General features: G+C 71.9%; 103 protein-coding genes (2 of these 103 only partly in view). 43 read left to right on the top strand and 60 right to left on the bottom strand.

Going from position 1 to position 113,070, the window contains the following annotated elements; all coding sequences use genetic code 11:
- Positions 1 to 58 carry the 5' portion of a type I methionyl aminopeptidase gene (map, locus tag AB0D93_RS05610; RefSeq protein ID WP_362113409.1) on the bottom strand. Its footprint begins 800 nt before the window's first position, so the window shows 58 of its 858 coding nt (coding positions 1-58); it begins with the start codon at positions 56 to 58; the stop codon falls past the left edge of the window.
- A gap of 58 nt (positions 59 to 116) precedes the next feature.
- On the opposite strand from map, the gene AB0D93_RS05605 reads away from it, so the two are divergent.
- Positions 117 to 350 carry a hypothetical protein gene (locus AB0D93_RS05605; RefSeq protein ID WP_362113406.1) on the top strand — a complete coding sequence of 78 codons (234 nt, stop codon included), beginning with the start codon at positions 117 to 119 and terminating at the stop codon, positions 348 to 350.
- Here AB0D93_RS05605 and AB0D93_RS05600 read toward each other — a convergent pair whose 3' ends face one another.
- Both AB0D93_RS05600 and AB0D93_RS05595 read right to left on the bottom strand, forming a co-directional pair.
- The gene (locus AB0D93_RS05600) at positions 351 to 1,628 is read right to left on the bottom strand and encodes an MFS transporter (RefSeq protein WP_362113403.1); all 1,278 of its coding nucleotides are present in this window, start codon (positions 1,626 to 1,628) and stop codon (positions 351 to 353) included. It abuts the gene before it with no gap.
- A 94-nt stretch (positions 1,629 to 1,722) separates the two neighbouring features.
- Positions 1,723 to 2,322 carry a hypothetical protein gene (locus AB0D93_RS05595; protein ID WP_362113400.1) on the bottom strand — a complete coding sequence of 200 codons (600 nt, stop codon included), beginning with the start codon at positions 2,320 to 2,322 and terminating at the stop codon, positions 1,723 to 1,725.
- A 123-nt stretch (positions 2,323 to 2,445) separates the two neighbouring features.
- On the opposite strand from AB0D93_RS05595, the gene AB0D93_RS05590 reads away from it, so the two are divergent.
- Genes AB0D93_RS05590 through AB0D93_RS05580 form a run of 3 tightly spaced genes read left to right on the top strand, consistent with a single transcriptional unit; the run spans position 2,446 to position 4,508 of the window.
- Positions 2,446 to 3,519 (top strand): sialidase family protein, encoded by a 1,074-nt coding sequence (locus AB0D93_RS05590; protein WP_362113397.1) that lies wholly within the window; start codon positions 2,446 to 2,448, stop codon positions 3,517 to 3,519.
- Between the two features lie 37 nt (positions 3,520 to 3,556).
- Positions 3,557 to 4,270 carry an NADPH-dependent F420 reductase gene (npdG, locus tag AB0D93_RS05585; RefSeq protein ID WP_362113394.1) on the top strand — a complete coding sequence of 238 codons (714 nt, stop codon included), beginning with the start codon at positions 3,557 to 3,559 and terminating at the stop codon, positions 4,268 to 4,270.
- Positions 4,271 to 4,283: 13 nt separating this feature from the next.
- A complete protein-coding gene (locus AB0D93_RS05580) occupies positions 4,284 to 4,508 on the top strand; it encodes a hypothetical protein (protein ID WP_362113391.1) in 225 nt (74 codons plus the stop codon).
- Positions 4,509 to 4,510: 2 nt separating this feature from the next.
- Here the strand turns inward: AB0D93_RS05580 and AB0D93_RS05575 are convergent, their stop codons facing one another.
- Positions 4,511 to 5,281 carry a site-2 protease family protein gene (locus AB0D93_RS05575; RefSeq protein ID WP_362113388.1) on the bottom strand — a complete coding sequence of 257 codons (771 nt, stop codon included), beginning with the start codon at positions 5,279 to 5,281 and terminating at the stop codon, positions 4,511 to 4,513.
- A gap of 116 nt (positions 5,282 to 5,397) precedes the next feature.
- Between AB0D93_RS05575 and AB0D93_RS05570 the strand changes: the two genes are divergently transcribed.
- Positions 5,398 to 5,871: a DUF6578 domain-containing protein gene (locus AB0D93_RS05570; protein ID WP_362113385.1), complete on the top strand. Its 474-nt coding sequence runs from the start codon at positions 5,398 to 5,400 to the stop codon at positions 5,869 to 5,871.
- Positions 5,872 to 5,885: 14 nt separating this feature from the next.
- Positions 5,886 to 9,143 (top strand): BTAD domain-containing putative transcriptional regulator, encoded by a 3,258-nt coding sequence (locus tag AB0D93_RS05565; RefSeq protein WP_362113382.1) that lies wholly within the window; start codon positions 5,886 to 5,888, stop codon positions 9,141 to 9,143.
- 13 nt (positions 9,144 to 9,156) lie between these two features.
- Here AB0D93_RS05565 and AB0D93_RS05560 read toward each other — a convergent pair whose 3' ends face one another.
- The 3 genes from AB0D93_RS05560 to panB all read right to left on the bottom strand — a co-directional run bounded on the left by AB0D93_RS05560 (position 9,157) and on the right by panB (position 12,021).
- Positions 9,157 to 9,972 carry an ABC transporter permease gene (locus tag AB0D93_RS05560; protein WP_362113374.1) on the bottom strand — a complete coding sequence of 272 codons (816 nt, stop codon included), beginning with the start codon at positions 9,970 to 9,972 and terminating at the stop codon, positions 9,157 to 9,159.
- Positions 9,969 to 10,994, bottom strand: coding sequence for an ATP-binding cassette domain-containing protein (locus tag AB0D93_RS05555; RefSeq protein ID WP_362113371.1), 1,026 nt, complete (start codon positions 10,992 to 10,994; stop codon positions 9,969 to 9,971). The genes AB0D93_RS05560 and AB0D93_RS05555 overlap by 4 nt, the downstream gene beginning before the upstream one ends.
- Before the next feature lie 151 nt (positions 10,995 to 11,145).
- Complete coding sequence (gene panB / locus AB0D93_RS05550) at positions 11,146 to 12,021, bottom strand: 3-methyl-2-oxobutanoate hydroxymethyltransferase (protein ID WP_362113368.1); 876 nt, start codon at positions 12,019 to 12,021, stop codon at positions 11,146 to 11,148.
- Between the two features lie 199 nt (positions 12,022 to 12,220).
- On the opposite strand from panB, the gene AB0D93_RS05545 reads away from it, so the two are divergent.
- The 4 genes from AB0D93_RS05545 (at position 12,221) to AB0D93_RS05530 (ending at position 17,074) form a co-directional block, all read left to right on the top strand.
- Positions 12,221 to 13,807: an MFS transporter gene (locus tag AB0D93_RS05545; RefSeq protein WP_362113365.1), complete on the top strand. Its 1,587-nt coding sequence runs from the start codon at positions 12,221 to 12,223 to the stop codon at positions 13,805 to 13,807.
- Between the two features lie 76 nt (positions 13,808 to 13,883).
- Positions 13,884 to 14,513: a TetR/AcrR family transcriptional regulator gene (locus tag AB0D93_RS05540; protein WP_362113362.1), complete on the top strand. Its 630-nt coding sequence runs from the start codon at positions 13,884 to 13,886 to the stop codon at positions 14,511 to 14,513.
- A gap of 187 nt (positions 14,514 to 14,700) precedes the next feature.
- On the top strand, positions 14,701 to 15,750 hold the full coding sequence (locus AB0D93_RS05535; RefSeq protein WP_362113359.1) for an endonuclease/exonuclease/phosphatase family protein: 1,050 nt from the start codon (positions 14,701 to 14,703) through the stop codon (positions 15,748 to 15,750).
- A 106-nt stretch (positions 15,751 to 15,856) separates the two neighbouring features.
- Positions 15,857 to 17,074 (top strand): MFS transporter, encoded by a 1,218-nt coding sequence (locus tag AB0D93_RS05530; RefSeq protein WP_362113356.1) that lies wholly within the window; start codon positions 15,857 to 15,859, stop codon positions 17,072 to 17,074.
- Between the two features lie 129 nt (positions 17,075 to 17,203).
- Here the strand turns inward: AB0D93_RS05530 and AB0D93_RS05525 are convergent, their stop codons facing one another.
- The 3 genes from AB0D93_RS05525 to AB0D93_RS05515 form a co-directional block, all read right to left on the bottom strand.
- A complete protein-coding gene (locus AB0D93_RS05525; protein WP_362113353.1) occupies positions 17,204 to 19,144 on the bottom strand; it encodes a S53 family peptidase in 1,941 nt (646 codons plus the stop codon).
- 234 nt (positions 19,145 to 19,378) lie between these two features.
- The gene (locus AB0D93_RS05520) at positions 19,379 to 20,014 is read right to left on the bottom strand and encodes a DUF305 domain-containing protein (protein ID WP_362113350.1); all 636 of its coding nucleotides are present in this window, start codon (positions 20,012 to 20,014) and stop codon (positions 19,379 to 19,381) included.
- Positions 20,014 to 20,679 carry a DUF3105 domain-containing protein gene (locus AB0D93_RS05515; RefSeq protein ID WP_362113347.1) on the bottom strand — a complete coding sequence of 222 codons (666 nt, stop codon included), beginning with the start codon at positions 20,677 to 20,679 and terminating at the stop codon, positions 20,014 to 20,016. The genes AB0D93_RS05520 and AB0D93_RS05515 overlap by 1 nt, the downstream gene beginning before the upstream one ends.
- Before the next feature lie 150 nt (positions 20,680 to 20,829).
- Here AB0D93_RS05515 and AB0D93_RS05510 point away from each other — a divergent pair, with 150 nt between their 5' ends.
- Complete coding sequence (locus AB0D93_RS05510) at positions 20,830 to 21,282, top strand: Rrf2 family transcriptional regulator (protein ID WP_362113344.1); 453 nt, start codon at positions 20,830 to 20,832, stop codon at positions 21,280 to 21,282.
- A 46-nt stretch (positions 21,283 to 21,328) separates the two neighbouring features.
- Complete coding sequence (locus tag AB0D93_RS05505) at positions 21,329 to 22,126, top strand: hypothetical protein (protein WP_362113341.1); 798 nt, start codon at positions 21,329 to 21,331, stop codon at positions 22,124 to 22,126.
- A 4-nt stretch (positions 22,127 to 22,130) separates the two neighbouring features.
- Here AB0D93_RS05505 and AB0D93_RS05500 read toward each other — a convergent pair whose 3' ends face one another.
- Positions 22,131 to 23,324: a globin domain-containing protein gene (locus AB0D93_RS05500; protein ID WP_362113338.1), complete on the bottom strand. Its 1,194-nt coding sequence runs from the start codon at positions 23,322 to 23,324 to the stop codon at positions 22,131 to 22,133.
- Between the two features lie 325 nt (positions 23,325 to 23,649).
- Between AB0D93_RS05500 and glnA (AB0D93_RS05495) the strand changes: the two genes are divergently transcribed.
- Positions 23,650 to 25,011 (top strand): type I glutamate--ammonia ligase, encoded by a 1,362-nt coding sequence (gene glnA / locus AB0D93_RS05495; RefSeq protein ID WP_362113335.1) that lies wholly within the window; start codon positions 23,650 to 23,652, stop codon positions 25,009 to 25,011.
- A gap of 164 nt (positions 25,012 to 25,175) precedes the next feature.
- Positions 25,176 to 26,285, top strand: a complete 1,110-nt coding sequence (locus tag AB0D93_RS05490; protein ID WP_362113332.1) for a SpoIIE family protein phosphatase — start codon at positions 25,176 to 25,178, stop codon at positions 26,283 to 26,285.
- 27 nt (positions 26,286 to 26,312) lie between these two features.
- Here AB0D93_RS05490 and AB0D93_RS05485 read toward each other — a convergent pair whose 3' ends face one another.
- Entirely contained in the window at positions 26,313 to 26,972 is a 660-nt protein-coding gene (locus AB0D93_RS05485; RefSeq protein ID WP_362113329.1) for an NAD(P)H-dependent oxidoreductase, read from the bottom strand.
- A gap of 181 nt (positions 26,973 to 27,153) precedes the next feature.
- On the opposite strand from AB0D93_RS05485, the gene AB0D93_RS05480 reads away from it, so the two are divergent.
- Genes AB0D93_RS05480 through AB0D93_RS05470 form a run of 3 tightly spaced genes read left to right on the top strand, consistent with a single transcriptional unit; the run spans position 27,154 to position 31,675 of the window.
- Entirely contained in the window at positions 27,154 to 27,981 is an 828-nt protein-coding gene (locus AB0D93_RS05480) for an FAD binding domain-containing protein (RefSeq protein ID WP_362113326.1), read from the top strand.
- Positions 27,978 to 30,704 (top strand): molybdopterin-dependent oxidoreductase, encoded by a 2,727-nt coding sequence (locus tag AB0D93_RS05475; RefSeq protein ID WP_362113323.1) that lies wholly within the window; start codon positions 27,978 to 27,980, stop codon positions 30,702 to 30,704. Before AB0D93_RS05480 ends, AB0D93_RS05475 begins: the two co-directional genes overlap by 4 nt.
- Entirely contained in the window at positions 30,701 to 31,675 is a 975-nt protein-coding gene (locus tag AB0D93_RS05470) for an antibiotic biosynthesis monooxygenase (RefSeq protein ID WP_362113320.1), read from the top strand. Before AB0D93_RS05475 ends, AB0D93_RS05470 begins: the two co-directional genes overlap by 4 nt.
- A gap of 12 nt (positions 31,676 to 31,687) precedes the next feature.
- Here AB0D93_RS05470 and AB0D93_RS05465 read toward each other — a convergent pair whose 3' ends face one another.
- The 3 genes from AB0D93_RS05465 to AB0D93_RS05455 are packed head-to-tail and all read right to left on the bottom strand — an operon-like array spanning position 31,688 to position 34,852.
- Positions 31,688 to 32,707, bottom strand: coding sequence for a TolB-like translocation protein (locus AB0D93_RS05465; RefSeq protein WP_362113317.1), 1,020 nt, complete (start codon positions 32,705 to 32,707; stop codon positions 31,688 to 31,690).
- Positions 32,704 to 33,963, bottom strand: a complete 1,260-nt coding sequence (locus tag AB0D93_RS05460) for an MFS transporter (protein ID WP_362113314.1) — start codon at positions 33,961 to 33,963, stop codon at positions 32,704 to 32,706. Before AB0D93_RS05460 ends, AB0D93_RS05465 begins: the two co-directional genes overlap by 4 nt.
- Position 33,964: 1 nt before the next feature.
- Entirely contained in the window at positions 33,965 to 34,852 is an 888-nt protein-coding gene (locus AB0D93_RS05455) for an alkaline phosphatase family protein (protein ID WP_362113311.1), read from the bottom strand.
- Between the two features lie 916 nt (positions 34,853 to 35,768).
- On the opposite strand from AB0D93_RS05455, the gene AB0D93_RS05450 reads away from it, so the two are divergent.
- Positions 35,769 to 38,783, top strand: a complete 3,015-nt coding sequence (locus tag AB0D93_RS05450) for a bifunctional [glutamine synthetase] adenylyltransferase/[glutamine synthetase]-adenylyl-L-tyrosine phosphorylase (protein WP_362113308.1) — start codon at positions 35,769 to 35,771, stop codon at positions 38,781 to 38,783.
- Here the strand turns inward: AB0D93_RS05450 and AB0D93_RS05445 are convergent.
- Together AB0D93_RS05445 and AB0D93_RS05440 are read right to left on the bottom strand one after the other, a co-directional pair.
- Complete coding sequence (locus AB0D93_RS05445; protein ID WP_362113305.1) at positions 38,765 to 39,637, bottom strand: phosphatase PAP2 family protein; 873 nt, start codon at positions 39,635 to 39,637, stop codon at positions 38,765 to 38,767. The genes AB0D93_RS05450 and AB0D93_RS05445 overlap by 19 nt on opposite strands.
- A gap of 68 nt (positions 39,638 to 39,705) precedes the next feature.
- Entirely contained in the window at positions 39,706 to 40,740 is a 1,035-nt protein-coding gene (locus tag AB0D93_RS05440) for a LacI family DNA-binding transcriptional regulator (protein ID WP_362113301.1), read from the bottom strand.
- 310 nt (positions 40,741 to 41,050) lie between these two features.
- Between AB0D93_RS05440 and AB0D93_RS05435 the strand changes: the two genes are divergently transcribed.
- The 7 genes from AB0D93_RS05435 (at position 41,051) to AB0D93_RS05405 (ending at position 53,657) form a co-directional block, all read left to right on the top strand.
- Entirely contained in the window at positions 41,051 to 42,325 is a 1,275-nt protein-coding gene (locus tag AB0D93_RS05435; RefSeq protein ID WP_362113298.1) for an extracellular solute-binding protein, read from the top strand.
- A 104-nt stretch (positions 42,326 to 42,429) separates the two neighbouring features.
- A complete protein-coding gene (locus tag AB0D93_RS05430) occupies positions 42,430 to 43,434 on the top strand; it encodes a sugar ABC transporter permease (protein WP_362113295.1) in 1,005 nt (334 codons plus the stop codon).
- 19 nt (positions 43,435 to 43,453) lie between these two features.
- A complete protein-coding gene (locus tag AB0D93_RS05425) occupies positions 43,454 to 44,362 on the top strand; it encodes a carbohydrate ABC transporter permease (RefSeq protein WP_362113292.1) in 909 nt (302 codons plus the stop codon).
- A gap of 160 nt (positions 44,363 to 44,522) precedes the next feature.
- Positions 44,523 to 46,193 (top strand): glycoside hydrolase family 13 protein, encoded by a 1,671-nt coding sequence (locus AB0D93_RS05420; protein ID WP_362113532.1) that lies wholly within the window; start codon positions 44,523 to 44,525, stop codon positions 46,191 to 46,193.
- Between the two features lie 136 nt (positions 46,194 to 46,329).
- On the top strand, positions 46,330 to 47,712 hold the full coding sequence (locus tag AB0D93_RS05415) for an alpha-amylase family protein (protein WP_362113289.1): 1,383 nt from the start codon (positions 46,330 to 46,332) through the stop codon (positions 47,710 to 47,712).
- Positions 47,713 to 47,881: 169 nt separating this feature from the next.
- On the top strand, positions 47,882 to 53,257 hold the full coding sequence (pulA, locus tag AB0D93_RS05410) for a pullulanase-type alpha-1,6-glucosidase (RefSeq protein ID WP_362113286.1): 5,376 nt from the start codon (positions 47,882 to 47,884) through the stop codon (positions 53,255 to 53,257).
- A gap of 34 nt (positions 53,258 to 53,291) precedes the next feature.
- Positions 53,292 to 53,657 (top strand): isomerase, encoded by a 366-nt coding sequence (locus AB0D93_RS05405; RefSeq protein WP_362113283.1) that lies wholly within the window; start codon positions 53,292 to 53,294, stop codon positions 53,655 to 53,657.
- A 4-nt stretch (positions 53,658 to 53,661) separates the two neighbouring features.
- Here the strand turns inward: AB0D93_RS05405 and AB0D93_RS05400 are convergent, their stop codons facing one another.
- The 4 genes from AB0D93_RS05400 to AB0D93_RS05385 all read right to left on the bottom strand — a co-directional run bounded on the left by AB0D93_RS05400 (position 53,662) and on the right by AB0D93_RS05385 (position 58,333).
- Entirely contained in the window at positions 53,662 to 54,378 is a 717-nt protein-coding gene (locus AB0D93_RS05400) for a TetR/AcrR family transcriptional regulator (protein ID WP_362113280.1), read from the bottom strand.
- Positions 54,379 to 54,414: 36 nt separating this feature from the next.
- Positions 54,415 to 55,437 carry a PDR/VanB family oxidoreductase gene (locus tag AB0D93_RS05395; RefSeq protein ID WP_362113277.1) on the bottom strand — a complete coding sequence of 341 codons (1,023 nt, stop codon included), beginning with the start codon at positions 55,435 to 55,437 and terminating at the stop codon, positions 54,415 to 54,417.
- Positions 55,437 to 56,315 (bottom strand): metal-dependent hydrolase, encoded by an 879-nt coding sequence (locus AB0D93_RS05390; RefSeq protein ID WP_362113274.1) that lies wholly within the window; start codon positions 56,313 to 56,315, stop codon positions 55,437 to 55,439. Before AB0D93_RS05390 ends, AB0D93_RS05395 begins: the two co-directional genes overlap by 1 nt.
- A gap of 98 nt (positions 56,316 to 56,413) precedes the next feature.
- Positions 56,414 to 58,333, bottom strand: coding sequence for a hypothetical protein (locus AB0D93_RS05385; RefSeq protein WP_362113271.1), 1,920 nt, complete (start codon positions 58,331 to 58,333; stop codon positions 56,414 to 56,416).
- Positions 58,334 to 58,485: 152 nt separating this feature from the next.
- Between AB0D93_RS05385 and AB0D93_RS05380 the strand changes: the two genes are divergently transcribed.
- The gene (locus AB0D93_RS05380) at positions 58,486 to 58,887 is read left to right on the top strand and encodes a hypothetical protein (protein WP_362113268.1); all 402 of its coding nucleotides are present in this window, start codon (positions 58,486 to 58,488) and stop codon (positions 58,885 to 58,887) included.
- Positions 58,888 to 58,955: 68 nt separating this feature from the next.
- On the opposite strand, the gene AB0D93_RS05375 is transcribed toward AB0D93_RS05380, so the two are convergent.
- The 7 genes from AB0D93_RS05375 to AB0D93_RS05345 form a co-directional block, all read right to left on the bottom strand.
- Positions 58,956 to 60,494, bottom strand: coding sequence for a DUF1996 domain-containing protein (locus AB0D93_RS05375; RefSeq protein ID WP_362113265.1), 1,539 nt, complete (start codon positions 60,492 to 60,494; stop codon positions 58,956 to 58,958).
- A gap of 136 nt (positions 60,495 to 60,630) precedes the next feature.
- Complete coding sequence (locus AB0D93_RS05370) at positions 60,631 to 61,284, bottom strand: response regulator transcription factor (RefSeq protein ID WP_362113262.1); 654 nt, start codon at positions 61,282 to 61,284, stop codon at positions 60,631 to 60,633.
- Complete coding sequence (locus AB0D93_RS05365; RefSeq protein ID WP_362113259.1) at positions 61,269 to 62,543, bottom strand: sensor domain-containing protein; 1,275 nt, start codon at positions 62,541 to 62,543, stop codon at positions 61,269 to 61,271. Before AB0D93_RS05365 ends, AB0D93_RS05370 begins: the two co-directional genes overlap by 16 nt.
- Positions 62,544 to 62,575: 32 nt before the next feature.
- A complete protein-coding gene (locus AB0D93_RS05360) occupies positions 62,576 to 63,628 on the bottom strand; it encodes an NAD-dependent epimerase/dehydratase family protein (protein WP_362113256.1) in 1,053 nt (350 codons plus the stop codon).
- A 68-nt stretch (positions 63,629 to 63,696) separates the two neighbouring features.
- On the bottom strand, positions 63,697 to 64,260 hold the full coding sequence (locus tag AB0D93_RS05355; protein ID WP_362113253.1) for a winged helix-turn-helix domain-containing protein: 564 nt from the start codon (positions 64,258 to 64,260) through the stop codon (positions 63,697 to 63,699).
- Positions 64,261 to 65,003: 743 nt separating this feature from the next.
- Positions 65,004 to 66,035, bottom strand: coding sequence for a glutamine synthetase (gene glnII, locus AB0D93_RS05350; RefSeq protein WP_362113250.1), 1,032 nt, complete (start codon positions 66,033 to 66,035; stop codon positions 65,004 to 65,006).
- 155 nt (positions 66,036 to 66,190) lie between these two features.
- Positions 66,191 to 66,655 (bottom strand): MarR family transcriptional regulator, encoded by a 465-nt coding sequence (locus AB0D93_RS05345; protein WP_362113529.1) that lies wholly within the window; start codon positions 66,653 to 66,655, stop codon positions 66,191 to 66,193.
- An 81-nt stretch (positions 66,656 to 66,736) separates the two neighbouring features.
- On the opposite strand from AB0D93_RS05345, the gene AB0D93_RS05340 reads away from it, so the two are divergent.
- The gene (locus AB0D93_RS05340) at positions 66,737 to 67,639 is read left to right on the top strand and encodes an alpha/beta fold hydrolase (protein WP_362113247.1); all 903 of its coding nucleotides are present in this window, start codon (positions 66,737 to 66,739) and stop codon (positions 67,637 to 67,639) included.
- Between the two features lie 3 nt (positions 67,640 to 67,642).
- On the opposite strand, the gene AB0D93_RS05335 is transcribed toward AB0D93_RS05340, so the two are convergent.
- Positions 67,643 to 68,371: a hypothetical protein gene (locus tag AB0D93_RS05335; protein WP_362113244.1), complete on the bottom strand. Its 729-nt coding sequence runs from the start codon at positions 68,369 to 68,371 to the stop codon at positions 67,643 to 67,645.
- A 119-nt stretch (positions 68,372 to 68,490) separates the two neighbouring features.
- Positions 68,491 to 68,859, bottom strand: a complete 369-nt coding sequence (locus tag AB0D93_RS05330) for an arsenate reductase family protein (RefSeq protein ID WP_362113241.1) — start codon at positions 68,857 to 68,859, stop codon at positions 68,491 to 68,493.
- A 347-nt stretch (positions 68,860 to 69,206) separates the two neighbouring features.
- Here AB0D93_RS05330 and AB0D93_RS05325 point away from each other — a divergent pair, with 347 nt between their 5' ends.
- Positions 69,207 to 69,542, top strand: coding sequence for a hypothetical protein (locus tag AB0D93_RS05325; RefSeq protein ID WP_362113238.1), 336 nt, complete (start codon positions 69,207 to 69,209; stop codon positions 69,540 to 69,542).
- Between the two features lie 174 nt (positions 69,543 to 69,716).
- Positions 69,717 to 69,995: a hypothetical protein gene (locus tag AB0D93_RS05320; protein ID WP_362113235.1), complete on the top strand. Its 279-nt coding sequence runs from the start codon at positions 69,717 to 69,719 to the stop codon at positions 69,993 to 69,995.
- 16 nt (positions 69,996 to 70,011) lie between these two features.
- Here the strand turns inward: AB0D93_RS05320 and AB0D93_RS05315 are convergent, their stop codons facing one another.
- From AB0D93_RS05315 to AB0D93_RS05290, 6 genes are all read right to left on the bottom strand, one after another.
- Entirely contained in the window at positions 70,012 to 70,629 is a 618-nt protein-coding gene (locus tag AB0D93_RS05315) for a hypothetical protein (RefSeq protein WP_362113232.1), read from the bottom strand.
- 3 nt (positions 70,630 to 70,632) lie between these two features.
- Entirely contained in the window at positions 70,633 to 71,553 is a 921-nt protein-coding gene (gene htpX / locus AB0D93_RS05310) for a zinc metalloprotease HtpX (protein WP_362113229.1), read from the bottom strand.
- Positions 71,554 to 71,706: 153 nt separating this feature from the next.
- On the bottom strand, positions 71,707 to 71,961 hold the full coding sequence (locus tag AB0D93_RS05305; RefSeq protein ID WP_362113226.1) for a hypothetical protein: 255 nt from the start codon (positions 71,959 to 71,961) through the stop codon (positions 71,707 to 71,709).
- Positions 71,962 to 72,168: 207 nt separating this feature from the next.
- On the bottom strand, positions 72,169 to 72,606 hold the full coding sequence (locus AB0D93_RS05300; RefSeq protein ID WP_362113223.1) for a DUF2267 domain-containing protein: 438 nt from the start codon (positions 72,604 to 72,606) through the stop codon (positions 72,169 to 72,171).
- Between the two features lie 56 nt (positions 72,607 to 72,662).
- Positions 72,663 to 73,058, bottom strand: coding sequence for a DUF2267 domain-containing protein (locus tag AB0D93_RS05295; RefSeq protein WP_362113220.1), 396 nt, complete (start codon positions 73,056 to 73,058; stop codon positions 72,663 to 72,665).
- Positions 73,059 to 73,158: 100 nt separating this feature from the next.
- Positions 73,159 to 73,590, bottom strand: coding sequence for an Hsp20/alpha crystallin family protein (locus tag AB0D93_RS05290; protein WP_362113217.1), 432 nt, complete (start codon positions 73,588 to 73,590; stop codon positions 73,159 to 73,161).
- Positions 73,591 to 73,717: 127 nt separating this feature from the next.
- Here AB0D93_RS05290 and AB0D93_RS05285 point away from each other — a divergent pair, with 127 nt between their 5' ends.
- Positions 73,718 to 74,350, top strand: coding sequence for a type III effector protein (locus tag AB0D93_RS05285; RefSeq protein ID WP_362113214.1), 633 nt, complete (start codon positions 73,718 to 73,720; stop codon positions 74,348 to 74,350).
- 164 nt (positions 74,351 to 74,514) lie between these two features.
- Here the strand turns inward: AB0D93_RS05285 and glnA (AB0D93_RS05280) are convergent, their stop codons facing one another.
- Positions 74,515 to 75,924, bottom strand: a complete 1,410-nt coding sequence (gene glnA / locus AB0D93_RS05280; RefSeq protein WP_361256400.1) for a type I glutamate--ammonia ligase — start codon at positions 75,922 to 75,924, stop codon at positions 74,515 to 74,517.
- Positions 75,925 to 76,133: 209 nt separating this feature from the next.
- On the opposite strand from glnA (AB0D93_RS05280), the gene AB0D93_RS05275 reads away from it, so the two are divergent.
- On the top strand, positions 76,134 to 76,604 hold the full coding sequence (locus AB0D93_RS05275; RefSeq protein WP_362113211.1) for an RDD family protein: 471 nt from the start codon (positions 76,134 to 76,136) through the stop codon (positions 76,602 to 76,604).
- 82 nt (positions 76,605 to 76,686) lie between these two features.
- Entirely contained in the window at positions 76,687 to 77,187 is a 501-nt protein-coding gene (locus tag AB0D93_RS05270) for a flavin reductase family protein (protein WP_362113208.1), read from the top strand.
- 55 nt (positions 77,188 to 77,242) lie between these two features.
- Here the strand turns inward: AB0D93_RS05270 and AB0D93_RS05265 are convergent, their stop codons facing one another.
- From AB0D93_RS05265 to lipB, 4 genes are all read right to left on the bottom strand, one after another.
- Positions 77,243 to 77,932 (bottom strand): DUF4191 domain-containing protein, encoded by a 690-nt coding sequence (locus AB0D93_RS05265; RefSeq protein ID WP_362113205.1) that lies wholly within the window; start codon positions 77,930 to 77,932, stop codon positions 77,243 to 77,245.
- 80 nt (positions 77,933 to 78,012) lie between these two features.
- Entirely contained in the window at positions 78,013 to 78,210 is a 198-nt protein-coding gene (locus AB0D93_RS05260; protein ID WP_208901281.1) for a hypothetical protein, read from the bottom strand.
- Between the two features lie 229 nt (positions 78,211 to 78,439).
- Positions 78,440 to 79,405, bottom strand: a complete 966-nt coding sequence (gene lipA, locus AB0D93_RS05255) for a lipoyl synthase (protein WP_362113202.1) — start codon at positions 79,403 to 79,405, stop codon at positions 78,440 to 78,442.
- A 118-nt stretch (positions 79,406 to 79,523) separates the two neighbouring features.
- Positions 79,524 to 80,321, bottom strand: a complete 798-nt coding sequence (lipB, locus tag AB0D93_RS05250) for a lipoyl(octanoyl) transferase LipB (RefSeq protein WP_362113199.1) — start codon at positions 80,319 to 80,321, stop codon at positions 79,524 to 79,526.
- 248 nt (positions 80,322 to 80,569) lie between these two features.
- Between lipB and AB0D93_RS05245 the strand changes: the two genes are divergently transcribed.
- Positions 80,570 to 82,033, top strand: coding sequence for a regulator (locus AB0D93_RS05245; protein WP_362113196.1), 1,464 nt, complete (start codon positions 80,570 to 80,572; stop codon positions 82,031 to 82,033).
- 16 nt (positions 82,034 to 82,049) lie between these two features.
- Here AB0D93_RS05245 and AB0D93_RS05240 read toward each other — a convergent pair whose 3' ends face one another.
- Together AB0D93_RS05240 and AB0D93_RS05235 are read right to left on the bottom strand one after the other, a co-directional pair.
- On the bottom strand, positions 82,050 to 83,414 hold the full coding sequence (locus AB0D93_RS05240; RefSeq protein WP_362113193.1) for an NAD(P)/FAD-dependent oxidoreductase: 1,365 nt from the start codon (positions 83,412 to 83,414) through the stop codon (positions 82,050 to 82,052).
- A 195-nt stretch (positions 83,415 to 83,609) separates the two neighbouring features.
- A complete protein-coding gene (locus AB0D93_RS05235) occupies positions 83,610 to 84,503 on the bottom strand; it encodes a TIGR01777 family oxidoreductase (protein WP_362113190.1) in 894 nt (297 codons plus the stop codon).
- Between the two features lie 65 nt (positions 84,504 to 84,568).
- On the opposite strand from AB0D93_RS05235, the gene AB0D93_RS05230 reads away from it, so the two are divergent.
- Positions 84,569 to 85,048: a GNAT family N-acetyltransferase gene (locus AB0D93_RS05230; RefSeq protein WP_362113187.1), complete on the top strand. Its 480-nt coding sequence runs from the start codon at positions 84,569 to 84,571 to the stop codon at positions 85,046 to 85,048.
- 3 nt (positions 85,049 to 85,051) lie between these two features.
- On the opposite strand, the gene AB0D93_RS05225 is transcribed toward AB0D93_RS05230, so the two are convergent.
- The gene (locus AB0D93_RS05225; protein WP_362113184.1) at positions 85,052 to 86,236 is read right to left on the bottom strand and encodes a MarP family serine protease; all 1,185 of its coding nucleotides are present in this window, start codon (positions 86,234 to 86,236) and stop codon (positions 85,052 to 85,054) included.
- Between the two features lie 537 nt (positions 86,237 to 86,773).
- Between AB0D93_RS05225 and AB0D93_RS05220 the strand changes: the two genes are divergently transcribed.
- Together AB0D93_RS05220 and AB0D93_RS05215 are read left to right on the top strand one after the other, a co-directional pair.
- On the top strand, positions 86,774 to 87,550 hold the full coding sequence (locus AB0D93_RS05220) for a peptidoglycan recognition protein (RefSeq protein ID WP_362113526.1): 777 nt from the start codon (positions 86,774 to 86,776) through the stop codon (positions 87,548 to 87,550).
- Positions 87,551 to 87,622: 72 nt separating this feature from the next.
- Positions 87,623 to 87,871: a hypothetical protein gene (locus tag AB0D93_RS05215; protein ID WP_362113181.1), complete on the top strand. Its 249-nt coding sequence runs from the start codon at positions 87,623 to 87,625 to the stop codon at positions 87,869 to 87,871.
- An 11-nt stretch (positions 87,872 to 87,882) separates the two neighbouring features.
- Here AB0D93_RS05215 and AB0D93_RS05210 read toward each other — a convergent pair whose 3' ends face one another.
- The 7 genes from AB0D93_RS05210 to AB0D93_RS05180 all read right to left on the bottom strand — a co-directional run bounded on the left by AB0D93_RS05210 (position 87,883) and on the right by AB0D93_RS05180 (position 98,501).
- The gene (locus AB0D93_RS05210) at positions 87,883 to 88,401 is read right to left on the bottom strand and encodes a DUF4240 domain-containing protein (RefSeq protein WP_362113523.1); all 519 of its coding nucleotides are present in this window, start codon (positions 88,399 to 88,401) and stop codon (positions 87,883 to 87,885) included.
- 66 nt (positions 88,402 to 88,467) lie between these two features.
- On the bottom strand, positions 88,468 to 89,454 hold the full coding sequence (locus AB0D93_RS05205) for a WYL domain-containing protein (protein WP_362113178.1): 987 nt from the start codon (positions 89,452 to 89,454) through the stop codon (positions 88,468 to 88,470).
- A 75-nt stretch (positions 89,455 to 89,529) separates the two neighbouring features.
- On the bottom strand, positions 89,530 to 92,232 hold the full coding sequence (aceE, locus tag AB0D93_RS05200; RefSeq protein WP_362113175.1) for a pyruvate dehydrogenase (acetyl-transferring), homodimeric type: 2,703 nt from the start codon (positions 92,230 to 92,232) through the stop codon (positions 89,530 to 89,532).
- Positions 92,233 to 92,491: 259 nt separating this feature from the next.
- Entirely contained in the window at positions 92,492 to 93,115 is a 624-nt protein-coding gene (locus tag AB0D93_RS05195; protein ID WP_362113171.1) for a GntR family transcriptional regulator, read from the bottom strand.
- Positions 93,116 to 93,392: 277 nt separating this feature from the next.
- Entirely contained in the window at positions 93,393 to 95,192 is a 1,800-nt protein-coding gene (sucB, locus tag AB0D93_RS05190) for a 2-oxoglutarate dehydrogenase, E2 component, dihydrolipoamide succinyltransferase (protein ID WP_362113168.1), read from the bottom strand.
- A gap of 61 nt (positions 95,193 to 95,253) precedes the next feature.
- The gene (lpdA, locus tag AB0D93_RS05185) at positions 95,254 to 96,642 is read right to left on the bottom strand and encodes a dihydrolipoyl dehydrogenase (protein WP_362113165.1); all 1,389 of its coding nucleotides are present in this window, start codon (positions 96,640 to 96,642) and stop codon (positions 95,254 to 95,256) included.
- A 323-nt stretch (positions 96,643 to 96,965) separates the two neighbouring features.
- Positions 96,966 to 98,501, bottom strand: a complete 1,536-nt coding sequence (locus tag AB0D93_RS05180) for a leucyl aminopeptidase (protein ID WP_362113162.1) — start codon at positions 98,499 to 98,501, stop codon at positions 96,966 to 96,968.
- A 281-nt stretch (positions 98,502 to 98,782) separates the two neighbouring features.
- Here AB0D93_RS05180 and AB0D93_RS05175 point away from each other — a divergent pair, with 281 nt between their 5' ends.
- Positions 98,783 to 98,965, top strand: coding sequence for a hypothetical protein (locus AB0D93_RS05175; protein ID WP_362113159.1), 183 nt, complete (start codon positions 98,783 to 98,785; stop codon positions 98,963 to 98,965).
- Positions 98,966 to 99,103: 138 nt separating this feature from the next.
- Here AB0D93_RS05175 and AB0D93_RS05170 read toward each other — a convergent pair whose 3' ends face one another.
- Both AB0D93_RS05170 and AB0D93_RS05165 read right to left on the bottom strand, forming a co-directional pair.
- Positions 99,104 to 99,712, bottom strand: coding sequence for an RDD family protein (locus AB0D93_RS05170; protein WP_362113156.1), 609 nt, complete (start codon positions 99,710 to 99,712; stop codon positions 99,104 to 99,106).
- Between the two features lie 49 nt (positions 99,713 to 99,761).
- Positions 99,762 to 100,550, bottom strand: a complete 789-nt coding sequence (locus AB0D93_RS05165; RefSeq protein ID WP_362113153.1) for an adenosylcobinamide-GDP ribazoletransferase — start codon at positions 100,548 to 100,550, stop codon at positions 99,762 to 99,764.
- 60 nt (positions 100,551 to 100,610) lie between these two features.
- Between AB0D93_RS05165 and AB0D93_RS05160 the strand changes: the two genes are divergently transcribed.
- Positions 100,611 to 101,375, top strand: a complete 765-nt coding sequence (locus AB0D93_RS05160) for a hypothetical protein (RefSeq protein ID WP_362113150.1) — start codon at positions 100,611 to 100,613, stop codon at positions 101,373 to 101,375.
- Here AB0D93_RS05160 and AB0D93_RS05155 read toward each other — a convergent pair.
- From AB0D93_RS05155 to cobT, 3 genes are all read right to left on the bottom strand, one after another.
- Positions 101,315 to 102,067: a hypothetical protein gene (locus AB0D93_RS05155; protein WP_362113147.1), complete on the bottom strand. Its 753-nt coding sequence runs from the start codon at positions 102,065 to 102,067 to the stop codon at positions 101,315 to 101,317. The genes AB0D93_RS05160 and AB0D93_RS05155 overlap by 61 nt on opposite strands.
- Positions 102,068 to 102,077: 10 nt before the next feature.
- The gene (locus AB0D93_RS05150) at positions 102,078 to 103,874 is read right to left on the bottom strand and encodes a phosphatidylglycerol lysyltransferase domain-containing protein (protein WP_362113144.1); all 1,797 of its coding nucleotides are present in this window, start codon (positions 103,872 to 103,874) and stop codon (positions 102,078 to 102,080) included.
- 136 nt (positions 103,875 to 104,010) lie between these two features.
- Entirely contained in the window at positions 104,011 to 105,117 is a 1,107-nt protein-coding gene (gene cobT, locus AB0D93_RS05145; RefSeq protein ID WP_362113141.1) for a nicotinate-nucleotide--dimethylbenzimidazole phosphoribosyltransferase, read from the bottom strand.
- A 133-nt stretch (positions 105,118 to 105,250) separates the two neighbouring features.
- On the opposite strand from cobT, the gene AB0D93_RS05140 reads away from it, so the two are divergent.
- Complete coding sequence (locus tag AB0D93_RS05140; protein ID WP_362113138.1) at positions 105,251 to 106,234, top strand: class I SAM-dependent methyltransferase; 984 nt, start codon at positions 105,251 to 105,253, stop codon at positions 106,232 to 106,234.
- Positions 106,235 to 106,262: 28 nt separating this feature from the next.
- Here the strand turns inward: AB0D93_RS05140 and AB0D93_RS05135 are convergent, their stop codons facing one another.
- Entirely contained in the window at positions 106,263 to 107,465 is a 1,203-nt protein-coding gene (locus AB0D93_RS05135) for a bifunctional adenosylcobinamide kinase/adenosylcobinamide-phosphate guanylyltransferase (protein ID WP_362113135.1), read from the bottom strand.
- Between the two features lie 80 nt (positions 107,466 to 107,545).
- Here AB0D93_RS05135 and AB0D93_RS05130 point away from each other — a divergent pair, with 80 nt between their 5' ends.
- A complete protein-coding gene (locus tag AB0D93_RS05130) occupies positions 107,546 to 107,758 on the top strand; it encodes a hypothetical protein (protein ID WP_055709718.1) in 213 nt (70 codons plus the stop codon).
- Between the two features lie 37 nt (positions 107,759 to 107,795).
- Here AB0D93_RS05130 and AB0D93_RS05125 read toward each other — a convergent pair whose 3' ends face one another.
- From AB0D93_RS05125 to AB0D93_RS05115, 3 genes are all read right to left on the bottom strand, one after another.
- Entirely contained in the window at positions 107,796 to 108,857 is a 1,062-nt protein-coding gene (locus AB0D93_RS05125) for a trypsin-like peptidase domain-containing protein (RefSeq protein ID WP_362113132.1), read from the bottom strand.
- Positions 108,858 to 108,913: 56 nt separating this feature from the next.
- Complete coding sequence (locus AB0D93_RS05120) at positions 108,914 to 109,615, bottom strand: methyltransferase domain-containing protein (RefSeq protein WP_362113129.1); 702 nt, start codon at positions 109,613 to 109,615, stop codon at positions 108,914 to 108,916.
- Positions 109,616 to 109,698: 83 nt separating this feature from the next.
- Positions 109,699 to 110,328 (bottom strand): DUF3043 domain-containing protein, encoded by a 630-nt coding sequence (locus AB0D93_RS05115; protein WP_362113126.1) that lies wholly within the window; start codon positions 110,326 to 110,328, stop codon positions 109,699 to 109,701.
- 236 nt (positions 110,329 to 110,564) lie between these two features.
- Here AB0D93_RS05115 and AB0D93_RS05110 point away from each other — a divergent pair, with 236 nt between their 5' ends.
- The 3 genes from AB0D93_RS05110 to AB0D93_RS05100 form a co-directional block, all read left to right on the top strand.
- The gene (locus AB0D93_RS05110; RefSeq protein ID WP_362113123.1) at positions 110,565 to 111,356 is read left to right on the top strand and encodes a PspA/IM30 family protein; all 792 of its coding nucleotides are present in this window, start codon (positions 110,565 to 110,567) and stop codon (positions 111,354 to 111,356) included.
- A 33-nt stretch (positions 111,357 to 111,389) separates the two neighbouring features.
- Positions 111,390 to 111,668 carry a hypothetical protein gene (locus AB0D93_RS05105; protein ID WP_362113120.1) on the top strand — a complete coding sequence of 93 codons (279 nt, stop codon included), beginning with the start codon at positions 111,390 to 111,392 and terminating at the stop codon, positions 111,666 to 111,668.
- Positions 111,669 to 111,858: 190 nt separating this feature from the next.
- Positions 111,859 to 113,070, top strand: the 5' portion of a protein-coding gene (locus tag AB0D93_RS05100) for a histidine kinase (RefSeq protein ID WP_362113117.1). 9 nt of this gene lie beyond the right edge of the window; the window shows 1,212 of its 1,221 coding nt (coding positions 1-1,212); its start codon is at positions 111,859 to 111,861; its stop codon lies off the right edge, out of view.

Genomic DNA, 113,070 nt, shown 5'->3' with positions numbered 1-113,070 from the left:
CGGGAACCGAGCGGGTGGGGGACAGCTCCCCCGGTGCGAGCAGCGACTGGCCAGACATGACAGCGAGTCTATCGAGCCGGCATGGGGGAACATGTCGTTGGCGAGAGGAGCTGTTCATGCCCCTGTTCAAGAAGCGCACCGTCGGCAAGCCGGGCGAGTGGTACTACTGCCTGGAACACAAGAAGGTCGAGGAGGGCCCGGACTGCCCCGGCAAGGACCGCTTCGGGCCGTACGCCTCCCCGCAGGAGGCGCAGCGCGCGATGGAGACCGCCGCCGAGCGCAACCTCCAGTGGGAGAACGACCCGCGCTGGCACGACGCGTCGGCCGGCGGCGGCGCCGACGAGGAGTGATCACACCTCCGTGGGCACGGCGGCGGCGCGGCGCTCGCGCATCCGCACCGCGTGCTCGTTGGTCCGGGCGTCGTACGTCATGAGCCCCGGCAGGCACAGCGCGAGCAGCCCCATGGCGCCCGCGCACGCCAGCCCGCCGGAGACGACGGAGGCCCGTACGCCCGCCCAGGCGGCCATGCCACCCGCCCGGACCTGGCCGAGCTGCGGGCCGACCGAGTAGGACAGCAGCTCGATCCCGGCGAGCCGGCCGCGCAGCTCGTCCGGGATCGTCTGGTTCCACATGGCGGCCCGGAAGATCCCGCTGACCATGTCGAAGCCGCCGCCGACGGTCAGGAACAGCAGGACCAGCCACACGTTCCCGCAGACGCCGGCCGCCGCCACCGCCAGGCCCCAGCCGGCCGCCGCGAGCACCACCATCAGTCCGTGCCGGTGGATCCTCGACGCCCAGCCGCTGGTCAGGCTCACCAGCATCGCTCCGGCCGGGACGCCGGCGTACATCAGGCCTAGCGCCCAGTCGGCGTGCAGCTCGTCGGCGAGGAACGGCAGCACCGCGAGCGGCATGGCCAGGAACATCGCCGCGAGGTCGACGGCGTAGGTGCCGAGGAGTTCCTTGCGGCTCCAGGCGTACCGGGCGCCCTCCAGGACGGCGCCCAGCGACGGCCCGGACGCCTCGTGGGAGGCGGGGGAGGGGGCGAGCCGCACGATGTACGCCAGCGAGACGGCGAACGTCAGCAGATCGGCGGCATACGCCCAGCCCAGGCCCGCGTAGGCGACCACCACGCCCGCGACGGCCGGGCCCGCCACTCCGCCGACGGTCCAGCGCAGGGAGTTCAGCGAGGCCGCGGCGGGCATGTCGTCGTGGGCGACGATCCGGGGCCACAGCGAGTCCAGCGCCGGGCGCTGGACGGAGACCAGGGCGGAGGAGAGGGCGGCGACGGCGTACAGGGGCCAGACCGCCGGGCGCGGGAGCAGCGCGTTGAGCAGCAGGGCGGCACTCAGCACGCCCTGCCCGGCCTCCGTCCACACGATGAGCCTCCGCTTGTCGAGCGCGTCGGCGAGGGCGCCGCCGTACAGTCCGCACACGACGAGCGGCAGCAGTTCCACGGCGCCGATCGCGCCCACGGCCGCCTCCGAGCCGGTGAGGTCCTTCAGCTGGACCGGGAGCGCGACGAAGGTGAGGAAGCTGCCGAAGTTGCTGATCAGCCCTGATGTCCAGAGCCGGCGGAAGTCCGCGGAGGTCTTCCAGGGGGAGAGGTCGGGGAGGAGGGCGCGGGTCACTTCAGGGATGGTCGACCGGCCGGGATCACCGGGCAACTCCTTTTCCGCCCGCCCACCCGTCCGGGGCGCGCGGCCGCCTTCGGCGGGACGTGAGTCACCACGGGGGCGGCGGCGGGGCGGTCAGGGCTTCCGCCAGCCGTGCCAGCCGGTCCCTGAAACCCCGCCGCACCCTCGCGGGGCCGCCCGCGTTCTCCCCGGCTGCCGCGCTGACCAGGTGCTGCACGGTGTCCAGGTCCAGCTCGGCCGTGTCGGGCACGGCCAGCATGTCGTGCGCCATGGCCGCGAGCTCGCCCCCGCCCGGCCCCAGGGCCAGTACCGTCACCCCGCTGCGCCGGGCCGAGTGGACACGCTCCAGCAGCGGCGCCGGCTCCTCGGGCGCCACGACCAGCAGGGTCTCGCCGCGCCGCGCCGCCTCGATGCGGCCCGGTCCGACGGCCAGGTGGGGCGGGTCGCAGGGGCGCGCGTCATGCCGGACCAGTGTCGGCGCCAGCTCCGGCGTCCCGGACCACGCGGCCTCGTCGACCAGGTGCGCGGCCAGATGCCACGGCTCGTACACCGGCGTGCCCACCAGCAGCAGTCCGCCCCCGTGGGCCACCACCGACCCGCGCAGCACGCCGGCGAATCTCCGGGTGGCCCCCAGCCACTCGGTCCCGGCGAGCACTTCCCGCAGCAGCGCGACCCGTACGGCGTCCATGCGCCAGCATCCTGCCGCAACCGGCCACTCGTGACGCGGAGTTCACCCGGAATTCGCCCGCTCCGGGGACATTCACCGGTCACCGTGCGAAAAGACCCCGTACACATCCCGAGGAGCCGCCCGATGACCGAGGTCACCGTCCCCTTCCGCGCCGGACAGGACGGCTACGCCTGCTTCCGGATCCCGGCGGTCGTGGCCACCGGCGCCCGCACCCTCCTCGCCTTCTGCGAGGGCCGCGTCGACTCCGCCGCCGACCACGGGCACATCGACATCGTGCTCAAGCGGTCCACGGACGGCGGCCGCACCTGGGGGCCGCTCCAGGTCGCCGCGGGCAATGGCGAGAACCTCGCCGGCAATCCCGCCCCCGTCGTCCTCGACACCGGCCGCGTCCTGCTCGTGCACGTCCGGGCCGCCGCCACCGCCACCGAGGCCGCCATCCTGCGCGGCCAGGTCACGGACGCCGACGGACGGCGGGTGTGGGTGCAGCACAGCGACGACGACGGTGTCAGCTGGTCCGCGCCCAGGGAGATCACCGCGCAGGTGAAGAAGCCCGGCTGGCGCTGGTACGCCACCACCCCCGGCCACGCCCTCCGGCTGAGCACCGGCCGTGTCCTCGTCCCCGCCAACCACACCCTGCCGCCCGCCGGCACCGACACCGGCGCCGAACCGCGGTACAACAGCGGCCACTGCCTGCTCAGCGACGACCTCGGAGAGTCCTGGTACCTCGGGTACACCGACGAGAACACCGACGGGTACGTCAACGTCAACGAGACCACCGCCGCCGAACTCCCCGACGGACGCGTCTACTTCAACACCCGCAACGACTCCCCCGCGCCCGGCAACCGCGCCGACGCCCACTCGGCCGACGGCGGCAGGACGCTCGTCAAACCCTTCCGGCCGCAGGCCGGGCTCACCACGCCCGTCTGCGAGGGCTCCGTCCTCCAGCTCCGCGACCCGGACCTGCTCCTCTACTCCGGCCCCGCCGACCCCGACTTCCGCGCGCTGATGACGCTCCGCGCCTCCACCGACGGCGGCACCACCTGGCGCCCGGCGTTCACCGCCGACGGACTGCCCGCCGCCTACTCCGACCTGGTCCGCGTCGACGCGGACACCGTCGGACTCCTCTACGAGACCGGCGACTTCAGCGCCTACGAGACGATCACCTTCCGCCGGGTCCCGGTGCACCGGCTCACCTGAACCGGTGCCGTACCCGGCACGGACGTAGAGTCGCCCCATGACCTCTACCGACAGCGCACAGACCCCTGCGAAGGCCCCCGCCAAGGACCCCTGGGACCTGCCCGACGTCTCCGGGTACGTCGTCGGCGTGCTCGGCGGCACCGGACCGCAGGGCAAGGGCCTCGCTTACCGGCTCGCCCGGGCCGGCCAGAAGGTGATCATCGGCTCCCGTGCCGCCGAGCGCGCCCGGGCCGCCGCCGAGGAACTCGGCCACGGAGTCGAGGGCGCCGACAACGCCGAGACCGCGCGCCGCAGCGACATCGTGATCGTCGCCGTACCGTGGGACGGTCACGGCGACACGCTGAAGGCCCTGCGGGACGAACTGGCCGGCAAGCTCGTCGTGGACTGCGTCAACCCGCTCGGCTTCGACAAGAAGGGCGCCTACGCCCTCAGGCCGGAGGAGGGCAGCGCCGCCGAGCAGGCCGCCGCCCTGCTGCCGGACTCCCGCGTCGCCGCCGCCTTCCACCACCTGTCGGCCGTCCTGCTCCAGGACCCGGAGGTCGAGCAGATCGACACCGATGTGATGGTGCTGGGCGAGGAGCGGGCCGACGTCGAGATCGTGCAGGCCCTCGCGGGGCGCATCCCCGGCATGCGCGGCGTCTTCGCCGGCCGGCTGCGCAACGCCCACCAGGTCGAGTCGCTCGTCGCGAACCTGATCTCCGTCAACCGCCGCTACAAGGCACACGCCGGGCTCCGCGTCACCGACGTGTGAGCCGGTCGCGGCCATGGGGGACACTGGTCGGCGAAGCAGCCCCGAGCAGTGTCCCCGACAGGAGCCGACCCCCATGCCCCGCATCGCCCTCTACACCCTCGTCGTCTGCGTCCTCGCCGTGGCCGCCGCCGTCGTCTCCTTCGCCCAGGGCAGCTGGCTGGGGATCGTCTGGGTGCTGCTGGCGGGCCTGACGTCCAACATGACCTGGTACTACATCAAGCGCGACCGGGCCGCCTAGTCCTAAGCCCAGAAGCGGTACAGGCTCCAGCCGTACGAGGTGTCCCCGTCGCTCACTCCCAGTGCGCGCAGGATCGCGTCGATCACGTCGAAGAACGCGACGTTGACGGACGGCACCCACAGCAGTGCGAACACGAACAGCAGGCCGAACGGCGCGTACGGCTCCACCTGCCGCTTCACCCTGTACGACAGCCAGGGCTCGATGACGCCGTAGCCGTCCAGGCCGGGCACCGGCAGGAAGTTCAGGACGGCGGCCGTCACCTGCAGCAGGCCCAGGAAGGCGAGCGCGTACCGGAAGTCGCTGGGTATGCCGTCGAGGGCGCCCAGCCAGAAGGGGGCCGTGCACACCGCCGCGAACAGCGCGTTCGTCAGCGGGCCCGCCGCCGAGATCAGGCTGTGCCGCCAGCGGCCCCGGATCCGCCCCCGCTCGATGAACACCGCGCCGCCGGGCAGGCCGATCCCGCCCATGATCACGAAGACCACGGGGAGCACGATGCTCAGCAGCGCGTGCGTGTACTTCAGCGGGTTCAGCGTGAGGTAGCCCTTCGCGCCGACCGTGATGTCGCCGCCGTGCAGGGCGGTGCGCGCGTGCGCGTACTCGTGCAGGCACAGGGAGACGATCCAGGCCGCCGTCACGAACAGGAACACCGCGACGCCCGGCCGCGCCGCGTACCCCGTCCAGGTGGCCCAGCCCGTCACCGCCGTCACGGCCAGGATCCCGACGAACACGGGACTGACCCGGCGGTCGCCGCGGCGGGTGGTGGCGGTGGTCATCGGCGAGCTCCTGTGCGGTGGGGACGGTCGGGAGTGCGACCGTACCGGCCGCGCACACGAGGGGGAAACGTCTCGCGCCGGCCGTCCGGTTCCTGGACCCTGGGGGAATGCCACGGATGAGGGTGTTCTACGAGGACTGGCAGATGGAGTGCTGCGGCACGCCGTTCGCGGTGGGCGACGACGTGGCCTGGAAGCTCGTCGCCTACGACACCGAAGGCGTCCGCGAGGGCCACGGGTACGGCGCCGAGGCCTGGGTGGAGAACCACGGCGGCCCGGACCACCCGGTCACCGGCCGGGTCCGCGCCATCGACCTGGTGCACGAGGAGTACAGCTACCGGCTGCCCGAGCCCGCGCCCGGGCCAGGACCTGTGGAGCCGGAGGCGGGGCTCGTCGTCCGGGGCACGGGACGCGGCCTCGAACCGGTGCCCGGCACCGTAGCGCTGGAGCCCGCGGACAGCTGCCCGAAGTGGTTCGGGGAGGTGGACCGCGGTACGGCGGACGGCCGGGGCCGGGTCCGCCGCACGTGCGGCGTCCTCGTCACCCTCGACGTCCCGCACGGCGCGCCGCCGCAACCCGGTGACCCCCGGTGACCGCTCCGGCGAGAATGGACCCCGTGCGCTTCTCGCTGCTCGGCACCACCCAGGTACTCCGCCCCGACGGCACGGCCGTCCCGGTCGGCGGGGCGCGGCTGCGTGCCCTGCTGGGCGTGCTCGCGCTCCGGGCCGGCCGGACCGTGCCCGCGGGCGTGCTCGTCGACGAGGTGTGGGGCGCCGAGCCGCCCGCCGACGCGGCCGGGGCGCTCCAGGCGCTCGTCGGCCGGCTGCGCCGCACCCTCGGCGCGGACGCCGTCGCCTCCGCCGAGGGCGGCTACCGGCTCACCGCCGCGCCCGACGACGTCGACCTCACCCGCTTCGAGCGGCTGACCGGCGACGGCCTGCGCGCCCTGGCCGACGGCGACCCGGCCAAGGCCGCCGCCGTCCTGGACGACGCGCTCGCCCTGTGGCGCGGACCGGCCCTCGCCGACCTGCCCGACCACACCGCCGAGGCGGTCCGCTGGGAGACCCGCCGGCTGGACGCCCTGCGCGCCCGGCACACCGCCGCCCTCGCCCTCGGGCACGCCGAGCAGTCGCTGCCCGAGCTGACCGCCCTGTGCGACGAGCACCCGCTGGACGAGCCACTGCAGGCGCTGCGGCTGCGCGCCCTGCGCGACGCCGGCCGCCCCGCCCAGGCCCTCGCCGCCTACGAGGACGTACGACGGCTGCTCGCCGACCGGATCGGTTCCGATCCGGGTCCCGAACTGCGCGCCCTGCACACCGAGTTGCTGTCCGAGGAGACCCCGGCCCCGCGGCCGGGACCGGCCCTGGGCAACCTGCCCGCCCGGCTCACCTCCTTCGTCGGCCGGGAGGCCGACATCGCGGCCATCGGCGCCGATCTGACCGCCGCCCGCCTGGTCACCCTGCTCGGGCCCGGCGGCGCCGGGAAGACCCGCCTGTCCCAGGAGGCCGCCGAGACGGTACGGCCCACCGTCCCGGACGGGGTGTGGCTCGCCGAACTGGCGCCCGTGGACGACCCCGCGGCCGTACCGCAGGCCGTGCTCACCGCCATCGGCGCCCGCGACACCGTGCTGCACGGCGCCGGCGCCGAGAGCATGCGCGCGGTCACCGACCGGCACGACGACCCCCTCGAACGGATCGTGGAGCACTGCGCCCGGCGCCGGATGCTGATTGTGCTGGACAACTGCGAGCATGTGATCGAGGCCGCCGCCCGCCTCACCGAGCGCCTGCTGGCCCGCTGCCCCGGGCTGACCGTCCTCGCCACCAGCCGCGAACCCCTCGGTGTGCCGGGGGAGCTGGTGCGGCCGGTGGAGCCGCTGCCCGAGCCGGTCGCGCTGCGGCTGCTGGCCGACCGGGGCGCGGCGGCCCGGCCCGGGTTCCGCGTCGAGGACGATCCCGGGGCCTGCGCCGAGATCTGCCGGCGGCTCGACGGGCTTCCGCTCGCGATCGAGCTGGCGGCGGCACGCCTGCGGATGCTGACGCCACGCCAGATAGCCGACCGGCTCGACGACCGCTTCCGGCTGCTGACCTCCGGCAGCCGCACCGTGCTGCCCCGTCAGCAGACCCTGCGTGCCGTCGTGGACTGGTCCTGGGAGCTGCTCGACGCGGACGAACGGGACGTCCTCGCCCGGCTGTCCGTCTTCGCGGGCGGCTGCGACCTCACCGCGGCCGAGGCCGTGTGCGGCCCGGCCGCCCTGGACGCCCTCGGCTCCCTGGTCGACAAGTCCCTGGTGGTCGCCGCGCCTTCGGCCGAGGGCGGGATGCGCTACCGGCTGCTGGAGACCGTCGCCGAGTACGCGGGCGAACGGCTGGACGAGACCGGGCACCGCGGCGCGGCCGAGCGCGCCCATCTGACGTACTACCGCGAACTCGCCCGCGCCACCGACGCGTTGCTGCGCGGCCCGGAACAGCGCGCCGCCATCGACCGGTTCCAGCTGGAGTACGAGAACCTGCGCACCGCGCTGCGGCACGCCGTGGCCGCGGGCGACGAGCAGGAGGGGCTGTGCCTGGTGCTGTCCCTGGTGTGGTTCTGGCAGATGCGTGACCAGCGCATCGACGCCCGCACCTGGTGCCGGGAGGTCATGGCGCTCGGCCCCGACCCCTTCGCCGAACCCGTCCGGCCGGCCCGGCCGGTGCTGCGGCCCTGCACCGACGCCCCGCCGCCGTACACCGGCGAGGTCCTCGCCGAGGCCCGGCGCGGAGTTCACCTCGCCCACCTGGCCTGCATGGACCATGAGCTGGAGGCGTGGCAGACCCCCGCGGCGCAGGCCAAGCTGCGCGTCATGAGCCGGGTCTACGAACCGGGGCTGCCGCAGACCTGCCGCGCGCCCGGCATGGCGTGGTTCTTCGCGGTGATGCTGACCGGCGGAGTGGACCGGATGCGGGAGGTCATCGACGCCTGTGTGCGGACCTGCCGGGAGACCCCCGGGTTCGAGTGGGAGCTGGCCGGCGCCCTGCAGCTGCGCGCCAACCTCCTCGCCAACCGCACCGCCTGGGCCGGCGACGCCACCCGGGACGCCGAGGAGGCCCTGGGGATCTTCCGCCGCCTCGGTGACGCCTGGGGCACCGCGGAGGCGCTGTCCGCCCGCGGCGAGGCCCATGAACGCCGGGGTGCCAACCGCGAGGCCGCCGCGGACTACCGGGCCGCCATCGAGCACGCCGAACGCCTCGGTGCCCGTGGCCAGATGGCCATCCTGCGCGCCCGCCTCGGCAGTGTGCTCATGGAGGCGGGGGACATGGAGCGCGGCGAGCAGCTGCTCCGGGACGTCATCGCGAGCAAGGACGGTTCCCTCAACGAGGCCATGCCCGCCGCCCGGCTGTTCCTCGCCTGCTGGCTCGGCCTGACCGGGCGCACCCCCGAGGCCCGGGAACAACTGCGGCTGCTGCGCGAGGAGTTCAGGATCGCGCACTTCGTCGTCTTCGACTCCATGATCCTCACCCAGGAGGCCTGGCTGGACGCCCTCGACGGCTGTGCCGAGGACGCCCTTGACCGGGTCCGGCGGGCGTTGCGCCTCGCCCAGGACCCGCTGTCCAAGGCCGTCGCCCCGCACCTGGACTCCATCTGCCTGTACACCGGGGCGATGGCCCTCGCGCGCCTCGACGGCGGCAGCCGCGCCACCGACGCCGCCCGCTGCCTGGGCGCCGCCCACGCCCTGCTGCCACCCGGGCACATCCTCTCCGGTGTCGAGCGCCGGTGCCACGACATGGCCGAGCACCGGATCCGGGAGGCCCTGGACGAGCCCGCCTACCGGGCCGCGTACGCCGAGGGCGGTGGCCTCTCCCTCGCGGAGGCCACCGCCCTGGTCTGAGGCACGGCGAACGTCAGCTCTTCGTGCGGAACTTGTGGATGGCGACCGGTCCCATGACCGCCGTGATCGCCACCGACCAGGCCACGGTCACCCACAGGTCGTGGGCCACCGGGCCGCCGACCATCAGGCCGCGGGCGGCGTCGGCGAGCGTGGACAGCGGGTTGTAGTCGGTGAAGGTCTGCAGCCAGCCCGGCATCGACCGCGTCGGCGCGAAGATCGACGAGCCGAACTGCAGCGGGAACAGCACCAGGAAACCCATCGCCTGCACGGACTGCGCGTTCTTCAGTACGACACCGAGGGTCAGGAACACCCACATGATCGAGGAGGCGAACAGCGCGGACAGCCCGACGGTCGCGAACAGACCGGGCCAGCTGGTGATGTGGAAACCGACCAGCACGGAGACGACCATCAGCACGGCCGTGGCGAACAGCATCCGTCCCAGCTCGACGGCGATCTTCGCGAACAGCACGGACCCGCGCCCGATCGGCAGCGAGCGGAACCGGTCCATGACCCCGCTGTTGAAGTCCTGGCTGAACCCGGTGCCGACGCCCTGCGACAGGGTCATGCTCATCATCGCGATCATGCCGGGGATGACGTACTGCACGTACTTCCCCTGGCCGCCGCCCAGCGCCTGTCCGATCGAGCCGCCGAAGACGTACACGAACAGCAGGGTGAAGACGACCGGCATCAGCAGCGCGTCGAACATCGACTCCGGGTCCTGGCGGATCCAGAGCAGATTGCGCCGGATGAGCGCGCCGGTGTGCCGTAGATGCCCGCGCAGCGGGATGCGCACGTCGGTGTCGGCGGTGAGAGTGGTGGTGGCGCTCATACGGCGACCTCCTCGCGGGCGTCGGCGGGAGTGGCGTCCTGCGGGGCACCGGCACGGTGGCCGGTGAGGGACAGGAACACCTCGTCCAGGCTGGGAAGTTCGGTGGTGATGGCGGAGATCGTGATGCCGCGCGCGGTGACCGCGCCGACCACGGCGGTCAGCTGCTCGTCGCTGAGGACCGGCACCAGCAGGGTGCCGGAATCGGTGTCGACCGTGGTGGTCGCGAGCCCGGTGATGCCGAGCTCGTCCAGCATCGCGGCGAGCGGGCGCAGCTGCAGCGGATCCACCGGCCGGACCCGCAGGGTGCGGCCGCCGACGCGGGCCTTCAGCTCCTCGATGCCGCCGGTGGCGATGACCTTGCCGCGGTCCACCACGGTCAGCTCGTCGGCGAGCTGCTCGGCCTCCTCCATGTACTGGGTGGTCAGCAGCACGGTCACACCGTCGCCGACCATCGCCTCCACCTCGTCCCACACCTCGTTGCGGGTACGGGGGTCGAGTCCGGTGGTGGGCTCGTCGAGGTAGAGCACGGCCGGGCGGCCGATCATCGAGGCGGCGAGGTCGAGCCGGCGGCGCATACCGCCGGAGTAGGTGCTCGCGGGCCGCCGGGCCGCCTCCGTGAGGGAGAACCGCTCCAGCAGCTCGTCGGCGCGGGCGCGGGCGTCCTTGCGGGACAGGTCCAGCAGCCGGCCGATCATGTACAGGTTCTCCCAGCCCGGGAGCTTCTCGTCGACGGAGGCGTACTGACCGGTGAGCCCTATGACCCGGCGCAGCTGACGGGGCTGGCGCACCACGTCGTACCCGGCCACGGTGGCCCGTCCGGCGTCCGGGGTGATCAGGGTGGACAGGATCCGTACGAGGGTGGTCTTGCCGGCGCCGTTCGGCCCGAGCACACCCATCACGGTGCCCTCGCGCACGTCCAGGTCGACGCCGTCCAGCGCCTTGGTCTCGCCGTAGTGCTTGACCAGTCCCCGTACCGTCACGGCGTGGCTCGCGCCGACGGGGGCGTCATCGATTTTCGTCATGCCGATGACAGTGCCAGGGCCCACCGACAAACCACCGACAGGCCGCCGACAGCCGCCGACACCGCACCGACAGGGGATCCCGGCCGCACAACGGGGCAGCCCCGCCGACGGGGGAAGATCAGCGGGGCTGCCGGGGTGTTTCCGCAATGGCTCAGTGGACGGAGTGCTCCTCCAGAGGGAACGTTCCGCCGACCACGTCCTGCGCGAACTCCTTCACCGCGTCGCCCATGACCTCGCGCAGGTTCGCGTACTTCTTGACGAACTTCGGCACCCGGCCGGAGGTCAGGCCGAGCATGTCCGTCCAGACCAGGACCTGCGCGTCCGTCTGAGGACCGGCGCCGATCCCGACCGTCGGGATGTGCAGCACCCGGGTCACCTCGGCCGCCAGCTCCGCCGGGACCAGTTCGAGCACGACGGCGAAGGCGCCCGCGTCCTGGACCGACTTGGCGTCGCGCAGCAGCTGCTGGGCCGCCTCCTCGCCCCGGCCCTGCACCCGGTAGCCCATCGCGTTGACGGACTGGGGGGTCAGGCCGATGTGCGCCATCACCGGGATGCCGGACTCGACGAGGAGCCGGATCTGGTCGTGCGAGCGCTCGCCGCCCTCCAGCTTGACCGCGCCGACCCCGGCCTCCTTCACCAGCCGGGTCGCCGAGCGCAGCGCCTGCACCGGGCCCTCCTGGTAGGAGCCGAAGGGGAGGTCGCCGACGATCAGGGCACGCTGCGTGCCGCGGACCACGGCCGCCGACAGCATGGTCATCTCGTCGAGGGTGACGGGCACGGTCGTCTCGTACCCGAGGTGGCAGTTGCCCGCCGAGTCGCCGACCAGGAGCACCGGGATCCCGGCCTCGTCGAAGACGGACGCGGTCATCGCGTCGTAGGCGGTGAGCATGGGCCACTTCTCGCCGCGTTCCTTGGCGAGGGTGATGTCGCGGACGGTGATGCGGCGGGTGCCCTTCCCCCCGTACAGCGCCTTGCTGCCGTCGGAGGGTCCGTTCTGCACAGTCTGGGCAGCCGAAAGCTGCGTCATGGCAACGGCTCCTTCAAGTCATCTCGAGGCGCCCTGACGGCGTCCCCGGATCGCCTCCATGGTGGCACCTCGTGCCAGTCACGGCCAGGGGTACCCCCTGTGATCCCCGTTCCTGGCCGATACCGAGCTGTGTAAGGCCTCGGTAAAGGAATTCAGATACGAGACGGTTCCGTATTGAAATGGCCGTACGCTCGAACACATGACAAGTCCTGTCCCTGCCTCCCGGATACCGGAAGCGGTGCACCGGCGCCGCTGGGCGATCCTCGGTGTGCTGATGCTGAGCCTGCTCATCGTGGTGCTCGACAACTCGATCCTGAACGTCGCCATCAAGACCATCTCCACCCCGGCGCCCGTCGGCCTCGGTGCCAGCCAGGGCCAGATCGAGTGGGCGATCAACGCCTACACCCTCGTCTTCGCCGGCCTGCTGTTCACCGCCGGCCTCGTCGGCGACCGCCTCGGCCGCAAGAAGGTGCTGCTCGGCGGCATCGCCGTGTTCGGCATCGGCTCCGCCCTGGCCGCCGAGTCCGGCTCGCCGGGCCAGCTGATCGCCTACCGCGCCCTGATGGCCCTCGGTGCCGCGTTCGTCATGCCGGCCACGCTCGCGGTCCTGATGAACGTCTTCGAGCGCGAGGAGCAGCCCAAGGCCATCGGCATCTGGGCCGGAGGCGTCGGTCTCGCCATCGCCATCGGCCCGATCACCGGCGGCGCGCTCCTCGACCACTTCTGGTGGGGCTCGGTCTTCTTCGTCAACGTTCCGATCGTGGTCCTCGCACTGATCCTGATGACCTGGCTGGTGCCCGACTCCCGTGATCCCAGGCCCGGACGCCTCGACCCGGTCGGTGTCGTCCTGTCCGTCGTCGGCCTCGTCCTGCTGGTCTACGGCATCATCAAGGGCGGTGAGCTGGCCGACTTCACCGACGCCAAGGTGCTGGCGACCATCGCCGCCGGTCTCGTCGTCCTCGCCGGGTTCGTCGTCTTCGAGAAGCGCAGCGACCACCCGTCGCTCGACGTCACCTACTTCAAGAACAAGGTCTTCTCGGCCGCCATGAGCGCCATCGCGCTGGTCTTCTTCGCGCTGATGGGCGTCACGTTCTTCGGCGTCTTCTACACCCAGAGCGTGCGCGGCTACTCGCCGCTGGAGTCCGGTGTGCTGATGCTGCCGCTCGCCGTCGCCCAGCTGATCTTCGCGCCGCGCGCCCGGCTGCTGGTCGACCGGTTCGGCAACAAGGCCACCACCACCGCCGGACTGGTGCTGATCGCCGCCACGCTGGCCGCGTTCGCCACCTTCGAGGTCGACACGCCGATCTGGATCCTCGAGGTCGTGTTCTTCCTCATGGGCACCGGAATGGCGCACATCATGACGCCGACCTCGGTCGTCATCATGCAGGCGCTGCCGCGCGAGAAGGCCGGCTCGGCCTCCGCGCTCAGCAACACCTTCCGCCAGGTCGGCGGCGCGCTCGGCATCGCCGTCCTCGGCTCGGTGCTCGCCACGTCGTACCGCAACGGCATCCAGGACAAGCTCGGCGTGCTGCCGCCCGCCCTGCGCGACAAGGCCGCCGAGTCCATCGAGGCCACCCTCGGCATCGCCGGCCGGCTCGGCCCGCGGGGCAAGGCCCTGGTCACCCCCGCCGACGACGCGTTCCTGCACGCCATGCACGTCACCGCGCTGTGCGGGGTCGGCGTCACGCTGATCGGCGCCGTGGTGACGGTCCTGTTCCTGCCGGGCAAGCCGCCGGCCGCCCAGGGGGGCCAGCAGGAGACGGAGTTGGTCGCGGTCGCGGAGTGACGCGAACCGCGGCCGCCACGGGGGAAGGAGGTCGCTGCGGGACAATGCCCGTAGCGCAGTGAGAGGACGGAACGACGTGAGCCTTGCCGAAAGCCGGCCGCGACCCGACGGGCCCGCGCGGGGACGACCCCGCAGCGAGGCCGTCGAACGGGCGATCCTGGAAGGCGTGATGAAGCTGCTGGAGGAGGGCGTGCCGCTCGCCGAACTCTCCATCGAGCGCGTCGCGCGCACGGCCGGAGTCGGCAAGGCCACCATCTACCGCCGTTGGAGCGGCAAGGAGGAACTGTTCGTCGACGTCGTACGCGCCGCCGAACCGCCCGACCCCGAACTCCCCGGCACCTCCCTGCGCGACGACCTCGTCGTGCTGCTGGAGGCCCTGCGCCAGCGCGGTCTCGTCAGCCGCTCCTCGGCGATCCTGCACAACGTGTACGCGCAGATGAAGCACAGCCCCAGGATCTGGGCGGAGTACCACGCCGCCGTCGTCGCGCCCCGGCGCGCCCTCGCCATGGACGTGCTGCGGCGGGCGCGTGATAACGGCGAACTGCGGCCGGACGTCGACCTGGACCTGGCCAACGACATGTTCGTCGGCCCCATGCTCGTGCGCAGCATCATGCGCCCCGACGCCGAACTGCCCGAGGACCTGGCGGAACAGATCGTCGACACGGTCCTGGAAGGCCTACGACCCGTCAGCTCGACAGCCTCGTAGCACTCATGTGCGCGTTTCGTCACAGACCCCACACGTCCGGGGGTGAACGGAACTCGCCGCCCCGCCCCGTTCGTCCTCGTCTTCCGTACGGCCGTCATGGGACGGCGGGAACAGGGCCGGTCATCCCCTAGGGTCGGAAGAACACGGGGGACCGACGGTGTGCACGGCAGGCAGTGAGGCAGACGGTATGGCGCAGCAGGCGTACATGACGGAGACGGCGGACGGCGGCTCGGGGCCCGAGCGACCTGGATCCCGGCTCCGGCGCCTGCTGCACCGGCTGTTCGCCGGCTGGCGCGGGGATCCGCGCATCTGGCGCCGGGGCATCGTCCTGGCGTTGCTGGCCCTGCTCCTGGCCCTGGTGATGCTGCTGCACTCGCGCATCCCGAACCAGGTGGGCAACCTCGGCAGTCTCACCGAGACGTTTCTGCCCTGGCTGGGCATCGCGATCCCGGTCCTGCTGCTCCTCGGTCTGCTGCGGAAGTCGGCGACCGCGCTGATCGCCGTGGTCGTCCCGGCCGTGGTGTGGCTGAACCTCTTCGGCGGGCTGCTCACCGACAAGACGGGCGCGGGCGGCGACCTGATGGTGGCGACCCACAACGTCAACGCCGAGAACCCCGACCCGGCGGGGACCGCGCGCGAGGTGGCCGCCTCCGGCGCCGACGTCCTGGCCCTGGAGGAGGTCCCCGGCACCGCCGTGACCGTCTACGAACAGGCGCTCGCGCCGACGTACGAGTACCACGCGGTCGTCGGCACGGTCGGCCTGTGGAGCAAGTACCCGATGAGCGACGTCCGGGCCGTCGACATCAAGCTCGGCTGGAAGCGGGCGATGCGGGCCACCGTGGCGACCCCCAAGGGCCCGGTCGCGGTGTACGTCGCCCACATGCCCTCGGTGCGGGTCAAGGTGGAGGCCGGCTTCACCGCCCGGCAGCGCGACAAGAGCGCCGACGCGCTCGGCGAGGCCATCGCCGACGAGCCACTGAAGCAGGTTGTCCTGCTCGGCGACCTGAACGGCACGATGAACGACCGTTCGCTGAACGAGGTCACCTCACAGATGCGCTCCACGCAGGGCGCGGCGGGCAGCGGCTTCGGATTCAGCTGGCCGGCCGCGTTCCCGATGGCCCGGATCGACCAGATCATGGTCCGCGGCGTCGAGCCGGAGAGCTCCTGGACCCTGCCGCGCACCGGCAGCGATCACCTTCCGGTGGCTGCCCGTGTGAAGCTGGACACGTCGTCGTAACCCCTTGGAATACCGGGCCTGGGAGACTTTGTTCCGTAGCTGAACTTATGCTGGTGCGGACTCCGCTCTCTGACGTTTCTCTGACTTGGAAAGGCACAGGCCCTCCATGCCCCTGGCCCTGCTCGCCCTGGCCGTCGGCGCTTTCGGAATAGGTACGACCGAGTTCGTGATGATGGGCCTGCTGCCCGGCGTCGCGGACGACCTGCACCTCTCGATCCCCGCCGCCGGGCACCTGGTCTCGGCGTACGCGCTGGGCGTCGTCATCGGCGCCCCGCTGCTGGCCGCGCTCACGGCCCGCATGTCCCGCCGTACGGTCCTGATCGGTCTGATGGCGCTGTTCGTCGCGGGCAACGCGCTCTCCGCGTTCGCCCCCGGCGGCGACTCCCTGCTGGCGGCCCGTTTCCTCAGCGGCCTTCCGCACGGCGCGTTCTTCGGCGTGGGCGCGGTCGTGGCGACGGCGATGGTCCCGCCGGAGCGCAAGGCCCGCTCGGTGTCGCTGATGTTCCTCGGCCTGACCGTGGCCAACGTCGCGGGCGTCCCCGTGGCCACGCTCATGGGCCAGCACCTCGGCTGGCGTGCCGCGTTCCTCGGCGTGAGCGTGATCGGCCTGGCGGCGATCGCCTCGCTGGCGCTGCTCGTTCCGCACGACGGGGGGCACGCGGCTTCGCCGACGGGCCTGCGCGGCGAAGTGGCCACGCTGAAGTCCCTGCCGGTCTGGCTGGCCCTCGGTACGACGGTGGCGGGCTTCGGCGCGCTCTTCGCCGCCTACAGCTACGTCACGCCGATGCTGACGGACGCGGCGGGCTACGCCGAGACGAACGTGACGCTGCTGCTCGCGCTGTTCGGTGTCGGAGCCACGGCCGGCAACCTGCTGGGCGGCCGCCTCGCGGACCACTCCCTGCGCGGGACGCTGTTCGGCGGCCTGGCCTCACTGGCGGTGGTGCTGGTCCTGTTCCCGCTCCTGATGCGGGCGGAGTGGAGCGCGGCGCTCGCGGTGGCCCTGCTGGGCATGGCGGCGTTCGTCACGGGTTCCCCGTTGCAGCTGATGGTGATGGAGAAGGCGTCGGCGGCCCCCTCCCTGGCCTCCTCCGCCAACCAGGCCGCCTTCAACCTGGCGAACGCCGGCGGCGCCTGGATCGGCGGCCTCGCCCTCGCCGCCGGCTTCGGTACGACGTCCCCGGCGCTGGCCGGAGCGATGCTGGCGGTGCTGGGCCTGGGCGTGGCGAGCGTGGCGTACGGGGTGGACCGGCGCCGGGCGACCCCGTCGGTGGGGCGGGTGGTCACGTCCCATGTGCCGGGGGAGGCAGGGGTGTTGCGGCACTGACGTGTTTGTTCGTCCAGGTCCGGCCGGACCGGGGGGTGGCCGGGGTGGAACAGGACTTCCGGTCACCGCGCGACGCAGAGGGGGCGTGAGGTCGCCAGGACCCCACGCCCCCTGCCGCTCAGCGGAGCGTCAGTGCTTCTTGTACGACTGCACGTAGCCGTTCGCCGGCGAACCGACGCCCGTCACGTCGTCGTAGCCCTTGACCGCCGACAGGGAACTGTCCTTGCCGAGGCTGCGGACCGAGTAGAGCAGACCACCCGCCGCGTCGAAGCCGTTGGCGAAGTCCACGCGGGCGACCGCCAGGCCGGAGCCCGTCGGGTTGTCCGTGACGTCGTGGAAGACGCCCTGCTTGCCGTACTTGGCGTAGATCGACGGGTTGGCGAAGCCGATCGCCTTGCCGCCGCGCGCCTCCTGGGCCAGCGCCTGGACCGCCGCGATGACCGGAGCGGCGAGCGAGGTGCCGCCGATGCGGTACTCGCTGTACTGCTGCGATCCGTCCGGGAAGGTCTGGGTCTGGCCGACCAGGAAGCCCGTGTTCGGGTCGGCGATGGCCGCGATGTCCGGGACGACGCGGTTGGCGGTGGTGCCGTTCGCCTTCGCGAGCGCGTCCGGGACGACGCCCTTCTGGTAGTACGGCTGGGCCACCGTCTTGCTGGTGCCGCCGCCCGCGCCCGAGGTGAAGGCGCCGGGGAAGCCGGTCCAGCTCTTGCCGTCGGCCGCCAGGGTCGCCTTCTCGGTGCCCCAGCCGGTCTCCCACTCGTACGTGTCGCCCTTGCCGACGGCCAGCGAGGTGCCACCGACGGCGGTCACCCAGGCGGAGTTGGCGGGGGTGTCGACCTGCTTCGTGCCGGTGTGGGCGACCTCGTCGCCGTTGTCACCGGAGGAGAAGTAGAAGCCGATGCCCTGCACCGCGCCCAGCTGGAAGACCTGGTCGTAGGCGGCCGCGAGGTCCGGGGTCTGGTTGGCCTCGATGTCGCCCCAGGAGTTCGAGACGATGTCGGCCAGGTGGTTGTCGACGACCTTGCTGAGCGAGTCGAGCAGGTCGTCGTCGTAGCAGGAGGCCGCACCGACGTAGGTGACGTCGGCGTTCGGGGCCACGGCGTGCACGGCCTCGACGTCGAGGGTCTCCTCGCCGTACCAGCCGGCCGCGCCGCACTCCTTGGTCTTGGTGTAGCTCTTCGGCAGCACCTGGTGCAGCTGGCTGGTCGTCCAGGCCGCGTCGCCGTTCTTCACCGCGTACTTGCCCGCGTCGAAGGCGATGGTCGGCGAGGCGTAGGCGTCCGTGATGGCGACCCGGACGCCCTTGCCGGTGTAGTCGCCGGCACCGTAGGCGGCGCGCAGCTGCTTGCCGGTGTAACCCTTGATCGCGTACGGGATCTTCTGGCCGTACGCGTCCGGCAGCGTGCTCGCGGTGTTCGAGCCGTAGTACGAGGAGAACGGCCCGGCGTTCTTGAACACGGCGTCCGGCGGCGGGAGCTGGTCGTCGTGGTTCGCCTTGTGCGGGGCGCTGTCCAGGCCGGTGACGGTCAGGACGGCGCCCTTCAGGCCCTCCGGCACCGACGCGGTCTGCGTGGGCGCACGGTAGGTCTTGGAGCCCTTGGCGAAGTTGTGCAGCTGGGTGCCGAACGCCTTCTCGGCGGCGGCCACGTCACCGGAGACGGCGACGTAGTGCTGGGTGACCTCGGTGACCTTCAGACCGGCCGACGTCAGCCAGGACTTGACCGCGGCCACCTGGGCCTTGGTGGCCCCGAACTGGGCCTGCGCCTTCTTGGCGCTCAGGTACTTGCCGTACAGCGGCGAGCTGGGGTCGGACACGGCCTTGGCGTAGGCGGCGAGGCCCGCCGCGTTCTTGCCGGCCAGGTAGACCCGGGCGTTCACCTGGGCGCTGTTCGAGGTCGCGCCCTTGTCCGCCTTGGCTGTCGCCCAGAGCGGCTTGGTGCCCTTCAGTGCCTCACGGGCGGGGCTGTCCGCAGCGTGTGCCGCGGGTATGCCCAGCGCCAGCGCGCCGGCGACCATGGGCAGTGTCGCTGCCATGCTCACGGCGCGCAGCTTGGCGCGGTTGGATCTCATAAAACCCCCTGCGATGCGGTTCGCATGCATGTAGTGGCTGGTGCGTCATGCATCCGCGTGCCGGCCCGCGGCGGTTCGGCCGGTCGTATGGATCACACGATGGGGGTCACTCTTTCGATGAACCGTTCATGCCAGGGGAAGGGAATGGTCAAGAGAAGCTCAAGTAACCGTCAGTTGGGGCGATTTGGCCCCATTTATCCTCACGGCTGGGTTACGAAAGGGATTTCCGGCTGTTCACGAACGCGGCGCGGATCCCCGTTCCTTGAGCATCTGGGCCATCACCTGGAGCTCCGACTGCTGCGCGTCGACCATCCCCTGCGCGAGCCGCTTCTCCACGCCGACGGTGCATTTCTGGACACACCCCTCGGCCATGTGGATCCCGCCCTTGTGGTGGCCCGTCATCAGCTGGAGGTAGAGGATCTCGGCCTGCTTGCCGTTCAGCGACTGGAGCTTCTTCAGCTCCGTGTTCGTCGCCATGCCCGGCATCAGCGCGCCGTCCTTGCCGGATGCCATGTCGCCCATGCCCATCCAGGTCATCGGCGGATCGGCCGACACCTTCGGCAGGCCCCACAGGTCCAGCCAACCGAGCAGCATGCCGCGCTGGTTGGCCTGCGTCTGCGCGATGTCGTAGGCGAGCCGCCGCACTTCCGGGTTCTGCGTGCGGTCCCGGACGATGTACGACATCTCGACGGCCTGCTGGTGGTGCACGGCCATGTCCCGCGCGAACCCGGCGTCCGCCGACTCGGCGCCCGGAGTCTTCGCGGCCGTGCCCGAACCGGCGTCCTCGGCGACCGCGTAGGTGATCGCGCCGGCCGCGACGAGCACCGCCGCCGCGGCCCCCGCGATCCAGCCGATGTGACGCCGCTTCACTACATCGCCCCGCTGGTGCAGGCGGCGCCCGGTTCCGGGGTCTGCGGGCCCTGGACGTAGGCGGCGAAGAACTTGTTCACCTCGGGGTCGTCCGCGCTCTTGACGGTCACCTGGTGGCCCCACGCCGACAGGATCAGCGGCGCCGTCTGGTTCTCGTACGGGCTCATCAGCGAGTACGGCGTCTTCTTCACCTTCGCCGCGAGCGCGTCGACGTCCGCCTTCTTAGCCTTGCTGGTGTACGTCACCCAGACCGCGCCGTGCTCCAGCGAGTGCACGGCGTTCTCGTCCTGCAACGCCTTGGTGTAGACGGTGCCGTTGCAGGTCGCCCAGACCGGGTTGTGGTTGCCGCCGACCGGCGGGTGCATCGGGTACGACACCTTGGTCTGCACGTGTGTCCGCGACAGCTTGCCGGACCAGGTCTTCACGCCGTCCTTGCCGGTGACCCAGTGCCCGGCGTCGCCGGAGTTCTTGGCGTCGCTCGCGGTGTTCTTCTTGTCCGACTGGGAGTTCACGAGGACCACACCGCCGACCACGAGGCCGGCGACGACCACCACGCTCGCGGCGATGGTGAGGACGCGGTTGCGGCGCTCGCGCGTACGCTCCGCGCGACGCATCTCCTCAATACGCGCCTTGCGCGCCGCACTGCTGTTCTTGGCGGAACCCATGAGGTGTCCTTCTGGGGGAAAGGGCCGGTATCGGGAAGGGTGGGGCCCGCTGATCGTAGTGGGGAAGAGGGTCACTTCCGTAGTGAGGGCACGGCAAGGGCGCGGCCCGGATAATTTGAACCACGGATGCGTATTACCTACGCTCGTGGTATGCGGCTCCTGCGCTCCACCGACCTGGCCCTGCGTGTCCTGATGCGACTGGCCGTGGCCGCCGAGGCCACGCCCACCACCCGCCAGGTCGCGGCGGACATGGACGTGCCCTACACGCATGCCGCGAAGGTCGTCGCCGAACTCCAGCACCTGGGCCTCGTCGACGCCCGGCGCGGCCGGGGCGGCGGCCTCGCCCTCACCGCCAAGGGCCGTACGGCGTCGGTCGGCGCGGTGGTGCGCACCTTCGAGGGCGAGGGCGACGTGGCCGACTGCGAGGGTACGGCGGGTACGGCACCCTGCCCGCTGAGCCCCGGCTGCCGGCTGCGCGGCGCCCTGCGCCGGGCGCAGGAGGCCTTCTTCGCCGCCCTGGACCCGGTCACGGTCGCCGAGATCGTCGCCGACCCGACAGGACCCCTTCTGCTGGGCATCTCCCGGGGGCCGCAAGCCGGTTGACGGCTCCCGTCTCCTGGCGTTCACCAGTGGGCGTTAGGGTGCGCGCGTGATGGAGGGGAACCAGGGGACGCATGACGAACGGTGGAACGAGTTCGTCAGGGAGTTCGAGGAGAGCACGGGGGTCCACGGGCCGGGCACGGCGGTGCCCGGGGCCCCGGCGAAACGTCCGCGACGCCGGACGCTCACCGCGGTGACGGCCGTCGCCGGTGCGGTGGCCGTGGTGGCCGGGGCGGGATTCTGGCTGAGCGCCGGGCACGGGAAGCGGCACCGGACGGCGGCCGAGGGGACGGCGCACGCACCGGCCGCCGCCCGGGAGCCGTCGGCGAAGCCCACGTCGGCGGATCCGTCCACCGCGCCGACGTCGATGGTCACCGTGGACCAGGCGTTCCCGGCGAAGGTCGCGGGCTACACCAGGGTCATGCGGACCGGCGGCCGGAACTGCGCGGGAGGCGTCGGCGCGAACCTGGCCGCGATGCTGGACGAGGGCAAGGGCTGCCGGGGCGTGATCGGGGCCCTGTACAAGGACGCGTCGGACAACCAGTACACGATCGTCGCCTTCGGCATGAAGGACCGGACCGACGTCGTCCGCCTGGTCACGCTCCTGAGCATGAACCAGACGGACTACGAAGTGCCGGTGCTCACGCCGCCCGCCGGCTCCGGTCTGCGGACGTTGCCGGCGGACAGCGGGCTGGTGCAGGCCTTCGCCGGAAAGGACAAGCTGGTGGTCGCCGGCCTGGCCCAGTGGGCGGACGGCCGCACCGACGACTACCCGGCCCTGGCCGACCGGCTCCAGCCGCTCATGGACCAGGTGAGGAAGCTGGCGGGCGCGCACGACCGCGGCTGAGCGGTCAGCTGCCCTGCCGCGCCAGCCCCAGGTCCGGGCCGAACACCTCGTAGTGGATGCCGGCCGGGGCCACGCCCTTCTCGATCAGCTGGGCGCGGACCGCGCGCATGAAGGGCAGCGGGCCGCACAGGTAGGCGCGCGTGCTGGCCGGTACGGCGATGCCGGCGAGGTCGACCAGGCCGGTGCGGGTGCCGGCCTCGGCGTCGCGCTCGTAGAAGAAGTGCACGGAGGCGTCCGCGAGCTTCTCGGCGTAGTGCTCGTGGTCGGTGCGCAGGGCGTGGTCGGCGGGGGAGCGGTCGCCGTGGACGACGGTGACCGGGCCGCGGTGACCGCCCGCCGCGAGGTCGGCGAGCATCGCGACCATCGGGGTCACACCGATGCCGGCCGAGGCGAGCAGCAGGGGGGTCTCGGCGTCGGTGTCCAGGACGAGGTCGCCGTAGGGCTCGGACAGGTGGACGACGTCACCGGCCCGCACACGCGCGTGGAGGTGGTTCGAGACCTCGCCGTCGGGGGTCGCGCCGGCGCCCTGCACGCGCTTGACGCTGAACTGGCGCAGCGTCTCGCCGGGCGCGCCGGACAGGCTGTACTGCCGTATCTGCCGGGCGCCGTCGGCCAGTTCGACCTGGACGGAGACGTACTGGCCGGCGCGGAAGTCGCGCACCGGGCCGCCGTCGGCGGGCCGCAGCCGGAAGGTGACGACGTCCGCCGTCTCCTCGATGCGCTCCACGACCTCCCACGGCCGGCGCCCGGTGCTGCCGCTCTCCTCGTACAGCCGCTTCTCGATCGCGACGAGCGCGTTCGCCATCAGCCAGTAGACCTCGGTCCAGGCGGCGGCGACCTCGGGCGTGACGGCCTCGCCGAGGACCTCGGCGATGGCGGCGAAGAGGTGCTCGTGCACGATCGGGTAGTGCTCGGGGGCCACGCCCAGGGAGGCGTGCTTGTGGGCGATCCGGCCGAGCATCGCGTCCGGCCGCTGGTCCGGGTTGTCCACCAGGTGGGTGGCGAAGGCGGCGATGGAGCCGGCGAGGGCCTGCTTCTGGGCGCCGGAGGCCTGGTTGCCGCGGTTGAACAGGTCCCGCAGCAGCTCGGGGTGGGCGGCGAAGAGGCGGCCGTAGAAGCGCTCGGTGATCTCGCCGATGGCCGCGCCGACGGCGGGGAGGGTGGCGCGGACGGTGGCTGCGGACTGCTCGGACAGCATCGGATCTCCTCGGATCTCGTCGGATCTCTTCACATCTCGACTGATCGAAACGCTATGAAAAGTTGCATCTGAGATGCAAATTATCGAGGCGTGGTTTCCCTCACGTCCGAAGCGGATCGGCCATTACGGATGTCGGTCCGAGCAGGCAAGATGGGCGACACAGCGGTACACCTGCCGTACGAGAGGCGTTCAGGCCGAGGATGCGTCCGGGATCAAGGTCCGCAACGCGCATGAAATGGTGTTGTGGTGGGATGCTCAGGTGCCCGACCGCCTCCCGCGGGACCGGGGACAGGCGGCCTGACCAGCAAGGATGGGGTAGCGGAAGATGGACAAGCAGCAGGAGTTCGTGCTCCGGACGTTGGAGGAGCGCGACATCCGGTTCGTACGCCTGTGGTTCACGGACGTGCTGGGCTTCCTGAAGTCCGTCGCCGTGGCCCCCGCCGAGCTGGAGCAGGCCTTCGACGAGGGCATCGGTTTCGACGGCTCGGCCATCGAGGGCTTCGCCCGGGTCTACGAGTCCGACATGATCGCCAAGCCGGACCCGTCCACCTTCCAGGTCCTGCCCTGGCGCGCGGAGACCCCCGGCACCGCCCGCATGTTCTGCGACATCCTCATGCCGGACGGCTCCCCGTCCTTCGCGGACCCGAGGTACGTGCTCAAGCGTGCCCTGGCCCGCACCTCCGACCTGGGCTTCACCTTCTACACCCACCCGGAGATCGAGTTCTTCCTGCTGAAGGACCGCCCGCTCGACGGCTCCCGTCCCACCCCGGCCGACAACTCGGGCTACTTCGACCACACCCCGACCAACGTCGGCATGGACTTCCGCCGCCAGGCGATCACCATGCTGGAGTCGATGGGCATCTCGGTGGAGTTCTCCCACCACGAGGGCGCGCCCGGCCAGCAGGAGATCGACCTGCGCTACGCCGACGCCCTCTCCACGGCGGACAACATCATGACGTTCCGCCTGGTCATGAAGCAGGTCGCGCTGGAGCAGGGCGTGCAGGCCACCTTCATGCCGAAGCCCTTCTCCGAGCACCCGGGCAGCGGCATGCACACGCACCTGTCCCTGTTCGAAGGCGACCGGAACGCGTTCTACGAGTCGGGCGCCGAGTACCAGCTCTCCAAGGTCGGCCGCTCCTTCATCGCGGGCCTGCTCAAGCACGCGGCGGAGATCTCCGCGGTCACCAACCAGTGGGTGAACTCCTACAAGCGCATCTGGGGTGGCTCCGAGCGCACCGCCGGCGCCGGCGGCGAGGCCCCCTCGTACATCTGCTGGGGCCACAACAACCGCAGCGCCCTGGTCCGCGTCCCGATGTACAAGCCCGGCAAGACCGGCTCCGCCCGCGTGGAGGTCCGCTCCCTGGACTCCGGCGCCAACCCGTACCTGGCCTACGCCCTCCTCCTGGCCGCCGGCCTGAAGGGCATCGAGGAGGGCTACGAGCTCCCGCCGGGCGCCGAGGACGACGTCTGGGCCCTCTCCAACGCCGAGCGGCGGGCCATGGGCATCGAGCCGCTCCCGCAGAACCTCGGCGAAGCCCTGACGCTCATGGAGACCAGCGACCTGGCCGCCGAAACCCTCGGCGAACACGTCTTCGACTTCTTCCTGCGCAACAAGCGCCAGGAGTGGGAGGAGTACCGGTCCGAGGTCACCGCGTTCGAGCTGCGGAAGAACCTGCCGGTGCTGTAGGCGCAGGTCGGGCGCGTCTCCGCCGAAACGATCCCTTGGGGCCGACGGTCGCGGACCGTCGGCCCCTCGCGTCCGACCGGGCTCCCTCACCCTCATGGAGCGGGCCGTGGCCCCGCGCTCGTATCGTGAGAAGAGACGCAGCTGCGGTGGCGAGGCAGGAAGTCATGAAGGTACCGGCGGTCGACTACGCGGCGGTGTTCCAGGCCGGTCCGGGAGCGGTGGCGTTGGTGACCCCGCAGCTGACCTTCGTGGACGCCAACCCCGAGTTCCTGCGCCTCCGCGGGCTCCCGCGTGAGGAACTGGTGGGCCGTTTCCTGCCCGAGGACCGCCCCGACAAGGACCCCGCCGAGCCTCTCCTGCTCAGGGTCCTGGCGTCACTGCGCCGGGCGGTGGCAACCGGTGAGCGCAGCACCGTAGAGCTGCAGCGCATCGACATGGAGGACCCCGACCAGCCCGGGGTGGCGCACGAGCGGTACTTCAACCTGACCAACATTCCCGTGCTCGGACCCGACGGGCGGGTGACGCTGCTGCTGCACCGGGTGGAGGACGTCACCGAGTTCTTCCGCGCCCGTGAGGTCGCGCTGACCTTGCAGGAAGCCATGCTGCCCGCTCCCCGCCCGGTCGGCCGGCACCCGGCGGCCGTACGCTACCGGCCCGCCGCCGAAGCGCTGAACGTGGCCGGCGACTGGTACGACCTGGTCGACCTGCCCGGCGATCGCGTCGGCGTCGCCGTCGGCGACGTCGTCGGCCACGGCCTGCCCGCCGCCGGTGTCATGGGACAACTGCGCAGCGCCCTCACCGCCGCCTCCCTCGTCTCCGAAGGCCCCGCCCGCGCCCTGGAAGTCCTCGGTCTGTACGCCCGTACCGTCGACGGCGCCGAGAACACCACCGTGGCCACGGCGTTCGTCGACTGGGAGGCCCGCACCCTCACCTACAGCAGCGCCGGTCACCCGCCGCCCGGGCTCCTGCGGCAGGACGGGACCGTCGAGTTCCTGGACCAGGCCACCGACCCGCCCCTGGCCGCCCGCCCCGAGCACGCCCCCCGGATCCAGGCCGTCGCGGCCTTCCGCGAGGGCGCCGCTCTCGTGCTCTACACCGACGGCCTGATCGAACGCCGGGGTGAGGACATCGACACCGGCCTCGCCCGGCTCGCCGACTCCCTGGCCCGCCACCGGGCGGACGACCCCGAAGCCCTCGCCGACGCCGTGCTCGGCGACCTGCTCCCACCCGGCGGTGCCACCGACGACACCGCCCTGGTCATCGTGCGCCTGTGAACCCGCCCGCTGCGACGGCGTCCGGCCTCACGCCTCGGCCCGCTGGGTGATGGCCGCCTCGGTGCGGTCCCCCAGGAACTCGTACCACCGGCGCTCCAGGCAGACGTAGCGCACGTCCGCCTCGACGAGGCTGAGGAAACCCGCCACGGTCTCGGTGAGACGCTGCTGCAGCCCGGGGTCGGCCAGCGTTCCGTCCTCGGTGAAGGCCTGGTAGCTGTCGGCCACGCTGAACATGTCCGGGTAGACGCGGGTGCCCAGGTGTTCCAGGGGAATCCGCAGGGCCCACAGCCCGCGGTTGCCGCCGACCAGGGACGGCGAGGCGGAGACGAGCAGCGCGTGCTTGGTCTTGAACGGCTGCGGCCGGACCCGGGAGACCCAGTCGATCGCGTTCTTCAGCACCCCCGGCACGGAGGCGTTGTACTCCGGCGAGGAGATCACGAAGGCGTCGCTCCGCTCGAGCCGGTCGCGCAGGGCGAGGGCGCCGGGCGGCAGACCGCCGGCGGTCTCCATGTCGCCGTCGTACAACGGCATGTCGAAGTCGCGCATGGCGGCGAGGTCGACGGTGGCACCGGTGTCGGAGATGAGCCGGGCCACGAGGGAGGCGAGCCGGGCGTTGGCCGAGCCGGCCCGCAGCGCCGCGCCGAAGACCAGGAACCGCAGCGGGGCCGGAGACGTGTCCGTGGGCATGGGGTCCGTCCTTCTGTCGTGGGCACGCGCCTGCGACGGGATGGAACTGTGCTGGTCAGGCCCGGCTCTCCGGGTCCCGAGGGCCGTCGTCGGCACGCTGGGATACGCTTGGCAAAGCGTAATCAAAGCCTAATAAGCGACATATCTACCCGCGAATTCGGCGCTCCGTAGGTCGTCTCCCATGGACCTCAACACCATCACCGAAGTAGTCCGGCAGCCGTCCGACCGGCCGGGCGAGGACTGGCACCAGGGCGACGCCTGGCTCGCCGGCGGAACCTGGCTCTACTCCGCGGAGCAGCCGGACCTGCACCGGCTGATCGACCTGACGGCGTTGCGCTGGGAACCTCTCGTCCCGACCGACGACGGACTGGAGATCAGCGCCACCTGCACGATCCGCGATCTGCACGCCTTCGCCTGCCCCGTGGACTGGACCGCGGGAATCCTCCTCCGCGCGAGCTGCGAGGCCTTCCTGTCCTCGTTCAAGGTCTGGAACGCGGCGACCGTCGGCGGCAACATCTGCATGTCGTTGCCGGCCGGACCGATGATCACGCTGACGGTGGCGCTGGAGGCACGGTACGAACTGTGGGCTCCCGACGGCTCCGTCCGCGTCGTCGACGCCCTCGACTTCGTGACGGGCGAACACCGCAACATCCTCGCGCCGGGAGAGATCCTGCGGCGTGTCACCGTTCCGGCGCACGCGCTGCGCAGACGCACCGCGCACCGCCGCTTCTCCCTGACCCGGCTCGGCCGTTCGACGGTGTTCCTCATCGGTACCCAACGGCCGGGCGGGACCGATCTGTTGCTCACCGTCACCGCCGGTACCACGCGGCCCGTCCGGATCGCCTTCGACACCATGCCCGACGCCCGCACCCTGCGGCAGCGCATCGACGATCTTCCCGCCGGCATCTGGTTCGCCGATCCCAACGGGACCCCCGGCCACCGGCACCACCTGACACAGCACTTCGCCGAAGAGATTCGCCGCGAACTCCTGGCTGGGGACCTGGCATGACCTACCTCGTGAACGGCAACAGGTTCGACCGGGAACCGGCGCCCGGCCAGTGCCTGCGCACCTTCCTCCGTGAACTCGGGCACTTCGGCGTCAAGAAGGGCTGCGACGCGGGCGACTGCGGCGCCTGCACGGTGTGGCTGGACGGCGAACCCGTCCACAGCTGCATCACCCCCGCGTTCCGCGCGGACGGCCGTGAGGTGACCACGATCGAGGGCCTGGGACGGCCCGGCGCCCTGCACCCCATGCAGCGGCAGTTCCGGGACGCCCCGGGATTCCAGTGCGGCTTCTGCACCGCCGGGATGATCATGACCTCGGCGACCTTCACCGAGGAGCAGAAGGCGGATCTGCCACGGGCCTTGAAGGGCAACCTCTGCCGCTGCACGGGCTACCGGGCGATCGAGGACGCGATCCGGGGCGTCGGCGCGGTGGAGACGGCCGCGCCGGGCAAGGCCGTCGGGACGAGCGTCGGCGCGCCCGCGGGCCAGGACGTCGTGACCGGTCGCGCCGAGTTCACCATGGACACCCGCATCGACGGCCTGCTGCACCTCAAGGTGCTCCACTCGCCGCACGCGCACGCCCGCGTCCTCTCGGTCGACAAGAGCGCCGCACTGGCCGTGCCCGGCGTGCACCGGGTCTACACCTGGCAGGACGTACCGCGCAGACGCTTCACCACGGCGATCCACACCGACCACCTGGTGGACCCGGACGACACGTACATCCTCGACGACACGGTACGTTTCGTCGGCCAGCGCGTCGCCGCCGTCCTGGCCGACACCGTCGGTGCGGCGGAGGAGGGCTGCCGGCGCCTGGCCGTCACCTACGAGGTGCTGCCGCCGGTGTTCGACCCCGAGCAGGCCATGGCCGACGGCGCCCCCCAACTGCACGGCTCCGACGACCCGTTCGTCCGTGACCCCGTCCACAACATCCTGCTGGAACTCCACGCGCGCATCGGCGACGTCGAGGCGGGGTTCGCCGCGGCCGACGTGATCCACGAAGGCACGTACTTCTCACCGCGGGTGCAGCACGGGCACCTGGAGACCCACGGCTCGATCGCGTGGATGGAGGACGGCCGGCTCAACGTCCGCACCAGTTCGCAGTCGCCGTCCATCGCCCGGGGCAAGCTGGAGCATCTGTTCGGCCTGCGCCCCGACCAGGTACGGGTGTTCTGCAAGCGGGTCGGCGGCGCGTTCGGCGGCAAACAGGAGGTGATCACGGAGGACCTGGTCGCGCTCGCCACCCTGGACACCGGGCGGCCCACCTGCCTCGAGTACACCCGGGAGGAGGAGTTCACCACGGCCTCGCCGCGGCACCCGATGACCCTGACGGTCAAGCTCGGGGCGAAGGCCGACGGCACGCTGACGGCCTTCCAGGTGCGCAACGTCTCCAACACCGGTGCCTACGGCAACCACGGCGGCGAGACGGTGTACGCGGGCGGCGCCGCCGTCATGATCTACCGCTGCCCCAACAAGCGGTACGACGCGTACTCCGTGTACACGAACACGGTGCCGAGCGGTGCCCTGCGCGGCTACGGGATGACCCAGCCGGCGTTCGCCGTGGAGTCGGCGATGGACGAACTGGCCCGCGCGCTGCACCTCGACCCGCTCGAACTGCGCCGGCGCAACATCGTGCGGCCGGGCGAGCCACTGGTCGCCCTGCACGAGGGCCCCGACGACGTGCTCTTCACCGAGGACGGGCTGGCCACCTGCATCGACCTGGTGGGCGACGCCCTGGCCCGTACGGCCGGTCAGTCGCCGCCCGGACCCGAGTGGCTCGTCGGAACCGGTGTGGCGAGTTCCCTGCACGAGACGGCGCCCCCGACCGAGCACCGCTCCGAGGCCTGGGTCACGCTCGGCGACGACCTGATCTACGAAGTGGCCGTGGGGACGGTGGAGTTCGGGGAGGGCACCTCCACGGCCCACGTGCAGATCGCGGCGAGCCAGCTGGGCACCACGCCGGCCCGGATCCGGCTCGTGCAGTCCGACACCGACCGCACGGGATTCGACACCGGAGCCTTCGCGAGCGCGGGACTCTCTGTGGCGGGCAACGCCGTCCTGCGCGCGGCCGGCGCCGTGCGCGACCGCATCCTGGAGTTCGCCGCGGCGCACACGGGCGTGCACGTCGTGATGTGCTCCATGGACGACGACGGCGTCGTCTGCGGGGACCGCAGGGTGTCGCTGGCCGAGCTCGTCGCGCTGGCCAGGGCGCGCGGCATCCGGTTCACCGCCGCCCGCAAGGCGTACGGCACGCCCCGCAGCGTCACCTCCAACACCCAGGGGTTCCGGGTCGCCGTCCACCGGGTGACGGGCGAGATACGGATCCTGTACAGCGTGCAGGCCGCGGACGCCGGAGTGGTCATCAACCCGGCGCAGGTCCGCGGACAGGTGGAGGGTGGTGTCGCCCAGGGGATCGGATTCACGCTGACCGAGAACCACCACGTCGACGAGAACGGCGTGATGACCAACCCGAACTTCCGGAACTACCGCATGCCGACCTACGCGGACGTCCCCCGCACCGAGGTCCTCCTCGTGGACTCGGCGGACTCGGTGGGGCCCGTGCGCGCCAAGGGCATGGCGGAGTGCTGTATCAACCCGGTGGCCCCCGCGCTGGCGAACGCGGTCCACGACGCCACGGGCGTCCGCTACCGCGCGCTGCCGCTGACCCCGGAACGGATCTACAGCCGGCTCCACGCACAGCAGTCGGTGTCGGCAGGTCGAGCACCATGAACACCACGAAGAACGTCGCCGCCGCGGCCACGGCGATCATCGGGCAGAAGGTCCTGCCCGGCATGGAGAAGGAGTACGAGGCGTGGCAGGAGGACCTGAACGCCGCCGCCGCCTACTACCCCGGTTTCCTCGGCGCCGAGACCTCGCCCCCGACACCCCTGCAGTCCGACTGGGTCGTGGTGTACCGCTTCGACTCGGTCGCGCACCTTCAGACCTGGATCAACAGCGCGACCCGGCAGACGTACCTCGACGTCGGCACCAAGTACTTCGACGGCCCGGCGACCCAGCAGGTGGTCAGCAGCGGCACGCAGGCACTGGATCCCCTGGTGACGGTGGTGGTCACGCACCGCGTCCGGCCGGACCACGTCGACGACTTCCTCAAGTGGCAGCACCACATGGTCGAGGAGGAGAGCAAGTTCGAGGGGTTCCGCGGGACCGAGCTCTTCCGCCCCGTCGAGGGGCTGCAGGAGGAGTGGACCACGCTGTACCGCTACGACACCGCCGAGCACCTCGACGCCTGGCTGACCTCGCCGCAGCGGCAGCGGGTCCTGTCCGAGGGGGAGGAGTTCAACGACTTCCACCTGCGCACGATCGACAACTCCTTCGGCAGTTGGTTCGCCTTCGAGGGCGACGGCAAGGAGGCACCGCCGGCGCCCTCCGCGACCAGGACCTCCCTCGCCATCTGGGTCGGCCTGTACCCGACCGTCGTGCTGCTGACGCTCGCGCTGTTCCCCGCGCACCTGCCGCTCTGGATCGGCCTGCTCGTGGGCAACCTGCTGTCGAGCTTCATCATGAGCTTCCTGACGATGCCCTTCTACGTGAACCCGCTGCTCGGACGGTGGCTGCGCCCGCCGCCGCAGGAACCGGCGGTCAGAACCAACGTCCGCGGCCTCGCCGTGGTCGCGGTGGCGATGGCCTTCTGGGCCGCCGTCTTCTATCTCGTCACGGTCCGGTTCTGGACGCTGCCCTGACCCGTCGCACGGTCAGCCGGGGTACGCGGCGGACACCGCGGCCGAGGCGATCCGGCGCGGCGTCCCGGAGCCGTCCGCCGGGACCGTGTAGAGGTCCGCGCCGTAGTCCCCGGGCAGGGCGTAGACCAGCGTGCGGGTGTCGCGCCACACCACCTGGTCGTCGACGCTGCGGGACTCGGCGAGCGGGGTCTCCCGCATGGTGCGCAGGTCGAGCACGTACAGGTGCCAGGGGGCGTCCTTCGGCAGCCCCGCGACCCGCTTCTTGTAGGCGATCCGCGTCCCGTCGGGCGAGAGCGACGGGCACTCGACGTCGGTGTGCACAGCCGTGACCGTACGGGCGCGCAGGTCACCGCGGACCAGGTAGGTGTGCCCCCGCGTCGCCAGGGTCGCGTAGAACGTGCGGTCGTCCGCCGCGAACGTCACGCCCCAGAAGTTGGCGTCCGACGCGTGGTACGTGTGCCCGTCCCGGACGATGCGGAAGGCCTCCAGGGACGGGATCAGCTCGCCCCTGCGGACGTCCACGATCGCCGTGCGCGTGGAGAAGTCCGTACCGGCGTAGCTGTCACCGCCCACGAACGCCGTCCAGGCGGCGAGGTGGCCGGTGGGGGAGACGCGGGCGCGGGACGGGATGCCGGGGACGTCGTACCGCTGGACGGTGCGCAGGCGGGCGTCCAGGATCAGCGCGCGGTACGTGTCCGCGACCGGCCCGTGCACCGCCTGCAGACACACCCCCGTCCCCGCGGCGGTGTGGAAACGCAGGCACTTGACGCCGGAGGCGGTACGCGGACCCGAGGGATCGGACGCCGGGACACTGACGATCTCGTCCCGGTGCGGCCCCCAGGCCATGTTCCGGAACTCCATCACCCCGCGCCCGGTCAGCGTCACCGCCCCCGGCGTCACCCGCGGACCGCCCGCCCGGGTGTGGTCGCGGCGGTCGGCGCGGGCGGAGGCGTGCAGGACGGACGCCAGGCCCACCGCCGCGAGCACGGCGACGGCGGCGACCAGGATCAGGACGCGGTTGCGTACGGTCATGCGGGCACCGCCCCCTTCGGGCGCAGGGTCAGGGAGAACACGGCACACGCGGCCAGCGCCACCGCGGCCCCGGTCAGCGCCGCCCGGTCGCCCCACACCGTCCAGGCCGCGCCGAACAGCAGCGAGCAGGCGAACCGGGCGAGCGCCTGCCCGGTCTGCACGAGGGCCAGCCCGGACGAGCGCAGCGCCTCGGGCACCCCGTCCGAGGCCGCCGCCATCAGCACGCCGTCGGTGGCGGCGTAGAAGGCGCCGTGCAGGGCGAGGACGACGTACGGCAGGGCCGGGCCCCGCCACGCCGTCAGCAGCAGCGCGTACGCGACGAGCAGGGCGCCGTGCCCGGCCACGAAGACCGCCCATCTGCCCACCCGGTCCGCGAGCCGCCCGAGCGGCACCGCCAGCAGCAGGAACGCGGCGGCCGTACCGAGCGGCAGCAGGGCGAACCACCGGTCCGGTACGCCGAGTCGGCGCTGGAGCAGCAGATACACGAACGAGTCGCTGACCGTGGCGAGACCCAGCAGCAGCGCACAGACCGTGATCCGGCGCAGTCCACGCCGCCGCAGCAGCCCCACCGCGCCGCGCAGGGTGGGCCGCTCGTCCGCGACGGCGCCGGCACGCCCGCCCGGCACGAACAGCACCAGCACCAGGACGCCCAGCACCGCGACGCAGAAGCTGACGGTGAACACCGCGTCGTACCCGTCCACGGTGGCCCGCAGGATCAGGAAGGCCACCAGTGGCCCGAGCAGCGCCCCGGCGGTGTCCATGGCCCGGTGCACCCCGAAGGCCCGCCCGCGTGTCCTGGGCGTACTGGACAACGAGATGAGCGCGTCGCGCGGAGCGGTCCGCAGTCCCTTCCCGGTGCGGTCGGCGGCCAGCACGAGACCGATCGGTGTCAGCGAGTGCACCACCAGCAGCAACGGCTTGCACACGGCGGAGAGGCCGTACCCGAACCCGGCGACCCACTTGTGCCGCCCGCCACCCCGGTCCGCGAGATGCCCGCCGACGAGCCGCACGAGTGCCGAGAACCCGTTGTAGACGCCGTCGAGCAGCCCGAACCCCAAGGGGGACAGACCGAGCCCGCTGACCAGGTACAGGGGCAGCACGGCGGTGACCATCTCGGACGAGACGTCCGTGACCAGGCTGACCGTTCCGAGCGCGAGCACGGTCGGGGCGATCGCGGCACGGCGCCGCCCGGCCGGTGGCCGGACGGCACCCTCCGCGGACGCCGGCGTACTCGCGCGGCTGTCCGCTACGTACACCTCAGGACGCCCAGACGCCGGTGATGTCCTGGGCGGCGGCCGCGTTGCCCGCGTGCGAGGTCAGCCCCTGGCTGTCCTCCAGGGTGCGCAGCAGGTCGTAGTGGTCGTAGGTGGTGGAGCTGGACGAGCCGGCGGTCACGGGCTGCCCGTACAGCACGGTCGGGATCCGGTTCCCGCTGAGCCGGTTGTCCTCGTCGAAGGTGACGACGAGCAGGCTGTTGTGGGTCTTGGCCCAGGTCGCGTAGCCGCCCAGGTTGTTCTTCAGCCAGGTGTCACCGGTGGACACCGAGCAGTCGTGCATGTCGCTGCACAGGTTCGGGATCACGTACGACATCTGCGGCAGCGTCGAGTAGTCCGCCGGGAACTGGGCGAACGTCTTGGCGCTGGACGTCGGCACGTTCGCGAACCCGAACCACGGGTTGTGCTTCTGCGCGTACGTGCCGCTGCCGCAGGTCGTCGAACCCTGACTCGGCAGCGACTCGTTGTAGCTGGCCCAGGTGCGGCCGGCGGCGATCACCTCGGACGCCAGGTTGGCGGCCGACGAGAACCCCGGAGTGACACAGCTGTCGTCCGTGACCCCCTGTGTCGAACCGGAGAACATGGCGTAGTAGTTGGGCTGGCTCGGGTGGGTCTCGGCGTACGACTGGGTGAGGCTCGCGCCCGCGGACCTCAGCGAGTTGATGTAGGGGGCGCTGGAGGAGCCGATGACCTGGCTGTACGCGTGGTTCTCGAGGACCACGACGACCACGTGGTCCGGACTCGGGACGGCGCCCGCGGCGTGCGCGGACTCTGCGCCGATCCCGGCCCACAGCCCGGCGGCGGCCGCGGCGAGGGCCGCTGCGGACGCCACGACGGTACGGGCACGGCGGTACACGGAACTGCCGGACACATCAACCTCCGGTGGGGGGTGGGAGGGGGCTGGCGGTGCGGACAGAGCATGCACACGCCAACATTCCCCCGCCTCGCGGCGCCCAACCAGGACGGTGAAATCCAGATGAACTACTTCTCCGCCCGCGCCCGGCGAGACCGCCTCTGCCCCCGGCCGAATCCGCGTCCGGCGCGCACCGAGACCGCCTCTGCCCCCGGCCGGATCCGCGTCCGGCGCCCGCCGAGACCGCCTCCGCCTCCGCTGAAACCGCGTCCGGCGCGCACCGGGACCGCCTCTGCCCCCGGCCGAATCCGCGTCCGGCGCGCACCGAGACTGCCTCTGCCCCCGGCCGGATCCGCGTCCGGCGCGCACCGGGACTGCCTCTGCCCCCGGCCGAATCCGCGTCCGGCGCGCACCGGGACTGCCTCTGCCCCCGGCCGAATCCGCGTCCGGCGCGCACCGAGACTGCCTCTGCCCCCGGCCGAATCCGCGTCCGGCGCGCACCGAGACTGCCTCTGCCCCCGGCCGAATCCGCGTCCGGCGCGCAGCGGGACCGCCTCTGCCCCCGGCCGAATCCGCGTCCGGCGCGCAGCGGGACCGCCTCCGCCTCCGCTGAAACCGCGTCCGGCGCGCACCGGGACCGCCTCTGCCCCGGCCGAATCCGCGTCCGGCGCGCATCGAGGCCGTCTCTGCCCCCGGCCGAATCCGCGTCCGGCGCGCACCGAGACTGCCTCTGCCCCCGGCCGAATCCGCGTCCGGCGCCCACCGAGACCGCCTCTGCCCCCCGCCGAAACCACGTCCCGCGCCTGCCGAGACCGCCCCCGCCGAAACCACCCACCCGCCCCCCGCACCGCACCGAGGCCGCTCCCGTCCCCTCCGGCTAGGCTCTGGCCAGGATGGTTTCGATTCGGGACGCGAGCACGGGGAGGTCACGGAGATGACGCCGGGGCGCAGAAGCAGTACCTTCACCCGCCTGCTCCGGCACGGCTTCACCGACCCCTCCGCGGCGGAGCGCCTCCTCGACGGCCCGGAACTCGCCCCCGTCCGCGACGACCCCGTCCTCCTGGAAGCCCTCGGCGCCACCGCCGACCCCGACCTCGCCCTGCACGGCCTGGTCCGTCTCCTGGAGGCCCAGGACGGCCCCACGGCCCACCGGGAACTGCTGGACACCCTCATCGCGGCCAAGCCCCTGCGCGACCGCCTCCTCGGCATCCTCGGCGCCTCCGCCGCCCTCACCGACCACCTGGCCCGTCACCCGAGCGACTGGCAGGCCCTGGTCACCTACGAGCCCCGGGACCTGCACCCCGGCGTCGAGGAGTTCGAGCGCGGCCTGGCCGGCGCCGCCGACCCCGTCTCCCTCCGCATCGCCTACCGCCGCTGCCTGCTCTCCATCGCCGCCCGCGACGTCTGCGGCACGACCGACATCGCCGAGACGGCCGCCGAACTCGCCGACCTCGCCACCGCCACCCTCCGCGCGGCCCTGGCCATCGCCCGGGCGAACGCCCCCGAGGACGCCGCGGCCTGCCGCCTCGCGGTGATCGCGATGGGCAAGTGCGGCGGCCGCGAACTGAACTACGTCTCCGACGTGGACGTGATCTTCGTGGCCGAGGCGGCCGAGGACACCACCGAGGCCAAGGCCCTCACCGCCGCCACCCGCCTCGCCTCGCACCTGATGCGCATCTGCTCGGAAACCACCGTCGAGGGCTCGATCTGGCCGGTGGACGCCAACCTCCGCCCCGAGGGCCGCAACGGCCCCCTGGTCCGCACCCTCTCCTCCCACCTCGCCTACTACCAACGCTGGGCCAAGACGTGGGAGTTCCAGGCCCTCCTCAAGGCCCGCCCGGTGGCGGGCGACGCGGACCTGGGCCGGGCGTACATCGACGCCCTCGAACCCATGGTCTGGAAGGCCGCCGAGCGCGAGAACTTCGTACCGGACGTGCAGAAGATGCGCCGCCGCGTCGTGGAGAACATCCCCGCGGCCGAGATCGAGCGCGAACTCAAACTCGGCCCCGGCGGCCTCCGCGACGTCGAGTTCGCCGTGCAGCTCCTCCAGCTGGTCCACGGCCGCACCGACCCCGCCCTGCGCAGCGGCACCACCCTGAACGCACTCCAGGCCCTGGCCGCCGGAGGCTACGTGGGCCGGGAGGACGCCGCCCGCCTGGACGAGGCGTACCGCTTCCTGCGCTCGATGGAGCACCGCATCCAGCTCTACCGCCTGCGCCGCACCCACCTCGTCCCGGTGGCCGAGGAGGACCAGCGGCGCCTCGGCCGCTCCCTGGGCCTGCGCACGGACCCGGTCGCCGAGCTGATCCGTGAGTGGAAGCGGCACACCGGCGTCGTACGACGCCTGCACGAGAAGCTCTTCTACCGCCCGCTCCTGGACGCGGTCGCCCAACTCGCCCCCGGCGAGGCCCGCCTGAGCGCCGAGGCGGCCCGCGAACGCCTCGTCGCCCTCGGCTACGCCGACCCGGCGGCCGCCCTGCGCCACCTGGAGGCCCTGGCCTCCGGCGTGACCCGCAAGGCGGCGATCCAGCGCACCCTGCTCCCCGTCCTCCTCGGCTGGTTCGCCGACTCGGCGGACCCGGACGCGGGTCTGCTGAACTTCCGCAAGGTCTCGGACGCCCTCGGCAAGACACCCTGGTACCTGCGTCTGCTGCGCGACGAGGGCGCCGCGGCGGAGAACCTGGCCCGCGTGCTGTCGGCGGGCCGCCTCGCCCCCGACCTCCTCATGCGCGCCCCCGAGGCGGTGGCCCTGCTCGGTGACGGCGACGGCACCGGCGGGAGCGGCAGAGGCCTCGCGGCACGCGGGCGCGGCTCCCTGGAGCAGGAGATCCTGGCCGCCGTGGGCCGCGCGGAGAACGCCGAGCAGGGCGTCACCGCGGCCCGTGGCGTGCGCCGCCGCGAGCTGTTCCGCACCGCCGCCGCCGACATCGTCGGCTCCTACGGCACCGAGACCAGCCCCGCCGAGGCCGACCAGGGCGCCCTGGTGGACCGGGTCGGCGCGGCGGTCTCCGACCTCACCAAGGCCACCCTCGCCGGCACCCTGCGCGCGGTCGTCCGGGACGGCTGGGGCGACCTGCTCCCCACCCGGTTCGCGATCATAGGGATGGGCCGCTTCGGCGGCCACGAGCTGGGCTACGGCTCCGACGCGGACGTCCTGTTCGTACACGAACCGCAGGACGGCGTGGACGAGCACGAGGCGGCCGCCGCCGCGAACAAGGTCGTCGCCGAGATGCGCCGCCTGCTGCAGCTGCCCAGCGCCGACCCGCCGCTGCTCATCGACGCCGACCTGCGCCCGGAGGGCAAGTCGGGCCCGCTGGTGCGCACCCTGAAGTCGTACGAGGCGTACTACCGCCGCTGGTCCCTGGTCTGGGAGTCCCAGGCACTGCTGCGGGCGGAGCCGGTCGCCGGGGACGAGGACCTCGGCCGCCGCTTCACCGAGCTGATCGACCCCCTGCGCCACCCGGCCCACGGCCTCGGCGAGGAGGCCGTCCGCGAGATCCGCCGGCTGAAGGCCCGTATGGAGTCCGAGCGCCTCCCCCGCGGCGCCGACCCCAAGCTGCACACCAAGCTCGGCCCCGGCGGTCTGTCCGACGTCGAGTGGACCGTGCAGCTGTTCCAGCTCCGGCACGGCTGGGACACCCCCGGTCTGCGCACCACCCGCACCCGCGAGGCGCTGTCCGCCGCCCGCGAGGCCGGGCTGCTGTCCGCCGAGGAGGCGGAGATCCTGGACGAGGCCTGGGTGCTGGCCACCCGGGTGCGCAACGCGGTGATGCTGGTGCGCGGCCGGGCCGGGGACACCTTCCCCACCGAGCCCCGCGAGCTGGCCGCCGTGGGCCGCTACCTGGGCTACGGCGCCGGGCACGCCGGGGACATGCTGGACGCCTACCGCCGTACCACCCGCCGGGCACGCACGGTGGTGGAGGAGCTGTTCTACGGCGACGGAACGTGAACCACCGCCGGTTCGGGCCGGGCCGCCCGGACCGGCACCACCCGGGGCAGGGCGTACGGCAGCGCGCCGAACCACGTCCGTGCCACGGTGAAGCCGAAGGCCAGGCAGAGCACACCGCCCACCGCGTCCAGCCAGAAATGGTTGGCCGTGGACACGATGACCAGCAGGGTGGCCGCCGGGTAGAGCAGCCCGAGCACCCGCACCCACGGCACGGACGCCAGCGCGAAGACGGTCAGCCCGCACCACAGCGACCAGCCGATGTGCATGGACGGCATCGCCGCGTACTGGTTCGACATGTGTTTCAGATCGCCCGAGGCCATCGAGCCCCAGGTGTGGTGCACCATCACGGTGTCCACGAAGTGCCCGTCGCGCATCAACCGGGGCGGAGCCAGCGGGAACAGGTAGTAACCGAGCAGCGCCACACCCGTGGTCGCGAACAGCGTCAGCCGGGCGGCCGAGTACCGGCCGGGATGCCACCGGTACAGCCACACCAGGACGCCGAGCGTGATCACGAAGTGCAGTGTGGCGTAGTAGTAGTTCATGCCGATGATCAGCCAAGTCACCGAGTTCGCGGCGTGGTTGACGGACTGCTCGACGGCGATGCCCAGGTGGTGCTCGGTGTGCCAGATCCAGTCGGCGTTGCGCAGCGCCTTGCCCTTCTGCTCCGGGACGGCGTTGCGGATCAGTGAGTACGTCCAGTAACTCACCGCGATCAGAAGGATCTCGAACCAGAACCGGGGCCGGCGCGGCCGCCGCAGCCGGTGCAGGGGGCCGTGCCCGGCCTCATCCGTGACGGTCCGCGGAACGGCCACCTCTTCGCGACCTTCCGACTGCGTCACGGTCGAGTCACTCATAGGCATCAAGTCTGCCAGACAAGGCCTCCTCGACCGATCATCCCAAGGTCGGGTCCGCGACGCACCTTCTACGACGTACGGACGACATTCGGTGCCGAAGCGGTCGAACCACGCACCACCAGCTCCGGCATGAACACGAATTCGCTGTGCGGAGCGGGCGTACCGCCGATCTCCTCCAGCAACGTGCGCACCGCGGCCTGGCCCATCGCCGGCACCGGCTTGCGGACCGTGGTCAGCGGCGGGTCGGTGAAGGCGATCAGCGGGGAGTCGTCGAAGCCGACCACCGACACGTCCCTGGGCACCTCCAGGCCCCGCTGCCGGGCCGCCCTTATCGCACCGAGCGCCATCATGTCGCTGGCGCACACCACGGCCGTGCAGTCCCGGTCGATCAGCGCGGTGGCGGCGGCCTGGCCGCCCTCCAGCGTGTACAGCGAGTGCTGGACGAGTTCGGTCTCGATCGTCCCGGCGGCGAGCCCCAACTGGTCCTGCATGGCCCGTACGAAGCCCTCGATCTTGCGCTGCACCGGCACGAACCGCTTCGGACCGAGGGCGAGCCCGACCCGGGTGTGCCCGAGCGAGACCAGGTGGGTCACCGCGAGCGTCATCGCGGCCCGGTCGTCGGGGGAGATGAACGGCGCCTGCACCTTCGGCGAGAACCCGTCCACCAGGACGAACGGCACGCCCTGCGCCCGCAGCCGCTCATAGCGCTGCATGTCGGCGGTGGTGTCCGCGTGCAGCCCGGACACGTAGATGATCCCGGCGACCCCCCGGTCCACCAGCATCTCGGTCAGCTCGTCCTCGGTCGACCCGCCCGGGGTCTGCGTGGCGAGCACCGGCGTGTAGCCCTGGCGGGTCAGCGCCTGGCCGATGACCTGGGCCAGGGCCGGGAATATCGGGTTCTCCAGCTCCGGAGTGATCAGCCCGACCAGGCCCTCGCTGCGCTGCCGCAGCCGTACCGGGCGCTCGTAGCCCAGGACGTCCAGCGCGGCGAGCACGGACTGGCGGGTGGTGGCGGCGACGCCCGGCTTTCCGTTGAGGACCCGGCTGACAGTCGCTTCGCTCACCCCCGCCTGCGCAGCGATGTCGGCAAGCCGTGTGGTCACGGCACTGGACTGTACCGGTCGTATGCCGCCTTGCACACCGACGGGACGCCGTGCGCGAGCGGCCGGACGGCCCGTCGTGGGTTGCTGCCTCATCGGGCTCCCTCGAATTGGTGGCGGCAAGAGCTTGCAGAGTCTTGCACAAGTGTTGCCGCTCCGCTGAGCGGTAACGACAGGGTAACCATCGTGTTCCCTTGCACTTTTTTTCTGCAAGGTCTTTCGCAACGCTTACAACGCTGTTACGTTCCTGGTCGCCCGGCGGCCGCAACGGCGCAGTCGGCATCACACGGGCTTTAACCCTCAAGGAGAACTCATGCGGCGTGGCATAGCGGCCTCCGCGCTGGTGGCGTCCCTCGCCCTCGCGGCGACGGCCTGCGGCGGGAGCGACAGCGGCAGCGGTAAGGCGGACGGCCCGGTGACCATCACCTGGTGGGACACCTCCAACGCCACCAATGAGGCACCGACGTACCAGGCCCTGATCAAGCAGTTCGAGGCCGCCAACAAGAACATCAAGGTCAAGTACGTCAACGTCCCCTTCGACCAGGCGCAGAACAAGTTCGACACCGCCGCCGGTGCCACCGGCGCCCCGGACGTGCTGCGCTCCGAGGTCGGCTGGACGCCGGCCTTCGCGAAGAAGGGCTACTTCCTGCCGCTGGACGGCACCGAGGCCCTGGCCGACCAGGCCAAGTTCCAGCCCAGCCTGATCAAGCAGGCGCAGTACCAGGGCAAGACCTACGGCGTGCCGCTGGTCACCGACACCCTCGCGCTGGTCTACAACAAGGCCCTGTTCAAGAAGGCCGGCATCACCGAGGCGCCCAAGACCTGGGACGAGCTGAAGGCCGACGCTGCCAAGATCGACTCCAAGGACAAGGTGTACGGCTACTGGGGCTCCACCCAGGCCTACTACGCCCAGACCTTCCTCTACGGCGAGGGCACCGACACCGTCGACGCGACCGCCAAGAAGATCACCGTCGACTCGGCCGCCGCGAAGAAGGCCTACGGCACCTGGCTGAGCACCTTCTCCGGGCAGGGCCTGCACAAGGCCGACACCACCGCCGACGCCTACGCCCACATCCAGGACGCGTTCGTCAACGGCAAGGTCGCCGCGATCATCCAGGGCCCCTGGGAGATCACGAACTTCTACAAGGGCAGCGCCTTCAAGGACAAGTCCAACCTCGGCATCGCCACCGTCCCGGCCGGTTCCACCGGCAAGGCGGGCGCCCCTACCGGCGGCCACAACCTCGCGGTCTACGCCGGCTCGGACAAGTCCCACCAGGCCGCGGCGCTGAAGTTCGTGAAGTTCATGACCTCGGCCGCCTCCCAGGAGACGATCGCCCTGAAGAACTCCACGCTGCCCACGCGCGAGGACGCCTACACCGACAAGGTCAAGGCCGACCCGGGCATCGCCGGCTACCAGGCCGTCCTGCCCGCCGCCCAGCCCCGCCCGGCGCTGCCCGAGTACAGCTCCCTGTGGGGTCCGCTCGACACCGAGCTGCCGAAGATCGCCGGCGGCAAGGAGTCGCTGGACAAGGGCCTGAGCAACGCCGAGGTCGCCATCACCAAGCTGGTGCCCGACTTCAGCAAGTGAGCCCGTGTGGCCGTCGGATCCTCCCAGGGAAGCGGGGGGAAGGATCCGGCGGCCACCGCCCTGCGCCCGGCCCGAACCCCGCGAACCATTGAAGGTGTCGAACCATGACAGTCGCCATCGACCGCGCGACCGGCAAGCGCCGCGGTGACCGCGCGCCTCGGCCCGGGCTGGGTCAGCGCATCAAGAACGGTTACCACAAATACTGGTACGCCTACGCGATGATCGCGCCGGTGGTCGTCGTGCTCGCCGTCATCGTGGGCTACCCCCTGATCCGCGGTGTCTACCTGACCCTCACCGACGCCAACAGCCTCAACTCGGCACGCACGATCGGCGTCAACCACATCCCGGCGACGTACAAGTACATCGGGTTCGGCAACTACAAGGACATCCTGTTCGGACCGTTGTCGTACGACCGGTTCTGGTCGCACTTCCTGTGGACCGTCGTCTGGACGGTCGCCTGTGTGGCCCTGCACTACACCATCGGCCTGGGCCTCGCGATGATGCTCAACGAGAAGCTGCGCGGCCGCACCCTCTACCGCGTGCTGCTGGTCCTGCCCTGGGCCGTGCCGACCTTCGTCACCGTCTTCTCCTGGCGGATCATGCTCTCCGACTCCGGCGTGATCAACCAGCTCCTGCACGCGGTCCACCTGCCCCAGCCGCAGTGGCTGGAGGAGACCTTCTGGCAGCGCTTCGCCGCGATCATGGTGAACACCTGGTGCGGTGTGCCGTTCATGATGCTCTCGCTGCTGGGCGGACTGCAGTCCATCGACTCCTCCCTCTACGAGGCCGCCGAGATGGACGGCGCGACCGCCTGGCAGCGCTTCCGGCACGTCACCCTGCCGGGGCTGAGGTCCGTCAGCTCCACGGTCGTGCTCCTCGGCATCATCTGGACCTTCAACCAGTTCGCCATCATCTTCCTGCTGTTCGGCCCGACCAGCGCCCCGGACGCCCAGATCCTCGTGACCTGGGCCTACTTCCTGGGCTTCGGCCAGCAGCCGCGCGACTTCGCCCAGTCGGCCGCCTACGGCGTGCTGCTGCTGTCGATCGTCACCGTCTTCACCTCCTTCTACTTCCGCTGGCTGAAGCGCAATGACCAGCTCGCCGTCTGACGCCGCAGGAGCCGCCGCCATGAGCACCACGACCCTGGAAAAGACCGAGGCCGGGCCGGCCCCCGCCGCACAGCAGCCCACGCGCCGCGTCCGCCGGCGCGGCGAACACGGCCCGCTCGGCGCCGCCCTGCTGCACGCCGGCCTGGTCCTCGCGAGCCTGATCGCCCTCGCCCCGGTGGCCTGGCTGATCTTCCTGTCGCTCGGCCCCGAGAAGGACGACTACCTGCACCCGGGCAAGATCCTCGGCAAGCTGAGCTTCTCCAACTACAGCTTCGTGCTCCAGCACACCGGCTTCTTCGACTGGTTCAAGTCGACGATGATCGTGGCCCTCGGCACCACCCTGATCGGTGTGCTCGTCGCCGCCACCACCGGCTACGCGGTCTCCCGGATGCGCTTCCCCGGCTACAAGCAGCTGATGTGGGTCCTGCTGCTCACCCAGGCCTTCCCGATCGCCATCCTGATCGTGCCGATGTACGAGATCTTCGGCCAGCTCGATCTCATCAACACCTACTGGTCGCTGATCATCATCAACTGCACCACCGCCGTGCCGTACAGCGCCTGGCTGCTGAAGGGGTACTTCGACACCATCCCCTTCGAGATCGACGAGGCCGGACGCGTCGACGGGCTCACCCCGTTCGGCACCTTCTTCCGGCTGATCCTGCCGCTGGCCCGGCCCGGTCTCGCCGTGGCCGCCTTCTACAACTTCATCACCGCGGTCGGCGAGGTCGCCTTCGCGACGACCTTCATGCTGGACGACTCCAAGTACACCTTCGCCGTCGGCCTGCAGACCTTCGTCAGCGAGCACGACGCCCAGTGGAACTACATGGCCGCCACCGCCGTGCTGGTCGCGATACCCGTGTCGGTGTTCTTCTACCTCGTGCAGAAGAACCTCGTCACCGGCCTCACCGCCGGCGGCACCAAGGGGTGAACCGCCCACCCGGGTTCCCGCGCGCCCGACCGCGCGGGCAGGCGGCCGCGGTGTCCATCCGACCCCGCCGACACCGCGGCCGCCTCGCACGTCCCAGGCCCGCCTCCGCCGCCGTACCCACGCGCCCATGACCCGAACTCTGTTACTCACCAAGGACGCCATGAGCCAGCAGCACTCCGCCGCACCGGCCCCCCACTCCGCCGTGGCCGCCGTCGCCGACCGCCGTCGCGACTGGTGGCGGGACGCGGTCATCTACCAGGTCTATCCGCGCAGCTTCGCCGACAGCAACGGCGACGGCATGGGCGACCTGGAGGGCGTACGCTCCCGTCTGCCCCATCTGCGCGACCTCGGCATCGACGCCGTGTGGCTCAGCCCCTTCTACGCCTCCCCGCAGGCCGACGCCGGCTACGACGTCGCCGACTACCGTGCCGTCGACCCGATGTTCGGCAGCCTGCTGGACGCCGACGCGCTGATCCGCGACGCCCACGCCCACGGCCTGCGCATCATCGTCGACCTGGTGCCCAACCACTCCTCCGACCAGCACGAGTGGTTCAAGCGCGCCCTCGCCGAGGGCCCCGGCTCCCCGCTCCGCGAGCGCTACCACTTCCGCCCCGGCAAGGGGAAGAACGGCGAACTCCCGCCCAACGACTGGGAGTCCATCTTCGGCGGCCCCGCGTGGACGCGCGTACCGGATGGCGAGTGGTACCTGCACCTCTTCGCCCCCGAGCAGCCCGACTTCAACTGGGAACACCCGGCCGTCGGCGACGAGTTCCGCTCGATCCTGCGTTTCTGGCTGGACATGGGCGTGGACGGCTTCCGCATCGACGTGGCCCACGGCCTGGTGAAGGCCGACGGACTGCCCGACCTCGGCTCGCACGACCAGCTGAAACTGCTGGGCAACGATGTCATGCCGTTCTTCGACCAGGACGGTGTGCACGAGATCTACCGCCAGTGGCGGCTGATCCTGGACGAGTACTCCGGCGAGCGGATCTTCGTCGCCGAGGCCTGGACGCCCACCGTCGAGCGCACCGCGAACTACGTCCGCCCGGACGAGCTGCACCAGGCCTTCAACTTCCAGTACCTGGCGACCGAGTGGGACGCGGAGGAACTGCGTACGGTCGTCGACCGCACCCTGGAGGCCATGCGCCCGGTCGGCGCCCCCGCCACCTGGGTCCTGTCCAACCACGACGTCACCCGGCACGCCACCCGCTTCGCCAACCCGCCCGGCCTCGGCACCCAGATCCGTACGGCCGGCGACCGCCGGACGGGCCTGCGCCGTGCCCGCGCCGCCACCCTCCTCATGCTGGCGCTGCCCGGCTCGGCGTACCTCTACCAGGGCGAGGAGCTGGGCCTGCCGGACGTCGTGGACCTGCCCGACGAGGTGCGCCAGGACCCGGCGTACTTCCGCGGCGCCGGCCAGGACGGCTTCCGCGACGGCTGCCGCGTCCCGATCCCGTGGACCCGCGAGGGCTCCTCGTACGGCTTCGGCAGCGGCGGCAGCTGGCTCCCGCAGCCGCCGAGCTGGGGTGAGTTGAGCGTCGAGGCGCAGACCGGCACGGCCGGATCCACCCTGGAGCTGTACCGCGCCGCCCTGGCCGCCCGCCGCTCGCATCCCGACCTGGGCGCGGGTGACGGGGTGGAGTGGCTGCGGGCGCCCGAGGGCGTACTGGCCTTCCGGCGCGGCGAGTTCGTCTGCGTCGCGAACACCACCGGGGAGTCGGTGACGACCCCCGCGTACGGCCGGGTCCTGCTCGCCAGCGAGGACGTGACCGAGGCGGACGGCGAGACGAAGGTGCCCGCCGACACCACGGTGTGGTTCGCCACGGTCTGACCGTCCCCGCTGAAAGTTCTTGCATCAACTTCACAACGGCCCGCTGCCTTTCAGGCAGCGGGCCTTTAACATCTGCGTCACCGCAAGTTTGTTGAAACATTGCAGCAAGCGCCTTCAAGGACGAAGGAACCCCCACATGGCACGCAGAGCCCTCCCCGCGGTGGCCGCCCTCGCCGCCGCCGTTACGATTGGCATGTACCCGACTATAGTGCAGGCCTCCCCGCCCGGCACCAAGGACGTCACCGCCGTGCTCTTCGAGTGGAACTACGCCTCGGTGGCCAAGGAGTGCACCACCACGCTGGGCCCCGCCGGCTACGGCTACGTCCAGGTGTCCCCGCCCGCCGAGCACATACAGGGCTCGCAGTGGTGGACCTCGTACCAGCCGGTGTCGTACCGGATCGCGGGCCGCCTCGGCGACCGCACCTCCTTCAAGAACATGATCGACACCTGTCACGCGGCCGGCCTCAAGGTCGTCGTCGACACCGTCATCAACCACATGTCGGCGGGCAGCGGCACCGGCACCGGCACCGGCGGCTCGACGTACAGCAAGTACGACTATCCGGGCCTGTACTCGTACCCCGACTTCGACGACTGCACCTCGCAGGTCACCAACTACCAGGACCGCTGGAACGTCCAGCACTGCGAACTCGTCGGACTCGCCGACCTGGACACCGGCGAGGAGTACGTCCGCAAGACGATCGCCGGCTACATGAACGACCTGCTCTCCCTGGGCGCCGACGGCTTCCGCATCGACGCGGCCAAGCACATCCCGGCGGACGACCTGGCGAACATCAAGTCACGCCTCACCAACCCCTCGGTCTACTGGAAGCAGGAGGTCATCTACGGCGCGAACGAGGCCGTCCAGCCCTCCGAGTACACCGGCAACGGAGACGTCCAGGAGTTCCGCTACGCCTACGACCTCAAGCGCGTCTTCAACAACGAGAAGCTGGCCTACCTCACCAACTTCGGCGAGGGCTGGGGCTACCTCAGCAGCTCGGTGGCCGGCGTCTTCGTCGACAACCACGACACCGAGCGCAACGGCTCGACCCTGAACTACAAGGACGGCGCCAACTACACCCTGGCCAACGTCTTCATGCTCGCCTGGCCCTACGGCGCCCCGGACATCAACTCCGGGTACGAGTGGTCCGACGCGGACGCCGGACCGCCCAACAACGGGCAGGTCAACGCCTGCTGGCAGGACGGCTGGAAGTGCCAGCACGCCTGGCCCGAGATCATCCGCATGGTCGCCTTCCGCAACGCGACCCGGGGCCAGTCGGTCACGAACTGGTGGGACGACGGCAACAACGCCATCGGGTTCGGGCGGGGGAGCAAGGGCTATGTGGCGATCAACCACGAGACCTCGTCGCTGACCCGGACATACCAGACCTCGCTGCCCGCGGGGACGTACTGCAACGTGCAGAACAACACCACGGTGTCGGTGAACTCCAGTGGGCAGTTCACCGCCACGCTCGGTTCGAACACCGCGCTGGCGATCTACGCCGGCAAGTCGGCCTGCTGAACCGGACGGTGGCCCGCACCGCTGCCCCACGGCGGTGCGGGCCGCACCGGTTGAAAATCCTTACCGATGGTTTCAGGACTCTTGCTGTAATCCTTTCGGCGGCGGTACGGTCGCGCGGGGTCGGACCCAAGGGATCCAAGAGAGCCGCATGCGCTAGGAGTTACCGCCTGTGATACCGAGAGCGAGACGGGCCGCGGCCATCACCGCCGCAGCCCTCGCCGCCGCACTGATCCAGCCACTGGCCGCGCAGGCGGCCACCCCGCCCCCGCCGCCTCCTTCGGACGCGAAGCTCGCCGCCCAGCCCGCCCGGCACGACGACACCCGCGAGCAGTTCTACTTCGTCATGCCGGACCGCTTCGCCAACGGGGACAAGTCCAACGACAAGGGCGGCCTGACCGGATCCCGGCTCAGCACCGGCTACGACCCCACCGACAAGGGCTTCTACCAGGGTGGCGACCTCAAGGGCCTGACGAAGAGGCTGGACTACATCAAGGGGCTCGGCACCACCGCCATCTGGATGGCCCCCATCTTCAAGAACCGGCCCGTGCAGGGCACGGGCAGCAACGCCTCCGCCGGCTACCACGGCTACTGGATCACCGACTTCACCCGGGTCGACCCGCACTTCGGCACCAACGCGGACCTCAAGACCCTCATCTCCAAGGCGCACGCCAAGGGCATGAAGGTCTTCTTCGACGTCATCACCAACCACACCGCCGACGTCGTGAACTACGAGGAGAAGTCCTCCGACTACCTCTCCAAGGGCGCCTTCCCCTACCTGACCAAGGACGGCAGGCCCTTCGACGACGCCGACTACGCGGACGGCACCAGGAAGTTCCCGGCCGTCTCCCGCGCCTCCTTCCCCTACACCCCGAAGGTCACGAGCGACAGCAAGGTTCCGGCCTGGCTCAACGACCCGACGATGTACCACAACCGGGGCGACTCGACCTTCGCCGGCGAGTCCGCGACCTACGGCGACTTCTCCGGTCTGGACGACCTGTGGACCGAGCGTCCCGAGGTCGTGCACGGCATGGAGAAGATCTACGAGCGGTGGGTGAAGGACTTCGCCGTCGACGGGTTCCGCATCGACACCGTCAAGAACGTGAACATGGAGTTCTGGACGCAGTGGGCGACCGCGCTCGACCGTTACGCGGCGGCACACGGGCGGAAGAACTTCTTCATGTTCGGCGAGACCTACTCCGCCGACACCTCCGTCACCTCCCCGTACGTCACCCAGGGCCGCCTCGACGCCACCCTCGACTTCCCCTTCCAGGACGCGGCCCGCGCCTACGCCTCCCAGGGCGCGAGCGCCCAGAAGCTGGCGAGCGTCTTCGGTGACGACTACAAGTACACGACCGACAAGGCCAACGCGTACGAGCAGGTCACCTTCCTCGGCAACCACGACATGGGCCGCATCGGGTACTTCCTGAAGCAGGACAACCCGAAGGCGACCGACGCCGAGATCCTGAAGAAGGACGAACTCGCCAACGAGCTGATGTTCCTCAGCCGCGGCAACCCGGTCGTCTACTACGGCGACGAGCAGGGATTCACCGGCTCCGGCGGCGACAAGGACGCCCGCCAGACCATGTTCGCCTCCAAGGTCGCCGACTACCTGGACGACGACGAGATCGGCACCGACCGCACCCACGCCAGCGACGCCTACGACACGAAGGCACCGCTGTACCGGCGGATCGCCGCGCTCTCCGAGCTCCGCAAGGCCAACCCGGCCCTGACCAACGGAGTCCAGACCGAGCGGTACGTGGCCGACGGCGCGGGCGTCTACGCCTTCACCCGCGCGGACGCGAAGACCGGGCAGGAGTACGTCGTCGCCCTGAACAACGCCGACACGGCGAAGACGGCGACCTTCGCGACCGGGTCCGCAGGCATGTCGTACAAGGGCGTCTACGGCACCACCGACACCGTGAAGACCGACGGCGACCGCAAGGTGGGCGTCACCGTCCCGGCGGAGTCCGCCGTCGTCTACAAGGCCACCGGCACCCTCGCCAAGCCCGCCGCCGAGCCGACGATCACCCTGAAGGCCCCGGCCGCCGGAGCCACCGGCACGGTGGACGTCACCGCCGGTGTGGACGGCGGTCAGTCGAACCGGGTCGTCTTCGCCGCCCAGGCCGGCAACGCCAAGTGGCAGGTGCTCGGCTCCGCCGACCACGCCCCCTACAAGGTCACCCAGACCCTCGGCGCGGACGTACCCGCCGGGACCGCGCTGCGCTACAAGGCCGTCGTCGTCGACTCCGCCGGGCACACCGCGAGCGCCACGGCGAGCAGCACCTCCGGCACCCCGCCCGCGCCCGAGGCACCCACGGCCTCCTCGCGCGACTACGTGATCGTCCACTACAAGCGCGCCGACGGCGACTACGGCGACTGGGGCCTGTACGCCTGGGGCGACATCGCCGACGGCGAGGCCACGAACTGGCCGGCCAGCCACCCCTTCACCGGCCGGGACGCCTACGGCGCCTTCGCCTGGGTCAAGCTCAAGCCCGGCGCCTCCGACGTCGGCTTCCTGGTCATCGACAAGGACGGCAACAAGGACGTCTCCGCCGACCGGAGCATCGACGTCACCAGGACGGGTGAGGTCTGGGTCGAGCAGGGCAAGACGGACGTACTGACGCAGAAGCCCGGCTACCCGGCGCAGGACAGGACCAAGGCGGTCATCCACTACCACCGGGCCGACGGGAACTACGACGGCTGGGGCCTGCACGTCTGGACGGGCGCCGCGAACCCCACCGACTGGTCGAACCCGCTGAAGCCGGTGAAGACTGATGCCTATGGCGCGGTCTTCGAGGTGCCGCTCACCGAGGGTGCCACCAGCCTCAGCTACATCATCCACAAGGGCGACGACAAGGACCTGCCCGCCGACCAGTCACTCGACCTCAAGGCGAGCGGCTACGAGGTGTGGCTGTTGAACGGGCAGGAGAAGTACCTGCTGCCGCAGCCGGCGGGCAGTGCGGCCGCCCTGGACCTGAGCACGTCCAAGGCCGTCTGGATCGACCGGGACACCGTCGCCTGGAACGGCGCGGACGGCGCCGCCTCCACCCAGCTGCTGTACTCCGCCCACGGTTCGATCGCCGTCAAGGGCGGGACGCTGACCAGCGACGACGAGCGCTGGATCCGGCTGGAGAAGACCGCACTCACCGACGCCCAGAAGGCGAGGTTCCCGCACCTGAAGGACTACACCGCCTGGTCCGTCGACCCGCGTGACCGGGACCGCGTGCGCGAGGCGCTGAAGGGCCAGCTGGTCGCCTCGCAGCGGGCCGCGAACGGTGCTGTCCTGGCCGCGACCGGCGTGCAGACCGCCGGCGTGCTGGACGACCTCTACCCGGCCGCCACCAAGGCCGCGCTCGGCCCGGTCTTCCACCACGGGAAGCCCACCCTGTCCGTGTGGGCGCCGACCGCGCGCAGCGTCTCACTGGAGCTGGACGGCTCGGTCGAGGCCATGCACCGCGACGACACCACCGGCGTCTGGTCCGTCACCGGCCCGGCGTCCTGGAAGGGCAAGCCCTACCGGTACGTCGTGAAGGTCTGGGCACCCAGCGTCCGCAGGATGGTGACCAACAAGGTGACCGACCCCTACTCGGTCGCCCTCACCGCGGACTCCGGGCGCAGCCTCGTCGTCGACCTGAACGACAAGGGCCTCGCCCCGAGCGGCTGGTCGGTCCTGCACAAGCCCACGGCCGTACCGCTGAAGGACGCGCAGATCCAGGAGCTGCACGTCCGGGACTTCTCGGTCGCCGACAAGACCATACCGGCCAGGGACCAGGGCACCTACCTGGCCTTCACCGACAAGAACAGCGACGGCTCCCGGCACCTGCGGCAGCTGGCGAAGTCCGGCACGTCGTACGTGCACCTGCTGCCCGCGTTCGACTTCGCCACCGTCCCCGAGAAGAAGGCCGACCAGGCGAGCCCCGGCTGCGACCTGGCCTCCTACCCGGCCGACTCCGGCAAGCAGCAGGAGTGCGTGGCGAAGACCGCCGCGAAGGACGCCTTCAACTGGGGCTACGACCCGTACCACTACACGGTCCCCGAGGGCTCGTACGCCACCGACCCGGACGGCACGGCCCGTACGGTCCAGTTCCGCAGGATGGTCCAGGCGCTCAACCAGGACGGCCTCAGGGTCGTCATGGACGTCGTCTACAACCACACCGCGGCCAGCGGCCAGGCCGACACCAGCGTGCTGGACCGGATCGTGCCCGGCTACTACCAGCGGCTGCTCGCCGACGGCTCGGTGGCCGACAGCACCTGCTGCTCCAACACCGCGCCGGAGAACGCGATGATGGGCAAGCTGGTCGTGGACTCGATCGTCACCTGGGCCAAGGAGTACAAGGTCGACGGGTTCCGCTTCGACCTGATGGGCCACCACCCGAAGGCCAACATCCTCGCGGTCCGCAAGGCCCTCGACGCGCTGACACTGAAGAAGGACGGCGTCGACGGCAAGAAGATCATCCTGTACGGGGAGGGCTGGAACTTCGGCGAGGTCGCGAACGACGCCCGGTTCGTGCAGGCCACGCAGGCGAACATGGCCGGCACCGGCATCGCCACCTTCTCCGACCGCGCCCGTGACGCGGTGCGCGGCGGCAGCCCCTTCGACTCCGACCCCGGCGTCCAGGGCTTCGCGTCCGGGCTGTACACCGACCCCAACGGCTCGGCGGCGAACGGCACTTCGGCCGAGCAGAAGGCCCGTCTGCTGCACTACCAGGACCTGATCAAGATCGGTCTGACCGGGAACCTCGCGAAGTACCGCTTCACGGACACCGACGGCAAGGACGTCACGGGAGCGGAGGTCGACTACAACGGCTCGCCCGCCGGCTACGCGGCCGCGCCCGGCGACGCCCTCGCCTATGTGGACGCGCACGACAACGAGTCGCTGTTCGACGCGCTGACCTACAAGCTCCCGAAGGACACCTCCGCGTCCGACCGGGCCCGCATGCAGGTCCTGGCGATGGCCACGGCCGCCCTCTCGCAGGGGCCCGCCCTGTCCCAGGCGGGCACCGACCTGCTCCGCTCCAAGTCCCTGGACCGCAACTCCTTCGACAGCGGGGACTGGTTCAACGCCATCCACTGGAACTGCGCCGACGGCAACGGCTTCGGGCGCGGGCTGCCCATGGCGGCCGACAACCAGTCCAAGTGGGACTACGCCCGGCCGCTGCTGACGAGCGTGAAGGTCGGCTGCCCGCAGATCACCGGCACGTCCGCCGCCTACCAGGACCTGCTGCGGATCCGCACCACCGAGAAGGCGTTCTCGCTGGGCACGGCCGCGCAGGTGCAGGACGAGCTGTCCTTCCCGCTGTCCGGCAAGGACGAGACTCCGGGTGTCATCACCATGCGTCTCGGTGACCTGGTCGTCGTCTTCAACGCGACCCCGCAACGACAGGAGCAGAAGATCGACGCCCTGGCCGGGACGTCCTACCGGCTGCACCCGGTGCAGGCCTCCGGCACCGATCCGGTGGTGAAGACCTCCTCCTATGCGGCCGATTCGGGCACGTTCAGCGTCCCGGCGCGGACGGTGGCGGTGTTCAGCCGGGTGGCGAAGTAGGGTCGGGGCCGTTGCCGTAGAACAGGAGTGCGCAATGCCGCAGATCACCGTCGACTACTCCGACACCATGGAGAACGCCTTCGACCGCGTGGGCTTCGCGCGGGCACTGCACGAGGCGACCGTGGAGATCGCGGCGGCCAAGCCGGAGGCCTGCAAGACGCAGTTCCGGCCGAGCACGCAGACGGCGTACGGGTACGAGGACCCGGGGGTGCGCGGGCACGCCATCGTGCACGTGACCATCGGGCTCCTCGCCGGCCGCAGCGACGAGACCAAGGCGAGGCTGACGGAGGCGGCGCTGGAACTGCTGCGCAGGCACGTGGCGGACGTGGCGTTCCCGCTGCTGCACGCCTCCGCCGAGGTCCGCGACCTCGACCCGTCCTACCGGAAGTTCGACCGGTGACGGTCTAGGAACCGAGGGTGATCAGCCGGCCGACGAGCTCCGCGAAGGGGCCGTCGGCCGGTTCGTCCTTGACCATGCCCTTCAGCAGGGTCGCCATGTCCTCGTCGTGGGCCGCGCTGACCGCGGTCAGGGCGGCGAAGTCGTGCACCAGCTGGATCTCCAGCTCGGCGCGCGGGATGCGCCGGCCGTCCAGCCAGATCAGGGCCGTGGACTCGGCGAGCGAGATCCAGGAGCGGACGACCAGTTCCAGGCGCGGAGGCGCGTCCGTGATGCCGAGGTGCGACAGCATCTGCTCGTACGCGGCCTGGCGCACGGAGTCGATGAGCGCGTGGGTGGCCGAGACGTGGTCCTTCGAGTGGGCCCCGTCCGCGGAGACCGCCGGGCCGCCGCGCATCAGCGCCGAGAAGCCCGGCCCGTGTTCGTCCACGAAGTCGAAGTAGCGGCGCATCACGCGCAGCAGCCGCGCGCCGAGCGGGCCCTCGTGCGGCTCGGCGAAGCGGCTCGCGAGATCCTCCGAGGCACGCTTCAACGCGGCCTCGTACAGGCTGAGTTTGCCGGGGAAGTAGTGGTACACGAGCGGGCGCGAGATACCCGCCGCCGAGGCTATCTCGTCGATGGAGACCTCGTCCGGCGAGCGTCGGCTGAACAGATCGAGGGCGACGCCGATCAGCTGCTGCCGCCGCTCCTCGACGCCCATCCTGCGGCGAACCCCGGTACTCATGCGAACACCTTACCGATCGGATCCGGCCGCAGGCGTTCACATGTCGAGCACCAAACGATCGCTCCGGGCCCGGGACACGCAGATCAGCATCGAGTCGGCACGCTCCTCGTCCGTCAGCAGCTCGTCCCGGTGGTCGATCTCCCCTTCCAGCACCCGCTGTTGACAGGTCCCGCAGAACCCCTGCTCGCAGGAGTAGGCGGTGCCCGGCAGTTCCCGGCGCACGGCGGCCAGCACGGTGGAGTCCGCGGGTACGGTCAGCGTCCGTCCACTGCGGCGGAGTTCGACCTCGAACCCGGTGTCGACGCCGGAGGCCGTACACGGTGTGAACCGTTCGAGGCGGACGTCCGGGAAGCGTGCCGCGACGGCCGTCATGAGTCCCTCGGGACCGCAGCAGTAGACGGCGGCCCCCTCGCTCACCTGGAGGGCGTCGAGGTCCGGCCTTCCCTCCACGACGGCCACGCGGTCGCCCCCGAGCTTCTCGACCTCCTCCAGGAACGGCATCGAGGCCCGGTCCCGCCCCGCGTACAGCAACCGCCACTCGGCGTTCTCGGGAAGTGCCCGCAGCATCGCCAGCAACGGGGTGATCCCGATCCCACCGGCCACGAAGACGTACGACGGAGCCTCGACCAGCGGAAAGCGGTTCCGAGGCCCCCGCACCTGGAGTTCCATGCCCTCCGTCACCTGCTCGTGCACCTCGCGCGAGCCACCCCGCCCGCCCTCGACCAGCCGGGTCGCGACGGTGTACGCGGAGGTGTCCTCGGGATCGCCGCACAACGAGTACTGCCGCACGAGTCCCGACGGCAGGACAAGGTCGAGATGGGCTCCGGGCTCCCAGCGCGGCAGGTCCACGCCCTCCAGGCGGAGTTGGACGACCCCCTCGGCGATCGTCTCGTGCGAGGTCACCAGCAGCCGAAGCGCCCGTGAGCGCGGCCGTCCGGAGAGCGGCGGGTCGAGGGCGGGCATCGGCCACAGCGGCGAGACCCGGACACGGCGGCGCAGGGCCTGCCGGGCCAGCAGGGCGGCGCCCGCCAGGAGCACGAGGTTGCGCGGCTTCGGCATCAGGCGGCCCTCTTCTCCGCCGCCGTGGCCGCGGGGGAGGCGGCCAGATAGGCGACGGCCTGCTCGGTGTCACCCTCCTGCGAGGGGTGGTAGTCACGGCTCAGATAGCGGGGGATGGACCTGATCATGTCTCCGGTCCCGGGGAGCAGACCCCGCCTGCCGCGGGCGTGGAAGTCCTTGAAGGAGGCCTTGCCGTCGATGAGGGTCGGGTCGTTCTCCATGAAGAAGCGCGCTCCGCGCTGCCACAGGAACACCAGCGCCGAGAAGGCCGTGGCCCAGGTCCGTACGCGCCGGCGGTAGCTGCCGTCGACGTGCATGAACAGCTCGAAGGCGACGGAACGGTGCTCGACCTCCTCGGCGCCGTGCCAGCGCAGCAGGTCCAGCATGGTCGGGTCGGCGCCGCGCCGGTCCAGCTCCTCGGCGTTGAGCACCCAGTTGCCGAGGAAGGCGGTGTAGTGCTCGATGGCCGCGATGAGCGCGACCCGCTCCATCAGCCACCACCGGCGTGGCCTGCCCGGCGGCAGCGTGCGGTCGCCGAGGAGCTTCTCGAAGAACCAGTCGACCTGCGCGGTGTACGGCGTCGGGTCGAGCCCCTGCTCGCGCAGGTGCGGCAGCACCTCGTCATGGGCCTGGGAGTGCATCGCCTCCTGGCCGATGAACCCGATGACGTCCTCGCGGAGCCGCTCGTCGCGGATGTACGGCAGCACCTGCTTGTAGACGTGCACGAACCACCGCTCGCCGGCGGGCAGCAGCAGGTGCAGCACGTTGATGGTGTGCGTGGTGAACGGATCCCCCGGCACCCAGTGCAACGGCGTGCCGTCCCAGGAGAAGGACACCTTGCGTGCCTTGAGCGGCACCCGGTCCTGCGTATTGGACATGGCGTCAATGTACTGACGGGTAGGCGGGCTGGGAACCCCTGTGACCCACCTTGTTTACGCCGGTGTCAACAACGCTCGGGATCCGGTGCCGACGCCTCCTATCGCAGCCCGCTGATCGTCCGCCCGTCCACCAGCGTGCCCTTCAGGGAGGCCCGGGCCCCCTGCTTGGCCCGGGCCACCAGGAACTGCCCCTGTCCGGCGGCGGTGACCCCGCCCCCGGCCTGGATCGACGCCGTGTCCTTGCTCCCGGCCGCCAGCAGGTACCAGTGCCCGGCCGCGGACTTCCAGAGCACTCCGGCGAGCACATGGGGAGCACGCGGTCCACAGGCCCGCGGGTCCGTGCCCTTGGCGACCACCGCCCCCACCGGCCCGCCCGGCGTCCGGAACTGGGCCAGCGCGCCCGAGCCGTCCCCGCGCCAGGTCTCGGCCCTGGTGCACACCCACTCGGCCGCCCCGGTGCCGTCGGGCAGCGGCTGGTCGGCGAAGGTCCAGGCGTTGACGCTGCGCACCCCGGCGGAGCGCTCCGCCTGAAGCGAGCAGGCGAACGGCGCCCAGGCCCTGCGCCCGTCCGCGCCGGACGCCCCGCCGCGCGAGCCGGGCCGGCCGGCGGTGAGGTGTGCCGGGATCAACTCGCCGAGGTCGGTGCTGACTTCGGTGCCGGAGGCGTCGGTCAGCTGGAGCACGGTCCAGGAGGTGCAGCCGCCGGGCTGCAGCGCGGGGCTTGCCAGCGGGGCGGTGATGCCGTCGGTGACGGTCAGCGCGGTCGCGGCCGAGTCCGGCTTCATGAGGTCCCGCGAGGCCGCCTTCCGCACCCAGGGGGCCGTCAGATAACGGACGTTGCCGTCGGTGCGGCCCAGTACCAGTGCGCTGGCCTCGGCCCCGGACGCGCCGTCGGCCCGGGCGAGGTCCAGGGCCGCGCCCTCGGTGCCGTCGACCGGCTCGGCGTAACGGGCGATGCGCAGGCCGTCGTAGAGCATCACCACGCGGGCGTTGTCGACCCGGCCCGCGTAGAGCAGCTGGGGCGGGCCGGCGGGGCCGCCGGTCTGGGTGCCGGGCGTCGCCGAGACCCGGACCGTCGCCCCGGGCCGGGCCCACACGGCGAGGGCGCGGCGCAGCAGGGCCGTGTCCCCGGTGAGCGGGCCGCGGGCGGGCCACACCGAGAAGTCGGTGCGCGCGGCGGACTCCCAGTCGGCGGGGGAGACCCGGATCAGCCGGGCGGGGTCGAGGGCGGCCTCGGCGGCGGGGTTCCCGGCGTAGGCGGGCGCGGCGGCGCCGTCCGGGCCCCAGCCGTCCGAGGGCAGGGCGACCAGCGCACCGCACACCGCGAGCGCGGCCGCGGCGGCGAGGGCGGCCTTGGTGTGCTGGCGGCGGCGCATCAGGTCGGTGGGCCGGGCCTGGAGCAGACAGGGGTCGAACTCGGGGGAGGAGAGCAGCGCGGGCTGGGTGGGCACGCCGTTCGCCGCGGCCAGCGCGCCGCCCGGGTCGTCGACGCCGACGGCCGTGAGGAGCTCCCGGATCTCGGCGTCGGACAGCTGCTCCAGACCGCGCAGCACATAGGCGGCGCGGGCCGGGCCGGGCAGGGCCGACAGCCGCTGGTCCAGGGCGAGTTCGTCGGCACCGCCCGAGCGCGGGAAGAGCCTGAGGCCCCACACCTGGGGCAGCAGCGGCGGCAGCTGGGACAGGCGGGGCAGGCCCTTGCGGGGCCGGGCCGCCTCCAGGGCCGTACGCAGGACGCGCTCGCGCAGGAAGGCGTACCCGGGGTCGCCCTCCCGGGCGGACGCCTGGGCCGGGATCACCGGCTGCTGCCCCCGGCCCCGGGGGAGGGCGCGCTGGGCGAGGGCGTGCGCGGTCAGCACCCGGCGGCCGCGGCCGAGCCCCGGTGGCAGCACCAGGTAGGCGATCCGGACCAGCCGTGGGTAGTGCTCGACGAGCGCGGCCTCGGCCTGCTCGACGTCGACCGGTCCCGGAGTGCCGGCGGAGGCGGGCGCGTGACGCTGGGCTACATCCTGTGACTGCACGTCTTGCAGAACGAGCGAGCCGGGGCTTGGTCACCACCGGACGGGTGATCCGGCGCGGCCTTCGGTCCTCCCACCGGAATTGAGCAGACGGGGGCCGGGGGCCGTATCCGAAGGAGCTGAGGCATGCTCGGCCCACAGGACCGGAGGAACAGATGAGGGTGACACGACTGCTGCCGGCCGCCGCGGCCGTACTGGCGCTGGCGGGCTGCGGTTCGGGCGGGGACACCAAGGCGGTCCCGCCCACCGCGACCGGCAGCCTGGAGAGCCTGGCCGCCGAGGTGAAGTGCACGCCGAACGTGCAGACCGACGCCGACGAGATCCGCCAGGCCATCTGCAAGAACGGCGACGGCAGGTTCGTCCTCGCCACCTTCGCCACCGACCGCGGTCAGCGCGAGTGGATCAACGACGCGAAGGACTACGGCGGTTACTACCTCGTCGGCCGCAAGTGGGTCGCCGTCGGCGACGACGGGGTCGTCGAGGCGCTGCGCGGCAAGCTCGGCGGGGACGTGGAGATCGGTACGAACCATGCCGGCCACTCCGGGCACAGCGGCTGAGAGCACGGGAAGGCCGGTGACGGGAGGGGGGTCCGTCACCGGCCTCGTCCTTGGCCCGGGTCAGAGGGTCATGCGCAGTTCTGACCCTGGTTGATGCAGTTGGCGATCTTGTTGGCCAGACCGCCGGTCGTGACGCTGATGAAGTCGTCGTGGTCGGTGATGGGTTTGTGCAGCTCCTCCGGGAAGCCGTCCACCGCGTAGGCGTTCTTCACCGTGCCGTCCGCCTGGACGACGGGCTGCGGCACGTTGTAGACCAGGCGCATCGTCAGCTGCGGGATCGCCTTGAAGCCGTTCGGGCAGACACCGCTCCCGGGATCGGCGAAGGCCACGTGCGTACGGTGGTTGGCGCTGTCGATGTTCTGTCCGTCCCAGCAGCTCTGGAAGGCGAACGAGCGCACCACGTTGCTGCCCTGCGGACAGATCGGGTACTTGTCCGTCAGCTGCACCCGGTTCTCGAAGCCGGTGCAGCTCCAGTGCGCATTGGCGTTGGCCGGGCCGTTGACGAAGGCCTTGGCGTCACCGGTGATGATCCGCAGGAACTGCGGCATCGCGACGACCTTGCTGGCCGGGCTGCCGACGTACTTGATCTGCGCCTGCTGGGCGACCAGGACCTTGCCGACGTTGAGGTCCTTGCCACCGCCGTCGGCGTTCGCGTCCTTCTCCTGCGTGCCGTCCTGCTCGCGGATGACCGGCCAGTAGTACGCCGACAGGTCGTTCCGGTTCTGGCAGCTGGTGCCGCCCTGCAGGAACGTCTGGTTGCTGGAGAACGCGTTGACCTTCTGGTTGCCGACGTAGTCGTGCACGTGGTGGGCGCCGTTGGTCACGCCGGGCGCGACGATCACGTTGTCGCTGTTGTGGTTCTGGTTGGCGTTCACCCCGCAGCGCGTGGTGAAGGTGCCCGTCGAGGCGTTGGGCGTCTTGTTCGGCTTGGACTGGACGTTCGGCGCGACCTTCGTGATGTCCACGAAGTCCGCCGCGGCCGGGCCGTCACCGGCTTGGCCGCCGTTGTTGGCCTGCTGGCCGTTGTTGCCCTGCTGCTGTCCGCCGTTGTTCTGCTGCTGGCCACCGTTCTGTTGCTGTCCGCCGTTCTGCTGCTGGCCACCGCTGTTCCCCCCAGCGGTGGTCTGGTTGGCGTTCTGCGTCGTGCAGGCGGCGAGCTGCGACAGCGCGCTGTTGAACCTGCCACCGACGCGCTGGATGTCGATCCGGATCCGGTCGATCGTCGCCGCCCGCTTCTGCTTCAGCGGCCCGACGATCGCGTTCTGCACGAAGCTGGGATCCTTGGCCTGCGCGTCCCGGGTGGAGGCGAGCCGGGTGTAGGCCTCGGTGACCTGCTTGTCGAGGTTCGCCAGCTCGGTCGCCACGCCCTGACGGGCCCGCCAGGGCACGTTGGTCAGCTTCTGCTGCACGTCCGGACAGGAGATGGTCGCGACCTGCGCCGTCGCGGCCTTCGTCTGGTTGCCTCCCCACGTCTGGTTGTTCGACTCGTGCGCAGAGGCGTAGAAGTTCGCCCAGATCAGCCCGCCCCCACCGAGCGCTAGGGCCGCCGATGCGGCTATGGCCTTGGTGGCCAGCGGCGTACGGCGTTTTCGTGTGTTGCGTCCCATGGAACTCCTCTGACTTCCTTGCGGGGCAGCATCGGGGCGCCCGACAGGAGTGAAGCGGCGCCCTTCCATACGGATGCCGCCCCAGAGGTGTTCACCGGTCTCACAAATTCCTCGCAGGGACAGCCGAGTTGGCAGGTCAGCGGTCCCGGTCCAGATGGGCGAGAACCGCCAGCACCCGGCGGTTGTCGTCGTCCGAGACCTCCAGGCCCAGCTTGGTGAAGATGTTGGAGGTGTGCTTGGCGACGGCCCGTTCCGTCACCACGAGCTGGGCCGCGATGCCCGCGTTCGACCGGCCCTGCGCCATCAGCTCCAGCACCTCCAGCTCGCGCGGGGTGAGGCCGGCCAGCGGCCGGTCGTCGACGGCCCGCCGGGACAGCAGCTGCTGGATCACCTGCGGATCCATCGCCGTACCGCCGGCCGCCACCCGTCGTACGGCGTCGACGAACTGCTCGGCGTCGAACACCCGGTCCTTCAGCAGATAGCCGACCCCGCCGCTTCCGTCGGCGAGCAGCTCGCGCGCGTACAGCTGCTCCACGTGCTGGGAGAGCACCAGCACCGGCAGCCCCGGCCGCGCCCTGCGGGCCGCGAGGGCGCACTGCAGGCCCTCGTCGGTGTGCGTGGGCGGCAGCCGCACGTCGACCACGGCCACGTCCGGTTCCGACTCGGCCAGGGCGCGGGTCAGTTCGGGGCCGGACTCGACGGCGGCGGCGATCTCGAAGCCGAAGGCCTCCAGCATCCGGACCAGCCCGTCCCGCAGCAGGAAGAGGTCTTCGGCTAGGACAACGCGCACGGGATCTCCATCGTCACCAGGGTGGGGCCGCCCACGGGGCTGCTGACGGCCAGGACACCGTCGAATGTAGCGAGTCGGCGCTCGACCCCGGCCAGCCCCGACCCGGCGCCGATCACCGCGCCACCCCTGCCGTTGTCGGTGACCGTGATCCGCAGCCGGCCGTCGGCGTGGTGCACGTCGGCCCACACCCGGTCGGCGCCGGCGTGCTTGACGGCGTTGGTGAGCACCTCGCTGACCGCGAAGTAGGCCGCCGACTCGACCGGCGCGTCCGCCCGGCCCGGCAGCTCCACGGTCACCTCCGCGGGCAGCGGCAGCCGCAGCGCCAGCGCCCGCACGGCGTCGCCGAGCCCGCGTTCGGCGAGCACCGGGGGGTGGATGCCGCGCACCAGGTCGCGCAGCTCCTCCAGGGCCTCGGCGGAGTTCCGGCGGGCCCGGGCGAGCAGCAGCTTCGCCTGCGCCGGGTCCTGTTCCACCAGCATCTCGATGGTGCCGAGGTCCATGCCCATGGCGACCAGCCGGGCCTGTGCCCCGTCGTGCAGGTCCCGCTCGATGCGGCGCAGCTCGGCGGCCGAGGTGTCCACGGCGTCCCGCCGGGTCTCGGTCAACACCCGTACGCGCTCGGCGAGTTCCGCGTCCGCGCCGAGCACGGCCCGGGTGAGCCGGAAGTGCGCGGTCAGCAGGCGCGGGGTGAGTCGCCAGGGGACGGCGAGGAGCGCGGCGCCGAGCAGGGTGGCGAGCAGGGCGGTGCCCTCACCGGAGACCGGCACGAAGAGGTACCAGTAGGCGTCGCCCGTGGCCGGCACGTACGACCGCCACAGTCCGGCCCCCAGCAGGATCCCCTCGACGGGGTAGAACAGCAGTACCGCCGGCAGCAGCGCGGTGACGAATCCCGCGGTGACGTCCACCGGCAGCCAGAGCACGTCCCGCCGCACCTGCGGGTCCCGGAGTAGGGCGAAGGTCCGCCGCCAGGGGTTGGCGGTCCTCGGGTGCGGCTGGTAGACCGCCGGGATCCGTATCCCGCACCACTGCGCCGCGAGCCTCCTGCGGGCGTCCGCGAGCGCCCGTACGCCGGCCAGGACCGCCGGAGTGGTGACGAGCCCGACGCCGAGCGGGACGAGCGCGACGGACAGGAGGGTCAGGACGAGGAACGCCACACCGCAGGGCAGCACCACCAGGGCCAGCACCAGCCCCTGGACGGCGGCGAGCAGCACCTCCCGGGCCCGTGCGCGGACGCCATGGCTCTTCGTGTCGGTGTTCATGCCGCCAGTCTCGCCGGACGGCCCCGGGCGCGTCAGTCGTCCGAGGCCCCCTCCCTGACGGTGGTGCCAGGTACACCTGCCGCCGCGGCCAGCACCCTCGCCTCCACCTCCGGATCGACGCCCTTGGCCGTGCGGTCCGGCCGCAGCGGCGCCTCGCCGCCGATCTCCGTCAGCCAGCGCCAGGTGTCCGCGACGGTCTCCGCGGCCGGCCGGCACACCAGCCCGGTGGCCAGCGCCCGTGACACGTCGGTGCGGTGGACGCAGGCGTACAGCTCGCTGCCCGGCGGCACCCACACCGGCAGCTCGGTCCACGGCTCGATCCCGGCGGCCAGGATCGCCTCGGGCCCGGTCCAGCGCAGCTCGGCGTCCGCACCGGTGACCCGGACGCACAGGTCGAGCACCTCGCCCATGGTGCTGTGGCCCGGCGGACCGATCAGGTCGTACGGCCCGCTCAGCGCCTGCTCGACGGCTCCGAGCAGCCAGCCGGCCAGGTCGCGGGCGTCGATGAACTGCACCGGCAGCTCCCGCGGCCCGGGGGCGAGCACCGGGCCGCCGCGGGCGATCCGGGCCAGCCACCAGGGAAGCCGGCCCACGTTCTCGTGCGGGCCGAGGATCAGCCCGGCCCGCACCAGCAGCGAGTCCGGTGCGCCGAAGGCTTCGACGGCGGCGAGCTCGCCGCCCCGCTTGTCACGGGCGTAGTCGGTCGGCCCGGCATCGGCGGCGGCACCCTCGACCGGCGCCCCGGCCTCGGCCGGCCCGTCCAGCGAGGGCCAGGGCCAGGCGTACACCGACCGGCTGGAGACGTACACGTACCGCGCGGCACGGCCCCGCAGCAGCCGTGCCGCATCGAGCACCGCCCGGGGCCCGGCCGACCAGGTGTCGATCACGGCGTCCCAGGTGCCGGTGTCGGCCGCGAGCGCGGCGAGGCCGTCCGGGGCGGTACGGTCCCCGTGCAACGACCGTACGCCGGGCGGGGGTTGGTGCCGGCCCCGATGGAAGACGGCCACCTCCCAGCCCCGCCCCAGCGCGGCCTCGACGACGGCCCGCCCCACGAACTCCGTACCGCCCAGCACCAGAAGTCTCATACCGGTCAGCGTGCCCGCTCGGGCCCGGCACCGGTACGGGACTCTGCCGAGGGCAGAGCCGGGGACGGTCAGCGGCCGGTCGGCGGGGTGTACTTGTAGCCGACCCGGCGCACCGTCTGGATCGACTGGCGGTGCTCGGCGCCCAGCTTGCGGCGCAGCCGGGCGACGTGCACGTCGACGGTGCGGCCGTCGCCGACGTGGCCGTACCCCCACACCGTGGTGACCAGCTGGTCGCGGGTGTGCACCCGGTGCGGGTGCGCCACGAGGTGGGCGAGCAGCTCGAACTCGAGGTACGTCAGGTCGAGTTCACGGCCGTCGACGCTCGCGGTGCGCTGCACGGGGTCGATGCGGACGAGGGCGTCGCCGCGCGACTCGGCGGTGGCCTCGACCTGGTCCGGCACCGCGACCGGCAGGAACGGGGGCCGCTGGTCGGCGGGGACCAGCACCAGGTAGCCGACCATCGGCGGCTGGCCGGGGAGGGTGGGCAGGCTGTGCTGCGGTGCGGGGAGCCAGGTGGCGCCCGGCGGCAGGAAGTCCGCGACGTCGACCACCTCGTCCCGGTCCACGGCGCGCAGCCGGTGCCGGGCGGGGGCGGTCAGGGTGGAGGGGGAGAGAGAACGAGTGGTCGCCATGAGGGGTCAGCTCTTTCGCGCGAGAGGTTCGTCGGTGGGAGCGACGGCCGCGATTCGTGGTCGGGCGCGCCGGGACGTACGGCGTTTCGCGCTGGCCGAAGGCCGGGGGTTACGGCTTTAGAGGGCCCGCGCGTTCGTCGCGCGGCAACACACCCGGTCGAAGTCGTGGTGCTGACGGGAAGGCCAGAAGGGCTCGAGGTCATGGCGACCCGTCGCGGTGCACTTCTGGAAGCTGGCCATGGGCCCATTGAAGCAGATGTGGGTGCCGGACAGGACCCTCGTGCGAGATGATGTCTCGGTATCCGGACACGAATCTCAGTCGAGCACGGTCGCCGGGGCCGGCAGCCGCCGTACGCGGACCGCAGGACGTGGTCCGGATGGGGGCCGCCCTCGACGAACGGGTCGGAGCGCACGCGCCGGTCCGACTCGGCGACCTCGCGCAGCGGGGCCACGGCGAACCGGGGGAGCAGGCCGACCGCGGTGACCGCACGGACGGTGCCGTCCAGGCCCGGTGCCTCCTCGATCAGCCGAACGACGGCCGGCACCGCCTGCACCCCGCTGCTCGCGTACGTCCGCGTCCTCGGACTCCAACGCCCGCAGCAGCCCCGGGATGTCGTCCGCGGGCCCGTACGCGTGCGAGCGCTTCCCCCAGTCGGTCTCCCCGTCGGTCTCCACGGGCCGCGCGATATACGGAAGGGGGCGCCCGCCGTCACGGCGGGCGCCCCCTTCGGAGACCGGGCGGATCAGACCTGGCCGGCCTTCTCCAGCGCGGAGCAGCAGGTGTCCACCAGCAGGCGGGTCACGACGTACGGGTCGACGTTGGCGTTCGGACGGCGGTCCTCGATGTAGCCCTTGCCGTCCTTCTCGACCTGCCACGGGATACGGACCGAGGCGCCGCGGTCGGAGACGCCGTAGGAGAACTTGTCCCACGGGGCGGTCTCGTGCAGACCCGTCAGGCGCTCGTCGATGCCGGCGCCGTAGTTCTTGACGTGGTCCAGCGGCTTGGAACCCTCGCCGAGCGACTCGCACGCGGTGATGATGGCGTCGTAGCCCTCGCGCATGGCCTTGGTGGAGAAGTTGGTGTGCGCGCCCGCGCCGTTCCAGTCGCCCTTGACCGGCTTCGGGTCCAGGGTCGCGGAGACGCCGAAGTCCTCGGCGGTGCGGTAGAGCAGCCAGCGGGCCACCCACAGGTGGTCGGAGACCTCCAGCGGGGAGACCGGGCCGACCTGGAACTCCCACTGGCCGGGCATGACCTCGGCGTTGATGCCGGAGATCGCGAGACCCGCCTTCAGACAGTTCTCCAGGTGGGCCTCGACGATGTCACGGCCGAAGATCTCGTCGGCGCCGACACCGCAGTAGTAGCCGCCCTGCGGGGCCGGGAAGCCGTTCTCGGGGAAGCCGAGCGGGCGGGCGCCGTCGAAGAAGGTGTACTCCTGCTCGATGCCGAAGATCGGCTCCTGGGCGGCGAACCGCTCGGCGACCTCGGCCAGCGCGGCCCGCGTGTTGGACCGGTGCGGGGTCATGTCGATGTCGAGGACCTCGCACAGCACGAGGATGTCCTCGCCGCCGCGGATCGGGTCGGGGCAGGTGAAGACCGGCTTGAGCACACGGTCCGAGGAGTGGCCCTCGGCCTGGTTGGTGGAGGAGCCATCGAAGCCCCAGATCGGCAGCGCGTCGAGGCCGGCCGGGGAACCCGTGATGATCTTCGTCTTGGAACGGAGCTTGGCCGTCGGCTCGGTGCCGTCGATCCAGATGTACTCGGCCTTGAAGGTCACGGGGGCCACATCCTTCGGGGTGGTCGGGCGCACTCGGTGCGGGTGCTGCGGCGCTGCGGCACTGGGGCGCCGCTCGATCTGCCGGGCAGCCTGTCAACAGGCGGTTTCCCGTCCATTGCTCTTGTGTGAACCCCGTGTTACCTGGTGTTTCTGTGTCACGGCACACGTTGTGAGGTGTCGTAGGGCGGGGTATGGGCGGGTTCCGCCGCGGCCTGCCGGACCCCCTCGAGGAAGTCCCGTACGGCGGCCCGCTGGTGGGCGTCGTAGCCGCGCAGCAGCTCGGCCGACCGCTCGATCAGTGGCCCGAAGAAGGCCTGGCCGAGCTCCACGGCCTCGTCGGTCACCTCCACGACGACCTTCCGCCGGTCGGTCCTCCCGCGCACCCGCCGCACCTGCCCGGCCCGCTCCAGCCGGTCGAGCAGCGCGGTCGTCCCCGCCGAGTTGAGGCCGAGGGCCGCCCCGAGCCGACCGGCCGTCAGCTCCTCGCCCGCCCGCCGCGCGTCCATCAGCGCGATCAGCGCACGCACGTCCGTCGGGTGCATGCCGTTGCGCTGCGCGAACCGGGCGCTGTGCAGGCCGAGTTCGACGGCGACGGCACGCAGCAGGTGGACGGTCTCCATCTCGGGCTGCACCCGGGGCCTCCGAAGCTATTATCTCGCTCAGCGAACATCTCGCTCAACGAGATGATAGGGGGCGGTTCCGTGGCCGAGTACACCGGATACGACAGCGAGGCCTTCCAGGTTGCGTACGACAGGGTCCTGGCCAAGTGGCCCGCCGACCGGGAGGCGCTCACCATCGCCACGCCCTTCGGCGAGACCCGCGTCAACACCTGCGGTCCCCGTGACGCGCCCCCGCTGCTCCTGCTGCCGGGCGGCGGCGGGGCCACCTCCGTCTCCTGGTACGCCCAGGCCGCGGAACTGGCCCGGATCCGCCGGGTCCACGCGGTCGACGTGCCCGGCGCCCCGGGCCTGAGCGTCCCGGCCGGCGACCGTCACCCCCGTACGGTCGCCGACCTGACACTCTGGCTGGACGCGGTGCTGGACGGCCTGGGCGCCGCCACGGCCGACCTGGGCGGCCATTCCTACGGCGGCTGGACCGCCCTGCACTACGCCCTGGGCGCCCCCGCCCGGATCCGCCGTCTGTTCCTCCTCGACCCGACCCAGTGCTTCGCCGGGTTCAAGACGGCGTATCTGCTGCGCGCCCTGCCGATGCTGCTGCGGCCCACGCCCCGCCGGGTCCGCACCTTCCTGGAGTGGGAGACCGGGACGGGGGCACCTCCCGCTCGAGCGAAGCCGAGAGCGGGGGAGTCCCTGGACCCGGACTGGCTCGCCCTCCAGGAGGCGGCCGCGGGTTTCCCGGCCGCGAGGCCGGTGACCGGTGCGCGTCCGGCACCGGACGCGCTGCGGGGGGTGCGGGCACGGGTCCTGCTGCTCGTGGCCGCGAACAGCAGGACCCACGACCCCCGCGAGGTGGCGGCCCGGGCGCGGGCACTGCTGCCGCGCGTGGAGGCCGCCGTACTGCCGGACGTCTCGCACCACGCGCTGCCGCAGGCGGCACCCGCGGACCTGGCCCGCCACCTCACCGCTTTCCTTGCCGGGCCCTGAGCCTCACCCCACCTTCTCGATCCGGGCGTGGCGGATGAGGAACTTGCCGGGTTCCCTGACCTGTTCGAACGCCGCGTTGTTGAGCAGCACACAGCTGCCGGAGACCGAGGTGACCTTCACCGTCGTGGACTTGTTGTTGTCCAGGTTGGTGACCTTGAGGGTCGTACCGGCCGGGAACTGGTTGCTGGACGCGGCCGGGGCGCCGCCCTCGCCGGAGAGCGTGACCGTGGAGCCGTTGCAGACCTGCTGTCCGGAGCCCGCCGCGGCGCCTCCGGCGTTGCTGTCACCGGCGGCGGACTGCGAGGGCTGTGCCGACTGCTGACCGCTCCCGGCCTGCTGCTGGCCGCCACCGGCCTGCTGCTGGGCACCACCGGCCTGCTGGCCGCCCTGCGCCGCCTGGGAGCCCTGAGCCGACTCCCCAACGGTGCAACCGGCGGCCTTCTGCTGGACCTCGATCTGCTTGATGACCGCCTCGCGGTTGGCGATCCGGGCCGCCGACTGCGCGTCCGGGTTCGCCTTCTGGTCCGCGATGAACTTGTCGTTGTTGCCGTGGGCCGTGGCCAGCCCCTGGCAGACGGTCGAGTCCCCGGCGGACAGCGTTTTCGCGTTGTGCGCGGGCTGGGCGGCGTTGGAGGTGGTCGCCAGGGCGAAGGCCCCGCCGCCCGCCACCGCCGCGGCACTGACGAGCAGCGCGATCTTCTTCTTCGTGCCGAGAGTTCTCCTGCGCGACATGCGCGCCTCCTGAAGAGGTAGGGGAGCGTACGCCGCTATGTACGAGATACCGAACGAGGTTACTCAGCGGTTGCAGGAGTAAGTGAAGTGGCCTGTGTCACAGCCGAGTTGAGCGCCGCTCACCTCTTGTTGTGCGACAGGGCCTCGCGTACCGCCTCCTCGGAGCGTGCCACCAGGGCCGTACCGTCGTCGGCGGTGATGATCGGCCGCTGGATGAGCTTGGGGTGCTCGGCCAGGGCCGTGATCCACCGCTCCCGTGACTCCTCGTCCCGCGCCCAGTCCTTGAGCCCCAGCTCCTTGGCGTCCGCCTCCTGGGTGCGGGTGATGTCCCACGGCTCCAGGCCCAGCCGCTCCAGTACGGCCCTGATCTCGTCCGCGCTCGGCACGTCGTCCAGATAGCGGCGGACGGTGTAGTCGGCCCCTTCGGTGTCGAGCAGGCTGATCGCACTGCGGCACTTGGAGCAGGCCGGATTGATCCAGATTTCCATGCGGCACACGGTACTCGGCCTCGACCGGAACCGGTCGCGGCGCGTACGGCGCCGGTGGGCGGCCGGGCAGGGGCCGGGCGGGGGCAGTGCAGGGAGCGGCCCGGGAAGGTGTCCGCCCGCCGCCATGACGACGAACCCTTCGGCGGACAAGCGCTGTTCGAATTTCTGCCGTCTCACGCGTATCGTCAGAAGCATGTGTGACGCAGTGACAATTACCCATCCCACCTGGTGATTTGCACGCTCCGGCGGGCCGCCGGTTGTCAGTGCCCGGCAGTAGACTGGAAGCAGTGTTCGAGGGCATCGCCGGACTGTCCGGCCGGTGCCCTGACCGCGACAGGAGGATGCCCGTGCCCGCTGCCGCCCTGAAGCCGAAGCCGTCGCCCACCCAGTCCACCGCCAAGCACCCGGTGCTGTTCGACTCGCCCTACGAGCCCGTGGTGAAGCGGCCCCTGCCCGCCGGACGGCCGCGCGAGTGGTACGTCACGCACAACCGCCGTCTGAAGGCCATGCGCCTCGCCATAGCCCTGCTCGACTCGGGCGTCTACCAGCCGGCCCAGGCCCACAACGAGAAGATCCGCAGCGCGGCGGACGAGATCGGCATGCGCCCGCCGTCCGACACCACGTGCCACATGGTCCGGGCGTTCATGCGCTACAGCCGCTGGCCGCTGACCGCTGGCCGCTGACCCCGACGCCGGGTGCCCCGCGTTCTCCGGAGCACCCGGCGCGGGTTCGACTCCGCGAGGTGTGTGCCGGGCGGAAAACGGGATGCGGGTGTGGGGGCGCCGTCCCTACTCTGAACAAACGGCGCGAAGCCGACACACCCCACCCCCGCCACACTCACCCCACGGAGGTCCGTCATGCGTGGCATCGTCGCGTCCGTGACCGTCGTCCTGGTGATCCTCGGAACCGGAAACCATCTGTGGTGGCTCGCCGCCGTCGCGCTGCTGTACCTGTACACGACGCACGGACGTGGTTCGCCCGGCACGCCACCGGCCGCCGGCGCGGGCACCCCGCCCGCACCGGAGAACTACCGCGCCTACCGCGAACGCCGGGACCGGCAGGCCCGGTGGGAGCGCCGCTACCGCCGTGAGCGGCCCTTCGAGGCCCGCCGGCAGGAGCGGGAGAAGAGCGGGTGAGCGACGGCGTCCCCGGTCACAGGCCGGGGGCGCCCCACACCGGGAACCAGCGGCCGAGGTCCTGCTCGATCCGCAGGTCGTTCGCGAGCGTCGCCTTCACCTGGAGCTCCAGTGAGTTGTCCCGCCGCTCGGCGACGCCGGGCAGCGGGGCGAACGGGTAGAAGGTGCCCCGTTTGTAGAGGTAGACCAGCGCCAGCCTGCGGCCGCCCTCGTCCGTGAAGGCGGCCAGCGAGCACAGCAGTTGCGGGCCGAAGCCGTTGATCTCCATCGCGCTGTTGACCGCGTGCAGATCGTTGACCAGCTCCGGCAGCTGCTCGGGGCTGCGCGTGGAGACCAGCCACGAGTAGCCGTAGTCGTCCCGGCGCAGTTCCACCGGCGGGCCTCCTCCGCTCTCGGCGTCGCCCGAGGGGGACCCCCACCGGTCGGCGTCCGCCTCCAGCAGGGCCTGCACCTCCCGGTGGGTCTGCTCGAAGGCGGCGCCCTCCACCGTGGCGAAGCAGACCGCGCCGGTCCCGGTCGGGACGAAACCGGCCGCGGCCTGGAGGGTCACGGCCGCCGAGGGCAGCGCGAAGAGCTGGTCGAGATCGGGCGCGACCGGTTTCGTACGGCCCAGCAGGATGTCCAGCAGCCCCAATGCTCAGCCCGCCTTCCCGGGGGCGGCGGCCTCGCCCAGCTCAGCCGAGATCCGGCCCAGCTGTTCCAGCCGCTGCTCCAGGGTGGGGTGCGTGGAGAAGAACCGCTCGATGCCGGGCTCCTTGCCGGTCGCCGGCGTGAAGTAGAAGGCGTTGAAGGCCTGGGCCGTGCGCAGGTCCTTGGTCGGGATCCGGGCGATGTCCCCGGTGACCTTGGTGAGCGCCGCGGCGAGGGCCGACGGGCGGCCGGTGAGATGCGCGGCCGCGCGGTCCGCCGCCAGCTCCCGGTACCGGGACAGCGCCCGGATCAGCAGGAAGCTGATCGCGTACACCGCCGCGGAGACGCCCATGATCGCGGCGAACACGGCGGCGGTGTTCTGGTCCCTGCGGCCTCCGCCGAAGAGCTGCGAGTAGAAGGCGAACCGCACGATCAGGCCCGCCAGCACGCCGAGGAAGGACGCGATCGTGATCACGGCGACGTCCTTGTGCGCGACGTGCGACAGCTCGTGCGCCAGCACGCCCTCCAGCTCGGCCGGCTCCAGCCGCCGTAGCAGCCCCGTGGTCACACAGACCACGGCGTGGTCGGGATTACGGCCGGTCGCGAACGCGTTCGGCATGTCCATGTCGGACACCGCGACCACCGGTTTGGGCATGTCGGCGAGTCCGCACAGCCGGTCGACCACCGCGTGCAGTTCGGGATACTCCTCCCGCTCCACGACCCGGCCGTGCATCGCGAACATGGCGATCCGGTCGGAGAACCAGAACTGCGCCACGAACATCGCACCGATCACCACGACGACCAGCACCCAGGACCTCAGCAGCGCGATCAGCGCGGCGATGAAGCCCACGTACAGCAGACCGAGCAGGAACATCGTCAGACCCATGCGCACGGTCAGCCGTCGGTCGCTCCGGAAGCGGCTCTGCATCTTGCATCACCCCGCAGTCAGGCACTCGTCCCGAAGTCCAGTGTGCACCTGCCGACTCCCATGGAGTGGTTCCGAACGACCCTAGGGGCAGCAAAACGTACCTGTGGGTCGGCCGGCTGTCGCTGAGCGTTCCCCGTGCGGGTACGGTCCGCCCTAGGACGACGAGCCGAACTGCAGCAGCCCGATCAGCACCATGACGGCGATCACGCAGCCGAGGACCACGGCCGTCGACGCCCACGACGCCCGGCGTGGCACCGGGTCGGGGTCCGCGCGGAACGGCGCCGGGTCCGGCGGGTTCTCCCGCCAGCGCGCGGCCAGCATCCGGGCCCGGGCCGAGGGCTCCTTGTGCTCGGCGGAACTCGCCCAGCGATGATCGAACTCCCGCTCCCACTCGTCCTGTTCCGACATCCCCGTTCAACCTCTCTCGTCCGGCAGGGTCAGGAGGGATGATCCCCCGGAAGTAGGAAGTCCCGGAAGCGGGAAAAAGTTCCCCGCCCGGTGACCGGGCGGGGACGGCTTCGACGCGCGTGGACCCGATGTACGACGCCGGGGTGTGGCCTACGTCGTCCAGACGCCTGGTGGCGGCCGGCCCGCCCCGAGGACGCACGCCGCCGTCTACGCGGCCGGGGTGAGTTCGGCGCGGCCGAACAGCAGGGCGTAGCCGGCAGGGAGCTGGTGGAGGATGCGGGTGATCAGGTCGGGGCCGGCGTAGGCGGCGATGGCGGAGAAGACGGAGCCGGTGTCCCAGCGGGTGGTGGCAAGGGAGGCGCCGGAGCGGGCGGCGAGGTCCTTGACGAAGGCCCAGCCGGTCAGCGGCCGGGTGTCGGGGATCTGTTCGGTCAGCACGCGTGCGGCTTCCAGGGGCAGGCAGGCGGCGAGGTCGACGCGTTCGTCGCCGGTCACCTGCCGCCCCAGGCCGGCAAGAACCAGGCGGAGGGCTTTGTCGGCTTTCTCGCGGGTGGGGTAGGCGCCCTCGTAGCGGACCTTCTCCAGCATCTGCTCGTACGCCGTCCCGTTTGGCTGCCGGGGCGGTGCTTGCCGGTCGGAGATCACTGGGCTGGTTGCCTTTCTCGCTGTGGCCGGTGTTCGGGCACCGGTGTCCGGGATGGTCAGGTGGGCTGGGGGCGACCGAAGAGCAGGTCGTAGCCGGCGGGGAGCTGGAGCAGGATCTGGCCCATCAGGTCCTCGCCGGCGGCGTCGGCGACGGTGGACAGCACGGCGCTGACGTCCCAGGCCGCGGTCTGCTCGGTGGCGCCCTCGATCCACGCGGCGGTTGCGCGGACGAACCGCTCCGGGGACAGCGGCTCGGCGCTCTGCAGCGGGTTGAGCAGGATCAAGGCGAACGCCTCAGGCAGGCACGCCGCCAGCCGGGCGCGGACGTCGCCGACCAGATGCGCGCCGAGCAGGGCGAGTACCACACGGGCCGCGCGCTCGGCTTCCTCCGGAGTGTCGTACTCGCCGCGTTCGGTCACGTGGCCGAGGAACGCTTCGCGTCGCAGAGTCATCTCAGCCGTCACCCCTCTTCTTCGGCTTGCCCGAGAGGGGCGCGGAGGGCGGGGTGAGGGGGAGATCAGGTGCCCGTCCTCCGCACCCGTCCGGCCGGTGTCAGCCGGAGATCTCCTTGCGACCGGAGCCGACGCCGATGGAGATCTTGCGGGGCTTGGCGCGCTCGGCGATCGGGATGCGCAGGGTGAGCACGCCCGCGTCGTAGTCGGCCTTGATGTGCTCGGTGTCGAGGGTGTCGGCGAGCACGATCTGACGGGAGAAGACGCCCAGCGGCCGCTCGGACAGCTCCATCTGCACGTCGTCGGCCTTCGCCACCGGCCGCCGCTCGGCCTTGACGGTGAGCATGTTCCGCTCGACGTCGATGTCGATCGCGTCCGTGGGGACGCCCGGAAGGTCGAAGGCCACCACGTACTCGTCGCCCTCGCGGTAGGCGTCCATCGGCATCGCCGACGGGCGGGACCAGGTGCCCGGGCCCATCAGCTGCTGCGCCAGCCGGTCCAGCTCACGGAAGGGGTCAGTGCGCATCAACATCGTGAAAACACCTCCAGCGGTTCAGGCAGTTGCTGCCAATGCGCCTCACTGACACCGTTGTAACATGTCATCCAATGGATGACAAACACGATGTCGTCCATGTGATGACAAGCAGAGGGAGGTGCCCGTGACCGCAGCCGACCAACCGCCCACGACCAGTACGAACGCCCCCAGCCCGGCGTCATTCCTCGCCGCGGCGGCGGCTCTTGACGCCATAGACGACGCCCTGCGCGACGCCCAGCGAGAGTCCCCGGACACACCGGATGCGCCCGGGCCCAGCGCCGAGCAGGCGCTGGCCTCCCTGATGCTCCTGCGGCAGGTGCGCGAGCAGCTCGCCGGGTGGGAGACCGGCCTGATCGAAACGGCCCGGGACGCGGGAGCCAGTTGGGCGGACCTCGCCCATCCCCTTGGCGTCGCCAGCCGCCAGGCCGCCGAGCGGCGCTATCTGCGCGGCCGTCCCGGCCCGGCCGGGACCACCGGTGAGCAACGGGTCACGGCCACCCGCCAGGCCCGGGCTGCCGAACGCACCACCGCCACGTGGGCCCGCGCCAACGCCGCTGACCTGCGCCGCCTCGCCGGCCAGATCACCGCCCTCACCGACCTCCCCCCGGCCGCCCGCCGCCCGCTCGGTGAGCTCCACGCGGCCCTCGCCCACGACGACCCCGCCGGCCTCATCGCCCCCCTGGCGGCTGCCCGCCCCCACCTGGCCGCCGCCCACCCCGACCTCGCCGCCCGGCTCGACACCCTCACACCCCCCTGACCCTGCTCGCCCGAGGCATTCCACGAGCGACCGGACGGCGCAGCCTGCCGGCCCCGGCAGCCGGAGCCGAAAAGCCGTCGGCCGGCCCTCCCACGTTGGGAGGGCCGGCCGACGGCCCACACACGGCCCAGGAGCGCGGTTACCCGCTCTGACCTGGGGCGATATCACACGTCGAAGTACAGCTCGAACTCGTGCGGGTGCGGACGCAGCTGCAGCGGCGCGATCTCGTTGGTGCGCTTGAAGTCGATCCACGTCTCGATCAGGTCCGGCGTGAAGACGTCGCCCTGGAGGAGGAACTCGTGGTCGGCCTCGAGCGAGTCGAGGACGGCCGGCAGCGACGTCGGGACCTGGGCGACGTTCGCGTGCTCCTCGGGAGCCAGCTCGTACAGGTCCTTGTCGATCGGCTCGGCCGGCTCGATCTTGTTCTTGATGCCGTCCAGGCCCGCGAGCAGCAGGGCGGAGAAGGCCAGGTACGGGTTGCCGGAGGAGTCGGGCGCGCGGAACTCGACGCGCTTGGCCTTCGGGTTGGAGCCGGTGATCGGGATACGCATGGCCGCGGAGCGGTTGCGCTGCGAGTACACCAGGTTGATCGGCGCCTCGAAGCCCGGCACCAGGCGGTGGTACGAGTTGACCGTCGGGTTGGTGAAGGCCAGCAGCGACGGGGCGTGCCGGAGGATGCCGCCGATGTAGTAGCGGGCGGTGTCCGACAGGCCCGCGTAACCGGCCTCGTCGTAGAACAGCGGGTCGCCGTTGCTCCACAGCGACTGGTGCACGTGCATGCCCGAGCCGTTGTCGCCGAAGATCGGCTTCGGCATGAAGGTCGCGGTCTTGCCGTTGCGCCAGGCCACGTTCTTCACGATGTACTTGAAGAGCTGCAGGTCGTCGGCGGCGGCGAGCAGGGTGTTGAACTTGTAGTTGATCTCCGCCTGGCCGGCGGTGCCCACCTCGTGGTGCTGACGCTCGACCTTCAGGCCGGACTTCTCCAGCTCCAGGGAGATCTCGGCGCGCAGGTCGGCGAAGTGGTCGACCGGAGCGACAGGGAAGTAGCCGCCCTTGTAGCGGACCTTGTAGCCGCGGTTGTTCTCCACCGCACCGGTGTTCCAGGCGCCGGCCTCGGAGTCGATGTGGTAGAAGGACTCGTTCGCGGACGTGGCGAAACGCACGCTGTCGAAGACGTAGAACTCGGCCTCGGGACCAAAGTAGGCGGTGTCCGCGATACCGGTCGACGCGAGGTAGGCCTCGGCCTTCTTCGCCACGTTGCGCGGGTCACGGGAGTACTGCTCGCCCGTGATCGGGTCGTGGATGAAGAAGTTGATGTTGAGGGTCTTGTCCCGGCGGAACGGGTCCACCCGGGAGGTGGACAGGTCGGCGCGCAGGGCCATGTCGGACTCGTGAATGGCCTGGAAGCCGCGGATCGAGGATCCGTCGAAGGCCAGCTCCTCGTCCGGGTCGAACGCCTCAACGGGCACCGTGAAGTGCTGCATGACGCCCGGCAGGTCGCAGAAACGGACGTCGATGAACTTGACGTCCTCGTCCGCGATGAACTTCTTGGCCTCGTCGGCGTTCTGGAACATCCAGCTCCTCCTACTCCCGACCGTCCTCGCCGGGGTGGTAGATCGTTCGTGCGGCCAGTGCGGTGGCACACGCTGGTCTCGACCCTAGGGACGGGTGATTTCTCGGGCGTGACCCGTTTGTTTCGCAGAAGTTAACCGGCCACGTGTCCACCGTAGCCCCGACACACCCCTCGGCACAGCGTCCGAAACCGGGGCAGTACCGTGGACGGGTGGACAACAGGCAGGCAATGGGATCGTGGCTCTCCGGGCCCCGCGCGGCCATGGAAGAGGCCGGTGCCGACTTCGGCTACCGCGGTGAGCAGCTCGGCCTCCCGGAGGAGGGGCCGAATTCCGTCGCCCGGCCCGGCCGGCGGCTCGGCGCCCTGGCCGTGGACTGGGCACTGTGCGTTCTGATCGCATACGGCCTGATCACGAACGGCTATCGGGTGCCTGCGACGAGCAATTGGGCACTCGGCGTCTTCTTCGTCATGAGCGTCCTGACCGTCGGCACGATCGGCTTCACCCCGGGCAAGCGGCTGTTCGGCATCCGGGTGGTCGCCCTGGAGACCGGCACGGTCAACCCGCTGCGCTCCCTGCTCCGCACGGTCCTGCTGTGCCTCGCCGTCCCGGCACTGGTCTGGGACCGCGACGGGCGCGGGCTGCACGACCGGCTGGCGAAGACCGTGGAGGTCCGGGTCTGACCCCCGTGCCGCCGCGCCCGGCAATGGTCCAGATGCCCCCCATCCGGTTGCCCCGTCATACCGCCGACGGCATCGTCGCGGTATGACCGATGCTCAGGATGTGATGGCGGCCGAGGTGACGCCCGAGGAGTTCCGGGACGCCATGGCACGCTTTCCGTCGGGCGTGGTGGTGGTGACCGCCCGCTGCGAGGACGGCACGCCGCGCGGTTTCACCGCCAGCTCCTTCTGTTCCGTCTCCCTGGAGCCCCCACTGGTGCTGGTGTGCCTCGCGGACGCGGCCGACTCGGCGGCGGTCTTCGCGTCCTGCGACCACTTCGTGGTGAGCGTGCTGGCCCCGGAGCACCAGCCGCTGGCCCTGCTCTTCGCCACCAAGGGCGCGGACAAGTTCTCCGACGCCCTGCTGCGGCCGAGCCCCGCCGGGCTGCCGGCGGTGCACCAGGCACCCGTCCAGCTGGACTGTGCCGCGTACGCGCGTTACCCGGCCGGGGATCACACGATCCTGGTCGGCCGGGTAACGGGAGTGCGGCTGGGCGAGGGGACCCCGATGGTCTACTGCGACCGTAAGTTCCGGACCCTCACCTGAGGACCCGCGAGACTCGGGCCCGCGGGTCCGGGCGGCGTCCGACGGCCTACGGGGCTCAGCGGCCCTTCGGCATCCGCATGCCCTTGGGCATGGGGCCCTTCGGCAGCGGCATGTTGCTCATCAGGTCGCCCATGGCGCGCAGCCGGTCGTTGGTGGCCGTCACCTGGGGGCCCGTCAGCACGCGCGGGAACTTCAGCAGGGTCGTGCGCAGCTTCTTCAGCTCGACCTGGTCCTCGCCCCTGCCGACGATCACGTCGTGCACGGGGACGTCCGCGACGATGCGGTTCATCTTCTTCTTCTCGGCGGCCAGCAGGCCCTTCACCCGGTTCGGGTTGCCCTCGGCGACCAGCACGATGCCGGCCTTCCCGACGGCCCGGTGCACCACGTCCTGGCTGCGGTTCATCGCCACCGCCGGTGTCGTCGTCCAGCCCCGGCCGATGTTGTCCAGTACGGCGGCCGCGGCGCCCGGCTGGCCCTCCATCTGACCGAAGGCGGCGCGCTCGGCCCGGCGGCCGAACACGATCGCCGACGCCAGCAGGGCGATCAGCAGGCCGAAGATGCCCAGGTAGACCGGGTGGCCGAGCAGAAAGCCGATCGCGAGGAAGACAACGAGAATGCCGATGCCGACGGCCCCGAGAACAAGACCGATCTTCTTGTCGACCTCGCGGGTCATCTTGTACGTGAGAGCGATCTGCTTCAGTCGCCCTGCGTTCGCGGCGTCCGCCGCGGTTTCCTTCCTCGCCATGTCACGAAGTCTACGTGGCCCCGGGAGTGCGGACGACGGCAGTGCCCGGGAGGAAGGTGCCGAAGAGGCTCGGGAGGTGGTCAGGAGCGGCCGGCGGCCTGCTCCAGGAAACGCTGCGCCTCCACCCGGTCCTTGGCACGCCGGCGGTCCTCCAGTACGGAGGTCCACGCGTTGCGCCGGGCGGTGCGCTGACCGCCGCTCATGAGCAGGGACTCGACGGCGCGCAGGGCGTCGGTGAAGGACGGGATGGCGGTGGCGCGTACGGGCGCGGCCTGCATGATCGAGGTCCCCCTCGGAGCTGGTGGTGTACGAGGCGTGATACCAGAGTCACTGATTGGTGTTACCAGGGCGTGTCCGAGCGGTCAAACGCCAATGAAGCCTTGATGCAGGGCGCTGGAACGCCGACGCGGCCCTGAGGCCCGCCCTCATCAGCGAGGACGGTCAGGACCGCGTCGACTCGGCCATTACTGGCCAGTAATTACTTGTGCGCGAATTCACACACTGGGCTCAGACAGCCTGGGCCGCGATGTAGGCCCCGCGCTTCTCGACCGCCATCTGGTACAGGCGCCCGGCCCGGTACGAGGACCGCACCAGCGGACCCGACATCACCCCGGAGAAGCCGATCTGCTCGGCCTCCTCCTTCAGCTCCACGAACTCCTGCGGCTTGACCCAGCGCTCGACGGGGTGGTGCCGGACGGAGGGGCGCAGGTACTGGGTGATGGTGATCAGCTCGCAGCCGGCCTCGTGCAGCTGCTGGAGCGCCTCGCTGACCTCCTCACGGGTCTCGCCCATGCCGAGGATCAGGTTGGACTTGGTCACCAGGCCGTGGTCGCGGGCCTGCGTGATGACCTTCAGGGAGCGCTCGTAGCGGAAGCCGGGGCGGATGCGCTTGAAGATCCGCGGGACCGTCTCGACGTTGTGCGCGAAGACCTCGGGCCGCGCGGAGAAGACCTCCGCCAGCTGCTCCGGGACCGCGTTGAAGTCGGGGGCCAGCAGCTCGACCTTCGTCCGGCCGCCCTCGCGCTCCGCCGTCTGCCGGTGGATCTCGCGCACGGTCTCGGCGTACAGCCAGGCGCCGCCGTCCTCCAGGTCGTCGCGGGCGACGCCGGTGATGGTGGCGTAGTTCAGGTCCATCGTGACCACGGACTCGCCGACGCGGCGCGGCTCGTCGCGGTCGAGGGCCTCGGGCTTGCCGGTGTCGATCTGGCAGAAGTCGCAGCGCCGGGTGCACTGGTCGCCGCCGATGAGGAAGGTCGCCTCGCGGTCCTCCCAGCACTCGTAGATGTTCGGGCAGCCGGCTTCCTGGCAGACCGTGTGCAGGCCCTCGCTCTTCACGAGGTTCTGCATCTTCGTGTACTCGGGGCCCATTTTCGCCCGGGTCTTGATCCACTCGGGCTTGCGCTCGATGGGGGTCTGGCTGTTGCGGACCTCCAGGCGCAGCATCTTGCGTCCGTCGGGTGCGACTGCGGACACGACCGGCTCCCTAAGCTTTGATTCTTCGGCGCACACCAGGGTACGCCCGTGTTCACTGCGCCCTGCCGGTGAGATCAACCTCACGGACGCAGGGCGCATTCCCCCGTGGCCGGGCGGCTCAGGCGGACGCCTTCTCGATCACCCGGGGCTTGAGCACCGCGTTCTCCAGGATGTCCTTCAGGTGTTTCTCGGCCACCGGCAGGACCTCCTCGATGGTGACGTCCCGGCCCAGCTCGGCCGCGAGGGAGGCGACGCCCGCGTCCCGGATCCCGCACGGGATGATCCGGTCGAACCACTTCATGTCGGGGTTCACGTTGAACGAGAAGCCGTGCATGGTGACGCCCTTGGCCACCCGGATGCCGATCTGGGCGATCTTGCGGTCCTCGCGGCGCTGGCCGGCGTTGGAGGGGGCGTACTCGGGGCCGTTGAGGCGGGGGTCGAACTCCTCGTCCTGCAGCCGCGGGTCGAAGTCCAGGGAGAGCCCCCCGAGCGCGGGCCGCTGCTCCACCGGGTCGCCGAGCACCCACACCCCGCTGCGGCCCTCGACCCGGGTGGTCTCCAGGCCGAACTCGGCGCACGTGCGGATGAGCGCCTCCTCCAGGCGCCGTACGTGCGCGACCACGTCCACCGGGCGCGGGAGCTTCTGGATCGGGTAGCCCACCAGCTGGCCCGGGCCGTGCCAGGTGATCTTGCCGCCGCGGTCCACGTCGATGACCGGGGTGCCGTCCAGCGGGCGCTCGCTGCCCTCGGTACGGCGGCCGGCCGTGTACACCGGGGGGTGTTCCAGGAGGATCACCGTGTCCGGGACCTCGTCGGCGAACCGGGCCGCGTGCACCCGGCGCTGCTCGTCCCAGGCCTCCTGGTAATCGACGGCATCCGCACCGAACCCCATGCGGACGAACCGCAACTCACTCACGGCAAGCGCCTCCCTCAGCGACCGAGCAATCGGTGTGTCAGGCACGTAACGCGCCCACGCCACTGTACGTCCGTCCGACGTACGTCAGCCCTGCGGGCGTTCCTCACACGATCGGATGAATGCCTGGCGGAATGTGCGATCGCCTGCTCACCCTCCGCTACATTCGCGCCGTTCATGGAGGCCATAAGGGCTGCTCAACGGCAAACCGGGCACTTCAGAAGCCCGGAAGGCAGGAGACCGCACCGCAGATGACGGACCGACCCGCGCAGCGCACCCCCAACCGCCAGCTCGCCGCGCTCATCGCAGAAGCGGGGTTCTCCAACGCGGGTCTGGCCCGTCGCGTCGACCAGCTCGGCCTGGAGCACGGGCTGGACCTCAGATACGACAAGACCTCGGTCACCCGCTGGCTGCGCGGACAGCAGCCGCGGGGGACGACGCCCGCCCTCATCGCCGAGGTCTTCACCCGCCGCCTCGGGCGCCGGCTCACGGCCCAGGACCTCGGCCTGGACGCGTGCGCTCCGGTCTACGCCGGGCTGGAGTTCGCGGCCACCCCGGAGGAGGCGGTCGACATCGTCAGCGGCCTGTGGCGCAAGGACTCCGGCAGCCACGCCGAGCTGCGCAAGATCGCGTTCACCCCGGCGGGACTCGTGGTGCCCAGCCGGGACTGGCTGATCGGCAAGCCCGACGACAAGGTGGCCCGCGAACCCGCACCCCGGGTGCCCCCGCAGGGCCGCGCGGCCAAACCCCAGGGCCGGGCGGTGCTCGCCGTCCCGCCCCGGTCCCGCGGGCACGCCGACCGCGCCCCCGGCCACAAGGTCACGGGCGGCGACATCAACGCGCTGCGCTCGGTCGGTGAGCTGTTCCGCACCCTCGACGACCGCTACGGCGGCGGCCACGCCCGGCAGGCCCTCGTGCGCTACCTGGAGCACGAGTGCGAGCCGATGCTCCGCGGCTCCTACGACGAGCAGACCGGACGCCGGCTGTTCGGCGCCGCCGCCGACCTGACCCGGCTCGCGGGCTGGACGTCGTACGACATCGCCGCGCACGGACTCGCCCAGCGCTACTTCGTGCAGGCCCTGCGGCTCGCCCAGGCGGCCGGCGACCGGTCGTACGGGTCGTACGTCCTGGTCACCATGAGCCGCCAGGCCGTCTATCTGGGCCACGGCAGGGAGGCCGTCCAGCTGGCCCGGGTCGCCCAGCAGGGGGCGGGTACGGGTGGCCCGCCGGTCGTGCAGGCGCTCCTGCACGCCTCCGAGGCGAGGGCGCACGGCGTGCTCGGGGAGGTGCGGGCGTGCACGGCCGCGCTCGTGCGGGCCGAGCGCGCGCTGGAGGCGGCCCGGCCCGGGGACGACGTGCCGTACTGGGCCAAGTTCTTCGACGAGGCCCAGCTCGCCGACGAGTTCGGGCACTGCCACCGGGACCTGCAGCAGTTCCGGGCCGCCGCCCAGCACGCCGAGCGCTCCCTGCAGCTCCGCGCGCCGTCCTACGCCCGCAGCCGCCTCTTCTGCCGGGTCGTCCTCGCCACGGCCCGCCTCGGCCTCGGCGAACTCGACCAGGCGTGCGTCCTGGCCGCGGAGGCCGCCGGGCAGGCCGCGGAGATGCGGAGCGCTCGCGCGATCGAGTACGTCAAGGAATTCGAACGCCGACTGGAACCGTACCGGGACGCGGCACCGGTGCGGGGCTACCGGGAGAAGGTGGCGGCCCTGGGCTAGATGCCCGGCGGCGCGTTCACGCCGCCCTCGGCACGGTGGGCGCCGGGTCCGCGCGGTGCATCGAACCCGCCGCGCCCAGGTCCGCCAGGATCGCCGCCGCGGCCCGGTGGGCGGAGTGCAGCGCGCCCTGGACCGTGCTGGTGTCCCGGTGGTCGCCGCAGACGTAGAGGCCGGCCAGGAGGCGGACCGGGCGGCGCAGGTCGTGCGGAGGGCGCATCGCCGGGACCGCCTCGGGGGTGTGGTGGACGGCCAGCGTCTCCCAGCGGCGGGTCGAGGTGCGGTAGAGCCGGGAGAGGTGGATGCGGACCGCGGTGTCGACGCCCTCGGGCGGGGTGCCCAGTACCGTCGAGGAGATCAGCACCCGGCCGACCGGCGCCCGGCTCGGGTCGACGTTGCTGAGCACGGCCGTGTGGGCCACCGGGCCGCCGCGGTCCGCGTCCAGCAGCAGCGAGGTGCCCGTCGAGAAGGCGGCCGCAGGTTCGTCGGTGGTGTGGTGGACCACGGTCACCGGGTGGAAGTCCGGCACCCTGAGGCCCGGCAGCAGTTCCGCCGCCGCCCGTGCGTCCGTCGCCAGCAGCACCGCCCGGCAGCGGATCTCGCCGTGCTCGGCGGTGGTCACCGAGGTCGTGGACACCGAGGTGACCCGCACCCCGGTGTGGACGGTGCCGGACGGCAGCGCCCGCGCCAGCAGGTCCGGCAGCACGTCCGCGCCGCCCTCCGGCACGCACAGCCGTCCGCTCGCGAAGGCGCGCAGCGCGAGGTCGGCGCACCGGCTGGAGGTGGTGAGCCCGGGGTCGCACAGCAGCGTGGCCAGCAGCGGGCGCAGGAAGCCGTCGATCGTGCGCGGCGGCAGCCCCCGCTGGGCGAGGGCCTGGCCGGCCGGCATCTCGGGGCGGGCCAGGATGCGCTCCACCGGGGTGGCGGCGATCCGGCCCAGGGCGGCGCCGAGGCGGGCCTGGTCGACCGCGCCGCCCACCGGCGTGCCGGACCGGCCGGGGGTGGCCGCCGGTCCCCTGGGGGCGCTTGCGAGGGCGCGCACCACATGGAGTGCGCCCCTTGTGCTCCCTCCGCCCGCCGGTGCGCCCGCGCGCTGGGTGCGTCCGTCGCGGTGCAGCAGGACGCCCGGGGCGAAGGTGCGCAGGACGAGGGCGTCGAGGCCCGGGGTCGTGCGGAGTTCGGGGTAGGACGTGGACAGCAACTGTCCGATGCGGTCGAGCCGGAAGCCGTCGACCTTCTCGGTCGACATGCGGCCGCCGGCACACGGGGCGGCCTCGAGGACTGCGGTCGATATTCCTGCGCTGGTCAGCCGATGAGCCGCCGAGAGTCCGGCGATTCCGGCTCCCACGATGACGACGTCCACCTGGTACGCGGGCTCAAGCACGAGGCCCCTCCTGTGGTTGCGCGGCCGGTGGAGACGTCATGCCCCCAACAGGCTCCAGGGATACCCGAGTTCGGCTTGAGGGTAGGGCCGTGATCGGTCGCGAACAGTCGCGCATCAACAGGGCACGGTCGCATGGAGGTCGCATACGGTCACAAGAGGTCGCAGGACATCTCCTGTGTCTGCCGGGCGCGGAGGTCAGGCCGCCCGGACGGCATCCTCGATCCCCGGGAACGCGAACCGGAACCCCGACTCCAACAGCCGCTTGGGCACCACCCGTTGGCTGCCCAGCACATCCCCGGCCAGCTCACCCAGCACCGCCCGCAGCACCGGTGCCGGCACCGCGAACGGGGCCGGGCGGTGCAGCACCCGGGCCATCGCCGCGGTGATCTCACGGTTCGTCAGCGGCTGGGGGGCCGTGAGGTTGAACGGTCCGGACAGGGTGTCGTCGTCGATGAGATGCCGGATCGCGGCCACCTCGTCGTGCAGCGCGATGTAGGACCAGTACTGCCGCCCGTCGCCCAGCCGCCCCCCGAGCCCGGCCCGGAACAGCGGGAACAGCCGCCCCCACGCCCCGCCGCCGCGTGCCACCACCAGCCCCGTGCGCGGGAACACCGTCCGCACGCCCGCCTCCCGCGCGGGCGCCGCCGCCTCCTCCCACTCCACGCACAGCGAGGGCAGGAAGCCGTCGCCCGGCGGTGTGTCCTCGTCCGAGACCCGGTCACCGGTGTCGCCGTAGATGCCGATCGCGCTGCCGCTGACGAAGACCCGCGGCGGCTCGGGCAGCGCGGCCACCGCCTCCGCCAGCGCGGCCGTGCCCAGCACCCGGCTGTCCCGCAGCAGCCGCTTGTACGACGGCGTCCAGCGCCGGTCGCCGATGCCCGCCCCGGCCAGGTTCACCACCGCGGCACAGCCGGTCAGCCCGGCGGCGTCGACGTACTGCCCCTCGGGGTCCCAGCAGACCTCGCCCGGGCCCGCGGCCGCGCGGCGCACCAGTCGTACGACCTCGTGCCCGTCCGCGGTCAGGGACCGCACCAGGGCGCTGCCGATGAGCCCGGACGCGCCGGCAACGGCGATTCGCATACGCTCCATGGCCCCAGCATGCCCGCCCGGAAACCCCGTGGGGCGCCGCGACGGCCCGCCGTAGGGTGATCGTCATGCCGGATCCGTACATACGCACCGCCGCGGCCGACGACGAGGAGGGCCTCGCGCTCCTCGACCGCGCCACATGGTCCACCCTGCACGCCGTCTCACCCCCGCCGCAGGGGCCGTTCTTCGACGAGCGCCACCTCCCGGAGGACTATCTGGTCGCCGAGGCCGGCGGTCGCATCCTCGGCTACGTCCGCCTCGCCCGCCCGACCCCGCTCGCCTCCAACACGCACGTCCTGCAGATCCAGGGCCTCGCCGTCACCGAGGAGGCGCGCGGGCGGGGCGTCGGGCGCGCGTTGGTCAGGGCCGCCGTCGAGGAGGCGCGCGGACGCGGTGCACGGCGGCTGAGCCTGCGCGTGCTCGGGCACAACGCCCCGGCCCGGGCGCTGTACGAGTCCGAGGGGTTCGTCGTCGAGGGGGTGCAGCCGGAGGAGTTCCTGCTCGACGGCGCCTACGTCGATGACGTGCTGATGGGTCGGCGCCTGTGACCGTCAGGAGCTGACCAGCTCGCCCGTGTCCACCGGAGCCGTCGCCGTGACCGCGCGCCGCGCGTCGCCCGCCACCTCCTTCGCCGTCAGCACGTATCCCGTCTCGGTGTCGGAGGTGGAGCGCGCGAAGACCATCCCGAACACCCTGCCGTCCGTGGTCAGCAGCGGGCCGCCGGAGTTGCCCGGCTCGACCGTGGACCGGATCGAGTAGATGTCCCGGGTGACCGCGGCGTCGTTGTAGATGTTCTGCCCGGTCGCCTCCAGCCGGCTCGCCACCGTCGCCGCCTGCAGGTTCAGGTCGCCGTCCTGCGGATAGCCCGCGACCACCGCCGAGTCCCCGCGGCGCGCGCCGGTGTCGAAGCGCAGCACCGGGGCGTGCAGCTGCGGCACGTACAGCACCGCCACGTCCCGGTCGGGGTCGAAGAGCACCACCCGGGCCTCGTACGACTGCCCGACACCGCCCACCCGTACGCTCGGACGGTCGATGCCCGCCACCACGTGCGCGTTGGTCATCACGTGCTGTGCGGCGTAGACGAAACCGCTGCCCTCGCGGCCCTCGTTGCCCGAGACGCCCTCGATCTTGACCGTGCTCAGCTTCGCGGCGCGGGTCGCGGCCGGTGTGACGCTGTCGCCGGAGGGGCGGGCGACCCGGGCCGTCGACTCGTTCTCGAACGGGTTGAAGACCTGCGGGAAGCCCGCCTCGGCCAGCGCCGACGTGGCCCGCGAGAACCACGCGGGCGTCGTGTCCGGCATCGCCTGCTGGACCGCGCCCAGCAGCGTCGAGTTCCGTATCTGCGTGGTCAGCGCCTGGGAGGGGGCCGCGCCGAGCACGCTCGCCGCGACCCAGGCCACGATCAGCACCGCGATCGAGTTCGCCGCCGCGCCGCCGGCCCCGTCCAGCACCCGCAGCGGGCCCCGGTCCAGCTCCCCGCGCAGCTGCAGCGCCAGCCGGCCCGCCAGTTCGTGCCCCATCACGGCCGGCATCAGCACCGTCGCGACCGCGAGCATCGTCGCCTGCGCCGAACCCCGTTCCACCATGCCTGTCACCCAGGGCAGCAACCAGACGCCGACGACGGCACCGCCGACGAAACCGGCCAGCGAGACACAGCCGGCCACCAGCCCACGCCGGTAACCGGACACCGCGTAGACGAGTATCACCAGCGCAAGCACCAGGTCGAGCAGGTCCACGGAGCCGCCTTTCTCTCGGACCCCTCAGTACGGACGGGACGGGCCCGGCGATCATTCACCGCATACGGGACCGGTCATCGGAGAGCGAACCGGCCACGTATGTGTGTACCCCCAGAAACGTCCCGGACCGGGACGATGGTTCCGCCAGGTGGCAGAGCGCACATCGCGGGCGCGGTGCGGCGGTCCGAGAGTTGCACCATGTACGACCTCCGAAGAACGCTGGAGACGCCCCCGGCCGCGCAGACACCGGGGAGCCAGGAAGCGCCCGGGAACCCACCGGTGCCGGAGAGCGCGGAGGCCCCCGTGACCCCGCCGGTGCCGGAGAGCCTGGAAGCCCCCGGGACCCCGCCGGTCGCGGAGAGCGCGGAAGCGCCCGGGACGCTGCAGACGCCGGGGAGCCCGGACACGCCCAAGACACCGGAGAGCCCGCGGACACCGGCCCCGCGGGACCTGCCGGGGGCCCCGCGGCCCCCGGAGAGACCCGGGCCGCCGGTGCGACGGCGCCCGGCCCTCCGGCGGATACCCAAGTCCCTGCTTGTGCTGTTCGGCTGCCTGCCCGGTCTGGCGGCCGTCCTCGCGCTCGTCCTGTGTGCCCGCGGCGGCGAGCGGCCCGCCTCGGCCCGCCCGGCCTCGGCCCGCCCCCCGGCCGCCCACCGCGCCCCCCGGCCGCACATCGTGCCCCGCTCCGTCTGGCTGGGCACCGCCGGGCGCACCCAGCCGCCCCCGCGCTACGACGACAAGGTGGTCGCCGTCTTCCTCCACCACACCGACTCGCCGAGCACGTACGACTGCGCCGACGCGCCGGAGATCATCCGCCGTCTGTACGCCGGCCAGACCGGCGCGCGGAACTGGGACGACATCGGCTACAACTTCATCGTCGACCGCTGCGGCACCATCTACGAAGGCCGCGCCGGAGGCCCCGACCGGCCCGTCACCGGCGCCCACACCCAGGGCTTCAACCACCGCACCGCCGGCATCGCCGCCCTCGGCACCTTCACCGCCGGCGTCCCCGTGCCCAGCGCCATGACCGACGCGATCGCCGCCCTGGCCGCCTGGAAACTGGGCCTCGCCGACATCGACCCGCGCGCGAGCGTCCGCCTCGTCTCCAGCAACAGCCTCAGCCGCTACAAGGCCGGAACCGCCGTCGACCTGCCCGTCCTCGCCGGCCATGACGCCGGGTTCATGACGAGCTGCCCGGGTGCAGCCCTCCGCGCCCGCCTCCCCGAGATCAGGGAGAAGGCCGCCCGTCTCCAGGGCCGGCCCCCGGCACCGCACACCCGGCGCGCCCCGGCAGCGCACACACGGACTCCTTAGACGCCCCGTAGGGCGCTCCTGGAACAGCGCCCTACGGTCACGAACGAGACGAGCCGACTGGAGGTGGGGAGCATGAACAGAAGTCGTACCCGCGCCGGGACCACGGACCGGAGCACCGAGCAGGAGCAGCGGACGCGGAACGCCCGCGGCCCCTGGGCGGTGCTCTGCGCGGTCGCGACCGTCGTCCTCGGCCCGGCCGCGGCCACCGAGTCCGCCCTCGGCCAGGCCAACGCCGCGCCGCTGCACCACGCGGCGCGGGCCGACCGGGCCCAGGCCTGCCTGACGGCCGACGGCAGCCGCAGGCGCCCGGCCGCCGGCTGAGCCGGGTCCGGCTACTCCCGGAAGCGGTCCCACAGCCGCGGGAAGCGTTCGGCGAGCGCCCGCTCGTTCTCGAACTCGACCGGGGCGCCCTCCGGCTCGGCGGGCGCCGGGGCGATGCCCAGGTCGGGCGCGACGGTGCCGGTCAGCTGCTCGTACGCCTCGTCCGCCGCATAGCCCAGCTCCTCGCCGTCGCCGTCGATCTCCTCGTCGAACTCGCCCAGCAGCTCCGCCAGCGCGTCCGGATCGTGCACGGCGCCCTCGTAGACCTCCCGGCCCTGGCCGATCAGCCAGCACCGGAAGAAGTCGAACGCGTCGTCGCTGGCCCCGTCCAGCAGCACCCAGGCGGCGCCCCACAGGTCCCAGCGGTACGCGCGGTTGTAGCGGGCCTCGAAGTGACGGGCGAAGTCCAGGACCAGCTCCGGCTCCAGCTGGAGCAGCCGCTCCACGAGCACGTCCGCCTGTTCCTCGGGGTCGCCCTCGGCGGTCTCGCGGGCGGCGTCGATCAGCTCCCAGAACTCCGTCTCGTCCATCACGGCACCAGCATCGGGCCTCCACCGGTGGGACGCACGCGGAGTACGCCGGTGTGCGGCGGATCGTTATCCGGCGTCGCCGCGGCCGTACAGCGCGGCGAGCCGGGCCGCGTCCGCCGCGAACCGCTCCCGCAGGCTCCGCGGGGCCAGCACCTCCGCCTCCGCCCCGAGCGCCGTCAGCTGTGCGTGCGCGACCGCCTCGGACTCCACCGGCAGCGTCACCGTCACCCAGCCCGCCCCGTCCGGCTCGCCCACCGCCCCGAGCGCCTCGCGCGCCGACAGCGGATCGACGGCGTACCGCAGCCCGCGCACGCCCTCGGGGGACAGCCGTACGACGACCTCGGCACGCAGGATCGAGCGGGCGAACCGCTCGGCCTGCTCGGCCCAGTACCCCGGCAGATCGAAGCCCGCGTCCCGGGCGAACCGTTCCTCCAGCGGGTCCACGGCGCTGAACCGGTCGATCCGGTAGGTCCGGAAGGAGCCGCCGTCCGTCACCCGCGCGCACAGGTACCAGGCGCCCGCCTTCAGCACGAGCCCGTACGGCTCCAGCAGCCGCTCGACCTCGGTCTCACCCCGCCGGTACCGGGCGGTCACCCGGCGGTCGTCCCACACCGCCTCCGCGACCACCGGCAGCAGCGCGGGCGTCTCCGGCTCCCGGAACCAGGCCGGCGCGTCCAGATGGAAGCGCTGCGCGGCGCTGTCCGGGGCGTCGCGCAGGGACGGCGACAGCGCGGCGGACACCTTCAACCGGGCGGCGGAGTGGGCGTCCTCCAGGCCCATCTCGCGCAGCGCCCCCGGCACCCCGCTCAGGAACAGCGCCTCCGCCTCGCTCCTGGCCAGCCCCGTCAGCCGCGTGCGGTACCCGCCGACCAGCCGGTACCCGCCGGCCCGCCCCCGTTCCGCGTACACCGGCACCCCCGCCTCCGACAGCGCCTGCGCGTCGCGGGTGACCGTCCGCTCCGAGACCTCCAGCTCCCGCGCGAGTTCGGCGGCGGTCATCGACGGCCGGGACTGCAGGAGGAGCACCATCTTGATGAGCCGGGCCGCACGCATGACCTCATCATGCCGGGGGCCACCGACAAGGAAGGGGTACGGCAGCGGCCGTACCCCTTCACGGAACCCCGGTGACTACAGCCCGTACTTCTCCCGGGCCTCCTTGACCGCCGTCGCCTTCACCTCGCCGCGCCGGGCGAGCTGGGCCAGGGCCGCGACGACGATCGACTCGGCGTCGACGCCGAAGTGGCGGCGGGCGGCCTCACGGGTGTCCGACAGACCGAAGCCGTCGGCGCCCAGCGAGGACCAGTCCTGCTCGACCCACTGCGCGATCTGGTCCGGGACCTGGCGCATGTAGTCGGAGACGGCCAGCACCGGGCCCTCGGCGCCCTGGAGGGCCTGGCGGACGTACGGCACCCGCTCCTCGCCGCGCAGGAGGGCGGCGTCCGCCTCCATCGCGTCGCGGCGCAACTCGGACCAGGAGGTCGCGGACCACACGTCGGCAGCCACGCCCCACTCCTCGGCGAGCAGCTTCTGGGCCTGGAGGGCCCAGTGGATCGCCGTACCGGACCCCAGCAGCTGGATGCGCGGGGCGTTGGCGGCCGGGGACAGGCCCGCCGACTCCACCGTGTTGAAGCGGTACAGGCCCTTGACGATGCCCTCGTCGATGCCGAGGCCCTGGGGCTTCGCGGGCTGCGGCAGCGGCTCGTTGTAGACCGTCAGGTAGTAGAAGACGTTCTGGTCCTCGCCCGGCCTGGCCTCGCCGTACATCCGGCGCAGACCCTCACGGACGATCACCGCGATCTCGTAGGCGAACGCGGGGTCGTACGTCAGCGCGGCCGGGTTGGTCGCGGCGATGACCGGGGAGTGGCCGTCGGCGTGCTGCAGGCCCTCGCCCGTGAGGGTCGTACGGCCCGCCGTCGCGCCGACGAGGAAGCCGCGGCCGAGCTGGTCGCCGAGCTGCCACATCTGGTCGGCGGTGCGCTGCCAGCCGAACATCGAGTAGAAGATGTAGAACGGGATCATCGCCTCGCCGTGCGTCGCGTACGCGCTGGACGCGGCGATGAAGTCGGCCATCGAACCGGCCTCGGTGATCCCCTCGTTGAGGATCTGGCCGTTCTTGGCCTCCTTGTAGTACATCAGCTGGTCGCGGTCGACCGGCTCGTACGTCTGGCCCTTGGGGGAGTAGATGCCCAGCGAGGGGAACAGGCTCTCCATGCCGAAGGTGCGCGCCTCGTCCGGGACGATCGGCACCCAGCGCTTGCCGGTCTCCTTGTCCCGGACCAGGTCCTTGACCAGGCGGACGAAGGCCATCGTGGTGGCCACGTTCTGCGAGCCGGAGCCCTTGTCGAAGGAGGCGAACGCCTTCTCCGCCGGGGCGGGCAGCGGGGCCAGCGCGTGGGTACGGCGGGCCGGGGCCGGGCCGCCGAGGGCCGCGCGGCGCTCCTGGAGGTAGCGCACCTCGGGGGAGTCGGCGCCCGGGTGGCCGTAGGGCACCACGCCGTCGGCGAAGTCGCTGTCCTTGATCGGCAGGCCGAGCAGGTCGCGCATCGCCTTGAACTCGTCCACCGAGAGCTTCTTCATCTGGTGGTTGGCGTTCTTCGACGCGAAGCCCTCGCCGAGGGTGTGGCCCTTGACCGTCTGGGCCAGGATCACGGTCGGCGCGCCCTTGTGCTCGACGGCGGCCTTGTACGCGGCGTAGACCTTGCGGGCCTCGTGACCACCGCGCGAGAGGTGGAAGCACTCGAGGATCTTGTCGTCGCTCAGCAGCTTCGCCATCTCCACGAGCGCCGGGTCGGCGCCGAAGAAGTCCTGGCGGATGTAGGCGGCGTCACGGGTCTGGTACGTCTGGATCTGCGCGTCCGGTACCTGGCGCAGCCGGCGTACGAGCGCGCCGGTCGTGTCGAGCGCGAACAGCTCGTCCCAGGCCGTGCCCCACAGCGTCTTGACGACGTTCCAGCCGGCGCCGCGGAACTGGGCCTCCAGCTCCTGCACGATCTTGAAGTTCGCGCGGACCGGCCCGTCGAGGCGCTGCAGGTTGCAGTTGATGACGAAGGTGAGGTTGTCCAGCTCCTCACGCGCGGCGAGCGCGAGGGCCGCCGTCGACTCCGGCTCGTCCATCTCGCCGTCGCCCAGGAAGGCCCAGACGTGGGAGGCGGAGACGTCCTTGATGCCGCGGTTGGTGAGGTAGCGGTTGAAGCGCGCCTGGTAGATCGCCGACAGCGGGCCGAGGCCCATCGACACCGTCGGGAACTCCCACAGCCAGGGCAGACGGCGCGGGTGCGGGTACGACGGCAGGCCGTTGCCGCCGGCCTCCTGGCGGAAGTTGTCCAGGTGCGCCTCGGTCAGGCGGCCGTCGAGGAAGGCGCGGGCGTAGATGCCGGGGGAGGCGTGGCCCTGGATGTACAGCTGGTCGCCGGAGCCGTCGCCCTCCTTGCCCTTGAAGAAGTGGTTGAAGCCCGTCTCGTACAGCCACGCGGCGGAGGCGAAGGTGGCGATGTGGCCGCCGACGCCGTGCTTGGCGCCACGGGTCACCATGGCGGCCGCGTTCCAGCGGTTCCAGGCGGTGATGCGGGCCTCCATCTCCGGGTCACCGGGCAGGGCCGGCTCGGCGGAGGTGGGGATGGTGTTGACGTAGTCCGTCTCGAGGAGCTTCGGCAGCGCGATGCCGCCCGCCTCGGCGCGCTCCAGCGTCCGCCGCATCAGGTACGCGGCGCGGTGCGGCCCGGCCTCCCTGGCGACGGCGTCGAGGGAGGCCTGCCACTCGGCGGTCTCCTCCGGGTCGCGGTCCGGGAGCTGGTCGAGCGCGCTCGGCTGGATGGCGTTGGGGTCGGTCATGTCGCCGCCTTCCTCAGTCGAAGGGGGTTCCCTCATCGGTAAGGGGTTCGGGGGTGCCCTTGGTCTTTGGCAGGACAGGGCTGGACTTCGGTGGAAGTCCGTCGGCGACTGTAACTCCCTGATCGATGATCGATCAAAGGGTTGAGGGTGAAAACCTCTTGATTTGGAGAAAGTCGGCACGCGGTGCCTTCGACGATGGCACCGGGTGACGCCAAATCGCCTTGTTTTCGCAGGTGAGCGGGGGGATGCTCGGGTGCGATCAAGGGCGCGGGGCGCAGCCCAGGACGTGTGCCTTGACCAGCTCGGCGATCCGCGGGTCCCGCCGCTTGAACGCCTGCACCAACTCCTCGTGCTCCTCGGCGTACGACTGCTGCACCGTGCCGAGCCAGCGGATGGACAGGGCCGTGAACACCTCGATGCCCAGGCCCTCCCACGTGTGCAGCAGGACCGAGTTGGCCGCGGCGCGGACCAGTTCGCGGTGGAAGCCGACCGTGTGACGGACCTGGGCGGTGCCGTCGGCCGCGCGGTCGGCCTCGTACAGGGCCAGGACGTGCGGCTCCAGGGCCGAGCAGTCCTCGGCGAGGCGGCCGGCCGCCAGCTCCGCCGCGATGGCCTCCAGGCCGGCCCGGACCGGGTAGCTCTCCTCCAGGTCGGCCGCGGTCAGGTTCCGTACCCGCACGCCCTTGTTCGGGGCGGACTCGATCAGGCGGAGGGACTCCAGCTCGCGCAGGGCCTCGCGCACCGGGGTCTGGCTGACCTCCAGCTCGGTGGCGATCCGGCGCTCCACGATCCGCTCGCCCGGCTGCCAGCGCCCGCTGACGATTCCTTCCACGATGTGCTCGCGGATCTGTTCGCGCAGCGAGTGGACGACGGGCGCGGTCATGAGGGCTCCTTAGGGAGGGCTGACGTTTAGACAATACGGCGGGTTCGCTCCGCGGGCGGGACGTGTGAGGGTGCTTTTGCGCAGGTGAGACGAGGCGCACACCTCCGGTGGAGGGGCCGGGGCGCCCAGTGGCTCGGTTCGGTCCGCGTTCGGGCGGGTGCGGGTCCTTCGTGGCTGGTCGCGCAGTCCTCAGGGTGTTGCGGTTCCGCCCGCTGCAAAGGCGACGCCCCGTCCGGAGAAGTTCCGGACGGGGCGTCGTACTACCTGAGCAGGGAAATCAGAGGCCCAGCTCGACCTCGAACTCGCCCGCCTCCAGGATCGCCTTGACCGCCGTCAGGTAACGGGCCGCGTCGGCGCCGTCGACCAGGCGGTGGTCGTAGGAGAGGGTCAGGTAGGTCATGTCGCGGACGCCGATGACCGTGCCCTCCTCGGTCTCGATGACGGCCGGACGCTTGACCGTGGCACCGATGCCGAGGATCGCGACCTGGCCCGGCGGCACGATGATCGTGTCGAACAGCGCGCCGCGCGAACCGGTGTTGGAGATGGTGAAGGTCGCGCCGGACAGCTCGTCCGGGGTGATCTTGTTGGCGCGGACCTTGCCGGCCAGCTCCGCCGTGGCCTTCGCGATGCCGGCGATGTTCAGGTCGCCCGCGTGCTTGATGACCGGGGTCATCAGGCCCTTCTCGGAGTCCACCGCGATTCCGATGCTCTCGGAGTCGAAGTAGGTGATCGTGCCCTCGGCCTCGTTGATCCTGGCGTTGATGACCGGGTGGGCCTTCAGCGCCTGGGCCGCCGCCTTCACGAAGAACGGCATCGGGGAGAGCTTGACGCCCTCGCGCGCGGCGAAGGAGTCCTTGGCCTGGGCGCGCAGGCGCATCAGGCGCGTGACGTCGACCTCGACGACCGACGACAGCTGGGCCTGCTCGTGCAGCGCCTTGACCATGTTGTCGCCGATGACCTTGCGGATGCGCGGCATCTTGACGGTCTGGCCACGCAGGGGGGAGACCTCCAGCGCCGGGGCCTTCTTCGCGGCAGCGGGAGCGGCGGCGGCCGGAGCCGGGGCGGCGGCCTTCGCGGCCTCGGCGGCGGCGATGACGTCCTGCTTGCGGATGCGGCCGCCGACGCCGGTGCCCTTGACGGTGGCCAGGTCGACGCCGTTCTCGGCGGCGAGCTTGCGCACCAGCGGGGTGACGTAGGCGCCCTCGTCGGTCGCCTGGGTGGCGGTCGGGTGGGTGGGCGCGGTGGCCGGGGTGACCGGGGCCGGGGCGGGCGCCGGGGCCGGTGCCGCGGGCTGGACCGGAGCCGGAGCCGGGGCGGCGGCGGCCGGAGCAGCCGGGGCCGGGGCGGCCGGGGCGGCCGGGGCGGGGGCCGGAGCGGCCGGAGCCGCGGGGGCCGGAGCCGGGGCGGCCGGGGCAGCGGCGGCGGGCGCCGGGGCGGCCGGAGCCGGAGCGGCGGCCGGGGCGGCACCCGGGGCGCCGATGACGGCGAGCTTGGCGCCGACCTCGGCGGTCTCGTCCTCGTTCACCACGATCTCCAGCAGCACGCCGGAGGCGGGCGCCGGGATCTCGGTGTCGACCTTGTCCGTGGAGACCTCGAGCAGCGGCTCGTCGGCCTCGACGGAGTCGCCGACCGACTTCAGCCAGCGGGTGACGGTGCCCTCGGTGACGGACTCACCGAGCGCGGGCAGGACCACGTCCGTGCCCTGGGCGCCACCGGCCGGGGCGGCCGGAGCGGCGGCGGGGGCCGGAGCCGCCGGGGCCTCGGCGACCGGGGCCGGGGCGGGCTCGGCGGCCGGGGCCGGAGCCTCGGCGGCGGCCGGCGCGGCCGCGGGGGCACCGGTGCCGTCGTCGATGACGGCCAGCTCGGCGCCGACCTCTACGGTCTCGTCCTCGGCGACCTTGATGGAGGACAGCACACCGGAGACGGGCGAGGGGATCTCGGTGTCGACCTTGTCGGTCGACACCTCGAGCAGCGGCTCGTCGGCCTCGACGCGCTCGCCCTCGGCCTTCAGCCAGCGGGTGACAGTGCCCTCGGTGACGCTCTCACCGAGCGCCGGAAGGGTTACGGAAACCGCCATGGTTTCGGTTGCTCCTAACGAATTGCGGAAGTCTGTGTCGTCGCGCCCGTTGACCGAAGGCTCAGTCGTGGGAGTGCAGCGGCTTGCCGGCGAGCGCCAGGTGCGCCTCGCCCATCGCCTCGTTCTGCGTCGGGTGGGCGTGGATGAGCTGGGCGACCTCGGCCGGCAGCGCCTCCCAGTTGTAGATCAGCTGGGCCTCGCCGACCTGCTCACCCATGCGGTCGCCGACCATGTGGACGCCGACCACGGCACCGTCCTTGACCTGGACGAGCTTGATCTCGCCCGAGGTGTTCAGGATCTTGCTCTTGCCGTTGCCCGCCAGGTTGTACTTCAGAGCGACGACCTTGTCCGCGCCGTAGATCTCCTTGGCCTTGGCCTCGGTGATGCCGACGGAGGCGACCTCCGGGTGGCAGTACGTCACCCGCGGGACACCGTCGTAGTCGATGGGAACGACCTTCAGACCGGCCAGACGCTCCGCCACCAGGATGCCCTCGGCGAAGCCGACGTGCGCGAGCTGGAGCGTCGGGACGAGGTCACCGACGGCGGAGACGGTCGGGACGTTGGTCCGCATGTACTCGTCGACGAGGACGTAACCGCGGTCCATGGCGACCCCGGCCTCCTCGTAGCCCAGGCCCTGCGAGACCGGGCCGCGGCCGACGGCGACGAGGAGGACCTCGGCCTCGAACTCCTTGCCGTCCGCCAGGGTGACCTTCACGCCGTCCTGGGTGTACTCGGCCTTCTGGAAGAAGGTGCCGAGGCTGAACTTGATGCCGCGCTTGCGGAACGCGCGCTCGAGAAGCTTCGAGGAGTTCTCGTCCTCGACCGGGACGAGGTGCTTGAGGCCCTCGATGACCGTGACGTCCGAGCCGAAGGACTTCCACGCCGAGGCGAACTCGACGCCGATGACACCGCCGCCCAGGATGATCGCGGACTTCGGCACGCGGTCCAGGACGAGGGCGTGGTCGGAGGAGATGATCCGGTCGCCGTCGATCTCCAGGCCCGGCAGCGACTTCGGCACGGAGCCGGTCGCCAGCAGGACGTGGCGGCCCTGGATGCGCTGCCCGTTCACGTCGACGGAGGTGGGGGAGGACAGCCGGCCCTCACCCTCGATGTACGTCACCTTCCGGGACGCGATCAGACCCTGCAGGCCCTTGTACAGGCCGGAGATCACGCCGTCCTTGTACTTGTGGACGGCCGCGACGTCGATGCCCTCGAAGGTCGCCTTCACGCCGAACTGCTCGCTCTCGCGGGCCTGGTCGGCGATCTCGCCCGCGTGGAGCAGGGCCTTGGTGGGGATGCAACCCCGGTGCAGGCAGGTGCCGCCGACCTTGTCCTTCTCGATCAGGGCGACGTCCAGGCCCAGCTGCGCCCCGCGCAGGGCCGCGGCGTAACCACCGCTACCACCGCCGAGGATCACTAGGTCGAAAACGGTGCTGGCGTCGTTCGCCACGTCACGTCCTCCATGCATGTGCGCCTTGCGCCGATCTCCTGTGACCGGCGGGCGGCTGGTGTCCGGCCGCTTGATGCTTCGGCCCTTCGGTGGGGGCCCTGTCCTGCCGGGCTCCATCTTTGCACTTGTTCGAGGCGGACGAGACGCCGGGCTGGAGTGTGAGACACCCCACGTACAGCTGAAAACGGGGGTACGCGTGAGCGAGCGGCGCGGGACCGCGTCCGGCACGCGGCTCCGCTCAGGGGCGCGGGGGACCGCGTGAACAGGTCCCCCGCGCCCCTGCGGCCGCTGCGACTACGGGAGCGGCCGAGCCCTCGGGCGGCTCAGCCCAGATCACCCGCGGCGGTCAACTCGGCGAGCCGGACCAGCGTCCGCACAGCGGAACCCGTGCCGCCCTTCGGCGTGTATCCGAACGGCCCGCCCTCGTTGAACGCCGGGCCCGCGATGTCCAGGTGCGCCCACGTGATCCCCTCGCCCACGAACTCGCGCAGGAACAGACCGGCGACCAGCCCGCCGCCCATCCGCTCGCCCATGTTCGCGATGTCGGCGACCTGGGAGTCCATGCCCTTGCGCAGGTGCTCCGGCAGCGGCATCGGCCAGGCCGGCTCGCCGACCTCCTCCGCCGCCTCGTGCACCGCGGAGCGGAACGCCTCGTCGTTGGCCATGACACCGAACGTCCGGCTGCCCAGCGCCAGCATCATCGCGCCGGTGAGCGTGGCGACGTCCACGATCGCGTCCGGCTTCTCCTGCGAGGCCGCCCACAGCGCGTCGGCGAGGACGAGGCGCCCCTCGGCGTCGGTGTTGAGGACCTCCACCGTCTTGCCGCTGAACATGCGCAGCACGTCACCCGGGCGCACCGCGGAGCCGGACGGCATGTTCTCCGCCAGCGCCAGCCAGCCGGTGACGTTGACCTCCAGGCCGAGCCGCGCGGCGGCGACGACGGCGGCGAACACGGCGGCGGCACCGCTCATGTCGCACTTCATCGTCTCGTTGTGCCCGGCCGGCTTCAGCGAGATGCCGCCCGAGTCGTAGGTGATGCCCTTGCCGACGAAGGCGAGGTGCTTGTCCGCCTTCGGGTGGCTGTACGCCAGCTTCACCAGGCGCGGGGTGGCCGCCGAGCCGCCGCCGACGCCGAGGATGCCGCCGTAGCCGCCCTTGGTCAGGGCCTTGTCGTCGAGCACCTGCACCTTGATGCCGTGCTCCTTGGCCGCGGTCTGCGCGATGCCGGCGAAGATGGCCGGGGTGAGGTCGTTCGGCGGCGTGTTGATCAGGTCGCGGGCGCGGTTCAGCTCCTCGGTGACCGCGACGGCGCGGGCGACGGCACCCTTGTGGGCCGCGTCGCGCGGCTTGGCGCCGAGCAGCGCGGCCTCGGCCAGCGGCGCCTTGCCGTTCTTGGCCTTCGCGCCGTTGCCGTTCTCCTTGTAGACGTCGAACGAGTACGAGCCGAGCAGGATGCCCTCGCCGATCGCGCCGACGGCGCCCGGGCTGTCGACGGGCAGCGCGAACGCGGCCTTCTTGGAGCCGGCGAGCGCGCGGGCGGCCACGCCGGCGGCCTTGCGCAGCGCCTCGGCGCCGTAGCCCTCGTCCCCGCTCTTGGCGTCCGGCTCCGCGCCCAGGCCGACCGCCACGACGATCGGGGCCTTGAAACCGGCCGGCGCGGGCAGCTTGGTCAGCTCGCCCTCGGCACCCGAGGCGCCGAGGGTCTCCAGGACGCCGGCCAGCTTGCCGTCGTACGCCTTGTCCACGGCCTCGGCGCCGGGCGCCAGGACGGGGCCCTTGGTGCCCTTGGCGACACCGATCACGATCGCGTCGGCCCGCAGGCCGGGCGCCGCTGCGGTGCTGAGAGTCAGAGCAGTCACGGTGGTGAAATCTCGCTTCCGATGTCAAGTTGCTGTGGCCGAAGTGGGGTGGGTCGACCGGGCCCGAGAGCCGACCCTAGGTCCATGCCTGGGCGCAGGTGGCAACCGGGGCCTTCACCCTGTCGGCGAACACCCGGGACGAGACTACGCGCGTGTGCGCGTTCGCTCATTCCTGCGGGTGTTCACCGGTGCGTGGCGTCATGGCCATTTCCGCCTCCCGAGCGCGGGGGAACGAGCCATAGTCGTCGCGTTCCGGCGGGCCGTCGGCCAGCCGACTGGGGGTGCCGGACCGCGTCCTCGCCGACCACCGGGCGCTGTTCGGCGACAGTACCCCGGTCGTCGACCTCCGCGAGAGCGCGATCGGCGCCGAGCTGCGGAACCGGGCGAACTGGCAGTCCGCCCTGGACGCGGGCAGGGTCACCGCCCACCGCGTCGGTCTTAGGGCATCTTCCTGGGCCAAGTGAGCGCCACGATCGGGGAGTTCGGGTTCCACGAGCGGCTGACCACCGTCGCCCGCGGCCCGCTCGTACTGAGCGACGGCACCGCCTCGCATCCCGCGTACACGGCGCCCCGGCCGGCGCGGGCGAGGTGCCCGGCGGCGCTCACCCCTGGGGCACGCTGTCCGCCGGGCCGGACCCGGCCCGCTGAAGGACGCCCACCACGGAGGTGCCGGCCAGCCGGTCGGCGAGGGAGCGGCGGCCGGGGAGGAACACGGGCAGCGCGTTGATCAGGAACAGCACCACCGCGACCGCCCACACGAGCACCGACAGCGCGAACCGCCCCTCGATCAGCAGCACACAGGCCAGCGCGTAGACGGCGACGTCGGCGGCGGTGGTGACGGCGGCCCGGCGCAGGGCGTGCCGGGACAGCCGCGGGGTGACGCGCAGGCCGAGCAGTCCCTTGCCGAGGGTGCTGCCGAGCCACCTGAGGCAGGCCCACTGGTAGAGGAAGGTGACGATCACGAGCGCGCCGAAGGCCTCCTCCACGTCCAGCACCACCTTGTCCCACAGGGACAGGCCGAGGTGCTCGGAGGCGCCGATGACGTCACCGCGCGAGGTGACCAGGTCGAGCCCGCCCCTCGTGGCCAGTGAGGGCACGTCGGTGACGAGTGCGCTGACCCGGTGGAAGGTGAGCACGGCGAGCAGCGAGGCCACCCCCACCACGAGTGCGAAGTCCATGAACCAGGCCACGGCACGGCGCAGTTTGAGCACGGATGTCCCCCCGAATCACAGCATTCTTGTCCGTGTACGGGCGAAGAGCTTAGCGGTGGGCCAGGGCCAGCACGATCAACGCGGTCGTCGCGGCGGTCTCCTCCAGGGCGCCGAAGACGTCCCCGGTGACACCGCCGAACCGGCGTACGCAGCGGCGCAGGAGGAGCTCGGCCGCTCCCAGGGCCACCAGCACCGCGGCCGCCGCGTGCACCGCGCCGTACGGGCCGAGGACCGTCCCCCAGGCCGCCGAACCGATCGTGAACGCCGCCGCGACCGCCAGCGCGCCCGGCACCGGCACCACCCCGGCCACCGCCGCGCCCAGCCCCTCCGGCCGGGCGGCCGGCACCCCGGTGCGCGCGGTCAGGGTCAGGGCGAGGCGGGAGGTGCCCGCCGAGACGACGGCAGCCAGCGCGCCCCACGCCCATGAGTCGCCGTACAGCTGTGCCAGCACCGCGACCTGGGCCAGCAGGACCAGGACCAGGGTGATGACGCCGAACGGGCCGATGTCCGACTGCTTCATGATCCGCAGCGCGTCCTCCGCGGGCTTGCCGCTGCCCAGGCCGTCGGCGGTGTCGGCGAGTCCGTCGAGGTGCAGTCCGCGGGTCAGCGCGGCGGGTACGGCGACGGAGGCGACCGCGGCGAGCACCGGGCCGGCGCCCAGGAGGAGCAGGAGCAGTCCGAGTCCGGCCGCGCAGGCGCCCACGACCAGGCCGGCGAGCGGGGCGGCGAGCATCCCGCCGCGTGCCGCCCCGCGGTCCCAGCGGCGCACCCGGACGGGCAGCACGGTGAGGGTGCCGAAGGCGAAGCGGAGGCCGTCGTGAGCGGAGGACTTGAGCACCGGCGAAGGTTACCGGGCGGTCGCGAAGCCGCCTGCCACACCCGGGGATAAGGTGCGCATATGGGGCACTGGTGGGTGCGGGACATCGTCGAACCGGGCAAACTCCCGCTGCTGCTGGCCCTCGCCGCCTTCGTGTTCACGTTCGTCGTCACCCGGGTGATCACCCGGCTGATCCGGGCCGGCCGGGGCCCGTTCGGCAACGTCAGGGCCGGCGGGCTGCACATCCACCACGTCGTGCCCGGGGTCGTCCTCACCGTCGTCGGCGGCTTCGGCGCCGTCGCCAGTGACCGGCACGGCGCGGGCAGTGCCGTCGCCGCCGTGGTCTTCGGCATGGGCGCCGGGCTGGTCCTGGACGAGTTCGCGCTGATCCTGCACCTCAACGACGTCTACTGGACCGAGGAGGGCCGCAAGAGCGTCGAGGTCGTCGTGCTCACCGCCGCGCTCGTCGGGCTGCTGCTCGCCGGGTTCTCCCCGTTCGGCGTCAACGACCTGTCCGCGCAGGAGCTCCAGGACCGCGGCGGTGCCCTCACCACCATCCTCATGAACTTCCTCTTCGCGCTCGTCGCCCTGAGCAAGGGCAAGGCGCGGGTCGCGGTCCTCGGGGCGGTCGTGCCGCTGGTCGCGCTGGTCGGTGCCGTCCGGCTGGCCCGCCCCGGCTCCCCGTGGGCCCGCCGCTTCTACGGCCGCCGTCCCCACGCCCGCGCCAGGGCCACCCTGCGCGCCTACCACCACGACCGCCGCTGGGCCCTGCGCACCCGCGCCCTTCAGGACCTGATCGGCGGCAGGCCCGACCCGCGCCCGGCCCGGCTGTCCGACCGCCGCTGAGGCGGCCGCACCCGCGGGCGGTACACGCGGCGCGGCCGGAACCCGTACCGGTGCCGTACCGCGACCAGCAGGCACAGCAGCCCCACCGCCATCAGCGCGGCCAGGTGCTCCTTGCCCGCCAGGTTCTCCTTGACCAGCACCTCGGCGACCATCGCCAGGGTGACCGCGCCGGAGGTGAGATAGGCGCCGTACCGCCAGCTGACGAACACGGCGAGCCCCACCACGGCCGCGGACGGACCGGTGTCCACCACCTGCGCGTCCGTCCACGGCAGCCCGAACGGGGCGTGCGCGCCGAACGAGATGCCGACGCGCGCGTACAGGGTCCCGGCGAGCGTGGCGACGTACGCGATGACCAGCGTCCGCCACCAGCCGATGCAGATCTCGGCGATCCCGAACACCAGCAGGATCTGTGCCAGCGCGCCCCACACCGGCAGGTCCAGCGCCGGCACGAACAGCGACAGCGGGGTGCGCAGCACGGCCAGCCACAGGGGGTCCTGGGCCCGTACGGCGCCCGCGTTCTGCACGAACTGGTAGCCCCAGGACTGGTTCTGCACGTACTGCAGCAGGGCGGTCAGACACACCGCCGCGACCGTCATCGGCGCCGCCCGCAGACGCCGGTTCAGCAGGGTCTCCCGTACGGTGACGTACAGCAGCCCCCACTCCTCACGGGCCCAGCGGGCGAGCGCTCTCATCGGACGTTCCTCATCGGTGCGTTTCCAGGTGTCTGCGGTGCAGCCACTTCGGCAGTCCCGGCGCCTCCAGGAAGCCCTCCGCGCGGGCCGAGGCGAGGCCGATGCGCAGCAGGTCCGCGCTCTTCTCGAAGAGCAGGAACCGCGGCTCCCAGATGGGCCGGTACTTGGCGTTGGCGCGGTACAGCGACTCGATCTGCCACCAGCGGGAGAAGAAGCTGAGCAGCGACCGCCACAGCCTCAGCACCGGGCCGGCACCGAGGCGTGCGCCACGTTCGAAGACCGAGCGGAACATCGCGAAGTTCAGTGACACCTGGGTGATCTCGATCTCCCCGGCCCGGCGCAGCAGTTCGATGACCATGAACTCCATCAGCCCGTTGTCGGAGTCCCGGTCACGGCGCATGAGGTCCAGGGACAGCCCGTGCGGCCCCCACGGCACGAACGACAGCACGGCGCGCAGCCGGCCCCCGGCGTCCGTGCACTCCAGCATCACGCACTGCCCGTCCTCGGGATCGGCGAGCCGGCCGAGCGCCATGCTGAAGCCGCGTTCGGTCGCGCCGTCCCGCCAGTCGTCCGCACGCTCGACGAGATACGCCATCTCGTCCGCCGGGATGTCCTCGTGCCGCCGGATCCGCACCTGGTACCCGGCCCGCTTCACCCGGTTGTACGCCTGCCGGACCGTCCGCATCGCCCGGCCCTCCAGGGTGAAGTCGGCGACCTCCACGATCGCCTCGTCGCCGAGTTCCAGGGCGTCGAGGCCGTGCCGGGCGTAGACGGTCCCGGCCTCCTCGCTCGCCCCCATCACCGCCGGGATCCACCCGTGGGCCCGCGCCTGCACCAGCCACGGGGCGATCGCGCCCGGCCACGCCTCCGGATCCCCGAGCGGATCCCCGGAGGCCAGGCTCACCCCGCCGACCACCCGGTAGGCGACGGCCGCCTTCCGGGTCGGCGACCACACGACGCTCTTCTCCCGGCGCAGCGCGAAGTAGCCCAGCGAGTCCCGCTCGCCGTGCCGCTCCAGCAGGGCCCGCAGCTGCTTCTCGTCGTCCTCGGTGAGCGGGTCCACGGCGCGCCGGGAGCGGAACGCGGCGTAGAACACGGCGAGGACGAGGGCCGTGCTGAGCACGTTGATCGCGACGTTGGCCCAGTTGGGCGGGTCGATCCCCGGGAAGCGGGAGCCCTCGGCGGCCACCGACACCAGGCGCAGGGTGCCGTAGTGCCAGCGCTCCGGGAAGGTCGAACGGGCCGCCTGCGCCGCCTGGTTGGTCACCGTCACCAGCAGGCCGGCGAGCAGGCTCGCGGCCAGCCCGCCGCCGACGGCGACCGTCGCCGCGAGCCGGGGGTTGGAGCGGTCGCCCTTGGCGTAGAACTCCCGGCGGCCCACCAGCAGCGCGCCGACGAACGCGGCCGTGAGCACCAGTGAGACCCAGTTCTGCCCGTACCGCCGGATCTCCGGGAACGCCATGGCGAACGCGAACAGGGAGAGGAAGGCCCCGCTGAGCACCATGTTGAGGATCCAGGCGGCCCGCTTTCTGCGCCGCATGGTGATCGCCAGGAACGCGGTGAACACGCCCGAGGCGAAGCCGGCCGTCAGCAGGTACGGCGTGAAGAAGTCGTCCTGGTTGTGCCGGCGCACGTCCTGCCCGAGCGAGACCCAGACCGCGCTGAGGAAGTTGATGAAGGCGACGGTCCGCAGATACCAGACAGCGAAGGCGGCGGCCCGCCGGGAGGCCCCGGTGGACCGCCGTCCCTCCTCACCCGGGCGCCCCGGCTCGGCGTGCAACGGCGCGGCAATTCGGGCATCTCCCATGGGTCAGGATCATATGGGCGTTGCCCGGGCCAACCGCACTTTTCCGCCTGGCGACGGCGCCTGCCGCGCTTCCCCGCCGCACCGCCGCCCGGCCCGCACGGCGGTGCCCGGAAGCACCGAACCGGCCGAAACCCGTCTACTCCTGGGCCTTTTCCGGCTGTTCCGACTCCTCCGACGCCTCCGGCTCCTTCTCGGTCCCCGGCCTCTCGGGCAGTTCGGCGGCCAGTGCGGCGGCGCTGCGCACCAACGGCAGCGCCAGCAGGGCCCCCGCGCCCTCGCCGACCTTCACCCCCTGCTCCAGCAGCGGCTCCAGGGCCATCCGGTCCAGGGCCTTCGCCTGCCCCGGCTCGCCGCTGTCGTGCCCGGCCAGCCACCAGTCCGGAGCCCGGAAGGCGACCCGCTGCGCGACCAGCGCGCACGCCGCGGCCACGACCCCGTCGAGGATCACCGGCAGCTTCCGCACCGCACACTGCAGCAGGAACCCGGTCATCGCCGCGAGGTCCGCCCCGCCCACGGTCGCCAGCAGCTGCAGCTGGTCCCCGAGGACCGGCCGCGCCCGCCGCAGCGCGTCCCGGACCGCCGCGCACTTGCGCATCCACGCCAGGTCGTCGATCGCGAGCCCGCCCCGCCCGGTCACCACCGACGCGTCGGTCCCGCACAGCGCGGCGATCAGCACCGCCGCGGCCGTGGTGCCGCCCACGCTGATGTCGCCGAGCACGACGAGGTCCGTACCGGAGTCGGCCTCCTCGTCGGCGACGGCGACGCCCGCCCGCAGCGCCGCCTCGGCCTCGTCCAGGGTGAGCGCGTCCTCGATGTCGATGCGGCCGCTGCCGCGCCGCACCCGGCGCCGCACGACGTCCTCCGGGAAGGCGTCCGGCGCGCAGTCCAGGGCCATGTCGACGATCCGTACGGGCACCTGAAGCCGGCGCGCGAGCACGGACACCGGGCTCGCGCCCTCCAGCACGGCCCGCACCAGCTGCTCCGCGCCGCCCGCGGGACGCGCCGAGACGCCCAGCTCGGCGACGCCGTGGTCACCGGCGAAGAGGATCACCCGCGGCCGCTCCACGGTCCGTACCGGTACGGCACTCTGCGCGGCGGACAGCCACTCGCCCAGCTCGTCGAGGCGGCCCAGCGCCCCGGGCGGCACGATCTGGCGCTCCCGCCGGGCCTCGGCGTCACGGCGCACGCCCCCGTCCGGGCGCTCGATCAGATCGGTGAAGTCGTCCAGATTAAGCCTGCTCATTCGCCGAACAGTACCGCCCGAGAACGAACGCTTCCGCGCCACATGGCCACCACACCCCCACAACGTCATTGCACCCAAGATCGGGATCCCATACGTTCCGGTTTGCTGCGGAATGTCGCCCAGGGAGCCGCCCATGTCGACCTCGACCCCGACCCGGACCACACCCGCCGTCGCGGACCACTTCCACGAGCCGCGCCGCGCGGACTGCCCCTGGTGCGGAGGGAGGAACCTGCGGACACGGATGCGCGCGAGGGACCCGTTGCGGGACCGGGCGGGCACGTTCGTCCTCGAGCAGTGCCGCCAGTGCGGCCACGTCTTCCAGAACCCGCGGCTCACCGCGGAGGGACTCGCCTTCTTCCACCGGGAGTCCTACGAACGCCGGCTGGAGGAGTTCGCCGCGCGCGTCCTGTCCGACCACGCCGTCCGCCGCCGGCACCGTGCCGCCGCCCACAAACTCTCGGCGCTGCCCGAACCGGAGAGCTGGCTGGACGTGGGCACCGGCCACGCCCGCTTCCCCGAGGCGGCCAAGGAGTTCTTCCCGTACACCAGCTTCGACGGCCTGGACCCGACGGGCCGGGTGGAACAGGCCCTCCTGGAGGAGCGGGTGGAGGAGGCCCACCGCGGCTTCCTCACCACCCCCGGCACGGCGGCCCGCCTGCGCGCCCGCTACGACGTGGTCAGCATGTTCCGCCACCTGGAGCACACCCCCGACCCGCGCGCCGAACTCCGTGCGGCCCTGACGGTCCTGCGGCCCGGCGGTCACCTCGTCGTCGAGGTCGCCGACCCGCGCTGCGCGTTCGCCGCCCTGCTCGGCAGGTGGTGGCTTCCGTACGGCCAGCCCCGCCACCTGCACCTGGTGCCGCGGGCCAACCTCCGCGCGGAACTGGAGCGGCAGGGCTGCACGATCCTGGTCACGGACCGGCGCACCCCCCACATCCCCTACGACCTCTCGGCCGCCGTGAACCTGGTGCTCGCGCCCGCGCACCCCCTGCTGAGGGCGGCCGCAGCCCCCGTGGCCGACGTGGCCTGGGTGCTGGACAACATCCTGGCGCCCCTGCTCCGCCGCACCCCGTTCTCCAACGCGTACCGCATGGTGGCCCGCAGGAACGCGCCGTAGCCACCGCAGCACGGCACCCGTCGGCCGGTCAGCCCCGCAGCACCAGCGCCTGCCCGGCCACCACCAGCAGCACCTGCTCGCACTCGCCCGCGAACGCCGCGTTCAGCCGCCCGAGTTCATCCCGGTACCGGCGGCCGGACGCCGTCGCGGGGACGATCCCCGACCCCACCTCGTTCGACACGGCCACCACCGTCCGGCGGGTGGCGCGCACGGCCTCCGTCAGCTCGCCCACCCGCTCCCGCAGGGACTTCTCACCCCCGCCCGCCCACTCCGCGTCGTCCCACGCCCCCACGGAGTCCATGACGTCCGTCAGCCACAGCGACAGACAGTCGATCAGCAACGGCGGCCCGTCCGCGCGCAGCAGCGGCACCAGGTCCGTCGTCTCCGCCGTACGCCACGACCCCGGCCGCCGCTCCCGGTGCACGGCCACCCGCTCCGCCCACTCGGTGTCCCCGCCCCGCGTGCCGCCGGTCGCCACGTACAGCACGTCCGGGAAGGACTCCAGCCGCCGTTCGGCCTCCACCGACTTGCCCGAGCGCGCCCCGCCCAGCACCAGCGTCCGGCGCGGCACGTCCGGCACGTCCTCGTACACGCCGACCGTCAGTGTCGTACCGTCCGGCACCGTCCGCGCCCCGGCCGCCGCCAGCCGGCGCCGCAACTCCGGGCCGGGCGGCACGTCGTGGTCGAGGTGGACGGCGACCACGTCCGTCGTCGGGCCGACCGAGCCGACCGCCCGGAGCCGCGCCAGCGCGTCCGGGCGGCCCACGACGTCCAGGAGGACCATGTCGTACGACTCCGCCGTCGCGTCCTCGAGCCCCGCCGGCGCCCCGCCCGGCGGCAGGTACAGCAGCCGCTGCCCGTCCGGACCGGTCACCGCGTACCCGGTGCCGCCCGCGTCCATCGCGAGGGCCCGCACCCGATGCCCCGTCAGCAGCGCCAACTCCCGCCCGTCCGGCACCCGCCCGGGCTGCGGCACCCCGGCCGGCACCTCCACCGCCGGGCCGTCGTGCGGATGCGACAGCAGCACCTGGCGCACGCCGCCCAGCGAGTGGCCGGCCCGCGCCGCCGCGAACGCCGCGCCCGGCGTCAGGTCGAGCAGCAGCGTCCCGTCCACGAGCACGGCGGTGTCCGCCCGCGCGTCCGGCCCCAGCGCGGTCGCGCAGGAGGCACAGGGGCAGTCGGGCCGGGGCAGTCCGGCGGGGGCACCGGTACCGAGCAGAGTCACTTCCACGGAATCGATTTTCGCCCGTCTGATCAGCTCTCGCGCTTCCGGCTAGTCTTCCAGCAGGTGTTGGATCAAAGGAGGCCCACATGACGGCATGGACGTGGCGGTTCGAGAAGGCCGACGGGACGGAGGTCCAGCCCGCCGTGCAGCCCGAGGAGTTCACCACGCAGGGGGATGCCGAGTCCTGGATCGGCGAGCACTGGAAGGCGCTCCTGGAGGGCGGCGCCGACCAGGTGCGGCTGTTCGAGGAGAACACCGAGATCTACGGGCCGATGAGCCTGCACGCCGACGCGGCGTAACCGGCGCGGAGGGGTACGGCCCGGGCCGTACCCCTCGTCACTGCTGGCCCAGCGTCACCTCCGCCGTCCTCTCGCTGCCGGCCCGCTGGTAGGTCACCGTGGTCTTCTGACCCGGCTTGTCCGCGGCCAGCGCCACGGCGAGGGAGGTGATGGTCGTGATCGGCTGGTCACCCACCTTGGTGATGGTGTCGCCCGGCCTGATGCCCGCCTTGTCGGCCGCGCCACCGCTCTTGACGCTGACCACCGCCACCCCGGCCGGCTGGTAGCGCTCGTCCACGACCGTCCGCGCGGTGATGTCGAGCGCGGCCCGCCCCGAGTCGACGACCTTGCCGTGGTCGACGATCTGGTCGGCGATCGTCTTCACCATCGACGCCGGGATGGCGAACCCGATGCCGGGTGCCGAGCTGTTTCCGAGGTCGGGGTCGGCGGCGCCGAGCGTCGGGATGCCGATGACCTGCCCGGCCAGGTTGACCAGGGCGCCGCCGCTGTTGCCGGGGTTGATGGCGGCCGAGGTCTGCACCATGTTCGGGATCGTCGCGCCCGAGCCCCCGCCGGCCTCGCTGACGGTCCGTCCGGTCGCCGAGACGATGCCCTCGGTCACGCTGGACGACAGCCCGAGCGGCGAGCCCATGGCCAGCACGATCTGGCCGACCTCCACCTTCCGGGAATCGCCCAGCTCCGCCGGCTTCAGCCCGGCCGGCATCTTGTCCAGCTTCACCACGGCGAGGTCCTGCCCGGGATAGGAGTACACCAGTCTCGCGGTGAGCGGCTGCTCGCTGTTGGCCGTGGTCACCCGGAAGGTCTTCTCCGACCCGACGACGTGCGCGTTGGTGACGATGTGTCCCTTGTCGTCGTACACCACCCCCGAGCCCAGCTCGCGGCTCGCCTCGATCTGCACGACCGACGGCAGTACCTCTTTGATGACCTTCTGGTAGTCGCTCTGCAGACCATTCGCGTCCATCGGCACGGCCGCCGGCGCGGTCGTCCCGGTGTTCTGCTGGGCCTGCGGATCGGCGGCGGTACAGCCGGCGGCCAGGCAGCACACCAACGCGGCCGCGGCGCCGACCTTCCGCAGGGCACGGCTGAGGGAAGCGTCCATACCCCGAGTCTCACCGCGCGGCGATCAACCGGCCCGCGTTGTTGACCCGAACGGATTCAGCCCCGTACGCCACACAGATGCAGCAGCGCCGCCACCCCGCGGTAGGGATCCGTGCGCCCGGCCCGCTCCTCGACCGCGAGCAGCGTCTCCAGGTCGTCCGGGATCTCCGCCTCGTCCGCCGCGGTGTCCGTGAAGACCCGCACGCCGTACCAGGCGTGCAGCGGGGCCGCGATACCGGCGAGGGTGGCGGTGAGCGAGGCCAGTCTGTCGGCCCGGACGTCCAGGCCGAGGCGGTTCCGGTAGCCGCTGGTGTCGAACGCGGCCAGGGCGCCCGGCCAGTCACCGGACAGGCCCGGACGCATGGCGAGCGCGTCGCCGTTGCGGACGAGGAGGGACAGCAGTCCGCCGGGCGCCAGCATCCGGGCCAGGCCCGCCACCAGCGGGTCCGGCTCCTCGACGTACATCAGCACCCCGTGGCACAGCACCACGTCGAAGCCGCCCGGCAGGAAGTGCACACCGGTGTCCCGCCCGTCGCCCTGCACCAGCCGCACCCGCTCGCGGATGCCCTCCGGCTGCGCGGCCAGCGCCTCACGCGCGGCGGCGATCATCGTCGCGTCCTGCTCGACCCCGGTCACCTGATGGCCGAGCCGGGCCAGCCGCAGCGCCTGCGTGCCCTGGCCCATCCCCACGTCGAGGATCCGCAGCCGCTGCCCGACCGGGAACCGTCCGGCCATCTGCTCGTCCAGCTGCCGGGCCACCAGCTCCTGCCGTACGACATCACGCAGTCCGCCCAGCCTGTTCAGCCAGGCCTGCGCCGCGTCCCCGGTGAAGGCGTCTGCGCTCAGGGCCGCTCTCCGCGCTTGACCTGCGGCTTCGGCAGCCGGAGCCGGCGCATCTGCAGGGAGCGCATCAGGGCGTAGGCGACCGCGCCACGGGTGTTCTCGTCCGGGAAGCGCTCCTTGAGCCGCTTCTTCAGACGGAAGCCGCTGATCGCCGCGTCCACCACGATCAGCACGATCACCACGAGCCACAGCAGCAGCGCGATCGACTGGATCGCCGGCACCCGCACCACGCTCAGCACGAGGATCACCACGGCGAGCGGCAGGAAGAACTCCGCCACGTTGAACCGCGAGTCCACCCAGTTGCGGGCGAACTTGCGGATCGGGCCCTTGTCCCGGGCGGGCAGATAGCGCTCGTCACCGCTGGCCAGCGCCTGGCGCTGACGCTCCAGGGCCTGGCGCCGGTCCTCGCGCTGGCGCTTGGCGGCCTCCTTGCGATTGGTCGGCGTGTTGGCCACGCTGCGCCGCTGGGACTGGGCCTCACTGCGCTTGGGCGTGGGCCTGCCCTTCGGGGCCTGCGGGTCACGGGGCTGCTTGGAGAGGTTCACCTGCGCCTTGTCGGCGGTCGGGGCCTTCTCGTCCTTGGCACGGCTACGGAACACAAAACCCAAGGGTAAGGGCTTCACCGGCATGGACCCCAGCCCGGCGGGGAACGATCCGGCAACACCGGACGTCTGTAGGGGGACAGAGGGGGCGTTCCGCCAGGGGGTCACCTACTCCCTGCGCCGGAGCGATACGGTCCGCAGTCGTTCTTGGGGATGAGCGCATCCGTCCCCGAACAGTGCGGTAATGGAGTCAGGGCCCGTACTGTGGGTCCTGTCGCAGGATCTGTGAGCTGGAGTCCGTCAGAAGGGGGCGCGCGAAGCCCATGAGCGGTGTCATGAAGCGTATGGGGATGATCTTCCGCGCGAAGGCGAACAAAGCCCTTGACCGGGCCGAGGACCCGCGCGAGACCCTCGATTACTCGTACCAGAAGCAGCTGGAGCTCCTGCAGAAGGTCCGCCGCGGCGTCGCCGACGTGGCGACCAGCCGCAAGCGCCTGGAACTCCAGCTCAACCAGCTGCAGCAGCAGTCCACCAAGCTGGAGGACCAGGGCCGCAAGGCGCTCGCGCTCGGCCGCGAGGACCTCGCCCGCGAGGCGCTGTCCCGGCGCGCCGCCCTGCAGCAGCAGGTCACCGACCTCGAGACGCAGCACGCCACCCTCCAGGGCGAGGAGGAGAAGCTCACCCTGGCGGCCCAGCGCCTCCAGGCCAAGGTGGACGCCTTCCGTACGAAGAAGGAGACCATCAAGGCCACCTACACCGCGGCCCAGGCCCAGACCCGCATCGGCGAGGCGTTCACCGGCATCTCCGAGGAGATGGGCGACGTCGGCCTCGCCATCCAGCGCGCCGAGGACAAGACGCAGCAGCTCCAGGCGCGGGCCGGCGCCATCGACGAGCTGCTCGCCTCCGGTGCCCTGGACGACCCGACGGGCACGGCGAAGGACGACATCGCCGCCGAGCTGGACCGGCTCTCGGGTGGTACGGATGTGGAGCTGGAACTGCAGCGCATGAAGGCCGAGCTGGCCGGAGGCTCCCCGCAGCAGGCCATCGAGGGCGGCGCCGGGCAGGGGCAGACCCAGCAGCAGCCGCAGGACACCCCGCGCTTCGACAAGCAGTAGTCCGGCGCCGGGGCCCGAGCCGAGGAGGCCGACGTGATCGTACGGATCATGGGGGAGGGCCAGTGGAACCTGGCCGACGCCCACTTCGACGAGCTGAACAAGCTCGACGACGAGCTGCTGGCGGAGATGGAGAGCGGCGACGCGGCGGGCTTCCGCGGCACGCTCGGCGCTCTCCTCGACTCCGTCCGCCGGCTCGGCACGCCGTTGCCGGCCGACGCCCTGGAGCCCTCGGAGCTGATCCTCCCCGCGCCGGACGCCTCGCTGGAGGAGGTCCGGGAGATGCTCAGCGACGACGGGCTGATCCCGGGCTGACGCCGGTCCGGTCCGGGGCCGGGGTTCCGGGTCGGCACACGCGGGCCGGAGGCGGTCACCGTCCCGGGAGGACAGCGGGTATCCGGCCGACGGCGCTTGGCAGTTGACACTCCGTCGGACGGCCGGTCGCCCCACGGCCCGGGGCGCTCGCCCGTACAGCGCGCCGCGAAGCCCCCGTACTGTTGCCACCGTGAGCACTCTCGACCGCGCCCGCTGCAGCCTGAAAGCGCACCCTCTCGCGCTGGACGCGGCCCTCGCCGCGGGCGTGCTGGTGTGCATGATCGCGGGGTCCTTCGTGACCCCCCGCGGCACCAACGGCGTCACCTGGGGCATCCGCACCCCCGACCCCCTCAGCCTCCTGCTCATGCTGCTCGCCGCGGCCACGCTCGTCTTCCGCCGCCGCGCCCCCAAGGCGGTCCTCGCCGTCACCGGCGTCCTCTCCGTGGTCGAGTGCGTCACCGGCGACCCCCGCGCCCCGGTCGCGATGTCCGCCGTCATCGCCCTGTACACCGTCGCCGCGACCACCGACCGCACCACCACCTGGCGCGTCGGCCTGCTCACCATGACCGTGCTGACGGCCGCCGCCATGCTCGGCGGCCCGCTGCCCTGGTACGCGCAGGAGAACCTGGGCGTGCTCGCCTGGACCGGCATCGGCGCCACCGCCGGGGACGCCGTACGCAGCAGGCGCGCGGTCGTCCAGGCCATCCGGGAGCGGGCGGAGAGAGCCGAGCGCACCCGCGAGGAGGAGGCCCGCCGCCGGGTCGCCGAGGAGCGGCTGCGCATCGCCCGCGACCTGCACGACGTCGTCGCCCATCACATCGCCCTGGTGAACGTGCAGGCCGGGGTGGCGGCGCACGTCATGGACAAGCGGCCCGACCAGGCCAAGGAGGCCCTGGCGCACGTCCGCGAGGCCAGCCGCTCCGCGCTGGACGAGTTGCGCGCCACGGTCGGCCTGTTGCGCCAGTCCGGTGACCCCGAGGCCCCGACCGAGCCCGCCCCCGGCCTCAGCCGGCTGGAGGAGCTGGCCGGCACCTTCCGCAACGCCGGCCTGCCCGTGCAGGTGGCCCGCGCCGACCAGGGCACCGACCTGCCCGCCGCCGTCGACCTGGCCGCCTACCGGATCGTCCAGGAGGCCCTGACCAACGTGCGCAAACACGCCGGGCCGGAGGCCAAGGCCGAGGTCAGCGTCGTACGGGTGGGGCCGAACATCGAGGTCACCGTGCTGGACGACGGCGCGGGCGCGGCCGGTGTGCCCGGGGCGGGCGGCGGGCACGGACTGCTCGGCATGCGGGAGCGGGTCACCGCGTTGCGCGGCACCCTCACCACCGGGCCCCGCTACGGCGGCGGTTTCCGCGTCCATGCGATCCTGCCCCTCAAGACCCGTACGACGGCCCCGGGGGAG

Source organism: Streptomyces sp. NPDC048191, from assembly GCF_040652655.1.
In the GTDB taxonomy this organism is placed as follows: domain Bacteria; phylum Actinomycetota; class Actinomycetes; order Streptomycetales; family Streptomycetaceae; genus Streptomyces.
The sequence above is the reverse complement of the archived record's forward strand: the minus strand, read 5'-3'. Positions and strand labels throughout refer to the sequence as shown.

Excerpts from the sequence above, each read along its gene's own strand:
- AB0D93_RS05605 (WP_362113406.1), top strand. The coding sequence starts at position 117 with ATGCCCCTGTTCAAGAAGCGCACCGTCGGCAAGCCGGGCGAGTGGTAC.
- AB0D93_RS05595 (WP_362113400.1), bottom strand. The coding sequence starts at position 2,322 with ATGGACGCCGTACGGGTCGCGCTGCTGCGGGAAGTGCTCGCCGGGACC.
- AB0D93_RS05590 (WP_362113397.1), top strand. The coding sequence starts at position 2,446 with ATGACCGAGGTCACCGTCCCCTTCCGCGCCGGACAGGACGGCTACGCC.
- npdG (WP_362113394.1), top strand. The coding sequence starts at position 3,557 with ATGACCTCTACCGACAGCGCACAGACCCCTGCGAAGGCCCCCGCCAAG.
- AB0D93_RS05580 (WP_362113391.1), top strand. The coding sequence starts at position 4,284 with ATGGGGGACACTGGTCGGCGAAGCAGCCCCGAGCAGTGTCCCCGACAG.
- AB0D93_RS05575 (WP_362113388.1), bottom strand. The coding sequence starts at position 5,281 with ATGACCACCGCCACCACCCGCCGCGGCGACCGCCGGGTCAGTCCCGTG.
- AB0D93_RS05570 (WP_362113385.1), top strand. The coding sequence starts at position 5,398 with ATGAGGGTGTTCTACGAGGACTGGCAGATGGAGTGCTGCGGCACGCCG.
- AB0D93_RS05565 (WP_362113382.1), top strand. The coding sequence starts at position 5,886 with ATGGACCCCGTGCGCTTCTCGCTGCTCGGCACCACCCAGGTACTCCGC.
- AB0D93_RS05560 (WP_362113374.1), bottom strand. The coding sequence starts at position 9,972 with ATGAGCGCCACCACCACTCTCACCGCCGACACCGACGTGCGCATCCCG.
- AB0D93_RS05555 (WP_362113371.1), bottom strand. The coding sequence starts at position 10,994 with ATGACGAAAATCGATGACGCCCCCGTCGGCGCGAGCCACGCCGTGACG.
- panB (WP_362113368.1), bottom strand. The coding sequence starts at position 12,021 with ATGACGCAGCTTTCGGCTGCCCAGACTGTGCAGAACGGACCCTCCGAC.
- AB0D93_RS05545 (WP_362113365.1), top strand. The coding sequence starts at position 12,221 with ATGACAAGTCCTGTCCCTGCCTCCCGGATACCGGAAGCGGTGCACCGG.
- AB0D93_RS05535 (WP_362113359.1), top strand. The coding sequence starts at position 14,701 with ATGGCGCAGCAGGCGTACATGACGGAGACGGCGGACGGCGGCTCGGGG.
- AB0D93_RS05530 (WP_362113356.1), top strand. The coding sequence starts at position 15,857 with ATGCCCCTGGCCCTGCTCGCCCTGGCCGTCGGCGCTTTCGGAATAGGT.
- AB0D93_RS05525 (WP_362113353.1), bottom strand. The coding sequence starts at position 19,144 with ATGAGATCCAACCGCGCCAAGCTGCGCGCCGTGAGCATGGCAGCGACA.
- AB0D93_RS05515 (WP_362113347.1), bottom strand. The coding sequence starts at position 20,679 with ATGGGTTCCGCCAAGAACAGCAGTGCGGCGCGCAAGGCGCGTATTGAG.
- AB0D93_RS05510 (WP_362113344.1), top strand. The coding sequence starts at position 20,830 with ATGCGGCTCCTGCGCTCCACCGACCTGGCCCTGCGTGTCCTGATGCGA.
- AB0D93_RS05500 (WP_362113338.1), bottom strand. The coding sequence starts at position 23,324 with ATGCTGTCCGAGCAGTCCGCAGCCACCGTCCGCGCCACCCTCCCCGCC.
- glnA (WP_362113335.1), top strand. The coding sequence starts at position 23,650 with ATGGACAAGCAGCAGGAGTTCGTGCTCCGGACGTTGGAGGAGCGCGAC.
- AB0D93_RS05490 (WP_362113332.1), top strand. The coding sequence starts at position 25,176 with ATGAAGGTACCGGCGGTCGACTACGCGGCGGTGTTCCAGGCCGGTCCG.
- AB0D93_RS05485 (WP_362113329.1), bottom strand. The coding sequence starts at position 26,972 with ATGCCCACGGACACGTCTCCGGCCCCGCTGCGGTTCCTGGTCTTCGGC.
- AB0D93_RS05480 (WP_362113326.1), top strand. The coding sequence starts at position 27,154 with ATGGACCTCAACACCATCACCGAAGTAGTCCGGCAGCCGTCCGACCGG.
- AB0D93_RS05475 (WP_362113323.1), top strand. The coding sequence starts at position 27,978 with ATGACCTACCTCGTGAACGGCAACAGGTTCGACCGGGAACCGGCGCCC.
- AB0D93_RS05470 (WP_362113320.1), top strand. The coding sequence starts at position 30,701 with ATGAACACCACGAAGAACGTCGCCGCCGCGGCCACGGCGATCATCGGG.
- AB0D93_RS05465 (WP_362113317.1), bottom strand. The coding sequence starts at position 32,707 with ATGACCGTACGCAACCGCGTCCTGATCCTGGTCGCCGCCGTCGCCGTG.
- AB0D93_RS05450 (WP_362113308.1), top strand. The coding sequence starts at position 35,769 with ATGACGCCGGGGCGCAGAAGCAGTACCTTCACCCGCCTGCTCCGGCAC.
- AB0D93_RS05445 (WP_362113305.1), bottom strand. The coding sequence starts at position 39,637 with ATGAGTGACTCGACCGTGACGCAGTCGGAAGGTCGCGAAGAGGTGGCC.
- AB0D93_RS05435 (WP_362113298.1), top strand. The coding sequence starts at position 41,051 with ATGCGGCGTGGCATAGCGGCCTCCGCGCTGGTGGCGTCCCTCGCCCTC.
- AB0D93_RS05430 (WP_362113295.1), top strand. The coding sequence starts at position 42,430 with ATGACAGTCGCCATCGACCGCGCGACCGGCAAGCGCCGCGGTGACCGC.
- AB0D93_RS05425 (WP_362113292.1), top strand. The coding sequence starts at position 43,454 with ATGAGCACCACGACCCTGGAAAAGACCGAGGCCGGGCCGGCCCCCGCC.
- AB0D93_RS05420 (WP_362113532.1), top strand. The coding sequence starts at position 44,523 with ATGAGCCAGCAGCACTCCGCCGCACCGGCCCCCCACTCCGCCGTGGCC.
- AB0D93_RS05415 (WP_362113289.1), top strand. The coding sequence starts at position 46,330 with ATGGCACGCAGAGCCCTCCCCGCGGTGGCCGCCCTCGCCGCCGCCGTT.
- AB0D93_RS05405 (WP_362113283.1), top strand. The coding sequence starts at position 53,292 with ATGCCGCAGATCACCGTCGACTACTCCGACACCATGGAGAACGCCTTC.
- AB0D93_RS05400 (WP_362113280.1), bottom strand. The coding sequence starts at position 54,378 with ATGAGTACCGGGGTTCGCCGCAGGATGGGCGTCGAGGAGCGGCGGCAG.
- AB0D93_RS05395 (WP_362113277.1), bottom strand. The coding sequence starts at position 55,437 with ATGCCGAAGCCGCGCAACCTCGTGCTCCTGGCGGGCGCCGCCCTGCTG.
- AB0D93_RS05390 (WP_362113274.1), bottom strand. The coding sequence starts at position 56,315 with ATGTCCAATACGCAGGACCGGGTGCCGCTCAAGGCACGCAAGGTGTCC.
- AB0D93_RS05380 (WP_362113268.1), top strand. The coding sequence starts at position 58,486 with ATGAGGGTGACACGACTGCTGCCGGCCGCCGCGGCCGTACTGGCGCTG.
- AB0D93_RS05375 (WP_362113265.1), bottom strand. The coding sequence starts at position 60,494 with ATGGGACGCAACACACGAAAACGCCGTACGCCGCTGGCCACCAAGGCC.
- AB0D93_RS05365 (WP_362113259.1), bottom strand. The coding sequence starts at position 62,543 with ATGAACACCGACACGAAGAGCCATGGCGTCCGCGCACGGGCCCGGGAG.
- AB0D93_RS05360 (WP_362113256.1), bottom strand. The coding sequence starts at position 63,628 with ATGAGACTTCTGGTGCTGGGCGGTACGGAGTTCGTGGGGCGGGCCGTC.
- AB0D93_RS05355 (WP_362113253.1), bottom strand. The coding sequence starts at position 64,260 with ATGGCGACCACTCGTTCTCTCTCCCCCTCCACCCTGACCGCCCCCGCC.
- AB0D93_RS05345 (WP_362113529.1), bottom strand. The coding sequence starts at position 66,655 with ATGGAGACCGTCCACCTGCTGCGTGCCGTCGCCGTCGAACTCGGCCTG.
- AB0D93_RS05335 (WP_362113244.1), bottom strand. The coding sequence starts at position 68,371 with ATGTCGCGCAGGAGAACTCTCGGCACGAAGAAGAAGATCGCGCTGCTC.
- AB0D93_RS05330 (WP_362113241.1), bottom strand. The coding sequence starts at position 68,859 with ATGGAAATCTGGATCAATCCGGCCTGCTCCAAGTGCCGCAGTGCGATC.
- AB0D93_RS05320 (WP_362113235.1), top strand. The coding sequence starts at position 69,717 with ATGCGTGGCATCGTCGCGTCCGTGACCGTCGTCCTGGTGATCCTCGGA.
- htpX (WP_362113229.1), bottom strand. The coding sequence starts at position 71,553 with ATGCAGAGCCGCTTCCGGAGCGACCGACGGCTGACCGTGCGCATGGGT.
- AB0D93_RS05305 (WP_362113226.1), bottom strand. The coding sequence starts at position 71,961 with ATGTCGGAACAGGACGAGTGGGAGCGGGAGTTCGATCATCGCTGGGCG.
- AB0D93_RS05295 (WP_362113220.1), bottom strand. The coding sequence starts at position 73,058 with ATGACTCTGCGACGCGAAGCGTTCCTCGGCCACGTGACCGAACGCGGC.
- AB0D93_RS05290 (WP_362113217.1), bottom strand. The coding sequence starts at position 73,590 with ATGTTGATGCGCACTGACCCCTTCCGTGAGCTGGACCGGCTGGCGCAG.
- glnA (WP_361256400.1), bottom strand. The coding sequence starts at position 75,924 with ATGTTCCAGAACGCCGACGAGGCCAAGAAGTTCATCGCGGACGAGGAC.
- AB0D93_RS05270 (WP_362113208.1), top strand. The coding sequence starts at position 76,687 with ATGACCGATGCTCAGGATGTGATGGCGGCCGAGGTGACGCCCGAGGAG.
- AB0D93_RS05265 (WP_362113205.1), bottom strand. The coding sequence starts at position 77,932 with ATGGCGAGGAAGGAAACCGCGGCGGACGCCGCGAACGCAGGGCGACTG.
- AB0D93_RS05260 (WP_208901281.1), bottom strand. The coding sequence starts at position 78,210 with ATGCAGGCCGCGCCCGTACGCGCCACCGCCATCCCGTCCTTCACCGAC.
- AB0D93_RS05245 (WP_362113196.1), top strand. The coding sequence starts at position 80,570 with ATGACGGACCGACCCGCGCAGCGCACCCCCAACCGCCAGCTCGCCGCG.
- AB0D93_RS05235 (WP_362113190.1), bottom strand. The coding sequence starts at position 84,503 with ATGGAGCGTATGCGAATCGCCGTTGCCGGCGCGTCCGGGCTCATCGGC.
- AB0D93_RS05230 (WP_362113187.1), top strand. The coding sequence starts at position 84,569 with ATGCCGGATCCGTACATACGCACCGCCGCGGCCGACGACGAGGAGGGC.
- AB0D93_RS05215 (WP_362113181.1), top strand. The coding sequence starts at position 87,623 with ATGAACAGAAGTCGTACCCGCGCCGGGACCACGGACCGGAGCACCGAG.
- AB0D93_RS05210 (WP_362113523.1), bottom strand. The coding sequence starts at position 88,401 with ATGGACGAGACGGAGTTCTGGGAGCTGATCGACGCCGCCCGCGAGACC.
- AB0D93_RS05205 (WP_362113178.1), bottom strand. The coding sequence starts at position 89,454 with ATGCGTGCGGCCCGGCTCATCAAGATGGTGCTCCTCCTGCAGTCCCGG.
- aceE (WP_362113175.1), bottom strand. The coding sequence starts at position 92,232 with ATGACCGACCCCAACGCCATCCAGCCGAGCGCGCTCGACCAGCTCCCG.
- AB0D93_RS05195 (WP_362113171.1), bottom strand. The coding sequence starts at position 93,115 with ATGACCGCGCCCGTCGTCCACTCGCTGCGCGAACAGATCCGCGAGCAC.
- sucB (WP_362113168.1), bottom strand. The coding sequence starts at position 95,192 with ATGGCGGTTTCCGTAACCCTTCCGGCGCTCGGTGAGAGCGTCACCGAG.
- AB0D93_RS05160 (WP_362113150.1), top strand. The coding sequence starts at position 100,611 with ATGGGGCACTGGTGGGTGCGGGACATCGTCGAACCGGGCAAACTCCCG.
- AB0D93_RS05155 (WP_362113147.1), bottom strand. The coding sequence starts at position 102,067 with ATGAGAGCGCTCGCCCGCTGGGCCCGTGAGGAGTGGGGGCTGCTGTAC.
- AB0D93_RS05150 (WP_362113144.1), bottom strand. The coding sequence starts at position 103,874 with ATGGGAGATGCCCGAATTGCCGCGCCGTTGCACGCCGAGCCGGGGCGC.
- cobT (WP_362113141.1), bottom strand. The coding sequence starts at position 105,117 with ATGAGCAGGCTTAATCTGGACGACTTCACCGATCTGATCGAGCGCCCG.
- AB0D93_RS05140 (WP_362113138.1), top strand. The coding sequence starts at position 105,251 with ATGTCGACCTCGACCCCGACCCGGACCACACCCGCCGTCGCGGACCAC.
- AB0D93_RS05130 (WP_055709718.1), top strand. The coding sequence starts at position 107,546 with ATGACGGCATGGACGTGGCGGTTCGAGAAGGCCGACGGGACGGAGGTC.
- AB0D93_RS05125 (WP_362113132.1), bottom strand. The coding sequence starts at position 108,857 with ATGGACGCTTCCCTCAGCCGTGCCCTGCGGAAGGTCGGCGCCGCGGCC.
- AB0D93_RS05115 (WP_362113126.1), bottom strand. The coding sequence starts at position 110,328 with ATGCCGGTGAAGCCCTTACCCTTGGGTTTTGTGTTCCGTAGCCGTGCC.
- AB0D93_RS05110 (WP_362113123.1), top strand. The coding sequence starts at position 110,565 with ATGAGCGGTGTCATGAAGCGTATGGGGATGATCTTCCGCGCGAAGGCG.